The organism is Luteimicrobium album (assembly GCF_030161555.1).
Taxonomy (GTDB): Bacteria; Actinomycetota; Actinomycetes; order Actinomycetales; family Cellulomonadaceae; genus Luteimicrobium; species Luteimicrobium album.
Genome location: NZ_BSUK01000001.1, coordinates 109,273 through 222,039, shown reverse-complemented (window position 1 = coordinate 222,039; position 112,767 = coordinate 109,273). Strand labels below are relative to the sequence as shown.

Below are 112,767 nucleotides of genomic sequence, written 5' to 3'. Positions count from 1 at the left end.
GCGCAGCGCCTCGGCGCCCATCTGGTGCAGGGGCTGGCTGATGGTGGTCAGCGGGGGCGTGGAGAGCGCGGACTCGGGGACGTTGTCGAACCCGATGATCGAGACGTCGTCGGGCACGGCGAGGCCGAGCTCGTGCGCGACGTCGATGGTCGCGAGCGCCGACAGGTCGTTGGACGCGAAGATGGCGGTCGGCCGGTCGGGGCGGCTGAGGAGGTCGCGCGCGGGGCCGGCGGCGGCGTCGCGGATGTAGGAGCCGACGCGCACGAGGCTGGGGTCGACGTCGAGGCCGGCGTCGGCCATGGCCTGGCGGAAGCCGGCCTCGCGCAGGCGCGCGGACTCGAGGTCGCCGCGCCCCGCGAGGAAGCCGATCCGGGAGTGTCCGAGGTCGAGCAGGTACCGCGTGGCGGCGACGGCGCCGGCGTAGTTGTCGGAGTCGATCGTGGGCAGCCCGGAAGGCCCGGTGTGCGGGTCGACGGCGACGACGGGGACGCCGTGGTTGGTGTCGACGACGGTCGGCGTGACGAGGACGGCGCCGTCGATGAGCGTCCCGGACAGGCGGGACAGGTAGCGCCGCTCCCAGCCGACGTCGGCGCCGCGGCTGCCGCCCGAGTAGGCGAGCAGCTCGTAGCCGGTGCCGGCGATGGCCTCGGAGGCGCCCTTGAGGAGCTCGGTCGAGAACGGCTCGAACTCGGCGACGAGGATGCCGAGCACGTGCGTGCGGCGTGAACGGAGGCTCTGCGCGCCGAGGCTCGCCTCGTACCCGAGGCGCTCGATGACGCCCTGCACGCGGTCGAGGGTCTCCTGAGCGACGCCGTACCGGCCGTTGACGACCTTGGAGACCGTGGCCACGGAGACGCCGGCCTCGCGGGCGACGTCGGCCATCTTGACCCGGGGGCGAGGTTCACACCCTGATCATAGGTGGCATCGCTGTCGTCGCTAAAACGTTATCGATAACGGTTGACACGACAGCGACCGGCGCGACAGACTCACTGCCGTCACCCTCCGACAGACCCCCGTCGACGACGACGAAAGGCTCAACGATGACCAGAAAGTTCCGTGGCGCGGCCCTGATCGCGCTCGGTGCGAGCGCAGCGCTCGCGATGACCGCCTGCTCGGGCGGCGACGACGGCAACGGTGGCGGCGGGAGCGAGGACACGACCTCTCCCGTGACGCTCCACATGTGGACGAACGCCTCGACCGGACCCGGCGCCGAGTACTTCGCGCAGTTCGCCAAGGACGTGCACGCGAAGTACCCGAACATCACGCTCGACATCCAGAACATCCAGAACGAGAACTACGACGGCAAGCTCCAGACGGCCATCAACTCGGGTTCCGCGCCGGAGATCTTCTACCAGCGCGGCGGCGGCAAGATGGGCGACATGGTCGACGCCGGCCAGGTTCTCGACCTGTCCGACCTCATCACCGACGAGACGAAGACCGCGATCGGCGAGGGCGTCCTCAAGTCCGAGCAGATCGAGGGCAAGACGTACGCCATGCCGTACACCGTGACGCCGGGCGGCATGTGGTACAGCGAGGACCTGTTCAAGCAGGCCGGCGTCACGACGCCGCCCGCGACGATGGACGAGCTGAACGCCGCCGTCACCAAGCTCAAGGGCGTCAGCGGCGTGGCACCGATCGCGCTCGGTGGCAAGGACGCCTGGCCGGCCGCGCACTGGTACTACTGGCTCGCGCTGCGCGAGTGCTCCGAGGACACGCTGAACTCGACCGCGCAGAGCCTCAAGTTCGACGACCCGTGCTGGACCAAGGCCGGCGACGACCTCAAGTCGTTCGCCGACACGCAGCCGTTCAACAAGGGCTTCCTGACGACCTCGGCCCAGCAGGGCGCCGGCAGCTCGGCCGGCCTGCTCGCGAACCACAAGGCCGCCCAGGAGCTCATGGGTGCCTGGGAGCCCGGCGTCGTCGCGTCGCTGACGCCGGACCAGAAGCCCTCGCCGACCTCGGCTTCTACGCCTTCCCGGCCGTCAACGGCGGCCAGGGCGACCCCAAGGCGATCATGGGCGGCGTCGACGGCTTCTCGTGCTCGGCCAAGGCGCCCAAGCAGGCCTGCGCCGACGTGCTGAACTTCCTCGTCACCAAGGACACCCAGGAGCAGTTCTACAAGGCGTTCGACGCGCCTCCCGTGAACAAGGACGCGCAGGCGGTCGTCACGGAGCCCTACCTGAAGTCGGCCATCTCGGCCTACAACGAGGCGCCCTACGTCTCCCTGTGGCTCGACACGCTCTACGGCGCGAACGTCGGCAACGCCCTCAACACCGCGGTGGTCAACCTCCTCGCCGGCAAGGGCTCGGTGGCCGACATCATCTCGACCGTGAACTCGGCCGCTGCGAAGGGATGACGACGAGACCATGAGCGAGTCTTCGGTCGGGAACCTGCAGGCTCCGACCGCGGATCACTCCTCCACCGGGGACGGCGCGCGCCGCGCGCCGTCCCCGCCCCGCCGCCGAGGCATCGGCTGGCGGCAGCGACTCGAGATCACGGTGCTGTCCGGCCCGGCGATCGTCGTGTTCGTGGGCTTCGTGATCCTGCCGGTCGTCCTCGCCGCCTACTACGGCTTCTACAAGTGGAAGGGCTTCGGTGCCCCCACCGACTTCGTCGGCTTCCACAACTACGTCATCATCCTCACGGATCCCGAGTTCCACTCGGCGCTCCTGCACAACGGCTTCATCCTCGTCCTGTCCCTGATCATCCAGGGGCCGGTCGGGATCCTGCTCGCGCTCCTGCTCAACCGCAAGATCCGCGGCCGCTCCCTCATCCGCGTCCTGATCTTCGTGCCGTGGGTGGTCTCCGAGGTCATCGCCGGCACCGGGTGGAGCCCCATGCTCCAGACCGACGGCGCCGTCAACGACCTCCTGCAGAAGATCGGCCTGGGGCACCTCCAGGCGGAGTGGCTCTCCAACCCGGACATCGCGCTCTGGTCGCTCATGGCGATCCTGACGTGGAAGTACATCGGCTTCGCCGTGATCCTCTTCATGGCCGGCCTGCAGAACATCCCCGAGGAGCTCTACGAGGCGGCCTCGCTCGACGGCGCGAGCTACTGGCAGACGCAGCGGCGCATCACGCTCCCGCTGCTCGGCCCGACCATCCGGATCTGGGCGTTCCTGTCGATCATCGGCTCGCTGCAGCTCTTCGACCTCGTCTACATCATCTGGGGCCAGTACGTGGCCGGCACGGCGGGCGTCTCGACGATGGCCACTTACATGGTCCAGTACGGCCGCAACGCCGGAAGCTTCGGCTACGGCTCCGCGGTCGCCGTCGTGCTCTTCCTCATCTCGCTGATCGTCGCGCTCGTCTACCAGCGGTTCGTGCTCCGTCGCGACACCGAGGGCGCCCTGACCGGAAGGAGCACGTGATGGCTGCCACCACGGCCCCACCCCTCGCCTACCGGGACGCGCCCGAGGCCCCCGTCCGCACGAACAAGAAGAGCGCATGGGGTAGCCCGACCACGTACTTCATCGCCCTCGTCCTGGTCGCGATCACGCTCGCACCCGTCGCCTACATCGTCCTCGGCGGCTTCCGCACGAACTCGCAGATCACCGAGAGCCCCTCCGGCCTGCCGGCCCCGTGGGTGGTCTCCAACTACACCGAGGTGCTCAAGAGCTCGGTGTTCTGGCAGCAGCTCGGCAACTCGACCCTCGTGGCGCTCGTGACCACCGTGGGCGTCGTCGTGCTGGGTGTGATGGCCAGCTATGTGCTGGCGCGGTACCGGTTCCGCGGCCGCGGCGCCATGTACTCGCTCTTCGCGGCGGGCCTCATGTTCCCGATCACGGTCGCGATCACGCCGCTGTACATCCTGATCAAGAACATCGGGCTCATCAACAACCTCGCGGGCGTGATCCTGCCGCAGATCGCGTTCGCGCTGCCGACGACGATCATCATCCTCGTGCCGTTCCTCCGGGCCATCCCGGAGGAGATCGAGGAGGCGGCCTGGCTCGACGGGTGCGGCCGGCTCGGGTTCTTCTTCCGGATGGTCCTGCGGCTCTCGCTCCCGGGTGTGCTCACCACAGGGATCCTCGCGTTCGTCGCGAGCTGGAACTCCTACATCCTGCCGCTGTTCATCCTCAACGACCAGGGCAAGTACACGCTGCCGCTCGGCGTCCAGGCGTTCTCGTCGCAGTACTCCCAGGACACCGCCAAGGTGCTCGCGTTCACGTCGCTGTCGATGATCCCGGCCCTCGTGTTCTTCTCCCTGTTCGAGCGCCGCATCGTCGGCGGCCTGCAGGGGGCGGTGAAGGGATGAGCGACACCACCGCCCCGGGCCAGGGGCGCGCTCGCGACCTGCTCGCGCGCATGACCCTCGAGGAGAAGCTCTCCCAGATCGTGGGCTTCTGGGAGAAGGAGGACGGCGAGGCGGTCGCGCCGCTGCAGGGCGAGTTCGACGCGCCGACCGGGCTCGACGACTTCGCACGCGACGGGCTCGGCCACCTCACGCGGGCCTACGGCACGCGCCCCGTCGACGCGGCCGAGCGCGCCACGTGGCTGCGCACCTTCCAGCGCCGGCTCGTCCGGCACACGCGGCTCGGGATCCCGGCGATCGTTCACGAGGAGTGCCTCACGGGACTCTCCGCGTGGGGCGCGACCACGTTCCCGACGCCGGTCGCGTGGGGTGCGTCGTTCGACCCCGAGCTGGTCGAGCGGATGGGCGCCGCCATCGGCGACTCGATGCGACGGCTGGGGATCCACCAGGGTCTCGCGCCCGTGCTCGACGTCGTCCGCGACCCCCGGTGGGGCCGCGTCGAGGAGTGCATCGCCGAGGACCCGTACCTCGTCGGCACCGTGGGGACGTCGTACGTGCGCGGGCTGCAGTCCGCCGGCGTGCACGCGACGCTCAAGCACTTCGTCGGCTACTCCGCGTCGCAGTCGGGCCGCAACTTCGCGCCCGTGCACGTCGGCCCGCGCGAGCTCGCCGACGTGCTGCTGCCGCCCTTCGAGATGGCGGTGCTCGACGGCGGCGTCCGGTCCGTCATGCACGCCTACACCGAGATCGACGGCGTGCCCGTGGCCTCCGACCGCGGCCTGCTCACCGACCTCCTGCGCGACCGGTGGGGCTTCGACGGCACGGTCGTCGCCGACTACTACGGCGTGGCGTTCCTGCACCACCTGCACCACGTCGCCGACTCGCTCGGTGAGGCGGCGCGGCTCGCCCTCGAGGCGGGCGTCGACGTCGAGCTCCCGACCGGGGACGCGTACGTCGGGCCCCTGGCCGGGCAGGTGCGCTCGGGCACGGTGCCCGAGGAGCTCGTCGACGTCGCCGTCCTGCGGGTCCTGCGCCAGAAGGAGGAGCTGGGGCTGCTCGACGACGGGTTCGCCGACTCCCTCGACGGTGCGGACGGCGCGGCCCCGATCGACCTCGACCCGCCCGAGCACCGGGCGCTCGCGCTGCGCCTCGCCGAGGAGTCGGTCGTCCTGCTCGCGAACGACGACGTCCTGCCCCTGACGGGTCCGGGACGGACCGCGCCCACGCGCGTCGCCGTCGTCGGGCCCAACGCGGACCGCGCGGAGGCGCTGTTCGGCTGCTACTCGTTCGTCAACCACGTGCTGCCGCAGCACCCCGGGACGGACCCGCTCATCGCGGCGCCCACGGTGCTCGAGGCGCTGCGCGAGCAGCTCGACGGGACCGAGCTCCTCGTCGCCGCCGGCTGCCGGGTCGACGACGACGACCGGTCGGGCTTCGCGGAGGCCGTCGCCGCCGCGCGCGACGCCGAGGTGGCGGTGGTCGTCGTGGGCGACCAGGCCGGGCTGTTCGGCCGTGGCACCTCGGGCGAGGGCTGCGACACCGACGACCTCGAGCTGCCGGGAGTCCAGCGGGCGCTCGTCGAGGAGGTCCTCGCCACGGGGACGCCCGTCGTGCTCGTGCTGCTCACCGGTCGCCCGTACGCGGTGGGCTGGGCGCTCGAGCGCTGCGCCGCCGTCGTGCAGACGTTCTTCCCGGGCGAGGAGGGCGGCGCCGCCGTCGCGCGCGTGCTCACGGGCGACGTCAACCCGTCGGGACGGATGCCTGTGAGCCTGCCGCGGTCCGCGGGCGCCCAGCCGTACTCGTACCTGCACCCGGCGCTCGGGGAGGGCGACGAGGTCAGCAACCTCGCGACCACCTCGCCCGCCCCGTTCGGGTACGGGCTGTCGTACACGACCTTCGTGCACTCCGACCTCGAGGTCGACGCCGAGACTCCGACCGACGGCGTCCTCGACGTGCGCGTCCGTGTCACCAACGCGGGCGACCGGGCGGGCGACGACGTCGTGCAGCTCTACGGGCGTGACCTCGTCGCGTCGGTCACGCGGCCGGTCGCCCAGCTCCTCGGGTACCGGCGGGTGCACCTGGAGCCGGGCGAGTCGGCGGTCGTCGAGCTGCGCGTCCCGACGACGCGGCTCGCGTTCGCGGGGCGCGACCTCGAGCGGGTCGTCGAACCGGGCGAGCTCGACGTGTGGGTCGGCACGAGCGCCGAGCGCGACGTGCAGGCACGCACCCGCCTCGTGGGCGACGTGCACCGCGTCGGTGTGGCCTCGCCGCGCTGGACGACGGCGGAGGTCCGGTGACGTCCGTCGAGGCGGAGGGCGCGTCCGACGCGCGGTACGCCCACCGGGTCGGGACGACGCGTCTGCGCGTCCTCGACGCGGCCGGGCGCCCGCGGGCCGGCGAGCTGGTGACCGTCGCGCAGGAGTCGCACGCGTTCGGCTTCGGCTGCACGGGCGCCGACCTCCTGCACCTCGCGGGCGTCGGGGACACGGACGGTCCGGCGCAGGACGCCGCGGCCGCGACCGTCGTCGCGCAGTGGCTCGGGCTCTTCGACACCGCGACCCTGCCGTTCTACTGGGCGCGGTTCGAGCCCAGTGAGGGGGAGCCGGACACGGAGCGGATGCTGCGGGCCGCGCGGTGGTTCGTCGAGCACGGGGTGACGGTCAAGGGGCACCCACTCGTCTGGCACACGCTCGCGCCGCGCTGGCTGCTCGGCCGGTCCGGCGCCGAGGTCGAGGACGCGATCAGGCGTCGCATCACGCGGGACGTCACGGCGTTCGCCGGGCTCGTCGACCTGTGGGACGCGATCAACGAGGTCGTGATCCTGCCGGTCTTCGACAAGGAGGACAACGCGGTCACGCGGCTCGCGCGGTCGCGCGGCCGGGTCGAGACGGTCCGGCTCGCGTTCGGCACCGCCCGCGCCGCCAACCCTGCGGCCCGGCTGGTGCTCAACGACTTCGACCTGTCGGAGGACTACGAGCACCTGATCGAGGACTGCCTCGAGGCCGGGATCCGCATCGACGCGCTCGGCCTGCAGACCCACATGCACCAGGGGTTCCGCGGGGCGGCGGCCGTCCAGGGGATCCTCGACCGCTTCGCGCGCTTCGGGCTGCCGCTGCAGCTCACCGAGACGTCGCTCGTGTCCGGCGAGCTCATGCCACCGGAGATCGTCGATCTCAACGACTTCCAGGTGGACGACTGGCCGTCCACGCCCGAGGGCGAGGAGCGGCAGGCCCGGGAGGTCGTGGCGCACTACGAGACCGTGTTCGCCCACCCGGCCGTCGAGTCGCTCACCTACTGGGGCATGACCGACGCGACCGCGTGGCTCGGCGCGCCGTCCGGACTCGTGCGGCGGGACGGCACGCCGAAGCCCGCCTACGACGCGCTCCGCAGCCTCGTCCGCGGACGGTGGTGGGTGCCGCCCACGACGGTGCGCACCGACGACGCCGGAACGGTCGACGTGCGGGGCTTCGCCGGGCGGTACGCGGTGGACGGAGCCACGATCGAGGTGACGCCCGGGGAGAACCGGGCGGACGTCGTCGTCGCCTGAGGACCGCGCGCGTATCACGGCGCGCCGCCCCGCCCTCCGTCCCGACAAGGCACCATCCTGGATGGGGCGGTCGGGCCTGGGAGGACGCGATGAAACGGCTCGTGGTGTGCTGCGACGGCACGTGGGGTTCGCCGGTGAACCCGAGCGTGTCCAACATCGAGAAGATCGCGCGGTCGATCCGCACGGACAAGCCCGTCGACGGCGTGCAGCAGATGGTCTTCTACATCGGCGGGGTGGGCGCGCGCGGCTACCTCGCGGACAAGATCCTCGGTGGGGCGTGGGGGTACGGGATCACGACGAACGTCGTCGACGGGTACCGCGTCATCGCCATGAACTACGACCCGGGCGACGAGATCTTCGTGTTCGGGTTCTCGCGCGGCGCGTACACGGCGCGGTCGGTCGCGGGGATGATCGCGTCGGTCGGGCTGCTGCGGCCCGAGGCCCTGCTGCGGGACGGGCTCGCCAAGGCCGAGCAGGCGTACCGCGACTACGGGCCTGCCGGCGCCGAGCGGCGGGCCGCGTTCAAGGCCGCGAGCTGCTACGACAGCACGCCGGTCACGTTCCTCGGCGTTTTCGACACGGTCGGCGCGCTCGGCGTGCCGCTGCCGTTCCTGCGCAAGGCGAAGTTCCACGACGTGACGCTCTCGCCGTCGGTCCGGTGCGCGCGGCAGGCCCTGTCGATCGACGACCGGCGGATCAAGTTCGAGCCCAGCCTGTGGGAGGTGCCCGTCGACGAGCCGCCCGGCCGGGTCAAGCAGGTCTGGTTCCCGGGCTCGCACAGCGAGGTCGGCGGCGGGACCGCGCACCGCGGGCTGTCCGACGTCGCGCTGCGCTGGATGGTGGGCGAGGCGGTCGCGGCCGGGCTCGTCGTGGATCCGGACCGGATCGAGGCGCAGGTCGAGCCCGAGGCGCGCTTCCTCAGCCACCCCGGTCCCGGCGCGCTGTTCGGGACGCTCAACCTGTTCAGCGCGCTGCACCGCCACCCCCGGTTCCGGCGGGGGCGCGGGCACTGGCGGCGCGTGCTCGCCGGGCTCGAGGCGCCGCACGCGCCCGCCCAGGAGTACCGGACCGCGATCGCCTCGCACGCCGACTGGATGAGCCAGGTGCCGGGGTCCGCGTACCAGCGCGACGCCGTGAACATCGGGTGGTGGCGGGGGCTCGTCGACGGCGGCGAGCTGCCCGTCGAGCGCATCGCGTTCGAGGACGGCGACGAGCGTCAGGTCGAGCTCACCTGACCGCCTTTCCGCGAAGTAGTACGGCGGCCGTACTACCTCGCGGACGACGACGGCGCGCCCCCATCCGGGGAGCGGCGCCGTCGTCGTCGGCGGGCCGGCGCGGGCGCCCCGGTCGCCCGGGTCAGCCGGTGTTCTGGACGCCCGCGGCCACGCCGTTGAGCGTGAGGAGCAGCAGGCGCTGCTGGGTCGCGACCTCGTCGGCGGGCAGGTCGCCGGCCCGCAGCGCGCGCAGGGCGCGGAGCTGGAGCAGCGACAGCGCGTCGACGTAGGGGCTGCGGAGCTGGACGGCCCGCCCGAGCACGCGGAGGTTCGCGAGCACGCGGTCCTTGTCCGTGACCTTGAGAACCCATTCCTTGGTGAGCTCGAGCTCGTTCAGCACGAGCTCCGCCAGGTCGTCGCGGTCGCCGAGCGCCAGGTACCGGCGCGCGATCCGGGTGTCCGTCTTCGCGAGCGACATCTCGATGTTGTCGATCATCGTCGCGAACAGAGGCCACTCGCGGTACGCGGTGCGCAGCAGCTCGAGGTCGCCGACGCCCGCGAGCGCGCTGCCGAGCCCGAACCACGCGGTGAGGTTGATGCGTGCCTGGGTCCACGCGAACACCCACGGGATCGCGCGGAGGTCGTCGAGCGAGTTGACCGACAGGCCGCGCTTGGCGGGACGCGAGCCGAGCGGCAGGAGCCCGACCTCCTCCTGCGGCGTGACGCGCGCGAACCACTGCGGGAAGCCGTCGGACTTCACGAGCTCGAAGAACCGTGCCCGGGAGACCTCGTCGAGGCCCCGCGCGAGCTCCGCGAAGCGCTCGGCTGCGCCGGCGTTGCGCTGCTCGATCGACGGCGCGTCGTGCAGCAGGTCGCGGCGGCGACCTGCTCGATGTGCCGGACGGCGATCACCGGGTTGCCGTAGCGGGCCGCGATGACCTCGCCCTGCTCGGTGAGCTTGAACCGGCCCTCGACCGAGCCCGGGGCTGCGCGAGGACCGCGCGGTTCGCGGGGCCGCCGCCACGCCCGACGGCGCCGCCGCGGCCGTGGAACAGCGTGAGCTCGATGTGGTTCTCCTCGGCCCACGCCACGATCCGGCTCTGCGCGGTGTACAGCTCGAGGGTCGCGGAGACCGGGCCGACGTCCTTGGAGGAGTCGGAGTACGCGAGCATGACCTCCATGCGGCGGTCGGTCTGCGCGAGGCGCTTCTCGACGCGCGGGTCGTGGATGATCTCGCCGAGGATGCGCGGGCTCGCCTCGAGGTCCGCGAACGTCTCGAACAGCGGGATCACGTCGATGACCGGCGGCGTGCCGTCCGGCCCGACGGCGTGCTCCGCGAGCGTGTACACGTTCGCGAGGTCGGCGGAGCTCTGCGTGAACGACACGATGTACCGGCGGCTGGCCAGCAGGCCGTAGCGCGCCTGGACGTCCACGATGGCCCGGAAGACGGCCAGCACCTCGCGGCTGCGGTCGCTCAGCAGCGACTCGTCGACGCCGCCCTCGGGGTGCGGCCGCCGTCGGCCAGGACCTTCTCGATCTCGGCGAGCGTCTCGCGGTGCACCTGAGAGTGCTGGCGCACCTCGAGCTCCGCGAGGTGGAAGCCGAACGTGCGGACCTGCCACACGAAGTCCTGCAGGTCGCCGTACGCCACGCGGTACGCACCCGCGGCCACGAGCGACTCCTGCACGGTGACGAGCTCGGCGAGGAGCTCGTCCGCCGTGCCGTACGCGAGCGGGGACTCGTCGGCGAGCGTTGCGGCGAGGCGCCGCGCGACCACGAGGATCGCCTGGCGGTGCGGCTCGTCGGGGGAGCGGGCCTCGACCTCGTCGGCCAGGGCCGGGTCGAGCTCGCGGAACCGGGCGAGCTGGGCGACCAGCGCGTCGGACGGCGGGGTCGTCGCCGCGTCGACCGTCGTCGCGCGGCCGATGCGCACCGCCACGTTCTGGTAGGCGTGCAGCACGTGCTCGTTCGCGATCGCCGCGGCCTCGCGCGTGATGTCCGCGGTGACGTTCGGGTTGCCGTCGCGGTCGGCGCCGATCCACGACCCGAGCTTGACGAACGGCTCGACGGCGGGCGGCTCCGCGCCGGCCCGGTCGCCGTTCACCCAACCGTCGAGGCGGCGGTAGACCTGCGGGAACGCCGTGAACAGGGTCTCGTCGAACACGCCCATCGCGGTCCGGACCTCGTCGAGCGGGGACGGCTTGCTCGTGCGCAGGGGCGCGGTGCGCCACAGCTCGTCGACCTCCGACAGCAGCCGGCGCGTGTTGTCGGCGAGCGCGACCCCGCCGAGCTGCTCGAGCTCGCGCCGCTCCATGAGGACCGTGATGCGACGGATGCAGGCGGCGACCGCGCGTCGTCGGGCCTCGGTGGGGTGGGCCGTGAGGACCGGGCGGAACTCGAGCGCCTTGAGGCGGCGGGCAGCCTCCCCGGGCCCGACCTCGCTCACGAGCTGCGCGTACGCGGCCGGGAGCGAGTCCTCGGCGCGGGCCTCCGTCGGGGACAGCCCCGCCTCGCGCTGGCGCAGCACCCGCACGCGGTGGTTCTCCTCCGCGAGGTTCACGAGGTGGAAGTAGGCGGTGAACGCCTTCGCCACGTCCTCGGCGCGCTGCGGCGAGAAGCCTGCGATGAGCTCCTCGGCCTGCTCGATGGAGGTCGACGTGCCGTTCTCCGACGCCGCCTGGATGGTCAGCGCCCGGAGGCGCTCGACGTCGTCCAGGAGGTCCTGGCCGCCCCACTCGCGGAGCACGGTGCCGAGCATCTCGCCCAGCAGCCGGACGTCCGCGCGCAGCGGCTCGGGCATCTCGTCCCGGGCATGTCCGCGTTCTACGTCGTTCGACATCACGGGTCCGAGGGTACCCACCTGTCCGTACCACTCGTGCCCGCGGCCGGATCGTGGGCACCCGCTGAGGGCGAACACGGCTGCGCCGGCGGGCTGCCAGGGCGGAGGATGGGGCCATGGGTCACCGCGACGCTCTCGTCCCGCTCCAGCCGCACGTGCGCGGCAACCCCGACGCCCCCGTGACGATCGTCGAGTTCGGGGACTTCCAGTGCCCGTTCTGCCGCGACGCCGCCCCCGTGCTCGACGAGCTCGTCGAGTCGTCGAACGGGCACGTCCGGCTGGTGTGGCGCCACTTCCCGCTGTTCGAGGTGCACCCGTACGCGCTCACGGCCGCGCTCGCGTCCGAGGCCGCGAGCAGCCAGGGGCGGTTCTGGGAGATGCACGACGCGCTGTTCGCCCACCAGGACGACCTGTCCGACGCCGGCCTCGTCGCCCTGGCACGCCAGGTCGGGGTGGGCGACGAGTGCGTCGTCGGGGAGACCGCGCAGCAGTACGGCGACGTCGTCGAGGCCGACTACGCCGACGGGCTCGCGCACCAGGTCGCCGGGACGCCCGCGCTGTTCGTCAACGGGGTGCGGTTCGAGGGGCGGGTGACCCGGGACCGCCTGCGCGCCGCCGTCGAGGCGCTCAAGCTCACCAAGGCCGTCGCGCGCTGAGCCGGCGCGTGCGACCTGTCAGAAGCTCGCCACGCTCTACCCCCGCCACGTTCTGACAAGTCCCGGAGGTCCGCACCGCATGTCCGAACCCCTCGCGCTCTCGCTCACCCCGCCGCGGCCGGGCCCCCGCTGCGCGTGCAGATCCGCCCCGTGGCGCCGAGCCTGCGCCGCTTCCTCGCGACCGAGGCCGGCGGCGCGGCGCTCCTGCTCGCCGCGACGGTCGCGGCGCTCGCCTGGGCGAACGCGTGGCCGTCGGGCTACCGGTCCTTCTGGTCCACGGAGGCCGGGGCGCACGTCGGCGACATGCGGCTCGACCTCACGGTCGGCGAGTGGGTCAACGACGGCCTCATGGTGGTGTTCTTCCTGGTCATCGCGCTCGAGATCGCGCGCGAGGTCTCGACGGGCGAGCTGCGCGACCGGCGGACCGTCGCGGTGCCCGCGCTCGGGGCGCTCGCGGGCCTCGCCGTCCCCGCGCTCGTGTTCGTCGCGTTCACGCACGGCACGGGCGACGTGCACGGCTGGGGCGCCGTGATGTCGACGGACACCGCGTTCCTCATCGGGATCCTCGCGCTGTTCGGCCCGCGCTGCCCGGACCAGCTCCGCCTGTTCCTGCTGACGCTGGCCGTCGTCGACGACATCGGCGCGATCACCGTGATGGCGGTCGTCTACACGCCGTCGGTGCACGTGGTGCCGCTGCTCGTCGCGGCGGGGATCGCCGTCGCCGTCCTGGTGCTCCGGTGGCTCGGCGTCTGGCAGCTCCTGCCGTACGTGGTGGCGGGGATCGCCCTGTGGTTCGCGGTGCACGCGTCGGGCGTCGAGCCGACCCTCGCGGGCGTCGTCCTCGGCCTGCTCGTCCCGACGGCGGCCCCGCGCCGCCGCCAGGTCCAGGACGTCGCGCGGTTCGTCCGGCTGTTCGAGCTCGAGACGACGGCGGAGCGCGAGCACCAGGCCGAGCTCGCGGGGCGCGCCGCGGTGCCCGTGAACGAGCGGCTGCAGCGCGTCCTGCACCCGTGGTCCGGGTTCGTGATCGTGCCGATCTTCGCGCTCGCCAACGCCGGCGTGCGGCTCGACGGCGCGGCGCTGCAGGACGCGCTGCACTCCCGGGTGGCGCTGGGGATCGCGATCGCGCTCGTGGCCGGAAACCTCGTCGGTGTGTTCGGGGCGTCGTTCGTCGCGCTGCGCACCGGGGTCGGCGTGCTGCCAGGTCGCGTGCGCTACGGCCACCTCCTGGGCGGCGCGATCCTGTGCGGGATCGGCTTCACGATCTCCCTGTTCGTCACGGACATCGCGTTCACGGACGAGGCCACGAAGGCCCAGGCCAAGGTCGGGATCCTCGCGGGGTCGCTGATCGCCGCGCTGCTGGGGACCGCGGTGCTCCGGTTCTTCGGCGAGCGGTCGTCGCTGTGCTCGCCGGGCGTCGAGGCGCTCCCGGCCGCGCTGCCGCCGCGCCCGTGGGTGTCGCCGTCCGCGTGAGCGCCGTTCAGTGCGTCGTCACGGGCGCGAGGTACAGGCTCGGCGCGCAGCCCACCTCGCCCGGCGCGAGGAGCGCGCGGTCGAAGCCCGTGAACGTCCGGGCGGTGCCGTCGCCCGCCCGCACCCCGACGACGCAGTCCAGGGTCGTCGTCAGGCCGACCGCGGCGACGAGCTCGTCGCCCTCGCGCGCGACCCGGACCGTGAGCGGTGCCGCGAAGCGAGCGGCGAGCGCGTCCTGCGCGGCGGGCCCGCTCACCTCGGCCGGCAGCGCCTCGAGGGCGGCCCGGACGTCGCGCTCCGTGGTCGCAGGAAACGTCGGCAGCGGCGCGGGGGACGGCGTGGCCGTGGGCGTCCCGTCGGGACACGCGATGCGGTGGTGGTCGGCGACGTCCTGGCCAGGGTGCACGACGAGCCGCCAGCAGGCACGGGTCGAGCCCGCGGACCGGCTCTTCCCGAAGACGGCCGTGGCCGACGTGCCGGGCACGTCCACGGCGACCGTGAGGTCGACGCGCGCCCCGTCGGCGTCGTCGGTCCGCCCGGACCATGCGAGGGGCGCGACCTCGTAGGTCGCGTCGGGGACGTCGCTGGGCAGGCGGGGGTCGGTCGTGGCCTCCTGGGCGAGCCGCTCGGCGTCGGCGGCTCGGCCGTCGGTCGCGACGTCGTCGGCGATGCCCACGACGACGCGGTCCGCGAGGTCGCGCGCGAGCCGGTCGCCGTCGGCCGGGCGCAGAGAGACCGCGACGAGCACGGGGATCGCGATCACCGCGGCCAGCAGCGCGGCGAGGGCGACGACGACAGCGGTGCTCACGCGGCGGCGCGGCACCGTGGGCTCGCTCGGGTCCATGGTGGGATCGTCACACGACGGGGCCCGGGAATGCGGGAACCTCGCAGAAGGTTGTAGGAACAACTAAGCCTCTGGAGGAAGCTGTGCCCACCCCGACCGCCGCCGACCTGCTGCCCGCAGCCACCTCGATGGCCGCCGTCACCCTGCTCGTCCGCGACCTCGACCTCATGACCCGCTACTACCGCGACGCCCTGTCCCTCGACGTGCTCGACGACGGCACCGTCCCCGACGAGCTCGCCTCGCCGGAGGCGCTGGGGGCGGGCGGCACCGGCGCGACCCGGCGCGAGACCGTCGTCCTCGGGCGCGGCGGCGTGCCCGTCGTCGTGCTGCGCCGCGAGCCCGGGCTGCCTCTCGCGCGCCGCGGCGACGCGGGGCTCTTCCACACCGCCGTCCTGTTCGACGACGCCCCGGCTCTCGCGCACGCCCTCGCGTCCGCCGCGCGCACGGCCCCTGGAACGTTCATCGGCTCCGCGGACCACCTGGTCTCCGAGGCCTTCTACTTCACCGACCCCGAGGGCAACGGCGTCGAGCTCTACCACGACCGCCCCCGCGACCGGTGGTCCTGGGACCAGCAGGCCGACGGCCGCCGCGAGGTCCGCATGGACACGCTCCACCTCGACCCGAACGAGTTCCTCGCCCGCCACCTCCGCGAGGAGGAGGCGGTAACCGAAATTCGCGCGCCCGGCGCCGTCGTCGGGCACGTGCACCTCAAGGTCGGCGACGTCGACGCCGCCCGCGGCTTCTACGTCGGGACGCTCGGGTTCGAGGAGACCGCGCGCGTCCCGGGCGCGCTGTTCGTCTCGGCGGGCGGGTACCACCACCACCTCGCCGCCAACACGTGGCAGTCGCGGGGCGCCGGGCCGCGCGCGTCCACGCTCGGCCTGGGCACGGTGGCCGTCCGGCTCCCGTCCGACGACGCCGTCACGGCGCTCGCGGACCGCCTGCAGCACGCGGGGGTCGCCACGCGTCACGACGGCACGGCCTTGCGGTTCGAGGACCCGTGGGCGAACACGATCGAGGTCGTGAGCGCCTGAGCGCCGGGGCTAGCGCGGGCCCTTGACGACGAGCACCGGGACCGGCGCGTCGAGCAGCACGCGCTGCGTGGTGGTGCCGAGCAGGAACGTCCCGACGTCGGGCCGCTTGCGGGCGCCCAGCACGACGACCTCGGGGAGACCTGGTCGACGGCGTCGAGGATCGCCTCTGCCGGCAGGACGTCGGGGTCGCGGCGCAGCACGGGTGCGTCGGCGAGGCCCGCGGGAAGCTGCTCGCGCGCGTGGGCGAGCTCGTCCTCGGGGTCGACGCCGTCCGAGCGGTCGGCGCCGGGGACGCTGAGCGTCAGGAGGGTGAGGGTGGTGCCACGGCGCTGGGCCTCGTCGACCGCGACGCGCAGGGCCGCGTCGCCTTGAGGGGTCAGGTTGTACGCGAGGAGCACCGTCACGCGCCCCATTCTGTCCCATGGGGCGACCCCCGCGCGCGGGGTCCGGCGGCGGGTCGCCCGGCGCCGCGGGCTCAGGGGGTGGTGGCGAGCGCGAGCCCCGGGGGCAGCAGCGGAGGCACGACAGCGCGCGCGAGCCGGGCGAGCTCGGCCGGGCGTTCCGCGCTCATCCGCTCCGCCGGGACGGTCACGCTGAGCGCGCCCACGGGCGCGCCGGCGCGTACGAGGGCGAGCCCCACGCACGCGATGCCGGGCTCGTTCTCCTCACGCTCGACGGCGTAGCCCGTCTCCCGCGCACGGGCGATCGCGGCGGCGTCGGCGGGGGCGGCGTCGGACGCGGGCTCGGGGCCGAGGGCGAGCAGAGCGCGGCCGAGCGCGGTGCGGGCCGCCGGACGGCGGCGCCCGACCGCCGACCACACGCGCACCGGCCGCTCGGGCTCGACCTTGTCGAGGTAGAGCACGTCGGCGCCGACGAGCACGCCGAGGTGGACGAGCTCCTCGCTGGCCTCGCACAGCGCGACGAGCGCGGGGTGGACGAGCGCCGGCAGGTGCTCCGCCGGTGCCCAGGTGGCGCCGAGCGCGAGCGCGGCGGCGCCGAGGCGGTACGCGCCGTCGGTGGAGCGGTCGACGTAGCCGCGGTGCGCGAGGGCGGCGAGCGTGCGGTGGACCGACGACTTGTGCAGGCCGAGCGCCTCGGCGAGGGCGCCGAGCGGCAGCCCGGCGGGACCGGCGTCGGACAGGAGCTCGAGCGCGCGCAGCGCCTTGTCGACCGCGGGCAGCGGGCTGGCCTGGGCTTCCACGGGGCCTCCGGTGTAAGGTGCGATTCGCAACGCGGAACGCGCGTTCACTCTGACGAAACGCTATCACGACGTGCCGCGTCGCGACGCGATAGCCGAGCAGGACGGATCCGTCCATGACCACCGCCCCCGGCGCTTCCACCGCGCCCGACCACCTCGCCGCAGCCCGCGACTTCGTCCTCGACGCCGTCGGCATCACCCGCGTGGTGCCCGTGGTCGTCGTCGACAGCCCCGACGACGGCGTCGCCGTGACCCGCGCGCTCGTCGCCGGCGGGCTCCCCGTCGCCGAGATCACGTTCCGCACCGCCGGCGCGCGCGCCGCCGTCGCCGCCGTCGCCGACCAGCTCCCCGACGTCCTCGTCGGCGCCGGGACCGTCGTCAACGTCAAGCAGGTCGACGACGCCGTCACCGCCGGGGCGCGGTTCCTCGTCTCGCCCGGGCTCTCGCGCGCCGTCGTCGAACGGGCCCACGAGCACGGCGTCCCGATCGTCCCCGGCGTCGCCACCCCCACCGACATCATCGCCGCGCTCGACCTCGGCCTCGACGTCGTCAAGCTCTTCCCCGCAGGCGTCCTCGGCGGCGTCGCCGCCGTCAAGGCCCTCGCCGCCCCGTTCCCCGACCTCCGCTTCGTGCCCACCGGCGGCATCACCGCCGCCAGCGCCCCCGACTACCTCGCGCAGCGGTCCGTCCTCGCCGTCGGCGGGTCCTGGATGGTCGACAAGGCCCTCGTCACCGCCGGCGACTGGGCCGAGATCACCCGCCGCACCGCCGAAGCCGTCACCCTCGCGCAGACCACCGGAGAGAACCGATGACCGCCCTCGACGTCCGCCCCGCCGCCGACTGCCGCTACGACGTCGTCGCCCTCGGCGAGGTCATGCTCCGCCTCGACCCCGGCGAGCGCCGCATCCGCACCGCCCGCCGGTTCGACGTCTGGGAAGGCGGCGGCGAGTACAACGTCGCACGCGGGCTGCGCCGCTGCTTCGGGCTCCGCGGCGCCGTCGTCACCGCGCTCGCCGACAACGAGGTCGGGCGTCTCGTCGAAGACCTCATGCTCACCGGCGGCCTCGACACCTCCTGGGTGCGGTGGCTGCCCTACGACGGCATCGGCCGCACCGTCCGCAACGGCCTCAACTTCACCGAGCGCGGCTACGGGGTCCGCGGCGCCGTCGGCGTCTCGGACCGCGGCCACACCGCGATCGCCGCCATGCAGCCCGGCGACGTCGACTGGGACGCCCTCTTCTCCCAAGGCGTGCGCTGGTTCCACACCGGCGGCATCTTCGCCGCCCTCTCCGAGTCCACCGCCGACGTCGCCGAAGCCGCCATGGCCGCCGCCCGCCGGCACGGCACGATCGTGTCCTACGACCTCAACTACCGGCCCTCCCTGTGGGCCGGCATCGGCGGACCCGCCCGCGCGCAGGAGGTCAACACCCGGCTCGCCCGGCACGTCGACGTCATGATCGGCAACGAAGAGGACTTCACCGCATCCCTCGGCCTCGAGGTCGAAGGCGTCGACGAGAACCTCACCGACCTCGACACCGGCGCCTTCCGCGCCATGATCGGTCGCGCCGCCGAGGCCTACCCGAACTTCCAGGTCATCGCCACCACCCTCCGCTCCGTCCGCAGTGCGACCCGCAACGACTGGGGGCCATCGCCTGGTCCCGGCGCGAAGGCTTCGCCGAAGCCACCCACCGGCCCGACCTCGAGATCCTCGACCGCGTGGGCGGCGGCGACTCCTTCGCCTCCGGCCTCGCGTACGCGCTCATGGAGCTCGGATCCGTCGCCGACGCCGTCGAGTACGGCGCCGCGCACGGCGCCCTCGCCATGACGACGCCGGGAGACACCTCCATGGCGACGCTCGCCGAGGTGAAGCGGCTCGTCGGGGGTGGGGGCGCGCGGGTCGTGCGCTGATCTCTTCGGGGGCTGGGCTCGTCGTGGTCGGGTGGGCCGGGGGTCGGGGGCTTCGCGCGGTCTACCATCCGGCCGCTCGTCCCTCGCGGCCTCCCGCCAGGCCCGCCACGACCGCGCGAAGCCCCCGACCCCCGGCCCTGGCGCACCGGGTTGACCCGGCCTCGCGGTGAGTTCCGCGCACGACCCGCGTGGTCTCGTCTCCGACGAGGTGCGTCCCCTCGCTCGCTGGGGAAGGGGCGGCGGTGGGTTGCGTCGGGTCTGTGGCGTCGCCGTCGTCGTCGAGCAAGAGGATCTCGCGCCGAGCAAGCGGGCGGTTGCCGCTTGCTCGGCGTGGGACCCGCTTGGTCGGTGTGGGGTCGCGCGGTCGTGGCGGGTCTGGCGGGAGCGGCCCGAGGGACGAGGGACGCGGATGGAAGACCGCGCGACACACCCCCGCCCACCCGGAACGGACCCGCGCGACACACCGCCCCGGCGAGCGAGTGGCACACGTCACGTCTCATTTTCGGCACGCGACCGTTGCGTTAACCCGGGGAGGTGAGGCTACGCTTACCCCCGCGACCCCGGCTCGTGCCCCGGCCGTCAACCACTCGCCCGCCAGACCCCGGGGTCCCCGTGCTCGCAACGTTCGTCATCGGCCTGCGTGAAGGCCTCGAGGCCGCGCTGATCGTCGGCATTCTCGCCGCGTTCCTCAAGCGCAACGGCGCGTCGATGCGTCCGCTCTGGATCGGGATCACGGCGGCGGTGCTGCTGTCGGTGGCGGTGGGCGTGACGCTCGAGGTGGTGTCGTCGAGCCTCCCGCAGAAGGCCCAGGAGGGCATGGAGACGGTCATCACCGCCGTGGCGATCGTTTTCGTGACCACGATGATCGTGTGGATGACCGCCCACGCGCGCGGACTCAAGAAGGAGCTCGAGGCGAGCGCCAGCGAGGCGTTGCGTGAAGGCACGGCATGGGCCATCGCCGGCATGGCGTTCCTGGCGATCGTCAAGGAGGGGTTCGAGACCTCCGTCTTCCTCCTCGCGACCTTCCAGGCGTCGACGAGCACCACGGCCGCGGTCGTCGGCGCGGTGCTGGGCATCCTCGTTGCGGTGTGCCTCGGAGTCGGCCTCTACCACGGTGGGATCCGGCTCAATCTCGGGCGCTTCTTCCAGATCACTGGCGTGTTCCTCGTCTTCGTGGCGGCCGGCCTCGTGATCACGATGCTCCGCACGGCCCACGAGGCCGGCTGGCTGACCATCGGACAGGGCACCACGGTCGACCTCTCCTGGCTGGCACCTGCCGGCTCCGTCCGGGCCGCGTTGATCACCGGCGTCCTCGGGATCCCCGCGGACCCCCGTGTCATCGAAGTGCTCGGTTGGTTCCTGTACCTCGTCCCCGTGCTGGCGCTCGTCGTCTGGCCGCCGAAGCGTCGCCTCCAGGGGCACGCGGCACTGCGCTTCGAGTGGGTGCTCGCGGGGTCGGTGGCCGTCGCCGCGGTCCTGCTTGCGGTCCTCGTCCCGACCGTCCCCGCCTACCGTTCGACGATGCCTGCCGCGGTCGTCGCGGCCGGGACGTCGTCGGGCGATCCGACGCAGGTCGGCACGGCCGCGCTCGACGGCGCCGGCGCGAGCCAGACGCTCGTCGTCACGCCCGCAGACGGCAGCACGGCCGTCCGCACGCCCCTCACCGGGGAACGCGAGACGGAGCGACACGCGGGTGTCGCCGCGCAGCGCACGAGCACCGACGACGACGTCGACGCGGCCGGCCTCCCGACGACGGTGACGCTCGACGACCTGCTGCGCTACGGCGGCGGCAAGCTCCCCGTCGGGGTGAGCGCCGACCTGACGCCCGGCCCCTTCGACGCGTCGTGGGCACAGCATCGCGCCACGACGGTGTGGATCACCTCCACGGACACGCTCCTCGACGCCACGCAGGCGACCACGACGGTCCTCACGCTCGACGGCGGGGGCCTCAGCTCCCCGCGGACGCTGACGGTCGCGCCCGGCGCGCTCGACGCCGTCGCCGACTGGACGGTCGCGCCGAGCCACCGTGACGACGTCGCACGCCGCACGACCGCAGCCGAGCTGGCCGCGGACGACCGCGACCTGTGGCGCGTCTACCTCCCTCTCGTCCTCGCCGTGGCGGCCGTCGGCCTGACGCTCGCCGCGCTGCGCAGGCGGAGCGCGCTCGCACGCGCTGCCCGGGCCGAAGCGGCCGAACCCTCAGTCCTCGCCTCGCCCCAGGCGGCCCCCGGCGCGACCCCTCTCAGCGCCCAGAACACGTAGGAGCACGAACGATGCAGTCCACCCTCTCCCTCCGCACGCGCCCGGTGCGCGTCGTCGCTGGTCTTGCCGGCGTGCTCGGCGTCGTGGCGCTCGTCGCCGCCGGGTGCTCGTCCGACGACGACACCGGCAAGCCGGGTGACACCCCGAGCTCGAACGGCGTCTCGAAGGTCGACATCACGTTGACGGCCGCCGGCGGGACCGACGAGTGCCAGCTCTCGACGGACTCGGTGCCCGCGGGCCCCGTGACCTTCACCGTCACCAACAAGGACTCGGCCGCGATCAACGAGGTCGAGCTCCAGCTCAACAACCGGATCGTCGGCGAGAAGGAGAACCTCGCGCCCGGCCTGTCGCCGGTGAGCTTCACCTCGACGCTCGACGGTGGCGCGTACGAGATCTACTGCCCGGGAGCGGAGAAGGACACGGTTGCCTTCACCGTCACCGGCGAGGCTGCAGCGACCCCCACCGGCAGCACCCAGGCGCTCCTCGCCGAAGGCGTGGACGAGTACTCGAAGTTCGTCACGAGCCAGGTCGACGCCATGGTCGTGGGCGTCGACAACCTGAAGAAGGCCGTCGACTCCGGGAACCTCGAGGAGGCGCAGAAGGCGTACGCGACCGCGCGCCCGTTCTACGAGAAGATCGAGTCCGACGTCGACGGCTTCGTCCTGCCGGGCTTCAAGGCGACCGACAACAAGGGCAACCTCGATTACCTGATCGACATGCGCGCGTCGTCGCTCGACCCGGCCGTCGGCTGGCACGGCTTCCACGCCGTCGAGCGGGACCTGTTCGAGAAGAAGAAGATCGACGACGGCACCAAGAAGTACGCCGCCGAGCTGGCGACCAACGTCGGCAAGCTCCAGGAGCTGTCCAAGACGCTCGAGTTCAAGCCGGAGGACCTCGCGAACGGCGCGGCAGGCCTGCTCGAGGAGGTCCAGGCGAACAAGATCACGGGTGAGGAGGAGAAGTACAGCCACCTCGACCTGTCGACGTTCGCGGGGAACGTGGAGGGCGCCGAGCAGGCGTTCGCGGACCTGCAGCCCGGCCTCGACAAGATCGACCCCGACCTCGCCGCCCAGGTCACGGCGCAGTTCGACGCCGTCAAGGCGACGCTGAAGACCTACCAGGACACCAGCGTCCTCGGCGGCTACGAGCTGTGGACCCCGGAGCTGCGCAAGACCGACGCGACCAAGCTGTCGCAGGCGATCCAGGCACTCCAGCAGCCGCTGTCGAAGGTCGCGGAGAAGGTCGCGACCGCCCAGTGAGCACCACCTCCCACGACGACGGCCGGTTCTCGCGTCGAGCATTCCTCGGCGCGGGGATCGGTGGTCTTGCCGTCGGCGCCCTCGGCGGCGCCGGCGGCGTGGCGTGGGCGCACGCGGACGCGGACGGCGCGAGCGCGCTCCCGTCCGACGGTGTCCCATCGACGACGGCGTACCCGTTCTACGGGCAGGCTCATCAGGGCGGCATCGAGACGCCGCAGCAGCGGCACGCGATCTTCGCGGCCTACGACCTCACCGTCAGCGACCCACGCAGCCTCCAGGTCCTGCTGGCGCGGTGGTCGGCGGCGATCGCCCAGTTCCAGCGCGGCCGGTCGCTCGGCGCCGTCGAGCCGACGCGCGACAGCGCGGTCCCGACCGACACGGGGGAGGCGGCGGACCTCGAGCCGGCCGGACTGACGGTGACGATCGGGCTGGGCCCGGGCGTGTTCGACGACCGCTTCGGCCTGGCCGACCGCAAGCCCGCGAAGTTCGCGAAGCTTCCCGCGCTGCCGAGCGACCAGCTCGACCCGAGGCTCACGGGCGGCGACCTGTCGTTGCAGGCGTGCGCCGAGGACCCCCAGGTCGCCTACCACGCGATCCGCAACCTGTCGCGCATGGCGCAGGGCACGGCGACGGTGCGCTGGACGGTCATGGGCTTCGGCCGTGCGTCGGCGGGCAAGGGCCAGACCACGCCGCGCAACCTCATGGGCTTCAAGGACGGCACGCGGAACATCAAGGAGGACGCCGACTTCGACGCTTTCGTGTGGCACGACGGCGCGGACCAGGCGTGGATGAAGGGCGGCACCTACCAGGTGGCGCGCAAGATCCAGATGCACATCGAGAACTGGGACTCGGACTTCATCGCGGACCAGCAGTCCGTGTTCGGCCGGAGCAAGCAGGAGGGTGCGCCGCTGTCGGGGACGCACGAGTTCGACGTCCCGGACTTCGCGAAGAAGGGCTCCGACGGCGAGCTCGCGATCCCGGCGACGTCGCACGTGGCGCTCGCCGCGCACGAGAACAACGGCGGCCTGAGGATCCTGCGCCGGTCGTACAACTTCACGGACGGGATGAACGAGAACGGGCAGATCAACGCCGGTCTGCTGTTCGTCGCCTACATGAACGACCCTGCCGCGTTCGTGACCCTGCAGACGAAGCTCGGGCGCGTGGACCAGCTCAACGAGTACATCGCGCACGTCGGGTCGGGCGTGTTCGCGGTGCCCCCGGCGCCCGCGTCGGGCAGCTACGTGGGCGAGGCGCTGTTCCGCTGACCGCCCGACGCCGTCACGCGGCGGCGAGCTGCTCGCGCACCTGCCGCTTGGCGCGCGTGAGGATGCCGGACATGCCGTTCAGGCGCAGCGGGCTCACGGCGTTCGTGAGGCCGAGGCTGAGCGGGTAGTCGTCCGGCACGTCGAGCACCTCCTGCGGGGTGAGCCCGTCGAGGCCCTGCGCGAGGATCGACGCGAAGCCGCGCGTCGTCGGCGCCTCCGCGGGCGCCGTCGCGTAGAGGTGGACGCGCTGCTCGCCGTCGATCTCCGCGAACGCGCGCACGGGCGACTGGCACTCCTCGACGCGCTCGAGCAGCCCGGGGGCGCTCTGGTAGCGGACGGGGATCTCGGGCAGCTCGCGCGAGAACTCCAGCAGGAGCTGCAGCCGGTCGCGCTCGCCGAGCGCGAGGAAGTCGTCGCGGATCTCCGCGAGCACGGGCGGGAGCGGCGTCTCGGTCACGGGTTCATCCTTCCACCGGCCGGGCCGGCGCGGGGCGCTGTCTCACGAGCGACGACGGCGCCCGCCTCCGCGGGGGAGGGGCGCCGTCGGACGGTGCGGGGGTCAGGCGGCGAGCTCGCCCGGCTCCTCGCCCTTGGCGATCGGGACGCGCACGGCGTTGCCCCACTCGGTCCACGAGCCGTCGTAGTTGCGGACGTTCTCGAGGCCCAACAGGAAGTGCAGCGCGAACCAGGTGTGGCTGGAGCGCTCGCCGATGCGGCAGTAGGTGATGATCGCGTCGTCGTCGGTCAGGCCCAGGCCACCGGCCTGGTAGATGCCCTGGAGCTCGTCGCGCGACTTGTAGGTGCCGTCCTCGGCGACCGCCGTGGCCCACGGCACGTTGCGCGCCGTCGGGATGTGGCCGCCGCGCAGGACGCCCTCCTCGGGGTAGTCCGGGATGTGGAGGCGCTCGCCCGTGTACTCGGGGAAGGAGCGGATGTCGACCAGCGGGCCCTGGCCGATGTGCGCGAGGACGTCCTCCTTGAACGCGCGGTAGGTGACGTCGTCGCGCTCGGTGGCGGGGTAGTCGACGGCCTCGGGTGCGGGGACGTCGGTGGTGAGCTCGCGGCCCTCGGCGACCCAGAGGTTGCGGCCGCCGTCGAGGAGGCGGACGTCGGCGTGGCCGTAGATGGTGAAGAGCCACGCGGCGTACGCGGCCCACCAGTTGTTCTTGTCGCCGTAGATGACGATCGTCGTGTCCGGGCCGATGCCCTTCGAGCCCAGGAGGGTCGCGAACTGGGCGCCGGTGATGAACTCGCGGACCTCGGGGTCGTTGAGGTCGGTGTGCCAGTCGATCTTCACGGCGCCGGGGATGTGACCCGTCTCGTAGAGCAAGACGTCCTCGTCCGACTCGACGACGACGAGGTCGGGGTCGCCGAGGTGCTCGGCGAGCCAGGAGGAGGTGACGAGGCGCTCAGGATGCGCGTACTCGTTGATCTTCGGGGAGCTGGTGTCCAGTGCGGCAGGCATGGGGCCCACTGTACGGCCGGGACGGACCCGCTGACAGGGGGTGTCTCAGTCAGCGAGACGACGTGTCCGTGGTCAGACTCCCCAGCCGAGCGCGCGCCCCAGCGCCACGAAGACGGCGGCCACGAGCAGGAAGATGTTGAGCGCCAGGTTCTCCGTCTCGTGCCGACGCGCGTGCACGGAGATCGCGCCCGCCTGCAGGGCGGCGAGGCACACGGCCGCGACCCGGGTGAGGATCTCGGCCGTCCCCGTCGCCTGCGGCACGATCAGCCCGATCGCCCCGAGCACCTCGGCGAGCCCGATGAGCTTGACCGTCGTCGTGGAGAAGTCGTCGACCCACGGCATCTGGGGGTGGAGGCGCTCGCGCGAGTAGGCGAGCTTCGTGATGCCCGTGCCCAGGTAGACGGCCGCGAGGAGGCCGGCGACGATCCACAGCGCGAGGTTCATGGGGCTCCGATCGTGAGGTGCGAACGGGCTGGTGGTCCGCGAGCCTGAGGATAGCGGGCGGGCACGACGAATCCGAGGTGGTCCCCATGCCGAAGCGCGGTTCCGACGACGACGGGCGCTGGTCCCAGGACGTCACCGAGCACTCCGACGCGCTCGACCTCGACGAGGGCGTGTTCACGTGGAAGGACCCGAAGCGGATCGCGCGGTCGCTGCGCGACTCCGCCGAGGCGAGCGGCCGCCGCAAGAGCTCGCCGTACCGGTCCGCGATGTCGATGCTGACGTTCTACGTCAACCGCGCCGGCAAGGACCTCGACGCGGAGCAGCGTGAAGTCCTCGAGCGGGCCAAGGACGAGCTGCGCGCGCTCTACGGCAAGGAGTGACGTCGCCGGGCCGGACGCCGGGTCGCGCCGTCGGGCTCAGCGGTACCACTCCTCGTCGATCGAGGCGAGGCGCGACGGGTGCACCTCGCCGCTCAGCCCGTAGAACCGCTGGAAGCTCATGAGGAGGGGCCGCCACCGGTCGGGGTCCACGCGGTGCGCCGTGCCGGGCATGCGGATCTCCTCGTGGACGTGCACGCGCGTGACCTGGACCTCGAACGCGACGATCGAGCCGGCGTCGGGCGCGTCGCGCTCCAGCGGGTGCCGGTGCACCAGGCGCGCCTCGAGGTTCACGGGGCACTCGGCGACTCGCGGCGCCCGCACCGTCTCGGAGGGGAGCGGGGTGAGGCCCGCCCGGCCGAACTTGTCCGGCTCGTGCCGGTAGCCGGCGGCGGCCTTCCGCACCGAGACCGGGTCGCGGCCCGTCGTGAGCGCGATCCGGTCGACGGCGTCCACCTGCTCGGGCGACGGCAGGTTGAGGACGCACTCGCCCGTGGCCGTGAGGTTGAGCGCGGTCTGGGAGCGGGCGCCGAGGCCGAGGACCGCGGTCTTGCCCAGCCAGAACACCGAGGACATGGGCGCGAGGTTCGCGTGCCCGGCCGCGTCGGCCGTGCTGAGCAGGACGACGGGCGTCCCGAAGTAGAGGATCGCGGGGTCGATCACGGCGTGCGTGCGGGAGCGGGTCGACGCGGTGGTGGTGGTCTCCGTGGAGGTCATGCCTCCAGCGTCACCTCGCGGGCGGCGTGCGTCTGGCGAGGATCGGACACGTCATTCGAGGCCGGGACGGCGCAGCACCATGACGTCCATCCGACCCTCCTGGACGGTCTCGCCGTGCTGGTTGCGGAGGGTGACCAGACGCTCGACGATCCCGTTCGTGCCCCTGCTCGTGGGCCGGGCCCCCACGATCTCGACCGTGCACGTCAGGGTGTCCCCGATGAACACGGGCGCCGCGAACCGCCACCCGTCGATGCCGAGCAGCGCGACCGCGGTGCCCTCGAACATCCCCGTCCGAGCGATCAGCCCGAGGCACAGCGACGCGCCCAGCATGCCGTGCACGATCCGCTGCCCGTACCGGGTCCCGGCCGCGAACTCCGCGTCGGTGTGGACCTGGTTGTTGTCGTTCGTCCACGCCGCGAACGAGACGACGTCGGCCTCCGTGATCGTCCGGCCGGGCGTCGTCAGCACCTGCCCGACGGCGAAGTCCTCCAGGTAGCGCGGCGCACCGTACGTGGGGGAGCCGGGCGGAAGGTGGGCTCGGTCGCGGGGGAGGTGGCGTCGTCGGGCACGGAGACGAGGCTACTGCGCTCGCGACTCCGCGCGCTCACGAGAGGAACCACCGGCCGTCGGCTTGTCAGGGTCGCAGGACGAGCCGCGTCCCGCGGACCTGGCCGGCCTCGAGGCGCCGATGCGCGTCGGCGGCCGCCTCGAGCGGCAGCACCTCGACGGCGCGCGGGCGGAGCGACCCGTCCGCGCCGAGCTGGTTGATCCGGCGTGCGGCGTCGGCGAGCTCGTCGGCGCGCGCCATGGAGATCGCGAAGCCGCGGAGCTGCAGGTCGTGCGTGTAGACGGCGCCGACGGGCAGCTCGGGCCGGGCGCCCATCCCGGCGAGCAGCACGATCCGCCCGCGCGGCGCCATGAGGGCGACGGCCTGGTCGAGGTCGTGTCGACGTGGACGTCGACCCCGTCGGGGGCGGCGGTGCGGAGCTCGTCCGCGAGGTCGGGGGAGCGGTAGTCGACGACCGCGTCGGCCCCGAGCGTGCGGACGTCGTCGGCGTCCGCGGCCCGGGTCGTCCCGACGACGCGCGCCCCGGCCCGCGCGGCGAGCAGCACCGCGGCGCGCCCCACGTGCCCGGCCGCGCCTTCCACGAGCACGGTCTCGCCGGGCCGTACGGCGCCGTGGAGCTCGACCGCCAGGTACGCGGTCGCGGCAGGATGCACGACGGCGGCCAGCGTGGTCGGGTCGAGGCCCGCCGCCGCCCGGTACGCGCGGTCCGCGGGGACGACGGCGTACTCGGCGGTCGCGCCCTGCCGGCCCGCGTGCCCGAGGCTGTTCGTCCACACGCGGTCGCCGACGGCGAAGCCCGGCGTGCCCGGACCGGCCGCCACGACCGTCCCCACCAGGTCGCGCCCGACGACGAACGGGAACGGCAGCGGCGTCTGGTACGCGCCCGACCGCACGAACGTGTCCACGTGGTTGACGGCCACCGTGTCGACCCGGACGAGGAGGTCCATGGGTCCCGGCTCCGGGACGGGAAGGGCGCCGATGCGGATCGAGTCCGCCGGTCCGCGTCGCTCGACGAACGCCGCGCGCACGAGGTCCGGGAGGGCGGTCACCGACCCACGGTAGCGGCTCTCGCGCGAGCCGGCGGGCGACAGCTGGCGGGTTGTCACGAGTGAGAGCCGCGCCCGAACGGTGCCCCCATCCACCGATCGGTGGATGGGGGCGCCCACCGGACGGCCCTCCGGTAGACCCCGGCGGCCGATACCGTCTGACCTGCGCGGACGCGACGCTGGTGGGGACCGAGAGGAACCCACCATGACCACGACCCCGCCGGTGATCGAGATCGACCACCTGAGCAAGTCCTACGGCACCAAGCGTGCCGTCGTCGACGTCAGCCTGTCCGTCGAGGAGGGCGAGATCTTCGGCATCCTCGGCCCCAACGGGTCGGGCAAGACGACGACCGTCGAGTGCGTGTCCGGCCTCCGTCACCGGGACGGCGGCTCGATCCGCGTCCTCGGTGCCGACCCGCAGACCCACCGTGACGCCGTCCGCGCCCAGGTCGGCGTGCAGCTCCAGGAGGCGGAGCTGCCGGCGAAGCTGACGGTGCGCGAGGCGCTCGCGCTGTACGCGTCCTTCTACCCGGACCCGGCCGACTGGCGCGAGCTCGTCGACGTCCTCGGGCTCGGCCCGAGCCTGGGGACGCGGTTCGGCAAGCTGTCGGGCGGCCAGCAGCAGCGCCTGTCGATCGCGCTCGCGCTCGTCGGCAACCCGCGCATCGCGATCCTCGACGAGCTCACGACGGGCCTCGACCCGGCCGCGCGCCGGGAGACGTGGGACCTCATCGAGAGCGTCCGGGACCGCGGCGTCACGGTCGTCCTCGTGACCCACTTCATGCAGGAGGCCGAGCGCTTGTGCGACCGCCTGGCCGTGATCGACGCGGGCGAGGTCGTCGCGATCGACACGCCCGGAGGCCTCGTGGAGCGCCTCGACACCCGGCAGGAGCTGCGGTTCCGCCCCTCCCAGCCCTTCGACGACGCGCTGCTCGGAGACCTCGGCCCGGTCGACGGCGTCGTGCGGCGGGGTGGCGAGGTGCACGTGACGGGCACGGGCGACGTCCTCGGCGCCGTCGTCACCGCCCTCGCCCGTGCGGGGATCGTCGCCGAGGGCCTGCGCGTCCAGCAGCCCAGCCTCGACGACGCGTTCCTCGCCATGGTCGGCCACACCACGCCGGCCGCCGCCGAGACCGCGACCCACACCCAGGAGCAGTCATGACCACCGCAACCCTGCACGCCACGCCCGCGACCGCGCCGTCGGGACGCGTGTTCCGCAACCTGCTGCGCAGCGAGGCACTCCTCGCCTGGCGCTCGGGCGCCGCCGTCTTCTGGTCGGCGTTCCTGCCGGTCGCCGGCCTCGTCGTCATCGGCTCGATCTCGGGCACCCGCACGCCCCAGGACGGGCTGGGCGGCCGGAGCGTCCTCGACACCTACCTGCCGATCCTCATGATGTTCTCGCTGACGATCTCCGTGGTCACGCTCATGCCGCCGGGGCTCGCGATCTACCGCGAGAAGGGCATCCTGCGCCGCCTGTCCACGACGCCCGTCTCGCCGTCGCGCCTCCTGGGTGCCCAGGCCACGATCTACGCGGGCCTCGGCGTCCTGGTCTCCGTGGTCCTGCTCGTCGTCGCGGTCGCGGCCTACGACGTGCGCCTCCCCGACCAGCTCGTCGGCTTCGCGCTCGCGCTCGTCCTGGTGGGCGCCGCGACGACGGGCCTCGGCCTGGTCGTGGCGGCCCTCGCCCCCAGCACCCGGGTCGCGAGCGCCCTCTCGACGCTCCTGTTCTTCCCGCTGATGTTCTTCGCGGGCCTGTGGATCCCGCGGGCCGCGATGCCGTCCGGCCTGCGCGCCGTGAGCGACTGGACGCCGCTCGGCGCGGGGGTCCGCGCGATCCAGGCGACCGTCGACGGCAACTGGCCGCCCGTGTCGAGCCTGCTCGTCATGGCCGGCTGGGCCGTGGTGTCCGGCGTGGTCGCGGCCCGCACCTTCCGCTGGGAGTGACACCATCGTCATCGTGAGCAGCACAGACGACGGGGGCGGGGTCGCCCGCGTCCCCGGCATGCCGACGACCCGGACCGCCACGGCCCGCGTCGTCGGCCCGCCGGAGCGCGTCAGCGCCAACGGGTCGCCCACCGAGGACCTGTGGCGGGAGCGGCTCGACCGCGTGGGCCGCCGCCTCCTCCTGCCGGCGCTCGCAGTGTCCGCAGTGCTCGCCGCGATCTCGCAGCAGGCGGGCTACGGCACGGAGAGCAGGCTGCGGGCGGGGCTGCTGCTCGCGGCGGTCACGGCCGTCTGGGTGGTGCTGGTGCCGATGCGGCGCCGTCGCTACGGCACCGCCGGCGATGCCGCGGTGTTCGCGGTCCACGTCGCGCTGAGCGCGGTGCTCGTCGGGTTCAACCCGTGGTTCGCGATCTTCGCCTGGACGGGTTTCGTGATCGCGGACGAGCGGGTGCCGCACCGGGCCCTGCCCTGGGCGATGGTCCCGGTGGCGCTGGTGCTCGCGGCCTCCCAGCTCGGAGGCTACCCGCACGACCTCGCCGGATGGCTGGCCTGCGTGCTCGTCGGCGCTGTGAACTACGGCATCGCCATGTCGCTGTTCGTGGTCACCGAGCGTGGTGTCCAGCGCAACGCGGAGCTCGCCGAGGCGAACCTCCGCCTGGAAGCGGCAATCGCTGAGAACGCCGGGCTGCACGCGCAGCTCCTGGAGCAGGCACGCGAGGCCGGGGTCCAGGACGAGCGTCAGCGGCTCGCCGGCGAGATCCACGACACGCTCGCGCAGGGCCTCGCGGGCATCGTCACCCAGCTCGAGGCCGCTGACGGCGCCCCCGACGACGGCGTCCGTCGCACCCACCTGGACCGCGCCCGCGCCCTGGCCCGGGAGAGCCTGACGGAGGCGCGCCGGTCCGTGCGGGCCCTGCGGCCCGAGCAGCTCGAGCGCGCCACGCTCGGCGAGGCGCTCGCGGAGCACGCGGTCGGGTGGACCCGCGCGTCGGGGGTCCCGGTGCAGGTCGAGATCACGGGCGCCGTCCTGCCCCTGCCCGACGACGTCGGGTCGGCGCTCTTCCGTGTCGCCCAGGAAGCGCTGACGAACGTCGCGAAGCACGCGGACGCGTCCCGGGTCGGGGTGACCCTCACGTACCTCCCGGACGTCGTCGTGCTCGACGTGCGCGACGACGGCGTCGGTTTCGAGCCGGGGAGCGGACACCTGGGCGTGGCGGCGCGGTGTCCGCGCCGGGGGACGGCTACGGTCTCGTCGGCATGGTGGCCCGGCTCTCGCGGGTCGGCGGGACGCTCACGATCGAGGCGGCGCCGGGCGAGGGGGTCGCGCTCAGCGCGTCGGTGCCCACACAGGAGGGAACGCTCTGATGACCACGTCCACCGGGACCGTCCGGGTGCTGCTCGTCGACGACCACCCCGTCGTTCGGGACGGCCTGCGCGGCGTCCTCGACGCCGAGCCGGGCGTCGACGTCGTCGGGGAGGCGGGCGACGGGGAGGAGGCGCTCGTGCGCCTGGCCGCGCTCGCGGGCGCCGCAGCGGACGGCGACCCCGGCGTGGACCTCGTCCTCATGGACCTTCGGATGCCGCGGATGGGCGGGGTGGAGGCGATCGGGCACGTCCGGGAGCGGTTTCCGGCGGTGCGGGTCCTCGTCCTGACCACCTACGACGCCGACCGCGACGTCCTCCCGGCGATCGAGGCGGGTGCGACGGGCTACCTGCTCAAGGACTCGCCGCGCGACGTCCTCGTCGACGGGGTGCGGGCCGCCGCCGCGGGCCGCCCGGTGCTCGCTCCGTCGGTCGCGGGCACGCTCATGGGGCTCGTCGGGGCGCCCGCGGCGGACGAGCCCACGCTCAGCCCGCGCGAGCTCGAGGTGCTGCGGCTCGTCGCGTCGGGCGCGACCAACCGCTCGGCCGCCCGACAGCTCTTCATCAGCGAGGCGACGGTCAAGACCCACCTGCTCCACCTGTACGAGAAGCTCGGGGTCCGAGACCGCGCTGCCGCGGTGGCCGTCGCGTACGAGCGCAGGCTCCTGGGCTGAGCGCCCGCTCGCCCGGCGGCGCGATGGCGGTGGTGTGCGTCGGGCGACGCTGTGGGCATCCGTTTGGCTGTTCGGTGGGGGCGGAAACAGCCAAACGGATGCCCACACGCCTGAGGAGCCGGCTCAGGCCAGGTACTGGTTGTACGCCGGGATCGTGAGGAACGTGGGGTAGTCCTCGTCGAGCGCGACGTGCCGGAACACGGCCACCGCGTCGTCGACCCGGTTCCCGGGAGTCCGGGGCAGGTCGTCCGCGACCTCGGCGATCAGGGCCTCGACCCGCTCACGCGTGATCGGCACCCCGGTCTCGGTCGTGGTGCGGTTGTGCACCCACTGCCAGATCTGCGAGCGCGAGATCTCGGCCGTCGCGGCGTCCTCCATGAGGTGGTCGATCGCCGCTGCCCCCACGCCCCGCAGCCAGGACTCGAGGTAGCGGATCCCGACGGACACGTTCGCCCGCAGGCCCGCGGCCGTGACGCCGGTGGTGCCGTCGGCGGGCTGGGCGGACGCGACGTCGAGCAGGTCCGCGGCCTCGACGTGCACCTCCGGGCGCTGCCGGTCGAGCTGGTGCGGACGCCCGCCGAGCACGGCCTCGAACTCGGCCCGCGCGACGGAGATGAGGTCGGGGTGCGCGACCCACGTGCCGTCGAACCCGTCGCCCGCCTCGCGTGCCTTGTCGGTGCTGACCTGCGCGAACGCCGTCGAGTTCACCTCGGGGTTGCGGCGGTCGGGGATGAAGGCGCTCATCCCGCCCATCGCGTGCGCGCCGCGCCGGTGGCACGTCGCGACGAGCAGCTCGGTGTAGGCGCGCATGAACGGCACGGTCATGGTGACGCGCGACCGGTCGGGGAGCACGTAGCGCGGCCCCCGCGTCCGGTAGCTCTTGATCACCGAGAACAGGTAGTCCCAGCGGCCCGCGTTGAGCCCGGCGCAGTGCTCGCGCAGCTCGTAGAGGATCTCCTCCATCTCGAACGCCGCGGGCAGCGTCTCGACCAGCACCGTCGCCCGGATCGTCCCCTGCTCGATCCCGACCAGCTCCTGCGCCAGCACGAACACGTCGTTCCAGAGCCGCGCCTCGCGGTAGCCCTCGAGCTTCGGCAGGTAGAAGTACGGCCCGCGGCCTCGCGCGACGAGCTCGGCCGCGTTGTGGAAGAAGTACAGCCCGAAGTCCACGAGCGACGCCGAGGCCGGCTGGGGACGCCCCGCACGGTCGGTGTAGCGCAGGTGCTTCTCGGTCAGGTGCCAGCCGCGCGGCCGGAAGACGATCGTCGGCAGGCCCGCCAGGTCCTGGCCACCGTCGCCCGCCGTGACGCGGTACTGCTTGCCGGGCGTCCCGTCGGGCGCGGCGGTGCCGGTGAACTCGAGGCGCCCGCGGATCGCGTCGTGCAGGGCGAGCTGCCCGCCGACGACGTTCTCCCACGTCGGGCTCGACGCGTCCTCCGCGTCGGCCAGCCAGCAGTCGGCGCCCGAGTTGAGCGCGTTGATCGTCATCTTCGGGTCCGTCGGCCCCGTGATCTCGACGAGCCGCCGCTCGAGGCCCGGGGCGCCCCGGTGCCCGGCGACCTCCCAGCTCGGGTCGTCGCGCACGGGCCGCGTCTCGGGACGGAAGTCCGGGTCGATGCCGTCCGCGACCTGCCGACGACGGCGCTGGCGCTCCGTGAGGAGGTCGTGCCGGCGGGCGAGGAAGGCGTCGTGGAGGGTCGCGAGGAAGTCGAGGGCCTCGGGGGTGAGGATCTCGTCGTACCGGGTCCCGGGCGTCCCGGTCACGGTGAGCGTGCCGGTGTCGGTGCTGGTAGGGCTGGGGGTGTCGATCGTGGTGGTCATGTCGGGCTCCTTCAGGGGATCCGTCGTCAGAACTGGGCGGCCTCGGTGGACCCGGCCAGCGCGAGCGTGGCGCTGTCGGGGTTGAGGGCCGTGGCGACTCGGTCGAAGTAGCCGGTGCCGACCTCCCGCTGGTGGCGGGTGGCCGTGTAGCCGTCGGCCTCGGCGGCGAACTCCGCCTCCTGGAGGTCGACGTAGGCGCTCATCGCGCGCTCGTTGTAGTCGCGGGCGAGCTGGAACATCGAGTGGTTGAGGGCGTGGAAGCCGGCGAGGGTGATGAACTGGAACTTGTACCCCATGGCCGACAGCTCGCGCTGGAAGCTCTCGATCTCGGCGTCGGACAGGTGGCGCTTCCAGTTGAACGACGGCGAGCAGTTGTAGGCGAGCAGCTTGTCGGGGAACTCGGCGTGCACGGCCTCGGCGAACTTGCGGGCGAGCTGGAGGTCGGGCTCGCCGGACTCGACCCAGAGCAGGTCGGCGAACGGCGCGTAGGCGAGGCCGCGAGCGATGACGGGCTCGATGCCGCCCCGGACCCGGTAGAAGCCCTCGCTCGTGCGCTCGCCGGTCGTGAATTCCTGGTCGCGCGGGTCGACGTCGCTCGTCAGCAGGTCGGCGGCGAGCGCGTCGGTCCGGGCCACGACGATCGACGGCACCCCGGCGACGTCGGCGGCGAACCGGGCCGCGTTGAGCGTCCGCACGTGCTGCTGGGTGGGGATGAGCACCTTGCCGCCGAGGTGGCCGCACTTCTTCTCGGACGCGAGCTGGTCCTCCCAGTGCACGCCCGCCGCGCCGGCCTCGATCATCTGGTGCATGAGCTCGTACGCGTTGAGCGGGCCGCCGAACCCGGCCTCGGCGTCGGCGACGATCGGGGCCATCCAGTCGCTCGGGGCGTGCTCGCCGCTCGGGTCGGTCGCCTCGACCTGGGCCGCGCGCAGCAGCGCGTTGTTGATGCGCCGCACGACGGCGGGCACCGAGTTCGCGGGGTAGAGGGACTGGTCGGGGTACGTCTGGCCGGAGAGGTTCGCGTCGGCGGCGACCTGCCAGCCCGACAGGTAGATCGCCTTGAGGCCCGCGCGGACCTGCTGGACGGCCTGGTTGCCGGTGAGGGCGCCGAGCGCGGCGACCCACTCGTTGCGGCCGGAGCGCTCCGAGGCGTGCAGCTCCTCCCAGAGGCGCTCGGCGCCGCGGCGGGCGAGCGTCCGGTCCTCGCGGACGGGTCCCCGGACCGCGACGACGTCCTCGGCGGTGTACGTGCGCTCGACGCCGGCCCAGCGCGGGTCGGTCTTCCAGGTGCGCTCGAGCTCGGCCGCGGTCTCGCGCTGGTCGCCGGGACGCGGCGTCGGACGGGGCTCGGGGCGGCGGGTCACGATCGTCGGGGTGCTCACGGTGGTCTCCTTCGGGCTGGGTGCCGGTCCGGCGGAACTTCTGCCGGAACCGCCTGTAGAACGACCTTCGCGCCGCTGCAACCCTTCGAGCAGCACATCCGACGAAGAAGTTTCGGGTTTCTTCTGTTGGACAGAAGGCGTCGCGGGTGTCAGCATGAGTCATGGCAGTCGCACCCACCCGAGGACCCGACCTCGCGCTCGCCGACGAGCCCGACGCGCTCACGATCGGCCGCCGGATCCGGCACCTGCGCACGCAGCAGGGCATGACGCTCGACGAGCTCGCCGCCGCGATCGACCGAGCGCCGTCGCAGGTGTCGATGCTCGAGAACGGCAAGCGCGAGCCGCGGTTCACGCAGCTCCAGCAGATCGCCAAGGCGCTCGGCGCCACGCTCGACGACCTCTTCTCGACCGAGCCCCCAGCCGTCGCGCGGCGCTCGAGATCGAGCTCGAGCGTGCGCAGCGCGGTCCGCTCTTCGACGCGCTCGGGATCTCGCCCGTCCGGGTCGGCAAGGGCCTGCCCGGCGACGCGCTCGAGGCCCTCGTCGGACTCCAGCGCGAGATCGAGCGCCTGCACCGCGAGCGTGCCTCGACGCCCGAGGAGGCGCGCCGCGCGAACACCGAGCTCCGGGCGTCGATGCGCGCGCAGGACAACTACTTCCCGGAGCTCGAGCAGGCTGCGCGCGAGCTGCTCACCGCCGTCGGGCACGCCGGAGGCCCGATCTCCCAGCGCGTCGCGTCCCAGATCGCCGAGCACCTCGGGTACTCGTTGCACTACGTGGGCGACCTGCCGCAGACCACCCGGTCGGTGATCGACCAGCGCCACCACCGGCTCTACCTGCCGGGCGGCTCGCGGGGCGGCGGCTTCTCTCGCACCGCGGTCCTCCAGGCGCTCGCCGCCGAGGTCCTCGGCCACACCGAGCCCCACGATTACGCCGAGTTCCTCCGCCAGCGCGTCGAGTCGAACTACCTCTCGGCGGCCGTCCTCATGCCGGAGGACGACGCCGCAGCGCTCCTGGGCGGGCAGAAGAGCCGCCGCGAGATCTCGATCGAGGACCTCCGCGACGCGTTCGCCGTCTCCTACGAGGCCGCGGCCCACCGGTTCACGAACCTCGCGACCGCGCGCCTCGGCCTGCGCGTGCACTTCATGAAGGTCCACGAGTCCGGCGTCATCCACAAGGCCTACGAGAACGACGGCGTCCGGTTCCCCGCCGACCCCCTCGGCGCCGTCGAGGGGCAGCCGGTGTGCCGGCACTGGACCGCCCGGACGATCTTCGACGTCGAGGACCGGCTCAGCCCCTTCTCGCAGTACACCGACACCCCCGCGGGCACCTTCTGGTGCGCCACGCGCACCCAGCGCACCGCCGACGGCGAGTTCTCGGTGAGCGTCGGCGTCCCGTTCGCCGAGGTCAAGTGGTTCCTCGGCCGCGACACCCCCACCGCGACGTCTCCCGGTGCCCCGACGAGACGTGCTGCCGCCGGCCCGAGGGTGTGATCGCCGACCGGTGGGACGGGCACGTCTGGCCCGCGCCCGCCCCGCACGCGTCGATGCTCGCCGCGATGCCCACCGGCGCGTTCCCGGGGGTCGACACGTGGGACGTCTACACGTTCCTCGAGCGGCACCGGCCCCGCGCGGGGGAGTAGGCGGTCGAGGGGCAGCGCCGACCAAGCGGGAACCCCGCCCAGCAAGCGGAGGGATGCCGCTTGGTCGACGTGGTTCCCGCTTGCTCGGCGTCGTCAGGGGGTGGCGGTCAGGCTCCCGGCCGCGTCGTCCGTCGACGCGAGCTCCGCGACCTTGAAGTGCATCTTCTTGCCGGTCGCGGTCATCGGGAGCTTGTCGACGACCCGGTACGCCCGCGGGCGCTTGAAGTTCGCCAGCCCCGGGTGCTCGAGCGCGTGCCGGTCGAGCTCCTCGGGCGTGGGCGGCTCCGCCGGGTCGTGCGGCACGACGTACGCCACGACGCGCTGCCCCCAGCGCTCGTCGGGCACCCCGACGACGGCCGCGTCCCGGACCTTCGGGTGCTCCGCCAGCACCTCCTCGACCTGCACGGGGTACACGTTCTCGCCGCCCGTGATGATCATGTCGTCCTTGCGACCGAGGATCGTCACGAAGCCGTCGGCGTCCCACGTCGCGAGGTCGCCCGGGTACAGCCAGCCGTTCACGAACTTCTCGTCGTCGTCGATCCCCACGTACGCGAACCCGGACTTGGGCGTCCGCATGATCACCTCGCCGATCTCGGCGCTGTCGGGCGCGACCGTCTCGTCGGGCGTGGCCTTGCGGTCCGGGAAGACCTTGACGACGCGGACGTCGTCGTCGGTGCATGCGCGCCCGGCGGAGCCCGCGTGCTCGGGCAGGTCCTCGGGTCGCAGGAAGGTGTTCCAGAATGCCTCGGTCGTGCCGTAGCCGTTGAAGATGCGCGGCGTGAGGAGCTGCTGGTAGCGCAGGGCCGCGGCGCGGTCGAGCGGCGCGCCCATCGTCACGATGCCGCGCAGGCCCGACAGGTCGCGCGGGCTGCGCTCCTGCTCGTCGGCGAGCAGCTCGAGCGTCGTCGGTGCCCCGATCAGGAACGTGATCCCGTGCTCGGGGACCCAGTCGAGGACGGTCGCCGCATCGTACGCCCGCAGCGGCACGACGGACCCGCCGACGTAGAACACGGGGTTGGGGCCGCCCGAGTACAGGCCGCCACGGTGGAACCAGGGCGTCATGTTGAGGGTGCGGTCGGTCGGGCCGAGCGGGAAATGCATGATCACGTCGTGCGCGGACATGACCTCGACGATCGACGGGAGCGACACCCCCTTGGGCAGGCCGGTCGTCCCGGACGTGTACAGGCGGGTGGTCTCCTCGTACGTGGAGAAGTCGTCGGGCAGTGGCGGCACGGGGGCGCTCGCCGATGCGAGCGCGTCGTCGAAGGCGACCGCGCCGTTCGGGCCGCCCTCGCCGGGCTCGCCCACGACGAAGAGCGCCGGCGCGACCTCAGCGATCTCCAGCGCCTGCGTCGCGGGCGCGGCGAGCGTCCCGTCGTAGACGAAGACCGTCGGTTCGGACTCGCGCAGGATGTGCCCGGTCTCGGCGGGTGCGAGCCGGAAGTTGACCGGCACCCCGACCGCGCCGAGCCGCTGCGTCGCGAGGTAGAGCACCGCGAACTCGACCGAGTTGAACAGCTGGTACACGACGCGGTCGCCGCGGCCGGTGCCCCGCTCGGCGAGCGCCGACGCCGCGCGCTCGACGACGGCGTCGAGCTCCGCGTACGTGAGGGTCCGGCCGGTGGGCGGGTCGACGACCGCGACGTTCCGGCCGAACCGGTGGACGTTGCGGAGGAATCCCGCCTCGTAGGTGAAGTCGTGCTCGAGGTAGCGGCGGAGCCGTGAGGCGTCGTAGGGCATGGGTGGTGATCCTCTTCTCCGGGCGCCCTCACCGGGGCGTCCTCCCAGACATCCCTCCTGCGCCGCTCAGGTTACGCCCGCGTAGGTGCTGGTGTCGCCGGACTCAGAGGGTCCCGTACGGCCCCTGCTCGGTGTCGGGCACGCCGTCCTCGTTGACGTCCGCGGGGCGTTCCCGGCTCGCGTCACGGCGCAGCAGGACGGCGGCGACCCCCGCCGACACGACCGACGCGACGAGCACGGCGACCTTCGCCTCGGCGACCCGCGCGGCGCCGTCGGGGGTGCTCGCGTCGAACGAGAGCTCCGCGACGAGCAGCGCGACCGTGAAGCCGATCCCGGTGAGCGCGCCGACCGGGAGCATGTCCCGCAGCCCGACGCCGGGTGCGAGGCGCAGGGGAGTGAGGCGGACCGCGAGCCAGGTGGTCCCGAGGACACCGAGCGGCTTCCCGACGACGAGCCCCACCATGACCCCGATCGCGACGTGCGAGCCGAGCACCTCGCCGATCCCCGTCCCGACGACGGTCACCCCCGCGGCGAAGAACGCGAAGACGGGCAGCGCGACGCCGTTGGCGACGGGCCGCCACGCGTGCTCGGCTCGCTCGGCGCGGCCCACCAGCTCGCCGTGCACCGCGCGGGTGGGCACCGCGAACCCCAGGAGCACGCCGGCGATCGTCGCGTGCACGCCGCTCGCGTGGACCAAGGCCCACGCCGCGACCGCGAGGGGGACGAGCAGCCACCACGGCGCGCGCCGCAGCCGGGCCACGACGCCGAACGCCACGACGCAGGCGAGCCCGCCGAGCAGTGCGCCCACGGCGACGTGGGCCGTCAGCACGAACGCGATGATCACGATCGCGAGCAGGTCGTCGACGACGGCGAGCGTCAGCAGGAACGTCCGCACGGGCGCGGGCAGCCCCGGCCGAACACCGCGAGCACCGCGAGCGCGAACGCGATGTCGGTCGCGGTCGGGACGGCCCACCCGGCCCTCGCGCCGCCGTCGTGGTCGACGAGGGTCGTGGCGACGTAGAGCACCGCGGGCGCGGCCATGCCCCCGACCGCCGCCAGGACGGGTACCGCGGCGCGGCGCGGGTCGCGGAGCGAGCCGGCGACGACCTCCTGCTTGAGCTCGAGCCCGACGACGAAGAAGAAGATCGCGAGCAGGCCGTCGGACGCCCAGGCCGCGAGGCTGAGGTCGAGGTGGAGGCCGGCGAGCGCGTCGCCGCCCGGGACGGCGGTGACGATCGTCCGGTAGGTGGCCCGCCAGGGCGTGTTCGCCCAGACGACGGCGACGAGCGCGGCCCCGAGGAGGAGCGCGCCGCCGCGGCGCTCGTCGGTGACGAAGCGGCGGGAACGGGTGAGCAGGGGAACGCGGGGCACGGGACCTCCAGGCGCGCGGCGACGGGTGCCGACCAGACTTCCCGGCTCACCGCTCGTCAGGCTACCCGGTGGTCAGTCCTGCCACGTGCCGACCCACTCGTCCCAGCGCGGGCCTCCCTCGAGCGTCGTGCCCTCGTGCGCGGCCTCGCGCAGCCCGCGCACGACGAGCGCCAGGTAGCGCAGGTGGAGTGCGTCGACCTGGGCACGCGGGTAGGGGAGCGGCGGACGCAGGTGGACGAGGAGCTGCATGGCGTCGGCGGTCGTGAAGCCCTCGGGCACCAGGCGTGCGGAACGGTCGTGCGCGACCAGGCGCTCGAGCGCGGCGCGGAGCTCCTCCGACGCGGCGGCGAGCTCGGGGGACAGCGGGCGCCTGGCGCCGGTGGGACGCAGCATCGGGCCGCGGGCTCCGGTGATGTGCCGCGCGACGAACGTCTCGACGGCGCCGGGTCCCCGGGGCTCCCTGGGCGTGCTGCCGCCGGCGGCATCGAGCGCGTCGGCGATGCTCGCCGCGAGCCGGGCCACGTCGCGCACGCCCTCGAGCCTGAGCGCGTCGACGAGCGCGTCCTTGGTGGGGTAGCGCCGGTAGACGCTTCCGACGCCGACCCCTGCCCGCCGGGCGATGTCGGCCATGGAGACGGCGTTCCCCTGCTCGGAGAAGAGCTCCCGGGCGGCGTCGAGGACGGCCGTGTCGTTGGCGCGCGCCTCGCGCAGGCGACCGGGCAGCCGTGCGGCGGTGGCGTCGTCGGGGGCGGGCATGGGCTCACCGTAACGCGTGGCGCGCTGCTATCCTCAATCGGAACGGAGAATCCGGTCCGATTAAACGCCGACGACGAGAGCGAGTTCCGCCGTGTCCTCAACCCGCCCCCTCGAGCCCCGGTCGACCACCCGCCGCCCGGGCCTCGTCACGCTCGCGCTCAGCGCCGTCGTGCTGTCGTTCTCGCTCATGCAGACGCTCGTCGTCCCCGCGCTCCCGACGATCGGGCACGACCTTGGCGCGAGCTCGCAGGGGACCGGCTGGATTCTCACCGCGTTCCTCCTCGCGGGGGCCGTGCTGGCGCCCGTCGTCGGCAACCTGGGCGACCGGGTCGGGCACCGGCGCGTCCTGCTCGGCACGGTCATCGTGTTCGTCGCGGCGACCCTCCTCGCCGCGGCTGCGCCGAGCCTCGCCGTCCTGCTCGGCGCCCGGGTGCTCCAGAGCGTGAGCACCGCGACGTTCCCGCTCGCGCTCGCCCTGGCCCGCCAAATGCTCGACGGACGCCGGCTCGCCGCGGCGTTCGGCTGGATCGCCGGGATGATCGGGCTCGGCGCAGGCGCCGCGCTCGTGCTGGGCGGGCTGATCGTCGAGGCGCTGTCCTGGCGCTGGATCTTCGTGCTCGCCGCCGTCCTGATCGCCGTCGCGGCGGCGATGATCGCGGCGTGGGTGCCCACGGACGCCGCCCCGGCCGTCGTCCGGCGCACCGACTGGCCGGGGATCGTCCTGCTCGCGGGCGGGCTGGTCGGCGTCCTGCTCGCGGTCTCGCAGGGCGGGTCGTGGGGTTGGACGTCCGCCCGGACCGTCGCCCTCGGGCTTGGCGGCGTGCTGCTCCTGGTCGCGCTCGTGCTCGTCGAGCTGCGCAAGGCCGCGCCCGTCGTGGACGTGCGGACGTTCCGGCACGGCCCGATCGTCCTGGTCAGCCTCCTGACCGTCGCCGTCGGCTTCGTGCCATACGTCTGTTATGTGGCGCTGCCGATCCTCACCCAGGCGCCCGAGAGCACGGGCTACGGGCAGGGGATGAGCGTCACCGTGTCCGCGCTGGCCATGCTGCCGAGCGCCGTGCTCGTGTTCCTCGGCGGGAGGTTCACACCGCTGGTCGTGGCGCGGGCCGGGGCCGGCGTCGCAGCCGTGCTCGCGGCCGGCGTCATGGCCGTCGGCTCCGTCGGGCTCGCGCTCTGGCCGACGTCGCCGTGGGCCATCGTGGTCGCGTTCGGCGTGCTCGGCCTGGGCAACGGGATCGGGTACGCGATCTGCGCTCAGCTCGTCGTGACGCTGTCGCCCCCGGAGGAGACGGGCGCCGCGACCGGTCTCAACAGCGTAGTGCGCACGGTCGGCTCGGCCGCGGCGGCTCCCGTCGTCGCCGCGCTCCTCGCGACCGGTACCGTCGCCGACCCGGCCGGGCCGTTCACCGCGGCCTTCTGGGTCGCGGCGGCCGCGAGCGTCGTCGGGGTGGTCGTGGCGGCCGGGCTGGTCCTGCGGAACCGCCGCGGCGCCTGAAGCGTCACGCGACGGGCGGCACCCAGGCCGCCCAGGGGCTCGCTGCCTCGATCTGCGCGGACAGTGCGAGCAGGAGCGCGTCGTCGCCGAGCCGTCCCGTGAGCATGACGCCGACCGGCAGCGGGTCGTCCGTCCAGCCGAGCGGCAGGCTCACCGACGGTCGCCCGGTCAGGTTCGCGACGCTCGTCCACGGGGTGAACCGGCACTGGGCCGCGAAGTCGCCGGCCGGGTCCGCGTCGTCGCGCAGTGACCCGATCGGGGCCGGGAGCTGCGCCAGCGTCGGGGTGAGGACGACGTCGAACGCGTCCCATGCCGTCGCGACCCGCTGGGTGAGGCGCTGCATGCCGGCGTGCGCCTGCGCGTACGCGAGCCCGCTCTGGTCGCGCCCGGCCGCGCGCAGCCAGCGGGTCAGCGGGGTGAGGAGGTCTTCGGCGTCGGCCGGCACCGGCGCCGACAGCGCCCCGACCGACCAGAGCGCGGCGAACGCTCCCCAGTCCTCGGCCGGGAACGGCACGGGTGCCTCGGCGGCGTCGTGGCCGAGCGCGTCCAGGAGCGCGACGGCGTGGTCGAGTGCGTGCAGGCAGGCCGGGTCGACGTCGGCGTCGTCGGCGATCACGGGCGCCGTGAGGACGCCGACGCGGAGGGGCCGTGGCGGGGTGTCGCACGCGGCGAGGTAACTGCCCGCCGGGCCGGGGCCGCCGGGCGCGACGAACGTGTCGCCCGGCCGGTTCACGGCCAGGACGTCGAGGAACGCGGCCGTGTCGCGGACCGTGCGCGTGAGGACGCCGTGCGCGGCCAGCCCGACGCCGTCCACGGCGTGCGGCCCCCAGCTCACCCGTCCGCGGCTGGGCTTGAGCCCGACGAGCCCCGTGGCGCTCGCGGGGATCCGCAGCGAGCCTCCGCCGTCGTTGCCGTGCGCCACGGGCACGATCCGGCTCGCGACGGCGGCCGCGGCGCCGCCGCTCGAGCCCCCGGCCGAGCGCGCGAGGTCCCACGGCGTGCGCGCGGGCGGCGCGACGTCGGGCTCGGTGTAGGGCGGGAGGCCGAGCTCGGGGGTGTTGGTCTTGCCGACCATGACGGTGCCGGCCTCGCGCAGGAGCGTGACGACGCCGTCGTCGACGGGCGGGACGAACCCCTGCAGCGCGGCCGACCCGGCCGCCATGGGCACGCCCGCGACCGTGGTGAGGTCCTTGATCGGCAGGGGTACCCCGAGGAACGGGGGCAGGGCGTCCGTGGTGCCGTCGTGCCGGGCGGCCGCGAGCGCCTGGTCGGCGGCTCGTGCCTGCTCGCGCGCGAGCTCCGGCGTGAGCGTGACGAAGGCCCCGACGGTCGGGCCGAGCCGCTCGGCGCGCTCGAGCGTGTGCTCGACCACGTCGGTCGCGGAGGTGTCGCCGCGGCGGAGCGCGGCTGCGAGGGCCAGGGCGTCGAGGTCGTGGAGCTCGGTCACCCCTCGACCCTAGCGGCGTGTGGGTGGCCGGGAGCAGGGTGGAGATCTTGACGGAGTCCGCCTCCGGATCTATATTCCTTGAAGCATTATTCCAACCGGAACATCATTAGGCGTCGCTAGGGGTGAAGGATGGCTCGCCGCGAGCTGTCGTCCATCGCGCTGATCGTGCTGGGCCTGCTCGACCAGGGGCCGCTGCACCCGTACGAGATCCTCCGGATCATGCGCAAGCACCGGGACGACCTGCGCCTGCCGGTGAGCGTCGGCTCGATCTACCACGCGGTCGAGCGCCTCGAGCGCGACGGCTACGCGGTCCCGCTGGCCACGGCCCGCGAGGGCGCCCGGCCCGAGCGCACGACGTACGAGATCACCGACGACGGCCGGGCAGAGCACCGCCGCCGCACACGCGACCTCCTGCGGACCGTCCAGCCCGAGTACCCGGCGTTCGACGTCGGGCTCGGCCAGGCGGACTCGCTCGAGGCCGACGAGGTCGTGGCGCTCCTGCGGGAGCGGCTCGACACGGTCCGGGAGGAGCACGCCGCGTACGACGCCGCGCTCGGCTCGATCGTCGCGCGGGGCGTCCCGCGCCGGCACCTGCTCGACGCCTTCTACGAGCTCGAGCAGCGCGCGACCCAGATCGCTTGGATCGAGCGGACCGTCGCCGAGATCGAGTCCGGCGAGCTCGACTGGACCACGCCCCACTTCCCGACGCACGGGATCGACATCCACAGCAACACGCCCGATGACGCCACCTCGTCCCCAGAGAAGGACCTCGTATGACCACCCCGCTCGTCGACCTCAAGGGTCGCAGCCCGTGGAGCGTGCTCCCGCCGCTCGTCCTGGGCTTCTTCATGATCATGGTCGACACGACCATCGTGAACATCGCCGTGCCCTCTCTGCAGAAGGCGTTCGACGCGAACATCACCGACGTCGGCTGGGTGAACAGCGGCTACCTGCTGTCGTTCGCGGTGCTCATGCTGCCCGCAGGCCGCCTCGGCGACCGCTACGGGCCCCGCGCGCTGTTCATCTCCGGCCTGGTGCTGTTCACCGTCGCGTCGGCCGCCTGCGGCCTGGCCGGCTCGATCGGCTTCCTCATCGCAGCGCGCGTCATCCAGGGCGTCGGTGCGGCGCTCATGACCCCGCAGACCATGGCGGTCATCACCCGCGTCTTCCCGCCCAAGAGCCGCGGCGCTGCGCTCGGCATCTGGGGCATGGTCGCGGGCCTCGCGACGATCGCGGGCCCGGTCCTCGGCGGCCTGCTCGTCGAGAGCTGGGGCTGGGAGTGGATCTTCTACGTCAACATCCCCGTCGGGGTCGTCGCCGTCGTGTGGGCCGTCGCGACCGTGCCGCACCTCGAGACGCACAAGCGCTACTTCGACGTCGTCGGCACGGTGCTCGCCGTCGCAGGGCTGTTCCTGCTGGTGTTCGGCCTCCAGGAGGGCGACACCTACGACTGGGGCAGCATCGCCGGCCCGATCGGCATCTGGGAGCTCATCGGAGCGGGGCTCGTCGTGCTCGGCGTGTTCGTCTTCTGGCAGCACCGCCTCGGCGAGAAGGCGCTCCTCCCGTTGCGGCTGTTCCACTACCGGAACTTCTCGCTCGCCAACGTGTCGGCTTTCATGATCTCGTTCGCGATGCTCGGGATCTTCTTCCCGCTGACGATCTTCCTGCAGTCGATCCTCGGGCTCAGCCCGCTCCACGCGGCGCTCGTCAACCTGCCCGCGTCGCTGCTGTCGGGCGTGGTCGCGCCGTTCGCCGGGCGCCTGTCCGACCGCATCAACGGCAAGTGGGTCGTCGCGGTGGGCTTCGGCTTCATCGCCGTCTCGCTCATGCTGGTCTACGCGGTGCTCTCGCCGGACGTCTCCGAGGCGACGCTGATCTGGTGCATGATCCCGTTCGGCTTCGGCACGGGCCTCGTGTTCTCACCCATGGTCAATCTGGCCACCGCCGGGCTCGACCACCGCACCGCCGGCGCGGGCGCGGGTGCGTTCAACACCATCCGCCAGGTCGGCAGCGTGGTGGGCTCCGCGGCGATCGTCGCGATGCTCACCGGCCGGCTGAGCACCACCATCCCCGATGCCGCACGGAGCGTCGCGTCCAGCCTCCCGGGTGATCTCCAGCAGCCCTTCGCGAAGATCTTCTCCGGAGGCGAGCTGTCCGCCGACACGATCCAGCAGGGCTTCCAGCCGCCCGCGGGCGTCACGGGCCAGGCGGCGCAGCAGATCGGCGCCGCCGCGCAGCAGGCCGTCGGCGACGGCTTCACCGTGGCCGTCAAGGACACGCTGCTCCTCGTGGTCGGGGCGCTCGTCGTCGGCGGCCTCGCGGCGCTGTTCATGTCGCCGACGCGCCGCAAGGCGGACGCCGCCGCCCCCGTGGCGGACGCCGGCGAGTCGGCCGAGGAGCCGGCCGTCGTCTGACCTGCGGTGCCGTCCGCACGGCCCGGTCCCGCGCGCGCGGGTCCGGGCCGTCGGCGTCGGGTTAACTTCTTGTGACGGCTTGGCGACACGACGGCCGCCCACCGTGCCACCGGAATGACACGGGCGTAGTTTGCGGACATGGGCGACGCCTCGTCGCCCACGGGAGGCCAGCCCATGATGCGTGCTCCGCGAGCTCTCGCGGTCCAGGCGCGGGAGGGCCGGTCCCGGCCCGACGGCGTCGGGCACGGGCCGGCCGACCGCAGACCCGCATGAGGGAGCCTGCCGTGGACCAGACCTCGCCCGCCACGACGGAGAAGTTCAGCTCGACGGACGCGCACGACGCGCCGGACGGTCGCCGGACGTTCGTCCTCGACACGTCGGTCCTCCTGTCGGACCCCCGCGCGATGCTCCGGTTCGCCGAGCACGACGTGGTCCTGCCGATCGTCGTCATCACCGAGCTCGAAGGAAAGCGCCATCACGCGGAGCTCGGCTACTTCGCGCGCAGCGCGCTCCGGCTTCTCGACGACCTGCGGATCAAGAACGGGCGGCTCGACGCGCCCATCCCCGTCGGCGACGCGGGCGGCACGCTGCGCGTCGAGCTCAACCACACGGACCCGACCGTCCTGCCTGCGGGCTTCCGGCTCGGCGACAACGACACCCGGATCCTCTCCGTCGCGGCGAACCTCGCCTCCGAGGGCGCGGTCGTCACCGTCGTCTCGAAGGACCTGCCGATGCGGGTCAAGGCGTCGGCCGTCGGGCTGCGGGCCGAGGAGTACCGGGCCGAGCTGGCGGTCGACTCCGGCTGGACCGGGATGGCCGAGCTCGACCTGTCCGACGAGCAGATGAACCACCTGTGGGAGGCCGAGTCGGTCGAGCTCGCCTCGCTCGACCCCACGACCGTCGAGGCCGCGGCGCCGCTGCACTGCCATACCGGGCTCGTCCTGCACAGCCCGCGCGGCTCCGCGCTCGGCCGGGTCACCGCCGACAAGCACGTGCAGCTCGTCCGCGGGGACCAGGACGTGTTCGGGCTGCACGGTCGGTCCGCGGAGCAGCGGGTCGCGATCGACCTGCTGCTCGACGAGGCGATCGGGATCGTCTCGCTCGGCGGGCGCGCCGGGACCGGCAAGTCGGCGCTGGCGCTCTGCGCGGGCCTCGAGGCCGTGCTGGAGCGCGGGCAGCACCGCAAGGTCATGGTCTTCCGGCCGCTCTACGCCGTCGGCGGCCAGGAGCTCGGCTACCTGCCCGGGACCGAGAACGAGAAGATGAACCCCTGGGCGCAGGCCGTCTTCGACACCCTCGGTGCGATCGTGTCGCGCGAGGTCGTCGAGGAGGTACTCGACCGGGACCTGCTCGAGGTCCTTCCCCTCACGCACATCCGCGGGCGCTCGCTGCACGACGCGTTCGTGATCGTCGACGAAGCCCAGTCCCTCGAGCGGAACGTCCTGCTCACCGTGCTCTCGCGGATCGGGCAGAGCTCGCGCGTGGTGCTGACGCACGACGTCGCGCAGCGCGACAACCTGCGCGTGGGCCGGCACGACGGCGTCGCCGCGGTCATCGAGTCGCTCAAGGGGCACCCGTTGTTCGCGCACGTCACGCTGACCCGGTCCGAGCGGTCCGCGGTCGCGGCGCTCGTCACCGAGATGCTGGAGCAGATCGAGGTCTGAGGGTGAGCATGGAGGGCGGCCTCGGGTCGGTGCCGAACATGCGAGTGCCCCCGGTCGTGCTGCCGAGCATGATGTCGTCCCTCGATCACGAGCCAGATCGGGGTACGACGTCATGCTCGGCGGGACAACCGGTGGTCCGGGCCATGCTTGACCGCGCGCAGGAGGTGCTCGCGTGGCTAGGCCCGAACCGGCGTGACCGCCGCGGCGTCCTCGTCTCGTTCAGGCCCGCGGGCATCGCGCTGGTCGACCAGTTGTTCGTCGCGTAGGTCGCACGCGAGGCTGCTGTCGTCGGTGAGCTCGATCGCGACGCGCGGGTGCGGCTCGGCCTCGTCCTGTGCACGCTCGATCCGAGCGGTCGTCGGGATCAGCTTTGCTTCCGGCGGAATGACCGCTGGAACCGGTCTGCGGTGAGGACGTCGACCACGGGAGCGAGCTCGCGACCGTCCGACTCGAGTGCGGGGCGCCCCAGAGCGAGGATCTGTCCCGCGTCGTAGTCCCTCTTGTCGCCTGGCTGCGCGGTGCCCGCTCCCGCGCGCACGATCGCGTAGAGACGTTCGCCAGCTCGAAGGCGGTTGACAGACCGGCGACGTTGGCGGGGGCCCGGCCGGCCCTCGGCCGCACCGCGCGAGTTCTCGCTGGTCCAGACTCGAACGTGATCGACTCCGTTGCGGCGCTCGCTCTCGTCGTCCCAGACGATCAGGACGACGACCTGACCGTCTTGTGACTGGGCCTGCCACGACCAGCGCGTGTTGGTGATCTCGAGTCCGAGGTCCTCGGTGAGGTAGGCGTTGATCCTCGTGTGTTGACGCCGCATTGCGTTTTCCCTCCAGGTTCCCGAGCGTAGGAGGAAGGCCTCGAACGTGCACGCGCGGCCGCCGCGCGGTCGCGTCGGGGGTGGTCAGGCGCTTGTTGAAGTCGTAGCTGCTGACGAGTTGCGTCGAATCTCGTGGCAGAACGGATGCGAAAGAAGCGCGTCTCGAGCAGCTGCTCGCGAGGCCAGGATCACGCAGGCGTACGCGTTCCGGACGCTCGGCACAAAGAGGGCGCCGTTCCTCGAGCTCGTAGGCGCCGCGTTCGACCGGTTCAGCGAGACGGCATGCGCGGCGCCGCCGCCGAGGCACAGGACGGGGCGAGCGGTCTGGAACGCTTGAGCCGGATGGGCGCACGCCACGGCGAGCTCCTCGCCGACCGAACGACGCTGCTGCTGCAGCAGCTCCAAGGCTTCGTGGCCTGCGGCGACGGAAGGGGTGGGAACGGCCGCGTGTCAGCCCTGCGGCGGACGCGTCATCGACAGCACGTCGAGCGCCCCGTCGAGCTGGTCGAGCGTCAGTTCGCCCCTCTCCACGAACCCGAGGTCGATGACGGCCTGGCGCACGGTCACGCCCTCGGCGACGGCGTGCTTGGCGACCTTGGCGGCGGCCTCGTACCCGATGACGCGGTTGAGGGGCGTGACGATGGACGGCGACGACTCGGCGTAGGCGCGGGCCTTGTCGACGTTGGCCTCGAGCCCGGCGACGGTCTTGTCGGCGAGGACGCGGGACGCGTTGGTGAGGAGGCGGAGCGACTCGAGGACGCCCTGCGCGATGACGGGGATCTGGACGTTGAGCTCGAACGACCCGCTGGCCCCGGCCCAGGCGACGGTGGCGTCGTTCCCGACGACGCGGGCGGCGACCATGAGGACGGCCTCGGGGATGACGGGGTTGACCTTGCCGGGCATGATCGACGACCCGGGCTGGAGGTCGGGGATGGCGATCTCGCCGAGGCCGGTGTTGGGGCCGGAGCCCATCCAGCGCAGGTCGTTGCAGATCTTGGTGAGGCTGACGGCGATGGTGCGCAGCGCGCCGGAGAGCTCGACGAGCCCGTCGCGGGCGCCCTGGGCCTCGAAGTGGTCGCGGGCCTCGGTGAGGGGAGCCCGGTGTCCTCGCGCAGGAGGGCGATGACGCGCTGCGGGAACCCGGCGGGCGTGTTGATGCCGGTGCCGACGGCGGTCCCGCCGAGGGGGACCTCGGCGACGCGGGGGAGCGCGGACTCGAGGCGCTCGATGCCGTAGCGGATCGCGGCGGCGTACCCGCCGAACTCCTGGCCGAGGGTGACGGGGGTCGCGTCCATGAGGTGGGTGCGGCCGGACTTGACCACGCCGGCCCACGCGTCGCGCTTGGCCTCGAGGACCTCGGCGAGGTGGGTGAGCGCGGGGACGAGGTCGCGGACGACGCCGGCGGTCGCGGCGACGTGCACGGACGTCGGGAAGACGTCGTTGGACGACTGGGACGCGTTGACGTGGTCGTTCGGGTGGACGCCGCGGCCCAGGCTGCGGGTGGCGAGGGTCGCGAGGACCTCGTTGGTGTTCATGTTCGACGACGTGCCGGAGCCGGTCTGGTAGACGTCGACGGGGAAGTCGCCGTCGTGCGCACCGGACGCCACGGCGTCGGCGGCCGCGACGATGGCGTCCGCGACGTCCTGGTCGAGGACGCCGAGCTCGGCGTTGGCGCGGGCGGCGGCCTTCTTGATGCGGGCGAGCGCCTCGATGTGCGAGCGCTCGAGGGGCGTGCCGGAGATGGGGAAGTTCTCGACGGCGCGCTGCGTCTGGGCCCGGTACAGGGCGGCCGCGGGGACCCGCACCTCGCCCATGGTGTCGTGCTCGATGCGGTACTCGGGGGTACCCGTGCTGTCGCCCTCGACTGCGGTCGGTGAAGAAGTCATGCCCCCTATCGTGCCGCAGCCGACGGGGTGCCCCGGGGCGCGCGCCCGGTGGGTGTGAGGGGTGTCACATCGCAGCGCGCTGACGCAGGGCCTCGTAGAGGACGACGGCGGTCGCGCTCGCCATGTTGAGCGAGCTCGCCGCGCTCGCGCGCATGGGGATCCGCGCCACGACGTCGCACGCGTCCCGCCACTGGGCGCTCAGGCCGCGCGTCTCGTTCCCCGTCACGACGAGCGTGGGGAGCGTGAGGTCGACGTGGGCGAGCTCGACCTCGCCCGCCTCGTCGGTGCCCACGACCTGGAGCGGTGCATCGCGGCCGAGCCGCGCGGTCCTCATCCCTTCGATGACGGCGCCCGCGGACGCCGCGGTCACGACGGGGACCGCGAACACCGAGCCGGTGCTCGCGCGGACGGCCTTGGGGTCGTACGGGTCGGCCGCGTGCCCGGTCACGACGACGCCGTGCCCCCGAACGCGTCGACGGACCGCGCGACCGTGCCCACGTTGCCGGGGCTCGTCGGCCGGTCGAGCGCGACCGCGAGGAGGGGTGCGCCGTCGTCGGCAGCGCGGGCGGCCAGGCGCGCGAGGTCGTCGTCCGGCAGGGCGACGACCGCGAGCACCTCGGGCGCGGCGTCGTCCTTGCCGCCCAGCTCGCGCAGGAGCTCGGGCGAGACCGCGTACCGCGGGGCGCGCACGCGCGCCGTGAGCTCGCTGGCCCACGACGACAGCGTGCGGTCGCCGTCGACGAGCCACTCGCGCACCGCGAGGCCCGACTCGACGGCGACCGTGATGGGGCGCACGCCCTGGACGAGGACGTGCCCCGCGCGGTGCCGCTTGGTGCGGTTGGTCAGCAGCGTCTCCCACTGCTGGAACGTGGCGTTGCGGACGGTGACGCGGCGCATCAGGAGACCGGGGTCTCGCCGACCTCGCCCTCCAGCGCGACGAGCCGGGCCGCGCCGTCGCGCAGGTCGTACTCGACGCCGACGATCGCGCAGCGACCCTCGTCGACCGCGGCACGCAACGCGGCCGAGTACGCCGGCAGGGTCGTGACGGTGTGGCGGACGTGCTCGCGCAGGAGCACCTTCTCGTCCATCGCGGCGAACGCCTCGGGTCCCTGGGCGGTGAGCCCGACGATCGAGGGGATCACGCCGTCGGTCACGGCGCGGACGAAGCCGGGCGGCTCCTCGCCTGTCCGCAGCGTGCGTGCGGCCGCGGCGACCGCGCCGCACGAGCTGTGCCCGAGCACGACCACGAGGTTCGCGCCAAGGAGCTCGACGCCGAACTCGATCGAGCCGAGCACGGCAGGGTCGACGACGTGGCCCGCGTTCCGGACGACGAAGAGGTCGCCGAGACCTTGGTCGAAGATCAGCTCGGACGCGACGCGCGAGTCGGAGCAGCCGAACACCACGCCGAACGGATGCTGTGAGAGCGCCGTCTCGTGTCGCCGCGTCGTGTCCTGCGACGGGTGCTCCATCTCGTCCCGCACGAACCGGGCGTTGCCCGCACGGAGTGCGGACCAGGACTCGGTGGGAGTGCTACGCATGGCTTCATCCTCCCGCACGGCCGTCGCGGGTGCGGCCTCGTCTCACCGGGTGTACCTCTGGTAGAGGACCGGAGCGTGCGGATCGGGGGCGAGGTTGCCTCCCGGGGAGTGGTGAGGGTGCAGCGAAGGCAGAGCCGAGCGGGCCGCAGGTGGCTCGCCGTCGCGGTGACGCTGGGGGTGGTGGCGCCGCTCGCGGCGTGCGCGTCGACGGGCTCGGGCGTCCCGACCCTCGACTGGTACATCAACCCCGACAACGGGGGGCAGGCGAAGATCGCGCAGCAGTGCACGGAGGCGTCGGGCGGGAAGTACAAGGTCGTGACGCAGCTCCTGCCGCGCGACGCCGCGTCGCAGCGCGAGCAGCTCGCTCGCCGGCTCGCGGCGCACGACTCGTCGATCGACCTCATGAGCCTCGACCCCGTGTTCGTCGCTGAGCAGGCCGAGGCCGGCTTCCTGGCCCCCGTGCCCGACGACGTCGCGAAGGCGACCACGCAGGACGTCGCACAGGGCGCGATCGACTCGGCGACGTGGCGCGGCAAGATCGTCGCGATCCCGTTCTGGTCGAACACGCAGCTCCTCTGGTACCGCAAGTCCGTCGCGAAGGCGGCCGGCCTCGACATGAGCAAGCCGGTGACGTGGGACCAGCTCATCGACGCCGCGAAGAAGCAGAACAAGTACCTCGCGGTGCAGGGGATCAAGGCCGAGTCGCTCACCGTGTGGATCAACGCGTTGATCGAGTCCGCGGGCGGGCACATCATCACCAACCCCGAGGCGCCCGCGACGGACACGAAGCTCGGGCTCGACACCCCGGAGGGCAAGGCCGCGGCGACGATCATGTCGATGATCGGGACGTCCGGCGTCGGCGGACCGGGTCTGCCGAGCGAGGACGAGCCCGCGTCCCTCACGCTGTTCCAGGGCGACAAGGGCTCGTTCATGGTCAACTGGCCGTTCGTCTGGACCTCGACGCAGACCGCGGTCCAGTCCAAGGCTCTCGACCAGTCGGTGCTCGACGACATCGGCTGGGCCGAGTACCCGCAGACCACCGAGGGCAAGCAGGCGCGACCCCCGTACGGCGGCATCAACCTCGGGATCGGGGCGTTCAGCAAGCACACCGACCTCGCGTTCGAGGCGGCCGAGTGCATCGTCTCGCCCGAGCACCAGGCCCAGTACTTCATGTCCGACGGCAACCCGGCCGCGAGCCTCAAGGCGTACGACGACCCCAAGGTCCAGAAGGCGTACCCGATGTACGCGCTGATCCGGAAGTCGCTCGAGGACGCCGCGCCCCGACCCAAGTCGCCGTTCTACAACCAGGTGTCGACCGGGCTGCAGCAGACCTGGTACCCGGTCTCGCGGATCGACCCGGACAAGACGCCGCGGACGTCGTCCGACTTCATCACCGCCGTGCTGCGAGGGGACCGACTGCTATGACCGCCGCCACCGTCCCGGCCCGGACGCCCGACACCCCTGAGGAGCCGCGGGCCGCGGGTCATCACAAGCCGAAGGCCAGCGACCGGGCCAAGTCCGAGGCGCGCCTCGGCTGGTACCTCGCGGGCCCGGCGTTCGTCGTCATGCTGGCCGTGACGGCGTACCCGATCCTGCAGGCCGTCTACGACTCGCTGTTCCGGTACCAGCTCACGGCCCCGGACGACCGCGCGTTCATCGGACTGCGCAACTACTGGGTCATCCTGCGCGACCCGGTGTGGTGGTCGGACTTCTGGACGACGATCCTCATCACGGTCGTGACCGTGATCATCGAGCTGGTCATCGGGTTCGCGCTCGCGCTGATCATGCACCGCGCGGTGCGGGGGCTCAAGGGGCTGCTGCGCACCGTGATCCTCGTGCCTTACGGGATCATCACGGTCGTCTCGGCGTTCGCGTGGTTCTACGCGTTCGACATCACGTCGGGGTACGTCAACCACTGGTTCGACTGGGTGCCCGGCATCAGCCCGGACCTCAACTGGTTCGCCGAGCGGGGGACGAGCCTGTTCGTGATCATCGCGTCCGAGGTCTGGAAGACGACGCCGTTCATCTCGCTGCTGCTCCTGGCCGGCCTCGCGCAGGTCCCGGGCGACCTCGAGGAGGCGGCCGAGGTCGACGGCGCGTCCGCTTGGCAGCGCCTGTCGCGCGTCATCATCCCGAACATGAAGGCCGCGATCATGGTCGCGGTCCTGTTCCGCGCGCTCGACGCGTTCCGCATCTTCGACAACGTCTTCATCATGACCAAGGGCGCGAACGGCACCGAGGTGCTGTCCCTGCTCGCCTACCGACAATCCATCAGCCAGCTCCAGATCGGCCTCGGGGCCGCCGTCTCGGTGTTGCTGTTCCTGTGCGTCGTCCTCATCTGCTTCATCGCGATCAAGCTCTTCAGGGTCGACCTGGCCGGGGCGAGGGGAGTCCTGATGCGTGCCGCACTCACCGCCCGGCAGCGGTTCTGGTGGACGGTCATCGCGATCGTCGTCCTCGTCTTCGCGCTGTTCCCCGTGGCGTCGATCATCGCGACAAGCTTCAAGTCGTCGTCCGAGATCAACTCCGGGACGTTCCTGCCGCCCCACTGGAGCACGGAGAACTACAAGCAGATCCTGTCGTCCGGGGGCAGCGCACAGACGCTGTTCCTCTCGGCCCTGCGGAACTCGGTCGGCATCTCGCTCATCTCGACGTTCATCGCGGTCGTCCTGGCGACCCTCGCCGCGTACGCGATCGCCCGCCTCGACTTCCCCGGCAAGCGGCTCATCCTGACGACGGCGCTCGGCGTGTCGATCTTCCCGGTCGTCTCGATCGTCACGCCCCTGTTCAACCTGTGGCGCAACATCGGCCTGTACGACACGTGGCTCGGCCTGATCATCCCGTACCTGTCCCTGACGCTGCCGATCTCCATCTGGACGCTCGCCGCGTTCTTCCGGCAGATCCCCTGGGAGCTCGAGCAGGCCGCCGAGGTCGACGGCGCCACGCCCTGGCAGGCGTTCCGCAAGGCGATCGTGCCGCTCGCCGCGCCCGGGGTCTTCACGACGGCCCTGATCGCGTTCTTCATCGCCTGGAACGACTTCGTCTACGGCATCTCGCTGACCTCGACCGACCGGGCACGGCCGGTCCCCGCGGCGCTCGCGTTCTTCACGGGCGCGTCCTACTTCGACCAGCCCACCGGCGCGATCTCCGCGGCCGCCGTCGTCGTGACGGTGCCCGTGGTGATCCTCGTCGTCCTGTTCCAGCGTCAGATCGTGTCCGGCCTGACCCAGGGGGCGGTGAAGGGATGACCGCCCGCCCCGCTCGCCCTGCCCCCGCAAAGCGCACCCGAGGAGTCCGCTGATGGCATCCATCGACGTCAAGAACATCGTCAAGGAGTACGGCGACGGCTTCCTCGCCGTGAAGGGCATCAGCCTCGACATCGCCGACGGCGAGTTCATGATCCTCGTCGGGCCGTCCGGCTGCGGGAAGTCGACCCTGCTGCGGATGATCGTCGGGCTCGAGGACATCACCGACGGCGAGCTCCTCATCGGCGGCGAGCGCATGAACGAGAAGGCGCCACGCGACCGCAACCTCGCCATGGTGTTCCAGAACTACGCGCTCTACCCGCACCTCACGGTGCGCGAGAACATCGCGTTCCCGCTCCGCCTGCATCGGGGGAGTTCAGCGAGGCGGAGATCAAGAGCCGGGTCGAGCGCGCGTCGGACATGCTCGAGCTCAACGACCACCTCGACCGCAAGCCCGCCAACCTCTCCGGCGGGCAGCGGCAGAGGGTCGCGATGGGACGGGCGATCGTCCGCAACGCCCAGGCGTTCCTGTTCGACGAGCCGTTGTCGAACCTCGACGCCAAGCTCCGCGGGCAGATGCGCACCGAGATCGCGCGGCTGCAGCGCTCGCTCGCGACGACGACGGTCTACGTGACCCACGACCAGACGGAGGCCATGACGCTCGGCGATCGCGTCGCCGTCCTGTCCGCCGGGGAGCTGCAGCAGGTCGCGAGCCCGCGAGCCCTCTACGAGCAGCCCGTGAACCTGTTCGTCGCCGGGTTCATCGGGTCGCCGCCCATGAACTTCCTGCCCGGCGAGCTCGGCGACGGGAAGATCCGCCTGCCGTTCGGCGAGTTCGACCTGCCCGACCGGATCGCGAAGGCGGCGGGGGACCGGTCGCTCGTCATCGTCGGGATCCGGCCCGAGGCGTTCGAGGACGCGAAGCTCACCCAGCCCCGTGACGGGTCGTTCCAGTTCGAGGCGACCGTCGACGTGACCGAGTGGCTCGGGTCCGAGCTCTACGCGTACGTGCCGTTCCAGACGCACAAGGCCGTCGAGGCGAAGCTCGCCGAGCTGGAGCGGCAGCTCGACTCCGAGGCGCTGCGCACGCAGTTCGTCGTCAACCTCGACTCCGCGTCGCGCGTGCGCGACGGCGACACCGCGTCACTGTGGTTCGACCCCACGAAGATGCTCGTCTTCGACCCCGAGTCGACCGAGAACCTCACCTACGACGAGGCCGAGGCGACCCGGCTCGACGAGGAGAACGAGGCCGACCGCAAGGCGTCGATCGCGCGGGCCCGCGAGCGTGCGTCCAAGGAGGGCGCGGCCGCGTAGCCCACGGCCGGCGCTCCCTACAGCTCGGTCGCGTCGAGCTCCGCGCGGCGCGGCGGGTTGGCGCCCGCGCGCGAGACCGTGATCGCGGCCACCCGGACGCAGCGCGCCAGGACCCGCTCGACGGCGTCGCCCGAGATCGCGCGCAGCGCCGGACGGTTCGCGGCGCCCAGCAGGCCCTCGTGCCACAGCCCGTCGATCAGCGCGCCCATGAACGAGTCGCCCGCGCCGACCGTGTCGACGACCTCGACGCGCTCGGCCGGGACACCGGTGACTCCCTGCGTGGTCACCGCGACGGCCCCGTCGCCACCGAGCGTCACGACGACGAGCGACGGGCCGAGCGCGAGCCAGCCCCGCGCGACGTCGACCGGGTCGCGGCCGGGCGCCAGCCAGGCGAGGTCCTCGTCCGAGACCTTGACGACGTCTGAGCGGCGCACCAGCTCGTCGACGCGCGGCGCGACGGCGGCGGCCGAGCCCATCAGCGACGGCCGGAGGTTCGGGTCGTAGGTGACGGTCGCGTGCGCGCGGTGAGCGTCGAGCACCGACAGGACGCTGGTCGCACCAGGCTCGAGGACGGCGCCGATCGAGCCGGTGTGCACGACGGCGGCCTCCGCCGGGTCGAGCGTGACGGCGGGCAGGGCCCACTCGAGCTCGAAGTCGTAGGTCGCGGAGCCGGTCTCCGACAGGCGCGCCGCGGCGACCGAGGTGCGCGCGGCGCCGTCGGAGCCCTCGACGACGCTGACGTCCGACGCGCGCAGCCACGACCGGATGCGGTCGCCGTAGGCGTCGGTGCCGAACGAGGTGAGGAGGCGCGCGGGCCGGCCGAGCCGGCCGAGCGTGAGCGCGACGTTGGCGGGGCTGCCGCCGGGGTGCACGTCGACGGTCCCGTCGGCGCGGTGCACGACGTCGATCAGCGCCTCCCCGACGACGAGCGCGTCGCCCGCCACGGCCCGGGTCACAGCGACGCCTCCGCGTCGTCGGCGTCGTCGTCGGACGCGCCGGCGGGTGCTGCGCCGCGTGCGGCGTCGAGGCGCTCGCGTGCGCCGTCGAGCCACTGCTGGCACCGGTCGGCGAGGGCCTCGCCGCGCTCCCAGAGCGCGAGGGACTCCTCGAGGGTGGCGGCGCCGGCCTCGAGCCGGGAGACGACGTCGACGAGCTGGTCGCGGGCCTCCTCGTAGCTCAGCGCGGCGACAGCGTTGTCAGTCGATGGTCGGGGTGCTGCGGTGCTCACGCGATGGATCCTTCCACACGATCGGAGGTCTTCTTGTGCTTCGTCCGAGGCGCGGGCACCCCGCCTTCGGGGGCCTCCGACGCCGTCGCGCCCGCTACCTCCGCAGCGAGCTCGCCCCCGCGACCCGGACCCGGAGCGCGTCCCCGGGGGCGACGTCGTCGGGCGTGCGGACCACGCCGCCGCCCGGGCCCTGGACGACCGCGTACCCGCGCTCCAGTGTCGCGGCGGGGGAGAGCGCACGGACCTGCGCCGCCAGGCGCCCCACCTCGCCCGACGCCCGGACGAGGGCGCCGTCGAGCGCCCGCCGGCCGGCGGTGCGCAGCCGTCCGAGCTCGAGCTCGCGCACCTCGACCATCGTCTCCGGACGGGCGAGCACCGGGCGCGAACGGATCGCGGCCAGGCGCTCGCCCTCGTGCGCCAGGCGTGCGTGCACGGCCCCGCGGAGCCGCGTCCGCGCCTGGTTCAGCCGCTGCCGCTCCTCGCGGACGTCCGGGACGATCCGTTTGGCGGCGTCCGTCGGGGTGGAAGCCCGGTAGTCGGCGACGAGGTCGAGCAGGGGCGCGTCGGTCTCGTGGCCGATCGCGCTCACGAGCGGCGTCCGACACGCGGCCGCCGCGCGCACCAGGGTCTCGTTGCTGAACGGCAGCAGGTCCTCGACAGCGCCGCCGCCGCGCGCCACGACGATCACCTCGACGTCGGGCCGCGCGTCGAGCTCGGCGATCGCCGCGGCGACCTGCGGGACCGCGCCCTGGCCCTGCACCGCGACCTCGCGGATCTCGAACCGCACCTGTGGCCAGCGCGCCTGCGCGTTCACGACGACGTCGTGCTCGGCCTTCGACTCCCGCCCGCACACGAGCCCGACGACCGCCGGGAGGAACGGCAGCGGAACCTTGCGGTCCGCGTCGAACAGGCCCTCCGCCGCGAGGATGCGCTTGAGGTGCTCGATCCGGGCCAGCAGCTCGCCCACGCCGACCGCGCGGATCGCCGACGCCTGGAGCTGGAGCGTCCCGCGCTTGGTCCAGAACGTGGGCTTCGCGTGCACGACGACGTGCGCGCCCTCGTGCACCGCGTCGCCCGGCGCCTCGAGCACGCGTGCCAGCATCGAGACCGGCAGGGACGCGTCGGCCTCGGTGTCGCGGAGCGTGAGGAAGCAGTAGCCCGAGCCCGGACGACGGTTGAGCTGCACCACCTGGCCCTCGACCCAGACCGGCGACATGCGGTCCACGTACGCGGCGATCTTGCTCGACAGCAGCCGCACGGGCCACGGATGCTCGACGCTCGTGTCGAGGGCTCGTTCGGGCAGGGCGGTCACAGCACCACCCTGCCCTATCCCGCCCACACGTCCCACCCGCCGCCGACGGTGACGCTGTGTTCGCCGACGGTGACGTGGTCGGGTTCGCGGGTGGGCGCGGCGAGCTGGTTCGGGCTGTCGTGCTTCGGCCCGGGGGCCGTGCGCACTCCTTGACGCCCTTCACCACCTCCCCGCACCGACCCGCTCGGCCGTCGTCTCGCCCTGGCCGCGCACCCCACCCGCTCCACCCGACCCGACCACGCGGGCGTCACCGTCGGCGAACGCGGCGTCGCCGTCGGCGTACGCGGAGGTGCTGTGGCGGTGTCGCGGACGTGACCTTCCTCTCGGGGCCGGGTGCGGCCGCTCGCCTAGACTCGGGGCGTGACCTCTCCGACCGCAACGGTCCCCTCCACCGGCCCGACGACGCAGCACCGCCGCGTGCTCCTCGCCGCCCCCCGCGGGTACTGCGCGGGCGTCGACCGTGCCGTCGTCGCCGTCGAGAAGGCCCTCGAGCACTACGGCGCTCCTGTGTACGTGCGCAAGGAGATCGTCCACAACAAGCACGTCGTGGCCACGCTGTCCGAGCGCGGCGCGGTCTTCGTCGACGACACCGACGAGGTCCCGGAGGGCGCGCGCGTCGTGTTCTCCGCGCACGGCGTCTCGCCCGCGGTCCGCGAGGCCGCGACGGCCCGCCGCCTCGAGACGATCGACGCCACGTGCCCGCTCGTCACCAAGGTCCACCGCGAGGCTGTGCGCTTCGCGCGCGACGACTTCGACATCCTCCTCATCGGCCACACCGGCCACGAGGAGGTCGAGGGCACCGCCGGCGAGGCCCCCGAGCACATCCAGGTCGTCAACTCGCCCGACGACGTCGACCAGGTCACCGTCCGCGACCCCGACAAGGTGGTCTGGATCTCGCAGACGACGCTGTCCGTCGACGAGACGATGGAGACCGTCCGGCGCTTGCGCGAGAAGTTCCCCACGCTGCAGGACCCGCCCAGCGACGACATCTGCTACGCGACCCAGAACCGCCAGGTCGCGGTCAAGAAGCTCGCGCCGGACGCCGACCTGGTGATCGTCGTCGGCTCGGCGAACTCGTCGAACTCGGTGCGCCTCGTCGAGGTCGCGCTCGAGGCGGGGGCCCGCGCGTCGCACCGCATCGACCGGGCGGCCGAGATCGACCCCGCGTGGCTCGACGGCGTCACGACCGTCGGCGTCACGTCCGGTGCGTCCGTCCCGGAGATCCTCGTGCAGGACGTCCTCGCGTACCTCGCGGCGCGGGGCTACGGGGACGTCGAGGAGGTCCGCACCGCGACCGAGGACCTCATGTTCTCGCTGCCCCGCGAGCTGCGCGCCGACCTCGAGGGCGTCGAGACCGCCGGCCGGCCGGAGCGCGGTGGGCGCCGGAGCCTCGGGGTCCAGCCGAGCTGACCGGGCTGTCGATCCGACCGCTCCGACTTCGTCGTCTCTCATGAGCGCCCCGCCGGGGGCCGGACGGAAGGACACGACGATGGCCACGTACCTGCTTCTCATCTACGGCGACGAGGAGCGCTGGGAGACGATGACGGCCGCCGAGCGCGCCCAGATCGACGAGGGTCACCGGCAGTTCCGGGAACGTGCCGGGAGAAGCATCCTGGCGTCGGGCGAGCTCGAGCCGAGCAGCACGGCGACCACGCTCCGGGCCCGCCCGCTCGGTGACGACGGCGACGGTCCGAGCGTCACCGACGGACCGTTCCTCGAGATCAAGGAGGTCCTCGGTGGGTTCTACGGCGTGGACGTCCCGGACCTCGACGCGGCGCTCGATCTCGCGGCCAGTCTCGCCGAGGTGACCCACGACCACAGCGGGGTGCAGGTCCAGCCGCTCGTGGACCACGGCTGAGCGGCGAGGCTGACCGCCGATACGCCGATGTCGGTCGCTGACGCGGTCGAGGCTGAGACGTCGAGGACCGCCTCGTCCAGCGGCGGTGCGCGTTTCAGCCGGCTGCGCGCGACCCCGTGATGCTCTCGTCGGGCTTGTCGTCGATCGAGACGACGTCCCCGGCCTCGGCGGGCAGCAGCTCGGCCTTGGTGATGGGGCGGACGGCGTCGTCGATGCCCTCGAGCTCTCCGATGACCTGCGACGAGTCGATGACCTCGAGCTCCGCGAACCGGCGCGCCGACGTCAGGACGTTGCGCTCGAGCGACCCGATGAAGCCGTTGTAGCTCTCGGTCGCGGACGTCAGCGACCGGCCCATCTTGGTGACGTGCTTGGTCATCGCGACGAGGCGGCTGTGGAACTGGCGACCCAGGTCGAGGACCTGCTGGGCGTTGTCGGCCAGCGCCTCCTGCCGCCACGCGTACGCGACGGTCCGCAGCAGGGCGAGCAGCGTCATGGGGCTCGCGAGCACGACGTTGCGCTCGAGCGCGTACTGCAGCAGGGCGGCGTCCTGGTCCATCGCCGCCGACAGGAACGACTCGGCCGGCACGAACATGACGACGAACTCGGGCGCGGGGAGAACTGCTCCCAGTACTCCTTCTTGTGCAGGTCGTCGACGTGCTGGCGCATGTGGCGCGAGTGGGCGGCGAGCCGGTCGGCGCGGACGGCGTCGTCCTCGGTCTCCTGCGCCTCGATGAACGCGGCGAGCGAGACCTTGGCGTCCACGACGATCGACTTGCCGCCCGCGAGCCGGACCACGAGGTCGGGCCGCAGCGCGCCGTCGGACACGCGGACCTGCTCCTCGAAGTCGACCCGGTCGAGCATGCCGGAGGCCTCGACGAGCCGCTTGAGCTGCAGCTCGCCCCACGCACCGCGGACCTGCGACTTGCCGAGCGCGTTCTTGAGCTGGCTCGTCTCCTTGCGCAGGCGCTCCGCCTCGGCGCGCATCTCGACGACCTGGTGCTTGAGGTCGAGCGTCCCGGTGAGCCGCTGCTTCTCGGTCTCCTCGACCTGGACGCGGATCTTCTCGAGGTTCTCGGTGAGCGGCCCGACGAGCGCCTGCACGGCCTCCTGGCGCGCCTTGAGGTCCGCCGCGCCGGCCGTGCTGGCCTGACCGAGCCGCTGCGTCGCGAGTTCGAGGAACTGCTCGTTGTTGACCGCGAGGACCTTGTTGGCGACGGCCTGGAACTGCTCCGCCAGCCGGGCCTGGTCGGCCTCGACCGCCGCGACGCGCTGCGCGGCCGCCTTCTCGGCGAGCGCGACCTTCTCGTCGGCAGCCCGCTGCGCCTGGGCGACCCGCTCGTCGGCCTGCTGGCGCAGCGCGGCGACCTGGGCCGCCGTCTGCCGGATCTGCTGCTCGACCTGCTGGTCGGCCGAGGAGCGCGCGCCCTCGAGCTGTGCCGCGGTGGAGCGCTGGAGCGCCGCGAGCGACTCCTCCGCGCGCGCCGCGCGCACCTCGAGGTCGCGTCCGTGCGCGCCCGCGCGCACCACCTGGAGCAGGTAGCCCACCACGACCCCGACCAGCAGGGCCCCGAGTCCCACGAGAACCGTCGTCATACCGGCCAGGGTGCCAGCGGCCACCGACACGACCCGAATGACACGCCTGTCACTTGCTCGTCTCGATGATCTCGAACAGGGCGCACGTCGCGTTGTAGTACGCGTCGGAGAGCCCCAGCGCGGTCATCCCGAGCCTGCGGCAGACGGCCTGCGACGCGAGGTTCTTGGGGTTCGTCACCGCGACGACGCGGTCGAGCCCGGCCGCGAACCCTGCGGCGAGAACGGCTGCTGCTCCCTCCGACGCGTAGCCGTGCCCCCACGCGTCGGGGTGGAAATGCCAGCCGATCTCGGTGTCGCCCGACGGTTCGAGCGGCTCGGTCGGGCCGGACGCGGGGATCGACTTGAGCAGGACGCTGCCCAGGCGGGAGCCGTCGTCCGCGCGGGTCGCCGCCCAGATGCCGTAGGGCGGCTCGTCGCCGCGGTCTGCCCATGCCTGCGCCCGCGCGAGCGCCTCGTCCCGGTGCTCCATGACGCGCGGCACGCGGCCGATGAAGCGCTGGACCTCCCACCGGGAGTACGTGTCGAACAGGAAGTCGACGTCGGCCGGGTCGGCGGGGTCCCAGCGACGGAGGAGAAGGCGGTCGGTGCGGAGGACGGCGGCGTCGGCAGGGCGCGAGGACATCCGCCAGAGGCTACCCCCGTAGACTCGTCTCCCGTGGCTCTCACCATCGGCATCGTCGGACTGCCCAACGTCGGCAAGTCCACCCTCTTCAACGCGCTGACCCGCAACCAGGTTCTCGCCGCGAACTACCCGTTCGCGACGATCGAGCCCAACGTGGGCGTCGTGCCCCTGCCCGACGCGCGGCTCGGCACCCTCGCGGAGGTCTTCCACAGCGAGCGGATCGTCCCCGCGACCGTGTCGTTCGTCGATATCGCGGGCATCGTCAAGGGCGCCAGCGAGGGCGAGGGCCTCGGCAACAAGTTCCTCGCGAACATCCGTGAGGCCGACGCGATCTGCCTCGTGACGCGCGCCTTCGCGGACCCCGACGTCGTACACGTGGACGGCGAGGTCGACCCGGCGAGCGACATCGAGACCATCACGACCGAGCTGATCCTCGCCGACCTCCAGACCCTCGAGAAGGCCCTGCCGCGCCTCGAGAAGGAGAACAAGATCAAGAAGGGCGATCCGAAGCTCCTCGAGGCCGCCCGCACCGCGAACACGATCCTCGAGTCCGGCAAGACGCTCTCGGGCGGTGCCGCGGAGGCGAAGCTCGACCTCGACGACGTCGCGAGCCTCCAGCTCCTTACGGCCAAGCCGTTCATCTTCGTCTTCAACACCGACGACGCCGGCCTCGCCGACAGCGAGTTCCAGGACCGTCTCCGTGCGCTCGTCGCGCCCGCGGACGCGATCTTCCTCGACGCGAAGTTCGAGGCCGACCTCGCCGAGCTCGAGCCCGAGGACGCCGCCGAGATGCTGGAAGAGGCCGGGCTCGAGGAGTCCGGGCTCGACCAGCTCGCCCGCGTCGGGTTCCACACCCTCGGCCTGCAGACGTACCTCACCGCCGGGCCCAAGGAGGCCCGCGCCTGGACGATCCACCAGGGCTGGACGGCGCCCCAGGCCGCCGGCGTCATCCACACCGACTTCGAGCGCGGGTTCATCAAGGCCGAGGTCGTCTCGTTCGCGGACCTCGTCGAGCAGGGGTCGGTCGCGAACGCCCGGTCGGCCGGCAAGGCCCGCATCGAGGGCAAGGACTACGTGATGGTCGACGGCGACGTGGTCGAGTTCCGCTTCAACGTCTGATCTGCTGGGCCGGTCCGCGGCGAGGCGTCAGTAGACGCGGCGGATCTGTTGCGGCCAGCCGCAGGCCTCGGCGATCCTGCCGCCCCACTCCTTCGCGGCCTCCTCGTCGGCGACGTCGACGATCGTCAGCCCGCCTATGTACTGCTCCGCCGGTGCGTACAAGCCGCCGGTGATCGCCACCGCGCCGCTCGTCGCGTCGGCGGTGAGGGCGGCGTCGACGTCCTCGTCCACACCCGCGGCGAAAACGAGAACCCCGGCATCGCGCATCTCGGACACGACGGCGTTCGCGAGCGGCCCGCGCTCGGCGAACCACTCGGCGCTGTGATCACCGACCCACTGCTGATTGAAGTAGATGATGTAGTGGCTCATCGTCCTGGCCTCCGTGGCAACTGATTGCAGTCTGCAACCTGTCTCGATAATGTAGGCACAGGTGGTTTTCACCTGCAAGCACTAGTTCTCGGAGGCGCAGGATGCCGCAGGCGCCGCGATCCGGGTGCCCGATCAACGCCGCCGTCGAGGTGCTCGGAGACCCCTGGGCGATGCTGGTGCTCCGCGACATCGTGTTCGGCAACCGCCGGCATTTCCGGGAGATCCTCGCAGGGTCGGAGGAGGGCATCGCCTCGAACATCCTCGCCAGCCGGCTGAAGCGACTCGTCGAGGCCGGTCTTCTCACCCGCGACGAGGCGCACCGCGGTCAACGGGCGGCGTACTCGCTGACCGAGTCCGGCATCGAAGTCCTCCCGGTGATGGTCGCGCTCGGCAGCTGGGGCTTGGCTCATCGCACCGGTGAGCGGCGCCTGCGCGTACGCGCGGAACTGCTGCGTGACGGCGGCCCCGAGCTCCTCGATGCCTTGATGGACGAGCTCCGCGAGCTCCACCTCCGCATCCCGCGACCGGACCCCGACGCGCCACGTCCCAGCGAACGGCTGGCCGCCGCCTACGAGCGAGCCGTCGGTGACGGGGGCGGGCCGATCGACGCACCCGGCGACCTACCGAAACAGGTCCTGCCCCCGCATGGTGGGTTGTCGCGCGGTCCCGAAGGGTCGGAGGAGGCGATGACGACGCAGTCGGTGTCCCGCGTGGCGGTCCGCCGCGTGCGCGGGCCGGAGGAGTACCCGCGGCTCGTGGCGGTCTGGCGGAGCGCCGTCGACGCCACGCACGACTTCCTCGCCGCCGAGGACCGCGACGCGATCGAGGCTCGACTGGCGTCCGAGTACTTCCCGCACGTCGAGCTCCACGTCGCGGAGCGCGACGGGACCGTCGTAGGGTTCGCGGGCAGGGTCGAGGAACGGCTGGAGATGCTGTTCGTCGACGCCGCCGAGCGCGGCCGCGGGACGGGTTCGGCGTTGCTTGCGCAGGCCGTCGGGCTCGGCGTGACTGCCGTCGACGTCAACGAGCAGAACTCGCAGGCTCTTGCGTTCTACCGGCGGCGCGGGTTCGACGTCGTGGGCAGGAGCGCGCTCGACGGCGACGGCCGCCCCTACCCGTTGCTCCACCTGACGCGTCGCCAGGCGGGGTGACGCCGCGCCCGCAGCTGCGGGGCTGCATACTCGGGCCGTGGGGACCGACCGGCAGGAGCGTGCGGCCGCTCGGCGCCGCGCCCGGGTGGAACGCCGCTACGTCCTGCCGGACCCCGAGCTGCGGGCCTACGACCACGGGGTCGGGACGCTCGCGGTCGACGGGGTCGTCGAGGGGTACCTGGCGAGCGTCGTGGGAACGATCACCTTCCCGTCGAGGTCTCCGTGGCCGTGGTTCGTGGTCGTCTGGGCCGACGGCACCAAGGAGCCTCCCTTCGAGGACTACGGCCCCGGTTGGGACGTCGTCCGCGAGCTCGACGCCGGGTTCCTCGAGCACCACGGACCGTCCGTCGTGACGAAGCGCGGATGGCTGGGCACGACCCTTCGCGAGGGTCCGCGGCGCGTGTTCGAGTTCGCGTGGCTGCCGGAGGACGAGGCTGCCGAGCAATGGCGGCTGCTGCGCCTGTCCGATGCCGACTTCTGAGCCGTTCTGCGCTGGGCCGTGAGGGGTAGGGTCGAACGCCCGTAAAAGGTAGCGTAGAAGCGCCGTGAAAGGTAGCGTAGTGGCGCCTCGTCCGGTAGTGTGACGGCTATGCCCTACCTTTCGCGCACCATCGACCGGGAGCTCGACGAACTGATGGCGATGGCGGCGGCCATCGCGCTCGACGGCCCGAAGGGTGTGGGGAAGACGGACACGGCGAGGCGTCGGGCGACGTCCGTCTGGTACCTGGACGACCCGGCCCAGCGCGAGGTCGCGCGTGCGGACTTCGACCTGGCGTCGGCACCGGAGGGGACTCTCCTGCTCGACGAGTGGCAGAGGCTTCCCCAGATCTGGGACTCGGTCCGTCGACGGGTCGACGACGGTGCGCCCCCGGTCGCTACCTCTTGACGGGCTCGGCCACCCCGGCGGACCCGGCCGGCACCCATAGCGGGGCGGGGCGCATCCTCTCGTTGCGCATGCGCCCGATGGGTCTGCACGAGCGTGGTGCGGTGACGCCGACGGTGTCCCTGTCGGCCATGCTGGCGGGCGAGGCCGCTCGGGTCGAAGGGGGCACGACGTTCGCGCTCCGCGACTACGCGGATGCGATCGTCGACAGCGGGTTCCCGGGGATCATGGCAGGGGCGCCGCGTCTGAGACGCGGTCTCCTCGACGCCTATCTCCAGCGCGTGATCGACCGTGACCTGCCGGACCAGGGCTATGAGGTACGCCGCCCGCAGACGCTGCGCCGCTGGCTGGCGGCGTACGCGGCGGCGTCGTCGACGACGACCGCCTACTCGAGGCTCCTCGACGCGACGACCGCCGGTGACGGGACCCAGCCCGCTAAGACGACGACGATCGCCTACCGCGACCACCTCAGCCAGCTCTGGCTGCTCGATCCCGTCCCCGGCTGGATAACCGCGAACAACCCCATCCGTCGTCTTCAGCAGGCGCCGAAGCACCAGCTGGCGGACCCGGCGCTGGCCGCGCGGCTTCTCGACCTCTCTGCGTCGGCGCTGCTCGGTTCCGCGGGGGCGCACATGGCAGGTCCGCTCTTCGAGTCGCTCGTGACGCTGGGAGTCCGCGTGATGGCTCAGGCCGCCGAGGCGACCGTGAGCCACCTCCGGCTGCTGGGCGGAGACCGCGAGGTCGACCTGGTCGTCGAGGGTGTCGACGGTCAGATCGTCGCCATCGAGGTCAAGCTGGCACCGGACGTCACGACCTCCGACGTGCGGCACCTGAAATGGCTCCGCGAACAGCTCCCCGACCGCGTCGTCGACCTCGTGGTGATCACGACCGGGAAGACGGCGTACCGGAGACCTGACGGGGTGGCGGTCGTCCCACTGGCTCTGCTCGCCCCGTGACCGGCGCCGATCAGTTGATGATCTCGGCGCGGTCCTCGGCGACCATGGTGGCGAGCCGGTCGCGCCATCCCTGGAGCGCCTCGGGTGCGAGGCGGGTCCAGTCGGTGACCTCCCCGACGACGACGAGCGGCGCAGCGGTGCGGTAGGAGCGCGTCGGGTTGCCGGGGAACTTCTTGTCCGTGACGTTGGGGTCGTTCTCGAACTCCCCGGTCGGCTCGACCACGTACGCCCGCGGTTCCCCGTCCCCGGCGGCGAGCTCCGCGGCCAGCCCTGCGCCGTCGGGCAGCGCGGTGAAGTAGACGTGGTTCATCACGACCTCGGGCCGGTAGTTGGAGCGGAAGCCCGCGGTGAGTCGGTCCCCGACCTGCAGCTGCGCCTTCGTGCCGTGGTAGAACGGCCCGTCGTCCAACGCCTCGCCCATCCCGTCAGGCTAGCAACGCAGGCCCGCACGACGACGCCGCGCTGCTCGCGTAGCCTCGTGCGAGGACCACGCCCGGGGAGACGGAGGCCGCGATGGGATCGACGAACGAGGGACGGGCGACGCCCGCCGACGGCCGCTGGAGCGGGGAGCGGATCGGGAGGCTGAGCCTGCGCCTGGACGCGGCGTACTGCACGGTCCTCGGGATCGGTGTCGCGTTCGCCGCCCCGCTCATCGCGGGGCCGCTGCCGCTGCCCGTCGCGGCAGTGGTGGCGATCGGGGTCGCCGTGGCGGTCTGGGCGGGCGTCGTCCTGCTCCTGCTGGCCCGGCTGTCGCTGCGGGCCGCGCTCCGGTGCGTCCTGAGCGCGAACGTCGTCGCCGCCCTGGGGATCGCGGCATTCTCGACGACCGGCGCGACGGTGCTCTTGCTGCTGGCGGTCCTCGGGGTCGCGGTGGACGTCGCGCTCTTCGCGTGGAGCCAGGCGATGGCGCTGCGCCGCCTGCGTCCCGCGGTTGTCTAGGACGTCGGAGGTCCGGCGGCTGCCGCCGCCCGCTTGGTCGCACTGACAGGAAGGTGCCCATGTCTCTCGACGACGACCCCTTCGACTACGAGGTGACCAAGGCCGGTACCGTGCGCATCTTCCGGGGCGGCCGGGAGGTCGTGACCGTCGCGGGCAGGGCGGCGGAGAGGCTCGTCGAGCGCCTCGGCGTCGCCGACGCGACCGACCAGCAGCTCCTCGCTCGCGTCACCGGGAACTACCGGCGTGGGAACGAGCGGACCGGGCCGCGCTGAACCGCGCCGGACCGGTATGGCACCGCGCGCCGGACCGGCCGACGGTCCTTGGCGGGCGCGGTCAGGCCATGCCTGTCCGCGCGACCTCTTGCGATGCGGAGGCGAGCCGCCCGTGCCTGTCCTCACGCCCGACGGCGCCTGCCGCGCCCCGCGGCGAGACGCGCGCGGTCGTGGTGAGCGTGGTGGGTTCGGGCGTCATCGCGCTCGTCGCGGTGTCGATGGTCGCCGTCGCGGGGCGGCGTGACCTCCGGCCGCTGCGTGAGACAAGAGCGCATTTCACGGGACCGCGGGGGAGCGCGCCGTCTACCGTCGAAGCCATGACCCCCACGACGCCGACCCTGTCGGACGACGACCGCACCGCGCTCTACGACGCCCAGAACGTCTGGGCGGCCGACGACGACTTCTTCCTCGCGCTCGTCGGCGGACGTGAGGAGTCACGCGTCCTCGACCTGGGTTGTGGGACCGGTCGGCTCACCCTGGCGCTCGCGGCGGCGGGGCACCGGGTCACGGGCATCGACCCAGACGACGGCGCGGTCGCGGCCGCGCGCCGCAAGCCGGGAGCCGACGCCGTCGTGTGGGTGGCGGGGACGTCCGAGCAGGTCCCTCCCGGTGCGGGCTTCGACACCGCGCTCATGACGGCGCACGTCGCCCAGGCGATCACGGACGAGGGCATGTGGCGCGGCACGCTCGACGACCTCCACGCCGCCCTCGTGCCGGGCGGGCTGCTGGCGTTCGACTCCCGCGACCCGGCCGACCGCGCGTGGGAACGGTGGACCCCCGAGCGCTCGCGCGGCACGACGACCCTCCCCGACGGGACGTCCGTCGAGGGGTGGCACGAGGTCACGGGCGTGGAGGAGAGCGGGCCCGACGGCGGCCCTCCCGACACGTGGCTCGTCCACCTCGCAGAGCACACGCTGCTGCCCGACGGGACGCACGTCGTCGACGTCGGCGAGCTGGTCTTCCGCTCGGAGGCACGGCTGCGCGCGGACCTCGACGCCGCCGGGTTCGTCGTCGAGCAGGTGCACGGCGGGTGGGACCGTCAGCCGGTCGGCGAGGGCGTGGGCGAGCTCATCGTGCTGGCGCGCCGCGTCTGAGCGGTCGCGGTCAGGGCAGTACGCCGGCCGCCGTGAGCGTGCCGTCGCCGGCCACCTCGACGACGCGGCCGCGGTTCGTGACGGTTCCGCACGGTCCGGTCACGCTGGTTGAGCCGAGGGTGACGGTGAGCTCGCCGGTCGACGTGCGCTTCGCCGTCGGGAGCGTGACGGTGACGTGCTGCGGGTCGTCGTACGAGCCGCGCGACACCTCCAACCGGGCCGTCGCGTCGCCCGACGAGAGGTCGTCGCAGACGTCGCCGAGGCACGCCCGCCCGGAGGAGGCGCCGGGGTGCGCCGTGAACCACGCGCTCGCGTCGACGGACACGGTAGGGAAGAAGGCGCCCGGCCCGTTGCACGAGACGCCCGTGCATCCCGTCGGGACGAGGCAGACGGCGGCCAGCGTCCCGACGGCCAGCGTCGCCCGCACTGCCCGTGCTGCCCGACCGCCGCGTCTCATGCGCCGATGATGCCAGGGGCGACCGACCAGGAGAATTCCGGCGCGCTCGTCGGCGGCTCGTGCGACCGTGGGTCCATGACCGACGCGAACGCAGCAGCCGAGAAGGCGACCCTCCGGCACTACCTCGACAGTGGGCACCGGGCGCTCGAGTGGAAGCTCGAGGGACTGTCGGAGCGCGACGCGCGTCGGCCGATGACGCCGACGGGCACGAACCTGCTGGGGCTCGTCAAGCACGTCGCCTCCACGGAGGCCGAGTACCTGGGCGCGTGCTTCGGCCACCCCTTCCCCGAGCCCATGCCGTGGATGGACGACGACGCCGAGCCCAACTCCGACATGTGGGCCACGGCCGACGAGTCGATCGGCGACGTCCTGGCGTTCTACCGCCGCGTCCAGGCGCACTCCGACGCGACGGTCGAGGCGCTGCCTCTCGACGCGCCCGGCGTCGTGCCGTGGTGGGGCACGCCGGAGGTCACGCTGCACCGGGTCCTGGTCCACGTGATCGCCGAGACGGACCGGCACGCCGGGCACGCCGACATCGTGCGCGAGCTGCTCGACGGCGCCGTCGGGCTCGGCGCGACGAACAGCAACCTCCCGGACCGCGACGCCGCGTGGTGGGGCGCCTACGTGGCGCACCTCGACGAGCTCGCCGAGAAGGCGGGCGACATCCACCAGGTCCCGGAGACCGACGCGGGCTGACCCGCGCGTGAGCGGACCGCCTCCCGGCCGCACGGGCGGCCGTGCCATCATGCTGCGCGTGACCTCGACGCCGCCCGCCCGACGCTTCTCCCGGCAGTCCCGCATCCTCGTCGCCGTCGGCGTGTTCTTCGCCTTGATCTTCGGGCTGTTCGGCGGCGTCCTCGTCGGCGTGTCGCAGAAGGACTACACGGCGTACACGGAGCGGGCGACGGCGACGATCAGCGACGTCGTCCGCGAGACCGGGGAGGGGGACCCACCACCGCAGCTCGACGTACCGGATCTACGTCGACTACGAGGCGGACGGCCACAGCTTCACGCGCAAGCGGCTGCAGGGCGTGACCACCGGGACCCCCACGTGGGCGACACGGTCGAGCTGCTCTACCCGCCGGGACAGCCCGACAAGGCGGTGACGGCTGAGACGACGTCGAAGACGACGGCGCGTGTCTTGCTGTGGATCGGGGTCGGGCTCCTCGTGATCGCGGTGGGGATCCTCGTGGGGCTCGTCGTCTGGGGACGGCGGCGCCGGGCGAAGCGTCTGCCCGCGGCGCCGGACGCCGCCTTCGCCGTCCCGGCGCCCGCCCCCGTCGCGGACCCGCGCCTCCTGCCCGTCCCATGGCCGTGGGAGCAGGTCGTCGCGCAGCTCGCGCGCGCGGCCGAGGACGCGCCCTTCGCGGTCACGCCCCTGCCCGACGGCGGCGTCGACGTCACCTACGACGTCGCGAACGCCCGCTGGTTCACTCTCTTCCAGGCGCACCGCCTGACGTCGACGTTCGTGTGCCGGCTGCACCCGAGGAAGCCCGGCAGCTACGCCCGGAACGACACGCTGTACGACGTCGAGTGGTCCGGCGGCGTCGGTGGGCTGCGCGGCAGCGGGCGGGTGCAGTCGGGACGGGTGTGGTCCCGGCACCGGCGGGTGGACTACGGCATCGGGACCGACGGCAGCGTCGGGCGTCAGGTGGACGTCGACTTCTCGTCGTCCGACGTGCCCCGCTGGATCGACACCGTGCTCGCGGGCTCCGGGTGGAAGTCCGCGCTCGACGCGAACGCCCGCGGCGGGCTGGTGGCGGCTGTCGCCGGCGGTGCGGTGGCCGTGGTGGGCGTCGTCGTCGCGGTCGTCGCGACGCGCTGACGACCGGACCGCCGGCTTCGTCCGTCTCGTCAGGCGCTGGTGGGGCGACGATGCGTGTTTGTTGTTACACGCATGTTTCTCGACGGGACCTCGTGTGAACGGATCGTACCGGCCAGTATCAAATCAATAACGATCGAACGTACCAGCCAGTAGCGGTTACCGCCCGGTACCGCAACCGTGGGTACCGTGGCCCCACACGAACGACGGTCCTGCGCGCTGGCGTGGAGCCCCGCCGCCCTCGCGGCGAGGCTCCCGGTGCAGGGCACGTCCACCCTCGAGGAGGAACATTGAAGATCAGGCGATATGGCGTCGCGGTCGCGGTCGCTGCCGCAGGTGCCCTGCTGTTCTCGGCCTGCAGCTCGTCCGACGACAGCCCCAAGTCGACGACGACGACGGGTTCCGGGGAGACGAAGACCGGTGGCACCATCACCGTGGCGGAGGTGAACGCGTTCTTCTCGTTCAACTCGCTCACCGCGAACGGCAACACCGACATCAACTCGAAGGTGTCGCTCGCGACGCAGTCGGGCTTCAACTACATCGACGACAAGCTCCAGGTCCAGAAGGACACGAGCTTCGGCACGTACGAGGTCACCAGCCAGGACCCGCTGACCGTCAAGTACACGCTGAGCGACAAGGCGCAGTGGTCGGACGGCACGCCGGTCAGCGCTGACGACCTGCTCCTGACCTGGGCGGTCGAGTCGGGCTGGTACAACGACGGCACGACCGACGCGGACGGCAAGGTCACGAAGGGCACCAACTACTTCGACTACGCCGGCTCGACCCTGGGTCTGAACGACACCAAGTTCCCGACGGTGAGCGACGACAAGAAGTCGATCACCATCGAGTACACGAAGCCGTTCGCCGACTGGGAGACCGCCTTCTCGATCCAGGGCATCCCCCGGCGCACGTGATCTGGAAGCACGCGGGCCTCGCGAGCGAGGACGACTTCATCAAGCTGCTTCAGAACCAGCCGAAGGGCGACCCGTCGAAGCCGGCGAAGACGAACGCGACGCTCAAGAAGATCGCTGACTACTTCAACACGGGCTTCGACTCCAAGACGCTGCCGAGCGACCCGTCGCTGTACCTGTCGGACGGCCCGTACATCGTCTCGTCGATCGACCAGGGCAAGTCCCTGACGCTCGTCCCGAACACCAAGTACCAGGGCGACCACACCGCCAAGCTGGACTCGATCGTCATCCGCACGATCGCGGACCCGCAGGCGCAGATCCAGGCGCTGCAGAACGGTGAGGTCGACGTCATCGCCCCGCAGGCGAACGCCGACACGCTGGCCGCGCTCGACCAGGTCCCCGGTGTCCAGATCCACAAGGGCAACCAGCTGTCGTACGACCACATCGACCTGAACTTCAGCGGTGTGTTCAAGGACAAGAACGTCCGTGAGGCCTTCCTCAAGACGATCCCGCGCCAGGCGATCCTCGACGCGATCATCACGCCGCTCGACTCGAGCGCCAAGGTGCTCGACTCGCAGCTCTTCGTCCCGGCTCAGGAGGGCTACGCCGACTCGGTTGCCAACAACGGCTCGAGCAACTACGCGGACGTCGACATCGAGGGCGCCAAGAAGCTCCTCAACGGCGCGACCCCGACCGTCGACATCCTCTACAACTCGGACAACCCGAACCGTGTCGACGCGTTCACGCTGATCTCGCAGTCCGCCTCCAAGGCCGGCTTCAAGATCAAGAACGACGGTGACGTGAACTGGGGCTCGCGTCTCGGCAACGGCTCGTACGACGCGTCGATCTTCGGCTGGATCTCGTCCGGTGTGGGCGTCTCCGGTGTGCCGCAGATCTTCGGCACCGGCCAGAGCTCGAACTTCAACGGCTACTCCAACAAGGACGCCGACGCGGCCATGTCGAAGCTGATCCAGACCACCGACAAGGCGGAGCAGACGTCGCTGCAGCAGCAGATCGACAAGGACATCTTCGGCGACGCCTACGGCCTGCCGCTGTTCCAGTCGATCGGCGTCGACGCGGAGTCGTCGCGCGTCTCCGGCATCGACACGTTCAACCCGAACCAGAACGGTGTCTGGTGGAACGTCTGGGAGTGGACCGTCAAGAGCTGACGCTCGATGACTGACCCGGTCTGAAGGCGCCGGGACCTCGCTCGGGGTCCCGGCGCCTTCGCCGGTCCAGCGGTCGGCACGGGGTTCTCCGACGAACCCGGACACGACGGAACGAGGCGGACATCGTCGTCCCCCGCCGCCCGGGTCCCGATTCGGAGCACCGTGGTCGCTGACCTAGACTTCAAAGGCTGCCCATCGTCGCGGCGACCCCGTGGCGGCCGGCCCTGTCAAGACGGGAATCCCTCTCCGATGCTCTCGTACATCGTCCGGAGGCTCGTAGCCTCCGTCTTCATCCTGCTGGGTGCATCGTTCATCGTGTACCTGCTCATCGCGTACTCCGGTGACCCGCTCGCCGAGATCCGCTCGAGCAACTCGCCCAGCAAGGCGACGCAGATCGCCGTGCGCACCGAGATGCTGCACCTGAACGTCCCCCGGTACTGCGGTACTTCATCTGGCTCGGCGGCGCGTCGAAGTGCCTCATCGGCCAGTGTGACCTCGGCGTCACGCTCCAGAACCAGCCCGTCACGGAGGCCTTGGGACAGGCCATCCCCGCGACGTTGCAGCTCCTGACCGCGGCGACCCTGCTCGCGATCGTCTTCGGCATCGCCATCGGCGTCGTGACTGCGCTGCGCCAGTACTCGACGCTCGACTACGCGGTCACCTTCATCAGCTTCCTGTTCTTCTCGCTCCCGGTCTTCTGGGTCGCCGTCCTCCTCAAGGAGTTCGGCGCGATCAAGTTCAACAACTTCCTCGCGACGGCCACCATCGCTCCGGGGGTCATCGTCGCAATCGCGCTCGTCTCGGGCCTGGTCTGGGCGGTGATCGTCGCCGGGACCTGGCGGCGCCGCGGCATCACCTTCGTGGTGGCGGCCGGTGTGACAGCGCTCGTGCTCGTCTTCCTGTCGGCGACCAAGTGGTTCCAGACCCCGTCCCTCGGTCCGGTCGTCATCGCCGTCACCGGCGTCGCGATCGCCTACGGCGCCACCGTGCTGTTCGCAGGGCTGCGTAACAGGCGCGCGCTGTACTCGGCGCTGATCAGCGTGGGCGTCGGCCTGGTCGCCTACTTCGCGCTCCAGCCGCTGCTCGATCACACCGGCTTCTGGGGGCTCGTCGGCCTCCTGGTCGTCGCACTGGCGGTCGCCTGGGCGATCGGCCACTTCATGGGCGGTTACGACCGTACCCAGTCCATCCGCGCGGCGATGCTCACCACGTTCGGCATGAGCCTCCTCATCGTGATCGACCGGTTCATGCAGTCCTGGCAGGCCTACTCGGACAACCCGCTCGTACGGGGCCGCCCCATCCCGACGATCGGATCGAAGATCCCCGGTCTCGACGGCGACTTCTGGATCACCGGGCTCGACACCATGACGCACCTGATCCTGCCGACGATCTCGATCATCCTCATCTCTCTCGCCTCGTACACGCGCTACTCGCGCGCGTCGATGCTCGAGGTGATGGGGCAGGACTACGTGCGCACGGCACGCGCCAAGGGTCTGTCGGAGCGGGTCGTCGTGACGCGTCACGCGTTCCGCAACGCGCTGATCCCCCTCGCGACGATCGTCGCGTTCGACATCGGCGGCATGATCGGCGGCGCGGTGATCACGGAGAACGTGTTCTCGTTCCAGGGCATGGGGCAGCTGTTCCTCATGGGGATCAAGGCTACGGACCCCAACCCCGTCATGGGCGTCGCGATCGTGACGGGCATCACGGCGGTCGTGTTCAATCTGTTGGCTGATCTGGCGTACTCCGCGCTGGACCCGCGAGTGAGGGTGAAGGCATGACATCGCCACTGAGCAACATGGACGAGGTCTCCCCGGCTCCGGCGACCCCGGAGCCCGAGGAGCAGGTCCGCGGCCTGTCGCAGGGTCGCATCGTCTTCAAGCGCTTCATGGACCACCGAGGCGCCGTCATCGGGATCATCGTGTTCATCCTCGTGCTGATCCTCGCGGTCAGCTCGATCGGGCTCGGCCCGATCCCGGGCTGGTGGAAGTTCTCCTACAAGGAGACTCCCGACATCATGAACGGCGGGCACCCGACCCTGCAGCTCTTCCCGTTCCACCTCGGCGAGCACCCGTTCGGTCAGGACCGCGTGGGCCGCGACATGTTCGCGATGACCATGCGTGGTACGCAGATCTCCATCTCGATCATGATCATCGTGGGGATCGTCGCGGCGGCGATCGGCATCCTCATCGGCGCTTCCTCGGGCTTCTTCCGCGGCAAGACCGAGGCGATCCTCATGCGCTTCACCGACATGATCATCATCATCCCGTCGCTCATCGCGGCCGCGGTGATCGCGAAGTCGTCGCAGCACCTGGGCGGGATCTGGTTCCTGGCGATCTTCCTCGGGTTCGTGTCGTGGACCGGCATGGCCCGCCTCGTGCGCGGCGACTTCCTGACCCTGCGCGAGCGTGAGTTCGTCGACGCCGCCCGGCTCGCGGGCGCGTCCAACCGGCGGATCATCTTCAAGCACATCCTGCCGAACGCGATCGGCGTCATCACCGTGAACACGACGCTCCTGATGTCGTCGGCGATCCTCACGGAGACCGCGCTCTCCTACGTCGGTCTCGGTGTGCAGGCACCCGACATCTCGCTCGGCAAGCTCATCAGCGACAACCAGGCCGCCTTCTCGACGCGACCCTGGCTGTTCTGGTGGCCCGGCCTGTTCATCGTGGTCATCTGCCTCTGCGTGAACTTCGTCGGTGACGGTCTGCGCGATGCGTTCGACCCCCGGCAGAAGAAGTTCCGCCTCAAGAAGGACAAGGGCGACCAGCGCGTCGCACCGGCCCCGCTCGAGTCGCCGATCGACGACGCCCTGGACGGCACCTCGGAGGCGCCGGGAGCGGGACGGCCATGACGTCCGCCGAGCACGCGCGTGGTGGCTCAGACCAGCTGGGCCACCACGCCGAGCACGACGCACGCCGCCAGCACGACCTGCGCCGTGCGGTCCCAGCGCGTGTCGACCGGCGTGGTGTCGGCGACACCGAGCTCCAGGGCCTCCGTCTCGACGAGGTGCTGCCAGCGCGCGCGGACCAGCTCGCCGGCCGTGCCGGACGCCGAGCCGCGCAGGTCGCCGAGCCGGACGGACTTCCGGGCGTCGTACGAGCTGACCGGCAGGCTGTCGAGCTCGTCGGGGCCCGCCGTGAAGGCCTTGTGGCGGCCCGGCCCGGGCGCCGCCCAGGCGCGGACGCGCACGTGCGGCGTGACGAGCGTCAGCGCGAACTGCGTGCTCACGTCCACGAGCGCCGCGAACGGCACCCGGACGGTCCGGAACGGGTTCACGACCACGACGGCGTCCTCCGCCACACGGACCCGCGGACGCCAGAACACCAGCCACGCGAGATAGCCGGCGCCCACCGCCCACGGTGCGACGCGCAGCAGGCCGCCGAGGCCGTGCTGCTGCCACTGGGTGGCAGTCACGCCCGCCGCGAGCAGCCACGACGCCCCCGTCAGCCAGGGGCTGCTGCGGGGCCAGAACGACTGGACGCTGCCGGCATCTCGACCCGAACTCATATGCGCATGATCCCAGGAGCGACACGATGACCCAAACGATCGGGACCGACCGTCAGGCGACGGCGACCGAGGCCGTGCTCGAGGTGCGCGACCTGTCCGTCGACTTCGGCGTGGACAAGAAGTGGGTGCCGGCTGCGATCGGCCTCAACTACACCGTCCACGCAGGCGAGGTGCTCGCCATCGTCGGCGAGTCGGGCTCGGGCAAGTCGGTCAGCTCGATGGCGATCCTCGACCTGCTGCCCAAAAACGCCCGCATCTCCGGGTCGATCAAGCTGCAGGGCCAGGAGCTCCGCGGCCTCGGCGGCTCGAAGATGCGCGACATCCGCGGCAACGACATCGCGATGATCTTCCAGGAGCCCATGACGGCCCTGAACCCCGTCTACACCGTGGGGTTCCAGATCATCGAGGCGCTGCGCCTGCACAACGAGATCTCGCCCGCCGAGGCGAAGGACCGCGCGCTCGAGCTGCTCCGCCTCGTCGAGCTGCCCGACCCGCAGAAGGCCTTCAACTCGTACCCGCACCAGCTTTCGGGCGGCCAGCGGCAGCGCGCGATGATCGCGCAGTCGCTGTCCTGCGACCCGCTGCTGCTCATCGCCGACGAGCCCACCACCGCGCTCGACGTCACGGTCCAGGCCGAGATCCTCGACCTCATGCGCAACCTGCGCGACAAGCTCAACTCGGCCGTGATCCTCATCACGCACGACATGGGCGTGGTCGCGGACCTGGCCGACCGCATCGTCGTCATGCGCAAGGGCCTGATCGTGGAGGAGGGGACGGCGCAGCAGATCTTCTCCGCGCCGCAGCACCCCTACACGCAGGAGCTCCTGGCCTCCGTGCCGCACCTCGGTGTCGCCGAGGAGGGCGAGGAGATCGACGTGACGGCCGCGCTCGCGGCGGCGAGCCACCACGAGGACCTCGTCGTCGACGTCTCCGCCGAGGAGCTCGCGCGGCGCGAGGCCCAGAACCGCAGGGCGCTCGAGGAGGCCGAGAAGGCCGCACGCGAGGCCCAGAACGGTGGACCCGCGCCCATCCTCGAGCTGCGCGACGTCGCCATCGAGTACCCCAAGCAGGGTCGTGTCGCCGCGTTCCGCGCGGTCGAGGGCGCGAACCTCGTGATCCGCCCGGGCGAGGTCGTCGGGCTCGTGGGCGAGTCCGGCTCGGGCAAGACCACCATCGGGCGTGCCGCCGTCGGGCTCCTCCCCGTCGTGGAAGGCCAACTCAGCGTCGTCGGGACCGACCTCACGCAGCCCACCAGCAAGAAGCTCAAGGCACTCCGTCGTCGGGTCGGCATGGTGTTCCAGGACCCGTCGTCGTCGCTGAACCCGCGCCTCCCCATCGGCGAGTCCATCGGCGAGCCGATGTACCTCGCCGGGGTGGCCAAGGGCGCCGGCCTGCAGAAGAAGATCGAGGAGCTGCTCGACCAGGTCGAGCTCCCGCGCAGCTACCGCAACCGGTACCCGCACGAGCTCTCCGGCGGCCAGAAGCAGCGCGTCGGCATCGCCCGCGCGATCTCGCTGTCGCCCGAGCTCCTCGTCGCCGACGAGCCGACGTCCGCGCTCGACGTCTCGGTGCAGGCGCACGTGCTCGAGCTCCTGCAGGACCTGCAGCAGCGCCTGCAGTTCGCGTGCCTGTTCGTGACCCACGACCTCGCCGTCGTCGACGTCCTCGCGCACCGGATCGTCGTCATGCAGCACGGCCGGATCGTCGAGCAGGGCACGCGCGACCAGATCCTGCGCAACCCGCAGGAGGCGTACACGCAGCGCCTCATCGCCGCCGTCCCGCTGCCCGACCCCGACAAGCAGCGCGAGCGCCGCGAGTTGCGCGCCGTGCTCCTCGAGAAGGTCTGACCGAGAGGGTCGACGGAGCGGCTCGGGGCGCCGCGCGCCGAGCTCCTCGTGTGGGCATCCGTTCGGCTGTTCTTCGCCTGGGGAAGCAGCCGAACGGATGCCCACGCGCGCCCTGGCGCGGCCGGTAAGATAGGGGTCGATCAGCGCGCGCCCACCCTCGTGAGCGCGCCTCGCGACGGGGCCCGCCCCCGCGCCGCCTCCCTCTTCGAAGATTGGTTCCTCCATGCCTGAGGCCACCGTGACCGCCGCCGTGCGTCCCGACCTGCGCAACGTCGCGATCGTCGCGCACGTCGACCACGGCAAGACCACCCTCGTCGACGCCATGCTCTGGCAGTCCGGGGCCTTCGGCGAGCACGCCCACGTCGACGAGCGCGCCATGGACTCCGGCGACCTCGAACGCGAGAAGGGCATCACCATCCTCGCGAAGAACACCGCGGTCCGGTACGCCGGCCCCGCGGCGGCCGCCGTCGGGCAGCCCGGCGGGATCACCATCAACGTGATCGACACCCCCGGGCACGCCGACTTCGGCGGCGAGGTCGAGCGCGGCCTGTCCATGGTCGACGGCGTCGTCCTCCTCGTCGACGCGTCCGAGGGCCCCCTCCCGCAGACCCGGTTCGTGCTCCGCAAGGCCCTCGCCGCGAAGCTCCCCGTGATCCTCGTCGTCAACAAGGTCGACCGGCCCGACGCACGCATCGACGAGGTCGTCGCCGAGTCCACCGACCTCCTCCTCGGCCTCGCCTCCGACCTCGCCGACGAGGTCCCCGACCTCGACCTCGACGCCGTCCTCGACGTCCCCGTCGTCTACGCCGCCGCGAAGGTCGGCCGCGCCAGCCTCGACCAGCCCGAGGACGGCGGCCTGCCCGACAACGAGGACCTTGAGCCGCTCTTCCGGATCATCCTCGAGAAGATCCCCGCGCCCACCTACGACGAGGACGCGCCCCTCCAGGCCCACGTCACCAACCTCGACGCGTCGCCGTTCCTCGGCCGCCTCGCCCTCCTGCGCATCTTCAACGGCACCCTGCGCAAGGGCCAGACCGTCGCCTGGGCGCGCCACGACGGCTCGCTCCAGAACGTGCGCATCACCGAGCTCCTCGAGACCAAGGCCCTCGAGCGCGTCCCCACCGAGTCCGCGGGCCCCGGCGACATCGTCGCCGTCGCTGGCATCGAGGACATCACCATCGGCGAGACGCTCACCGACCCCGACGACCCGCGGCCCCTCCCGCTCATCACCGTCGACGACCCCGCCATCTCCATGACCGTCGGGATCAACACGTCGCCCCTCGCCGGCAAGGGCGGCAAGGGCCACAAGGTCACCGCGCGGCAGGTCAAGGACCGCCTCGACAAGGAGCTCATCGGCAACGTCTCGCTCCGCGTCCTGCCCACCGACCGCCCCGACGCCTGGGAGGTCCAGGGCCGCGGCGAGCTCGCCCTCGCCATCCTCGTCGAACAGATGCGTCGCGAAGGCTTCGAGCTCACCGTCGGCAAGCCGCAGGTCGTCACCAAGACCATCGACGGCAAGGTCCACGAGCCCATGGAGCGCATGACCATCGACGTCCCCGAGGAGTACCTCGGCTCCGTCACCCAGCTCATGGCGCAGCGCAAGGGCCGCATGGAGACCATGTCCAACCACGGCACCGGCTGGGTCCGCATGGAGTTCGTCGTCCCCGCCCGCGGCCTCATCGGCTTCCGCACCCGGTTCCTGACCGACACCCGCGGCACCGGCATCGCGTCCTCCATCGCCGAGGGCTACGAGCCGTGGGCCGGCCCCATCGAGACCCGCAACAACGGGTCCCTCGTCGCCGACCGCGCCGGGTCCGTCACGCCGTTCGCCATGATCAACCTCCAGGAGCGCGGCTCCTTCTTCGTCGACCCCACCCAGGAGGTCTACGAAGGCATGATCGTCGGCGAGAACTCCCGCAACGAGGACATGGACGTCAACATCACCAAGGAGAAGAAGCTGACGAACATGCGTTCGTCGACCGCAGACAACTTCGAGAACCTCGTCCCGCCGAAGCACCTCACGCTCGAGGAGTCCCTCGAGTTCGCGCGGGAGGACGAGTGCGTGGAGATCACGCCCGAGGTCGTGCGCATCCGCAAGGTGATCCTCGACCAGCAGGAGCGGGCGCGCGCTACGGCTCGCGCGAAGCGGGGCTGAGTCTTCTCGTGGGCAGGGGCGTCGGGGTTGCGTTCGCGGCGGACGGAGGTGTGCTGCGCCGTCTACCATCCGGCCGCTCGTTCCTCGCGGCCTCCCGCCAGCCCCGCCACGACGGCGCAGCACACCCCCGCCCGCCGCTTCGTTTGTCCGTCGCCTTCGTGCACGACGGCGTAGCCGCGGTTCGTTCTGGCCGCGCGGGCGTTCCGCGCGGGTTGAGGTTCGCCCGGCGGTGCGCGTGACGCTCGGGGGGCGCGGGGAGAGCCGGATGGTGGAGCCGTCCGGCGGGCTCGTCGTCGTGCATGCTCATCCCGACGACGAGACGTTGGCGACCGGGGCGCTGGTCGCCACGTGGGCTGCCGCTGGGGAGGCCGTGACCGTGGTGACCTGTACCCGGGGAGCGCGGCGAGGTCATCGACACCGCTGCGCACCCCACCGGCGTCGGGCGCCTCGAAGGGGACGGCCCTGCGCTGGCCGCGTATCGCGAGGGGAGCTGGGCGCTGCGCTTCGCGCGCTCGGCGTGAAGGATCACGTGTTCCTGGACACCGTCGCCCTGCCCGACGACGGCCCCTCCGTCCGGTACGAGGACTCCGGGATGGCGTGGGTCGCGCCCGGGATCGCGGCGCAGGCCGTCGAAGGGCTGCCCCCGCGGGCGTTCGTCGGGGTCGACCTCGACGAGGCCGCCGGCCGCCTCGCCGTCGTGCTGGCCGAGCGGCGGCCCGCCGTCGTCGCCACGGACGACCCGCAGGGCGGGTACGGGCATCCCGACCACGTGCGCACGCACGAGGTGACCGTGCGGGCGCTCGAGCTGCTCGCCCGCGACGGGGCCTCGGTGCCCGCACTGTGGTGCGTCGTCCAGCCCGAGGCGGACGTGCGCGCCGCTCGACGCGCTCTCGCTGCCGCCCCCGGGCTGCCGGACCTCGCGGTGCCCGACCCCGACGAGGCCGTGCTCCCGCCCGTCGTCACCTGGTGGCGTGGCGACGCCGACGCGCTCGTCGCCGTCCCGCTCCGGCCGGTGCTCGACCGCGTCGCCGCGGCGCTGCTCGCCCACGCCACCCAGGTCCAGGCGGTCACGGTGGCCGACCCGGCCGCGGGGGAGGCGCTCGTCGGGTGGTACGCCCTCAGCAACGACGTCCTCGCCCCGCTGCTGACCGCCGAGCACTACGCGCCCTTCCGGGCCGGCACAGCCACGCCCGGTACGGTGGCACCGTGAGCGCGACAGTTCCCCCGACGACCGTCAGGGACAGGTACCTCCACCGGCGACGGGCCTCCCGGTCCCGCCGGTGCGCTTCACGCCCGCGGCCCCCGCGCGCGGACGAGCTGGGTCCGGGCCGTGCTCTCGGGCCTGCTGGGCGTGCTCGTCGGCGCCGTCGGGACGTTCATGTTCGCCGCCCTGCTCCCGGGGAGCGTCACCGACCACGTCAGCGCCGCCTCGTCGTGGCCCGTCGGGCTCGTCCTCACGCTGGCCCTCAGCGTCGCCGCCGCGATCCTCGCGCGCGCCTGGGGCGGCTACGGCGCGTACACCGCGTACGCCGTCGGGTGGCTCGTCGTCGTCATCGTCCTGTCCGGTGTGCACGGACCCGGCGGGGACGTGCTCGCGGGCGCCCACCAGCGCTGGGCCAGCCTGTGGATGTACGGCGGGTTCCTCCTCGTCGCGGCCAGCGCGTTCGCGCCGCGCGGGTGGTTCTCGGACGAGCCCAGAGACCGCCGGCCCACCTCGTAGAATCGCCACACGCCGACCCACGGCGCACGCCCACCGCGCCGTCGGGCCCGGTCAGCGCAGGAGCACCCATGGACGAGCACGCCACCACCGGCACCGGAGAACGCCCCGACGGGGCGCCCGGGCCCACCCCGCCGCCCCCGCACACGCCCGACGACGCGACCGTCGTGATCCCGCCCGTGCCGTTGCCCCCGCGCCCGTCCCGGCCGCTGTGCCCGTCCCGCCCGGCGGGCCGACCGGCGCACCCCCGACCGACGACATCCTGCGCGGTCTGGGCGAAGAGCCCGCGCCCGGCCGCACCGGTCGCACGCTGGTCGCGCTCGGGGTCGTCGTCGTCGCGCTCGTCGGCGCCTACGTCGCCGCGCAGTGGTTCGTCTCCGACAAGATCGCGCACGGCACCACGGTGGCGGGCGTGGAGATCGGCGGGAAGACCGTCGACGACGCCGCCGCGACCCTCGACGATCGCCTCGGCGACCGCGCGACCGAGCCGGTCGCCGTCGTCGCCGCCGGCAAGAAGGCGCAGCTCGACCCCCGCAAGGCCGGCCTGACGTTCGACGCCCGCGCGACGGTCGACCCCCTCGTCTCCTTCACGCTCGCGCCGTCGCGGCTGTGGCACGCGGTCTTCGGCGGGTCCGAGGTCACGCCCGTCACGAGGGTCGACACCGCGAAGCTCACGGCGGCCCTCGGCACGGTGGGCGACGCCGTCGAGGTGAAGGCACGGAACGGCTCCGTCGCGTTCTCCGACGGTGCGGCCACGAGCGTCGCGCCACGCAACGGGACGGCGCTCGACCGCGGCGCCGCCCGCAAGGTCGTGACCGACGGGTGGCTCACCGCGAGCGGCGCGCTCGAGCTCCCGACGACGACCGTCCGGCCCGAGGTCGGTGCGGACGCCGTCCAGAACGCCATGGTGCTCGCCGGGACGGTCACGTCCTCGCCCGTCGACCTCACGGTCGGCGGGCAGAAGGTCCGCCTGCCGGGCGACGTCCTCGCCGGCGCGGCGAGCTTCGTCCCGGACGGGTCGACCCTCACGTTGAAGCTCGACGCCCAGACCCTCCGGACCGACGTGCTCGCGCGCAGCACCAAGCTCCTGACGTCCGCCCAGGACGCCCGCTTCACGTTCACGGACGACAAGCCGACGATCGCGGACGGGAAGAACGGCACGGGGCTCGACGCCGACGCGCTCGCGAAGGCGGTCACCGCCGCCGCCGCGAAGGACAGCGGGCGGACCGCGACCGTCGAGCTCACGACCGTCGAGCCCGCCACGACCACGGCCGACCTGCAGAAGCTGGGCGTCACGGAGAAGGTCTCCGAGTTCGCGACTCCGCTCACGAACGAGCCGGTCCGCACCAAGAACCTCGAGGTCGGCGCCGCGAAGATCACCGGCGACCTGGTCAAGCCCGGCCAGACCTTCTCGCTCGTCGACGCGCTCAGCCCGATCACGACGGCCGGCGGCTACCACGAGGCGCACGTGATCGAGGGCGGCCGGCTCGTCGACGGCATCGGCGGCGGGCTCTCGCAGGTCGCCACCACGACCTACAACGCGGCGTTCTTCGCCGGGCTCGACATCGTGACCCACCAGCCGCACTCGTACTGGATCCCGCGTTACCCCGAGGGGCGCGAGGCGACGATCGCGGTCGGCCTCATCGACATGAAGTTCGCGAACGACACGCCGTACGGGGTGGTCGTGCAGGCCTGGCTCGACGACGCGAAGCTGCACGTCGCCCTGTGGAGCACGAAGTACTACACGGTCCAGACGACGACGAGCCCCCGCACGAACGTCGTCGAGCCGTCCACGGTCCACGACTCGTCCGCGGGCTGCGTCGCCGACGCCGGCGGCCAGCCCGGGTTCCACGTGAGTGTCCGGCGCCTCGTCTCGCGCGACGGCTCGGTCGTGAAGGACGAGACGAACCAGTGGACCTACAAGCCGCAGGACCGCAGGGTCTGCACGTCTGGTGGAGGTGACGGGTGACGCTCGTGCTCGGGCGAAGCGAGAGGGAGTCGGGGCCGCACGCGCGGGCCGCGGCGCGCGCGGTCGGCTGGGGGGACGGGGGCGATCTCCTCGACCTCGGCAGCACCACGGCGACCCTCGAGACGGTGTCGCAGCTCGCCGACCTGGCAGCCGTCATGTACCTGGACCACCCGCAGCAGCCCGGGCCGGAGCTCGAGCGCGCGCTCCTCGCGGCGCCCTCGAACGTCGTCGTGACGGCGAGCGTGGGCGTGGCCCGCGAGTGGGCGTGGGTCGGGCGTGCGGGCGGGCGCGTCACCGCACCCCCGGTGCGGTCGTCGTCGACGAGGCGGGCATGCGCGACTGCCGGCACCGGCTGCGCGCGCTGGGCGCGAGCCCGCGGCTCGTGCCGACGCGCACGCCGGTCGCGGAGCGCATCGCCCTCGCCGGCCCCGCGGGGACGCTGCTCGTCGAGCGCTCCGCGATCCCCGACGGCTTCGCGGAGCTGCCCGAGTCCGAGCGGCTCGCCGACCCGACGCCCCTCTGGTACGGCCTCGTCACCGCCGACCGTCGGCCCGAGCCGTTCGACCGCCCGGCCCAGGTGTGGCTCGCGTTCGGGCCGCGCGACGACCACCGCGGCTCGCTCCAGCACACGCTCGGCGTGATCGCGGACGCCGGGATCGACCTGCAGCACCTGCGCTCGCACCGCTCGGAGGCCGGGCCGCACGTCTTCTTCAGCTCGTTCTCGTGCCCGTCCGACGACGTCCTCGACGCCCTCACCGGGGAGCTCGCGGCGCGGACGGTCGCGCACCGCGTGCTCGCCGTCCTCCCGGGCGCGAGCTTCGAGCCCGGGCCCGACGCCGTGACGCCCCGCTGGGCGCAGACGGCGGTGCCCGCATGACGACGGTCGCCTACCTCGGCCCCGAGGGCACGTTCACGCACGCCGCCGCACTGGCCTGGCCGGGCACGACGCCGGTCGCGCTGCCGACCGTGCAGGACGTGTACCGCGCCGTCGAGGAGGGCCGCGCCGACCGTGGCGTCGTCGCGATCGAGAACACCGTCGAGGGGTACGTGGTGCCGTCGCTCGACGCGCTCCTCGCGTCCGAGGACGTCGTCGGGATCGACGAGGCCGTCCTCGAGATCGCGTTCGACGCGTTCGTCCGCCCGGGTGCCACGGAGCTCACCGAGGTCTCCGCGCACCCGCACGGGCTCGCGCAGTGCCAGGGCTTCGTGGCCCGCACCGGCCTCGCGCCCGTGCCCGCGGCGTCGAACGCGGCCGCCTGCCGCGACGCGACGCCCCACCAGGTCGCGCTCGGTCCACGCCTGTGCGGCGACCTGTACGGCCTCGAGACGTACGAGCGCGACGTGCAGGACTTCGCGGGCGCGCGGACCCAGTTCCTCCTCCTGGCGCGGCGGTCCGACGCGCGGGCCGCCCTCGCCTCGGCCGCCGACGCGGCCCCCGGCGCGCGGTGGCGCACCATGGTCGCGGTCACGCCCGTCGTCGCGGGCCCCGGCGTGCTCGCGCGCATCCTGGCGGCCTTCGGCGCGGGCGGTCTCAACCTGTCCAGCCTCATCACGCGGCCGCTCAAGGTCGCGGGCCGCTACGTGTTCGTCCTCACGGTCGACGCGGCGCCCGTGGACCTCGCGCTCCGCGTCGTCCTGCAGGGCCTGCTCGACGACGGCCACCTCCTCAAGACCCTCGCCGCGTTCCCGGAGCGCGTCGACCGCGCCGAGGTCCTCGACCTCGAGCACGTCCCGTCCGGCTCGGTCGACGGCAGCGCGGCCACCGCCGACGTCGCGCGGGAGCTGCTGTGGTGACCGGGGTTGAGGCGCCACTGGCCGTGACCCGCGTGGGGGTCGTCGGGCTCGGCCTGATCGGCGGCTCCGTGGCTCGCACGCTCGTGGCCGCGGGCGTCGACGTGGTCGCGACCGACCCCGACGGCGCGACCCGCGCCCAGGCGTGGGACGCCGGCGTCCGGACGGTGGGCAGTGCGGCGGAGGTGCTCGTGGAGCGCCCCGACGTGCTGGTCCTCGCCCCGCCGCTCGCCGCGCTGCCGGCGGTGCTGGCCGAGCTCGCCGCGGAGCTGCCCCGCCTCGTCGCCGACGGCGGCCCGCTGCCCGTCCTCACCGACGTCGGGAGCGTCAAGGCGCCCGTGCGCGCCGCGGCCCGGGTCGCGGGCCTCGAGGACCGTTACGTGGGCGCGCACCCCATGGCGGGCACCGAGGAGTCGGGCTTCGCCGCGTCCCGCGACGACCTGCTCCCGGGCTGCACGTGGGCGGTGACGGTCGCCCCGACGACGGCGGCCGGCGACCTGCTCCGGGTGCTCGCGCTGATCGCCGGGCCGCTGCGCGGGGTGGCGCGCGTCGTCGAGGACGCGACCCACGACGCCGCCGTGGCGCTCGTGTCGCACGTCCCGCATGTCCTCGCGACCGAGCTGCTCAACCTGACGACGGCAGCACCCGCCCGGGCGCTCGCGCTCGGGCTCGCGGCCGGATCCTTCCGCGACGGCACGCGCGTCGCCCGCACCGACCCGCGCCGGACGCAGGCCATGGTCGCCGGGAACGCGGACGCCGTCGTCGGGGCACTGCGGGACGCCACCCGGCACCTGGACGCCCTCGCCGACGCTCTCGAGGGCGGCGACGACGCGGCCGTCACGGCGTTCTTCGACGCCGCCGACCCCGTCCGTGCGGCACTGGCGGAGGCAGCGGCCGGCGACGCGTCGCCGCGCACCGAGACCGTCGCGCTCGGCGAGCCGGGGTGGCGCGAGCGGCTCGTCTCGCTCGGGGCCGCGGGCGCCGTCGTCGCGCGGACCGGACGCGACGCGATCACCCTCGCCGTCCCGCCGCCCTCGCCGAAGTAGCCCCCGGGAGGCCTGCTTCGCGACGTAGTACGGCGGCCGGTCTGCCTCGCGAGGTCAGGCGCCGAGGACGTGGGTGAGGTACGGGTTCGCGAACAGGCGGTCCGGGTCCAGCTCGTCGCGCACGCGCACGAAGTCGTCGAAGCGCGGGTACAGCTCCGCGAAGTCGTCGGCGCCCAGGAAGTGCAGCTTGCCCCAGTGCGGGCGGCCGCCGTGCGCGCGGAAGATGTCCTGCGCCGCCGTGAAGTACCGGTGGTAGTCCTCGCGGAAGTACCGGTGGATCGCGACGTAGCCGGTGTCGCGGCCGTGCGCCGTCGACAGCCACAGGTCGTCGGCCGCTGCCGCCCGGACCTCGACGGGGAACGAGACGCGCAGGTCCTTGGCGCGGATCATGGCGTCGAGCTCGCGCACGACCGACGGCACCGCCTCGCGCGGCACCGCGAACTCCATCTCGCGGAAGCGGACGGTCCGGGACGTCGCGAAGACCCGGTGCGACAGGTCGGTGTACTCGCGGCGCGCCATGAGCCGCGACGCGACCTTGTTGGCGACCGGGACCACGCTGCGGGCCCGGGTCCCGACGGCGCAGATCGCCCGGTAGAGGCCGTTGGCGAGGAGCTCGTCGTCGACCCAGCCGCTGAACCGGGGGACGGGGGAGAGGGGCGCGTCGCCGGGCAGGCGGGTGTTCGTCTTGGTGGACGCGACGTCGGTGCCGGGGAACCAGTAGAACTCGAAGTGGTCGGCGCGGGCGCAGTGCGCGTCCCACTCCTCGAGCACCTGCGCGAACGGCGCCGGCGCCTCGACCGCGTGCAGGGCGAACTGCGGGACGCACTGGAGCGTGACCTCGGTGAGGACGCCGAGCGCGCCCAGGCCCACCTGGACGGCGCCCCAGTACTGCGGGTTCTCGTCGGCGCTGACCGTGAGGAGGCGGCCGTCGGCGGTGAGGAGCCGGACCCGGACGATCTGGGTCGCGATCCCACCGAAGCCGGCGCCCGTGCCGTGCGTGCCCGTCGAGACGGCGCCCGCGACGGTCTGGCGGTCGATGTCGCCGAGGTTCGGCATCGCGAGGCCGTAGGGGGCGAGCAGCCCAGGGATCTCGAACAGCCGGGTGCCGGCGCCGAGCGTGACCTGCGCGGACGCCGTGTCGACGGCGCGCAGGCCCGACAGGCCGGTGAGGTCGAGCTGCACGCCGGGCGCGACCGCGATTCCCGTGAACGAGTGGCCCGCGCCGACGGGCTTGACGGTGAGGCCCTCGCCCCGGGCCGCCTCGAGGACGTCCCGCAGGTCGTCCTCGGACGCGGGGCGCGCGACGCCGCGCGGCACGACCGACTGGTTGTGCCCCCAGTTCTGCCAGGTCGTCGCGGGGCGCCAGGGGAGCGTCGTGGACGCTCCGGCCGTCGTCTCGTTCGTCACAGGAACACCTTTCCTTCGCCCCGGTAGGTCGGGACGGTGCCGAGGACCGTCGCGGGTCCCTCGGGGTCGTACGGGTGGTCGTCGGCGCCTCCGACGACCACGAGCTCGGTCACGTGCTCGGCGATCTCGCCGGCCTTGGTGTGGCGCAGCCACGCGCGGTCGCCGGGGCGCAGTTCCGCGGCCCCGGGGCCGCGCAGAGGCGTCTGCACCTCGCCCGCGGCCTCGTTCCCGACGTACCGCGTGCCCTCGGGCCAGACGACGCGCGGCAGGCGGTCCGCGGCGGGCGGGCCGGACGCGACCCAGCCGCCGCCGAGCAGCGTCGCGACGCCGGGGGTGGGGTTGCGCACCACCGACAGCGCGAACGCGACCGTGGGGGCGGGCGTGAACTGCACGTAGTTGTCGAACAGGTGCGGGCCGAAGAGCCCGCTGCCCGCGGCGACCTCGGTGACCGCCGGGTCGGCCGAGGTGGTTTCGAGCGAACCGGTGCCGCCGCCGTTGACGAACTCGAGCTCGGCGACCTGACGCACCGCGGCCACGGCGGCCCCGCGCCGGTCGCGCAGCTCGACCCCGGAGAGGGCCTGCAGGCGGCGCACGACGGCGGAGCGGGCCGCCCGCCCGGGCGTCGCGTTGGCGAGGCCCGCGATCTGCGCCTCGTACGCCATCACGCCGACGAGCCGGAACCCGGGCCGCTCCGCGACGCGCCGGGCGAGGGCCTGCGCCCGCTCGGGCGAGTGCACCGGGGAGCGGAACACCCCGACGTGCGCGGCGGCGCCCGCGAGCGCGCTCAGCCCGGGCACGTCGTACGACGCGTCGAGCTCGAGGCAGACGCGCACGTCCTCTCGCTCTCCCGGCCGGGCGACGGCGTCGACGAGGTCGAGCTGAGCGACGTCGTCGACCATGATCGTGACGCGCGAGGCGAGCACGGGATCGCTCGTGAGGCGGCGCAGCGCCGCGCGGTCCGCGGTGGGGTAGCCGACGACGACGTCCGTCACGCCGAGGCCGCCCGCCGCGGGGTCCGCCGGGTCGGGCTCGGAGGCCAGCCAGAGCGCCTCGGGCAGCGTGTACGCGAGGATCCCCGCGTACCCGTCGAGCGCGAGCACCGCGTCCAGGACCCCGCGCACCCGGACCGACTTCGACGCGACCCGGATCGGCATCCCGCCTGCGCGGCGCAGCATGTCGTGGGCGTTGTGCGCGAGGGCCCGGAGGTCGAGCGTCGCGTACGGAGGGTCGAGCTCCGTCGTGGCCCGGGTGAGCGCGGGCCAGTACGACGCGGGCGCCGCCCAGGGGGCGCCGTCGGGCCGGCCCACGGTCGCGGGGGCGGTGGCGGGCAGCGGGGGCAGGGTGGTCATCGCACGCTCCTGACGGGTGCGACGGCGAACGCGCCGCCGATCGCGAGCACCCCCGCCGCGAGGAACAACGGGGTGAAGCTGTGGGTCTGCGCCACGAGCCAGCCGCCGACGAGCGGCGCGAGGGCCTGGGGGACCGCGTAGGCGACGTTCATGATGCCGAGGTCCTTGCCGCGGTCGGCGGCGCTCGGGAGCACCTGGGTGGCGAGCGCCTGGTCCACGGACAGGAACGCCCCGAACCCGAAGCCGAGCAGCGCGGCACCGACGAGGGCCGCCCCGAACACGGGCACGAACGCGAGCAGCAGCGCGGCCAGGCCCTGCAGGGCGGCGCACACCACGACCATGACCTTGCGGCGCCCGAGCCGGTCCGACAGGCGCCCGAGCACCAGGGCCGCGACGATCACGAACACCATGTAGACGGCCGTGAGGAACAGCAGCCCGTTCTCGGCGTCGTCCTTGCTCTGGCGCATCGGACCGTACTCGAGGAAGTACAGCAGCAGGACCGTGCCGAAGCCGTTGCCCGTCATGACGAGGATGCGGCTCGTCAGGGTCCAGGCGAAGTCGGGGTGGTCGCGCGGGCTGATCCAGAACCCGGTGACGATCGTGCGCAGGGAGAGGGGAGGGACCGAGTCCGGCGCGAGCGGCGGGTCCTCGAGGCGCAGCAGGAACGGGACGACGCACACGAGCAGCACGACGGCGACGAGCACGTAGCCCGCGACCTGGCTGAGCGTGAGGAGCGCGACGAGCGCGACGCCGACGAGGATCCCGAGGGCTTGCGGCGCCGACATCCACCCGGACACCGTGCCGCGCTGGTCGACGGGCACCCGGTCGCTGATGGTCGCGGTGAGCGCGGCCGTGAGCACGCAGAAGCCGATGAGCGTGATCGACCACCACACCGCCACGCCGGCGATCGTGTGCTGGACGGACAGGAGGACGAGCGCGACGGCGAACAGCACGGCGCCGCCCGCGATCCAGGGCCGGCGCCGGCCGAAGCGCGAGGTGGTGCGGTCCGAGAGGGCTCCCGCGAGCGGGTAGGCGACGAGCGCGCAGACGCCCGCGATCGCGGACACGACGCCGAAGCCGCGGACCGATGCGACCCAGTCCACCGGGTGGAGGATGTCGTCGACCTGCTGGGGGAGCAGGAGCTGGATCGGGGTGAGCTGCGCCATCCAGACGCCGAACCAGGCGGTCGCGAACGCGGCGATCCACGCGCCCGGGACGAAGGTGCGGGGCTCGACGGTCCCGGCGGCGGTGCTCACGGCGGGCGCGCTCATGCGTCGGGGTCGGGTTCGGAGAACTGCAGGATCCCGGCGACGGCGTACTCGCGCGCCGCCGAGATGCGCTCCGGGTCCCGGAAGGACAGCCACGACGTCGTGAGCCCGTCCGTCAGGGTCACGACGTAGCGGGCGAGCTCCTCGACGGAGCGCGTCCACCGGGTGCCGGTCGCGGCCGCCGCGGCCGTGAGCACGCCCGCGGCGGCCTCGTCGTACGCGGCGTACTCGGCCCGGACGAGGTCGGCGAGCTCGGGCTCGCGGAGCGCGTACTGGTGCAGCTCGAGGATGGCCTGCTCGCGCGCCGGGTCGGCCTCGACCGCGGCGACGAACCCGTCGAGCGCGGCCCCGAGGAGCTCGGGCAGCGTGACCGGCCCCTCGGTGAGCTCCGCGGCGCCGGCGAGCACCTCGGTGACTGAGTGCACCTCGTCGACGAGCACGCGCTCGACCACGTGCCGCATGAGCTCGGTGTGGGACTCGAAGGCGTAGTGGAAGCTCGCGAGCGACATGCCTGCCTCGCGGACGATCGCGCGCGTGCTGGCCGCGCGGACGCCGTCGCGCGCGATCACGGTGGTGGCGGCGTCGAGCAGGGCCTGGCGCCGCTCGGCGACGGGCATGCGTACGGTCCGCGGCGCCGGTGCCGCGCGCGCGCGCGGCGCGCGCGCGGCGGGGTGGCCGACGTCGTCGTCGCGTCTGGGTCGCTCGTCTGGGACATGTGCCCCACTGTAACGCCCGTCACATGCGGTTCCGACCGGGACGGCGACCGCCCCTCCGGCCGACCCGACCCGGTCGTCTCGCCCGGACCCTGCACCTCGCGTGACGTCGTCATGGCGCGATGGTCCCACCTCGACGGTGCGTCGCACGCAGGCTGGCGATCCCGTGGGCGGGGTGCCGCGGGGTGGACGCCGCGGCCGGGTCCCCGTCATCATGGCGCGGTGAGCTCACCCCGCCGCCTGCTCGGCGAACCCGACGGCGTCCACCTCGTCCTCATGCTGGCCCTCACGTTCACCACGGGGATCGTCGACGCCGTCGGCTACCTCGGGCTGGACCGCGTATTCACGGCGAACATGACGGGGAACGTCGTGATCCTCGGCATGGCCCTCGCGGGGGCGACGGGCTGCCTGTCCTCGGACCGGTGCTCGCGCTGCTCGGGTTCGCCCTGGGTGCCGCCACGGGCGGACGGCTGCTGCGCGGCCGGCCCTCCCTCTGGAACTCGCGCTCGACGGTGGCGTTCGCGACGACCGGCGTGGTCGCGACCGTGCTGGGCGTGTGCGCCGTGGTGGCCGTCCCCGTCGAGCACACCGTCTGGGCCTTCGTCATCACGGCCATGCTGGCGATGGCGATGGGGCTGCAGGCCGCGTCGGCGCGCCGGATCGGCGTGAAGGACGTGACGACCGTAGTGGTCACCTCGACGCTGACCGGGCTCGCCGCTGACTCCCGCCTGGGCGGCGGCTCGTCGGAGAACTGGGCGCGCCGCCTGCTCGCGGTGGTGCTCATCCTCGCCGGTGCGGGCGTCGGCGCGCTGCTCCTGCGTGGCGGGGCCGACCACGGCGTCGGCGTCGGGATGCTCGTCGCGGGCGTGCTCAGCCTCGTGGTGGCCCTGACGGGTCACCGGCTGCGCGTGCAGGACGACCAGGCCTGAGCTCGAAGCCCGCGAGCAGCCCCGTCACGGGCTTGGGGGAGGCGGGGCGTACTCGCCCGCCCGGCTCGTGCTCAGCCCCAGCGCCACGAGCGACTGTGCGAGCGTGGTCGCGGCGGCCACACCGTCCACGACCGGCACGCCGATCTCGGCGCCGATCTCCCGGCAGAGCGACGCCATCCCGGCGCACCCGAGGACGACCGCGTCCACGTCGTCCGCTGCGGCCGCGAGCCGGCAGTACTCGGTGACGGTCTCGCGAGCCTGCGAGCCGGGCCGGTCGAGCTCGAGGACCGGCAGCTCGCAGGCGTGCACCGCCACGCAGGCCTCGGCGAAGCCGTAGCGCGCGGCGAGCTCGCGCGCTCGTGCCACCGTGCGTCCGAGCGACGTGACGACCGCGAAGCGCCGCCCGACCAGCGTCGCGGCGTGCATCGCGGCCTCGGCGATCCCGACGACGGGACCGGACGCGAGCTCGCGCGCCGCGTCGAGGCCGGGGTCGCCGAAGCACGCGAGCACGTAGGCGTCGGGCCGCTCGGCGGGTGGCAGGGCCTCGGCCAGCGCGACCTGCTCGAGGATCCCGGGCACCGCGAGCGCCTCCTCGTAGTGGCTCTCGATCGACGCGGGCCCCATGGTCGGCTGGACCGCCTCGACCGTGGTGCCCGGGAACGCCACCGCCCGGGCGGACCGACCGACGAGGTCGGTCATCGCCCGGGTGGTGTTGGGGTTGACGACCCGGATGCGCATCAGACCGCCGTGGGGACGTGCTCGGGCTCGGCGGCCGGGAGGTGGTGGCTGACGAGGGCCTTGGGGGCGTCGCCCGTGCCGACCGAGACGTGCGGGTCGACCGGGTCGAGGAGCCTCATCTGCGGCCGCCGACGTTCGAGCGCGACGAACAGCACCAGGCCGAGCCCGCAGCCGATGAACCAGGAGTAGCTCGACACCTGGGTGAGGTCCGCGACGCCCGCGTTCTTCAGGATGTTCGGCACGACCGCGGACGCGACCGAGACCAGGCCCGCGACGACGACGGTCCAGACCGCGTTCGGGTTGTAGCCGCGCCGGTACCAGTAGCTCCCGGTGGGTGCGAGGGTGAACATGTCGTCGACGTGGACGCGCTGCTTGCCGACGAGGTAGTACCCGGCGACGAGCACCCCGAACAGCGGTCCGATGAGGGCTCCGAGGATGCCGAGGGTGTAGAGGATCGCCTGGTCGTTGTCGTACCAGTTCCAGGGCGTCAGGAGCACGGACCCGACGGCGGCGATCATGCCGCCCGTGCGCCAGCTGATCCGGCGCGGTGACACGTTCGAGAAGTCGAACGCGGGCGAGATGAAGTTGGCGACGATGTTGATGCCGACGGTCGCGGTCACGAAGGTGAGGCCGCCGAGCAGGATGGCGAACGTGGAGTCGATCGTCTGGACGGTCTCGATGGGGTCGGTGATGAGCCGGCCGAAGACGGGGACGGTCGCGGACGCGCAGATCACGGTGAGCAGGGAGAAGACGACGAAGTTGATCGGGAGCCCGAGGAAGTTGCCCCGCCTGACGGCGCGGGTCGAGCGGGCGTAGCGCGCGAAGTCGCCGAAGTTGAGCATCGGCCCGGAGAAGTACGACACGACGAGGGCCACAGCCCCGATCCAGATCGGGATGGAGGCCCCGAAGGAGAGCTGCTTGGTCGAGAGGTTGAACGAGATGTTGCTCCATCCGGCCTTCGAGACCAGGTAGGTCGCGAGGGCGAACATCACGACGTAGACCGCGGGGCCCGCCCAGTCGATGAAGCGGCGGATGGTGTTCATCCCGGTCCAGAACAGCGCGCCCTGGGCGAGCCAGAGGATCGCGTACGAGATCCAGCCGAGCGCGCTCAGCCCGAGGAAGGAGTGGTGCAGCAGGTTCTCCGACGACGGGAAGAACTTGAGGAAGATGATGGTGAGCGACTGCGCGGCGAGGAACGTCTGCACGCCGTACCAGGCGACCGCGATGAGCCCGCGGATGATCGCGGGGATGTTCGCGCCGAGCACGCCGAACACGGCCCGGTTGATGACGGGGTAGGGCACGCCCGTCTTCTGGCTGGGCTTCGCGACGAGGTTCGCGAACACGTTGACGATGACGATGCCGACGACGAGCGCGACGAAGACCTGCCAGCTCGCGATCCCGAGCGCGAACAGGCTCCCGGCGGTGACGTAGCCGCCGACGCTGTGCACGTCGGACATCCAGAACGCGAAGATGTTGTAGGAGGACCAGGTCTGGTCCTTGAGCGGGGCCAGGTCCTCGTTGGTCAGGCGCGGGTCGTAGGTGACCTTGATCTCGCCGGCGCCGACCGGCATGCCCGCGGCCTCGACGAGGTCGTGGGGTTTGGCGTCGTAGTTGGGGCTGTTCTCGGTAGGGGCGGTCATGATGGCCTCGCAGGGTCCGGTGGACGGGGGACGGTCGTTCGGAGGTGACCTGCGTGAATCTATGGCTTCACACGCTGGGGCCGGTTTCTGTCGTGTAAACCGTTCGTGACGTTCGCTCGACCGCGTCGGCCCGTAGGCTTCCCGTGCCCCGTTCGACGCCGGACCCGAGGAGGAGGCATGGAGCCGGACGCGCCCACCGACCCGTCCGCAGGCTCGCTCGAGTCCTTCGACGCCGAGGTCCTCGGAGCACGGCTGCGGGCGCTCCGGACCGCGCGCGGGCTCTCGCTGCGGGAGACCGCGCGTCGCCTCGACATCTCCGCCAGCGCGCTCTCGCAGATCGAGCGCGGCGTCCTGCGACCGTCGGTGCACCGGCTCCTGGCCGTCGTGACGGTGCTCGACGGGTCGGTGCTCGACGTCTTCTCCGACGACCCGCAGGCCGCCGTGTCCGCTGCGACCGGTGCGCCGCCTGCGCACCCGCCCCGGCCCGAGCCGGGGGTCCACACCGTCCGGCGGGCGCACGAGGACGAGACGGTGAGGTTCCGCGGCGGCGTGACGTTCCGGCGCCTGTCACCCGGCCCGACGCGCGGCGTCGACTTCTTCGAGTCCACCTACCCGCCCGGGGCGACGGGGGCGGCGAGCACGAGCTCATCACGCACGAGGGCTACGAGGTCGGGACCGTGACCCGAGGACGGCTCACGGTCGACTTCCCCGACGAGCGCGTCGTCCTCGACGCGGGGGACTCGATCACCTACGCCTGCTCCACGCCGCACCGGCTCTCGAACACCTCGGACGAGCCCGCTGTCGCGACGTGGCTGATCGTGCACGGCTGAGCGTCTCGCCGGCTCAGTCCGGTGCGGCCCCCGGCGGCGGGGGCGGGGCGGGACGCGCTTGGCGCCGACGACGTCGCCCGCCGCGACGTGCACCGGCCCGAGCCCGGCGCGCCCGGGCCAGGCGGGATCGGGGCGCACCGTCACGCCGTCGTCACCCACGGCGAGCACCACGCCGACCACGTCGGTGTACAGGTGTCCGGACGGCTCGTCCGGCGGGAGCCTGCGCCGCACGACCACCCGGTCACCGACCGACCAGCCGCGCCACGACCGCATCTCGAACGCCACGTCGAGCCACCTCCAGACTGCGCGATACTAGACCCGAACCGCCTCCGCGGCCTCGCCCCGAAAGGATCCTCGCAGTGACCTACGTGATCGCTCAGCCGTGCGTCGACGTCAAGGACAAGGCGTGCATCGAGGAGTGTCCCGTGGACTGCATCTACGAGGGCAAGCGCTCGCTCTACATCCACCCCGACGAGTGCGTCGACTGCGGTGCGTGCGAGCCGGTCTGCCCGGTCGAGGCCATCTACTACGAGGACGACGTCCCGACGGAGTGGAGCGACTACTACCGTGCCAACGTCGAGTTCTTCGACGACCTCGGGTCGCCCGGCGGCGCCGCGAAGCTCGGCCAGATCGACAAGGACGACGCCATGATCGCCGCCCTGCCCCCGCAGGCATGACGGGGCCGGCAGGCCGCGCCGAGCTCCGCTGACGACCATGGGCTTCCACCCGCTCGACGACCCCTATCCCTGGGACACGCTCGCGCCCGTCGTCGAGGCCGCTCGCTCGCACCCCCGCGGGCTCGTCGACCTCTCGATCGGCACGCCCGTCGACCCGACGCCCGACGTCGTCCGCGACGCGCTCGCCGCGGCGTCCGACGCGCACGGCTACCCGACCACGCACGGCACGCCCGCGCTGCGCGAGGCCGTCGCCGGCTGGTTCGCCCGGACGCGCGGCGTGCCGGACGTCGAACCGGACGCCGTCCTGCCGACGGTGGGCTCCAAGGAGCTCGTCGGCCTGCTGCCGTCGCTGCTCGGGCTCGGCCCGGGCGACGTCGTCGTGCACCCCGCGACCGCGTACCCGACGTACGACGTCGGTGCCCGGCTCGCGGGGGCCTCGCCCCTCGCGACCGACGACGTCGAGGCCTGGGCCGGGCGCGCCGACGTCAAGCTCGTGTGGGTCAACTCCCCGGGCAACCCGACCGGCCGGGTGGCGTCGGTCGAGGAGCTGCGCCGCGTCGTCGAGGCGGCGCGGGAGATCGGTGCGGTCGTCGCGAGCGACGAGTGCTACGCGCTGCTCCCGTGGTCCGAGCCGTGGGCGTCGCAGGGCGTGCCGAGCATCCTCGACCCGCGTGTCAGCGGCGGGAGCCACGAGGGGCTGCTCGCCGCGTACTCGCTGTCCAAGCAGTCGAACCTCGCGGGGTACCGCGCCGCCTTCGTCGCGGGGGACCCGGCGCTCGTGGGATCCCTGCTCGCGACGCGCAAGCACCTCGGCATGATCGTGCCCGCGCCCGTCCAGGCGGCCATGGTCGCCGCGCTCGACGACGACGCCCACGTCGTCGGGCAGCGCGAGACCTACCGCCGTCGTCGCCGGCTCCTCGAGGGCGGTCTCATGGCGGCCGGCTACCGGATCGACGACTCCGAGGCCGGCCTCTACCTGTGGGCGCGGCCCGCCGCGGCACCGGGCGGCGACGTCCAGGACTGCTGGCAGACGGTGCACGACCTCGCCGGGCTCGGCATCCTCGTCGGCCCCGGGGCGTTCTACGGCGCCGCCGGGCTGTCCCACGTCCGGGTCGCGCTCACCGCGTCCGACGAGCGGGTCGCGGAGGCCGCCGCACGGCTCTCGGGGAGTGACGCACCGGCGGTGAGCGCTTGGTGCGCCGCTGAGGGCGCGTGCCGTCGGGCGTGTGACGCAGGACACATTCCCATGTGTCGGTCAGGGGTGGGGAGCGGCTTGGTCACGACGGAGTCCGGCGCGTAGTCTCGGACGACAGGCCCGTGCTGCTGCGAGGCCGCCGCGGACCGGGCGTCGACGCTCGCGCGAGCGGCCACCGCGCCACCTGCCGTCCGAGCGTTCAGGAAGGAAGTCATGACCCAGACCCCCAGCGCCCCCGCGCCCGACGCCGTGCAGCTCGAAGTGAGCGGCACGAGCCGGGAGCTGCCGGTCGTGCACGCCACCGAGGGCAACGACGGCATCGTGGTCTCGTCGCTCCTCAAGGAGACCGGGCTCGTCACCGTCGACCCCGGCTTCATGAACACCGCGTCCTGCACCTCCGCGGTCACGTACATCGACGGCGACCAGGGCATCCTGCGCTACCGCGGCTACGCGATCGACGAGCTCGCCGAGCAGTCCACCTTCCTCGAGGTCGCGTACCTGCTCATCCACGGCGAGCTGCCCGACCAGCCGACGCTCGACGCCTTCACCGAGCGCGTCAACCGCCACACCCTCGTGCACGAGGACTTCCGCACGTTCATGGGCACCTTCCCCCGGAACGCGCACCCCATGGCCGTCATGGCCTCCGCGGTCAACGCGCTCGCCACGTTCTACCCCGAGTCGCTCGACCCGTCCGACCCGGAGACCGTCGAGCTCGCGACCGTCCTGCTGCTCGCGAAGACGCGCACCATCACGTCGTACCTGCACCGCCGCCGCGTCGGCGAGCCCCTGCTCTACCCCGACTACTCGCGCGGGTACGTCGAGGACTTCCTGCGCATGACGTTCGCGCGGCCCTACGAGCAGTACGACGCCGACCCCGCGGTCATCGAGGCCCTCGACAAGCTCCTCATCCTCCACGCCGACCACGAGCAGAACTGCTCCACGTCGACCGTCCGGATCGTCGGCTCGGCGCAGGCCAACCTCTTCGCGTCCGTGGCCGCCGGCATCAACGCCCTCTCCGGCCCCCTCCACGGCGGCGCCAACGAGGCCGTGCTCCTCATGCTCGACAAGATCCAGAGCGCCGAGTACGACGTCGACACCTTCATGAAGAAGGTCAAGAACAAGGAGGACGGCGTCCGTCTCATGGGCTTCGGGCACCGGGTCTACAAGAACTACGACCCGCGCGCCGCCATCGTCAAGAAGTCCGCCGACGCCGTCCTCGCGACCCTCGGCAAGAACGACGAGCTCCTCGACATCGCCAAGCGCCTCGAGGAGATCGCGCTCAACGACGACTACTTCATCCAGCGCAAGCTGTACCCCAACGTCGACTTCTACACCGGCCTCATCTACAAGGCGCTCGGGTTCGAGCCGGCCATGTTCACGCCGCTGTTCGCGCTCGGCCGGATGCCCGGGTGGATCGCCCAGTGGCGCGAGATGATGAACGACCCGCAGACCAAGATCGGTCGGCCGCGTCAGGTGTACGTGGGGGAGACCGAGCGGGCGTACGTGCCCGTCGGGTCTCGCTGAGCCTTCTCCTGGTCGGGGCGGACCGCCCGCGCGCTACTTCGGCGGGGTTGCCAGCGTGATCGCGACCTTGCCCGCCGGGACCTTCGACGCGGGCGCGCCCTTCGTCGCGGGCGTCGCCTTCGACCAGATGGCCGCGTCGCGGGTCCAGATCTGGTCGGCGACCCGGACCTGCTCGACGTCGTAGGCGTGCGCGACGGCCACCGCCCACTGCGCGACGGACCAGGCGTTCGTCGTGTCCGTGCCGGGGAGCCCGCCGGCGTCGAGGGTCAGCGTCGGGGCCGCGCCCGACACCGTCACCGCCGTCCCGAAGTCGCGGGCGACCCGGGCCCCGAGGTCGCGGGCGTCGGACGCCGTGTCGACGTCGTCGGGCACCGGGCGGAGCGTGCACGTCACAGCGGCCGGCGAGTGGCCGGTGAGCGCGGACGCCCAGGCCCGCGACTGCGTCTCGTGCTGCCCGTAGGCGTCCGGGAACGCCGAGCGCTGCACCTTCTGGGCCGCCTTCGTGACCGCGAGATCCTGCCAGCCGTCGACCTTGACGAGGACGTCGAGGAACGCGTTCGTCGCGTACACGGGGTCCTGGAGCTGGTCGGCGGTGCCCCAGCCCTGCGACGGCCGCTGCTGGAAGAGCCCGACCGAGTCGCGGTCGCCGTACGACAGGTTCCGCAGCTTCGACTCCTGGACGGCCGTCGCGAGCGCGACCGTCGCCGCGTGCGCGGGCAGGCCGCGCCGCACGACGACGGCCGTCACCGTGGCCGCGTTGTCCGCCTGCTCGGGGCTGAGCCACCAGTGGGTGCCGTCCAGCTCGGCGGTGCAGCCCTCGGTGATCGCCTGCGTGTGCCGCACGTCGAGGCGGTCCAGCAGGGCCACGATCCCGGCCACGGCACCACCGAGCACCAGCACGGCCACGACGAACCCGACGACGGCGCGGCGGGCGCGGCGCCGTCGTCGGCGGTGGGTGGAGGCCTGGCGCCAGGGCTCGGCCCCGGCGCCACGCGGCGCGGTCACGCGGCGGTCAGTTCGCGTGGAGCGCGGCGTTGAGCTCGATGCCCACCCCTTGCGGCCCACGACCTCGACGCGGCCGGTGACCGAGTTGCGGCGGAACAGGAGCCCGTCACGGCCCGCGAGCTCGCTGGCCTTCACGACGTCGTCCTCGCCGGCACCCGGCTCCCCGGAGCCGACGACCGTGACCTTCGTGCCCGCGGTGACGTACAGGCCGGCCTCGATGACGCAGTCGTCGCCGAGCGGGATGCCGAGGCCCGAGTTCGCGCCCAGCAGGCAGCGCTCGCCCAGCGACACGACGGTCTTGCCGCCACCCGACAGCGTCCCCATGATCGAGGCGCCGCCGCCCACGTCCGAGCCGTCGCCCACGACGACGCCCGACGAGATCCGGCCCTCGACCATCGAGGTGCCGAGGGTGCCGGCGTTGTAGTTGACGAAGCCCTCGTGCATGACGGTCGTGCCGGACGCGAGGTGGGCACCGAGGCGGACGCGGTCGGCGTCGGCGATCCGCACGCCCGACGGCAGCACGTAGTCGACCATCCGGGGGAACTTGTCGACGCCGTGCACGGTGACGTGCTGCCCGGCGGCGCGCAGGCGCGCCCGGACCTCCTCGAAGCCCTCGACGGCGCACGGTCCGGCGCTCGTCCACACGACGTTCGCGAGCAGGCCGAAGAGACCGTCGAGGCTGACCTCGTGCGGGCGCACGCGGCGGTGGGAGAGCAGGTGGAGGCGCAGGTACACGTCCGCGGTCGAGGCGGGGGCGGCGTCGAGGTCGATCTCGGTCAGCACCAGCTCGGTGCGCACGCCACGGAGCGCGTCGGTGCGCTCTGCGGTCGCAAGGACGTCGGGCGGCGCGGCGTCGGCCGGGCGCGCGCCGAGCGCGGGAGACGGGTACCAGCTGTCGAGGACCGTCCCGGAGCCGGTGACGGTGGTGAGGCCGTAGCCCCATGCGGTGCGTGCGGTCATGGGCAACAGCGTAGGAGATTCTCTGCGGTCCGACGGCGGTGCCACCGCAGGCGCCGGTAGGGTCGGGGCGTGACCGGTACCCCGCTCTCCCCCAGCCGTACCCGACGTTCCCGCTCGCGCTGCACGACCCCGTCGTGCTGACGCGGCAGATCTGCGACGTCGAGTCGGTCAGCGGCAACGAGAAGGACCTGGCCGACGTCGTCGAAGGCGCGCTGTCCGCGCTGCCGCACCTCGAGGTCGTGCGGGACGGGGACGCCGTGGTCGCGCGCACCACGCTCGGTCGCGACCGGCGCGTCGTCGTCGCGGGCCACCTCGACACCGTGCCCGTCGCCGCGAACCTCCCCGTGCGGGTCGTCGGGGAGGGCGCGCACGCCGAGCTGTGGGGCCGCGGCACGGTCGACATGAAGGGCGGGGTCGCGATCATGCTCGCGCTCGCCGCGGAGCTCGCCGTACCGTCGTACGACGTGACCTGGGTGTTCTACGACCACGAGGAGGTCGCGAGCGACCTCAACGGCCTCGGGCGCCTCGCGCGCACCCGTCCCGAGCTCCTCGCGGGCGACTTCGCGGTCGTGGGGGAGCCCAGCAACGCCGGGATCGAGGGCGGCTGCAACGGCACGCTGCGCGCCGACGTCGTGCTCACGGGCGTCGCGGCGCACTCCGCGCGCGCGTGGATGGGCGACAACGCGATCCACCACGCCGGGGAGGTGCTGAGCCGGCTCGCGGCGTACGAGCCGCAGACCGTCGACGTGGACGGGCTCGCCTACCGCGAGTCGCTCAACGCGGTCGGGGTGAGCGGGGGTATCGCGGGCAACGTCATCCCGGACCGCGCCGTCGTGACCGTGAACTACCGCTTCGCGCCCAGCCGGAGCGTCGAGGACGCCGCCGCGCACGTCCGCGAGGTCCTCCACGGCTTCGACGTGACCGTGACCGACGCCGCGCCCGGCGCCCGCCCCGGTCTCGACGCCCCCGCCGCGGCCGACTTCGCGAAGACCGTCCTCGAACGCACGGGCGGGGAGCCCGCCCCAAGTACGGCTGGACCGACGTCGCCCGGTTCAGCGAGCTGGGCGTGCCCGCCGTGAACTTCGGCCCCGGCGACCCGCTGCTCGCCCACAAGGACGACGAGCACGTCGCGGCCGCCCAGATCACGCTCTGCCACGACGCCCTGCGCGCCTGGCTGACGCGCTGACCGAGTCCCGTCCGACCCACCGACCGCCCCGTACCGCCGCACCGGAGAGCCCCATGGCCAATCCCGCCGCCCCGACCGACCCGGCACAGCCCGATCCCGACGAGAGCCCCGCCGCGTACCGCAAGGGTCCCGTCATGCTCCGCGGGAACCAGGTCCCCCGTGAGACCACCGACCAGCGCCTCCTCGAGTCGCGCGGCGACGCGGGCTGGGTGCACCAGGACCAGTGGCGCGTGCTCCGGATCCAGGCGGAGTTCGTCGAGGGCTTCGGCGCGCTCGCCGAGCTCGGCCCCGCCATCTCCGTGTTCGGGTCCGCCCGCACGGGCCGCGACCACCCCGACTACGCGCGCGCCGTCGACATCGCGCACGGGCTCGCGGGCGCCGGCTACGCCGTGATCACCGGCGGCGGTCCCGGCATCATGGAGGCCGCCAACAAGGGCGCGTGCGAGGCCGGCGGCGTCTCGGTCGGCCTCGGCATCGAGCTGCCCTTCGAGCAGGGGATGAACCGCTGGGTCGAGCTCGGCGTGAACTTCCGGTACTTCTTCGCCCGCAAGACCATGTTCGTCAAGTACGCGCAGGGGTTCGTCGTCCTGCCGGGCGGCTTCGGCACGCTCGACGAGCTCTTCGAGGCCGTCACGCTCGTCCAGACCCGCAAGGTCACGCAGTTCCCCATCGTCCTCGTCGGCAGCGACTACTGGACGGGGCTCGTCGACTGGCTCCGCAGCGCCGCCGTCGCGCACGGGACGATCAGCGCGGCCGACCTGGACCTCCTGCACGTCGTCGACGACCCCGCCGAGGCGGTGCGGCTCGTCACCCGGGCGCACGACGAACCCGCTGCGACCCCGGAGTCGCAGTCGTCGGCGACGTGACGCCCGTCCCGCCGTCGTCGGTGCCGCTCGTCCTGCGCGGCCAGGAGCTCGGACGCGACGCCCCCGTGGTGATGGCGATCGTGAACCGGACGACGGACTCGTTCTACGCGGGCGCGCGCCACGCCGACGACGCCGCGGCGCTCGCGGCCGCCGAGCGTGCGGCCGAGGACGGCGCGGAGATCCTCGACGTGGGCGGCGTGCGCGCGGGCGTCGGGCCGGAGGTCACGGCCGAGGACGAGATCGCACGCGTCGTGCCGTTCGTGGCGCGGGTGCGGCGTGAGCTGCCCGACCTGCTCGTCTCGGTCGACACGTGGCGCGCGGAGGTCGCGGACGCCGCGATCGACGCGGGCGCGGACCTCGTGAACGACACGTGGGCGGGCCACGACCCGCGCCTCGCCGAGGTCGCGGGCCGCGCGGGCGTCGGCGTCGTGTGCTCGCACACGGGCGGCCAGCCGCCTCGCACCGACCCGTACCGCGTCTCCTACCCGCTCCCCGAGCCGCTCCCGGACCCCCTGCCCGAAGGCGTGGGGCCGGTCGACCCGCGCGACGGCGTCCTGCTGGACGTCCTCGCGACGCTGCGGGCGGGCGCCGAGCGCGCGGTCGCGTGCGGGGTGCCGCCGCGCAGCGTGCTCGTCGACCCGACGCACGACTTCGGCAAGAACACGTGGCACTCGCTCCACCTCGTCCGGCGGACCGAGCCGATCGTCGCGCTCGGGTACCCCGTGCTCATGGCGTTCTCCCGCAAGGACTTCGTGGGGGAGACGCTCGACCTGCCCGCCGAGGAACGGCTCGAGGGCACGCTCGCCTCGACCGCGGTCGCGGCGTGGCTCGGTGCGACGGTCTTCCGCGCCCACGACGTGCGCGCCACACGCCGCGTCGTCGACATGGTCGCCGCGATCCGGGGCGACCGGCCGCCGTCGGCCGCCGTGCGAGGGATCGAGTGAGGAGGGCCGACCCCCGCACCTGGCCCTGGTGGGCGCAGGTGCTCGTCGTCTACGGGCTGGCGCGCGCGTTCTCCGCCGTCGTGTTCGTGCGGGTCGCGACGCACCAGGTCGCGAACGGCTGGACGGGCGGCGACCCGTCGTACGCGGACTACGTGGGCCGCATGTTCGACGCGACCTGGTACCTGCAGATCGCCGAGCACGGCTACCCGCACGCGCTCCCGCTCGGCCAGGACGGTGCGGTCCAGCAGAACGCGTGGGCGTTCTACCCGCTGTTCCCGCTCGTGCTCCGTGCGCTCATGGCGGTGACGGGGCTGTCGTGGACGTTCCTCGCGCCCACGGTGTCGCTCCTGCTCGGTGCGGGCGCCGTGCTGGTGATCTACCGGCTGGTCCAGCGCGGCGGGCACCGGGCCACGGCGCTCGTGCCCGGCCTGCCGCTGGCGACGGTGCTGCTCGTGAGCGTGTTCCCGTCGTCGCCCGTCCTGCAGACCGCGTACACCGAGGCGCTCGCGCTGCTGCTCATCGCGTCCGCGCTGTACCTGCTGGCGGTGCGCCGGTACTTCTGGGCCGTGCCGGTCGTGGTCCTCCTGGGCTTCACGCGCGCGGTCGCGCTGCCGATGGCGTGCGTCGTCGTGTGGCACGTGCTGTGGCGGGTGTGGGGGCGTGGGGGCCGACGACTCGGCGCGACCCGGAGCGCGCGGCTCGGGACCGGTTCTCGGTGCGCGACGTCGCCGGGCTCGGGACGCTGCTGGGCACCTGCCTTGTCGCGGGCGTGGCGTGGCAGGTGATCGCAGGCCGGGTCACGGGGCGCAGCGACGCGTACTTCGCGACGCAGGCGGCCTGGCGCTCCGGCTCCGTCCACTACTTCACGCCGTGGATCACGAACGCGAAGATCCTCTTCCACGACCGGGGGCCGCTCGTCCTCGCGGTCGTGCTCGTGGTCCTCGTGGCGCTCGCGCTCAGCCCGGTCGCGTTCCGGCTGGGCGCGGAGCTCCAGGGCTGGACGATCGCCTACACGGCGTACCTGGTGCTTGTGACCGACCCCTGGACGTCGACCTGGCGCTTCGCGCTGCTGGCCTTCCCCTACCTCGCGATCCTCGTCGGCTGGGCGCGGCGCCGGTGGGTGTTCGCCGGGGTGCTCACGGTTCTCGTCGCGCTGTCCCTGTACGGGCAGGTCGACTGGGTCTGGGAGCTGTGGCGCTTCAAGCCGCCGGCCGACTGGGCGCCCTGACCGTCCGCGGACCGGTATGGAGGACGGGTGCGTCGGTGGTGTGGGTCACGTGAACTAGAATGTCCGTGGCCCTTTCGCACCATCCGGGGCCGGCACGACCCTGACGCACGTCCAGCAGCAACCAGCACCAAGCACAGCGAACGTCGCGAACGCGGCGGACGCCACGAACACCGCGAAGCACCACGACGAACGGAGAGCCGCTCATGGCCGCGATGAAGCCACGTACGGGTGATGGACCCCTCGAGGTCACCAAGGAAGGGCGTGGCATCGTCATGCGGGTTCCGCTCGAGGGTGGTGGCCGCCTCGTCGTCGAGCTCAACGCGACCGAGGCCTCGGAGCTCGGAGAGGCTCTCCAGGCCGTCGTCGGCTGATGTCACGCGACCTCCCGGAGGTCGTCGGTGCACTCGGGAGCCTTCCCGGGTGCACCTTCCTGACCGACGACGACGTCAGTGCCGTCGTCGTCGCGGTCGCGCCTCCTCCCGAGCCGGGTGAGGGGCCGCAGCCCCGCGCGGGCACGGTGGACGCGTCCGCGCTGTACCACGTGGACCTCGGCGAGATGGCCGAGCGCCACGGCCTGCAGGGCCGTGCCGGCGACGCCGCCGTCGTCGACCTGCCTCGGCCGCACCGCGGTGCCGCCGAGTCCTTCCCCTGGTCCGAGCTGCCGCGCCGCATGGTGCTCCTCGGCATCGGGGACGGGTCGCCCCCGACCTCCGCCGCGCCGGCGCCGCGCTCGCCCGCCGCACCGCCGGGCTCGAACGGGTCGTGTCCGTCGCGACCGCCGGCGCGTCCGACGACGGCGTGCGCGCCTTCGCCGAGGGCTACCTCCTCGCCGCCTACCGGCCCGAGCGCTGGAGCGGGGCGCCGGACGAGCGCCCCCGCCCCGCCGAGCAGCTCGTCCTCCTCGACCCCGCGTCCGACGCGGAGCCGGTCCTCGTCCGCGCACGCCGCGCGGCCCGCGCGACCTGGCTCGTGCGAGACCTGACCGCGACCCCGTCGAGCACCAAGGACCCGGCGTGGCTCGCCGAGCGCGCCCGCGACCTGGCCACGTCCGCCGGGCTCGACGTGCGGGTGCTCGGACCGCGCGAGCTCGCGGCCCAGGGCTTCGGCGGGATCCTCGCGGTCGGCGGCGGCTCGTCGCGGCCGCCGCGGCTCGTCGTCGTGAGCCACGAGCCCGAGCCCGGCGACGGCGCCACCGGCCGGCACGTCGTCGTGGTCGGCAAGGGCGTCACCTACGACACGGGCGGCCTCTCGCTCAAGCCGCGCACCGCGATGGTCCCCATGAAGACCGACATGGCGGGCGCCGCCGTCGCGCTGGCCGTGGTCCTCGCGGCCGCGGAGGCCGGCTCGCCGCACCGGGTCACGGCCGTCCTGCCGCTCGCGGAGAACCACCTCGGCGCGGCGTCCTACCGGCCCGGGGACGTGCTGCGCCTGCACGGCGGCACGACCGTGGAGGTCGCGAACACCGACGCCGAGGGGCGGCTGATCCTCGCCGATGCCCTCGACCTCGCCGTGCGCGAGCTCACGCCCGACGTGCTCGTCGACGTCGCGACCCTCACCGGTGCGGCGGCGGTCGGGCTCGGCGAGAGGCACGCCGCGCTCTACGCGACCGACGACGCCCTGGCCCGCACGCTCGAGCAGGCCGCGGCGCGGACGGGGAGCGGGTGTGGCGGATGCCGCTCGTCGCCGACTACGCCGACGCGCTCCGCTCCGAGGTCGCGGACCTGCGCAACGTCCCGGCCCAGCCGCCCGGCGACGCGGGGTCGATCACCGCCGCGCTGTTCCTGCGCGAGTTCACCGGCGCGGTGCCGTGGGCCCACCTCGACATCGCGGGGACCGCTCGCTCCTCGAAGGGCCGGCACGAGGTCGTCGAGGGCGCGACGGGCTTCGGCGCGCGCCTCCTGCTCGACGCGCTCGACCTGCTGCCCTGAGAGGTCGGGCGACCGGTCAGCGGCGCACGCCCAGCAGCAGCCCGTCGCCGGACGGCACGAGCGCGGGGACGAGGCGCTCGTCGTCCCGGACGGCGCGGCCCACGTCCCGTAGCAGGGTCGTGGTCTCGTCGCGGCGGGCCGGGTTCGCGACCCGGTCGTGGCCGAGCGCCGCGTCGACGGCGAGCACGCCGCCCGGACGCAGCAGCCGCAGGCCCTCCTCGACGCCCTGGGGGTACCCGTGGACGTCCCCGGCGACGAGCACGAGGTCGTACGCGCCGTCGGCCAGGCGGGGCAGGACGTCCGCGGGGCGGCCCGCGATGGCGCGCAGCCGCGACGGACGCACGCCCGCCCCCGACAGGATCTGCTTCGCGGCCCGCTGGAGGGCGACGTCGGGGTCGATGGTCGTGAGGACGCCGTCGTCGGGCATCCCACCGAGCAGCCACAGGGCGCCGACGCCGGTGCCCGTGCCGATCTCGACGACGGAGCGTGCCTGCAGGGCAGCCGCCAGCACGCGCAGGACGCTGCCCGTCCCGGGCAGGATCGCGGGCCGGTCGAGCTCGAGGGCGAGCTCCCGCGCACGGAGCTGGTGCTCGTCCTCGGGGACGAACTCCTCACAGTAGGTCCACGTGAGCGCGCGCGCCGACCCGTCCGTGCCAGCCGCGGTGCCAGGGCCCCCGCTGCCCGTCCGGTCCCTGCCCTGCGGACCACCGAACCGTTCGCCCGTGATGGTGACCTCCCGCGCTCCGCCGGGCGGGCCTGCCGCCGGCCTCCTGCCTGCGGCGCGCGTGCGGCGCAGGTGCCACGGCGATGCTACCGGGGTGGGTCCGACGCGCCGGGAACGGCAGGATCGGGCGTGGACGGACTTCTCGGGCATCTCGGCGGCCCTTCCTACTGTGCGGGGCTCGTCGGGCGTCCAGGTCCGGACGGTACCCTGGCGGGCGTGTTCGACATCAACGGCGGGGAGTGGCTCGTCCTCCTCGTCGTCGCCGTGATCGTGATCGGGCCCGAGCGCCTGCCCGGTTACGCCGAGCAGCTCGCGCGCCTCGTCAAGCGCGGCCGGGAGTTCGTGACCTCGACGCGGTCACGTCTCGACGAGGAGCTCGGGGAGGGCGCGGGCGTCGACTGGCAGGCGCTCGACCCGCGCCGCTACGACCCGCGCCGCATCGTGCGCGACGCCCTGCTCGACGACGACACGCGCGGCACGCTCTCCGACGTCGCGAACGCCGTCGGGCTAAGCGGTGCCGGCGCGGCCAAGGCCACGGCGAACCCCGCCGCCCCCGGCGTCCCGGCGGGCGCCCCGGCGCCGGCCGCCCTCGACCCCACGGCGTCCATGCCGTTCCGTGCCGGTGCGGCCTTCGTCCCGGGCTCGGGGCCCGTGCCGTGGGACGACGAGGCCACCTGAGCGTGCCCGACGCCCCGGCCCGTGCGTCGGGTCCCGGTTTCGAGACCGGTCCCGGAGCCTGTCAGAATGTGGGGATGCCGAACCTACCGGACCGGACGGACGCGCAGGTGCGTATCGGTGTCGCGATCGCGGTGCCCCCGCCGTTCGGGGCCGAGCTGGGCGAGTCCCGGCGGCGCTTCGGGGATCCGCAGGCGGACTCCATCCCGCCGCACATCACCGTGCTCGGCCCGAGCGTCCTCGAGCGGGACGACCTGGACGACGCGATCGAGCACCTGCGCAAGGCCGCGGCGAGCCAGGAGCCGTTCCACGTCGTCCTGCGGGGGCGGGAACGTTCCGGCCGGTGTCGCCCGTGGTCTTCGCGCAGGTCGCCGTCGGGATCGCCGAGTGCGAGCGGCTCGAGGCCGCGGTCCGCACCGGCCCGCTCGACTTCCCCTGCGGTTCAACTACCACCCGCACGTGACGGTGGCCCACGAGGTCGCGGACGACCTCCTCGACGCGGCCTTCGACGGCATGGCGGACTACGAGGCCGCGTTCGACGTCGACGAGGTGCACCTCTTCGAGCACGGTGACGACGGGGTGTGGCGCCCGGTCCAGGGCTTCCCGCTCGGAGACGCGCCGACCCGCTGAGCCGCAGCGCGCGCGGGCCGAGCACCCTCTACGGTCGGACCATGGGTCGCCGGGTCGTACGCCGCACGCGCCCCGGCGCCGATGCGGCGTGGCCCGACGACGGCCCCCGCGCGACCCGGGTCGCGGGCCGTCGTCCGCCCGGAGCCCGGCGGGACCAGGGGGCGGTGCGGCACCACCGCACGCTCGGCCGGTCGGCGCGGGAGCTCCAGGTCGCCCTGCTCGGGCGGCCGGCGCCGGGCGCGCGCCCGACGTGGCTGCCGGCCTTCGTGCCCGCGCCCACGGCACGGCGCGTGGCGACGGCCGTCCACCGCGAGGAGGCGGTCCTCGCCTGGTGGAAGCAGACGCGGCTCGCGCGGGCGCTCGCCCGCTTCAACGTCTCGCGCGGGGGCTGCTGTGCGGGGGCTCGCCTACACGGCCCTGTTCGCGCTCTTCGCCGCCCTCGCGATCGGCTACACGATCTTCATGGCCGTGCTCGGCGGGAACGAGCGGCTGCGCGGCGACCTGCTGGGCGAGATCAACAAGGCGATCCCCGGGCTCATCGATATCGGCGACGGCAGCGGCGGTGCGATCAAGCCGGACGCCCTGCTTCTGACCGCGAGCTCGCTCGCCGGCGTGATCGCCGCGCTCGTGCTGCTGTGGACCGTCATGTCCTTCATGAGCGCGCTCCGCGGCGCGGTGCGGATCATGCTGGGACTCGCGCGCGAGCCGGTGAACTTCGTCGTCGGGAAGGCCAAGGACCTCAGCGCGTTCCTCGTCCTCCTCGTGGCGGTCGTGGCGTCGTCCGCGGTGAGTGTCGTCGCGACGTCCGCGTCGTCGTGGCTCGTCCGGACCCTCGGCCTGCCCGACGGTGTGAGCGGGCTCGTGTCCGCGGTCGGCCTCGCTGTCGCCGGGGTGATCGACGTGCTCGTCGTGGTCTACGTGCTGCGCGTCCTGGGGGCTCGCGCGCCGGCTGGACGGACACGCTGCGGGGCGCCGTCGTGGCCGCCGTCGTGCTCGGGGGCTGCGCTACCTCGGGACGAGCGTGATCGTCGGGAGCGCCTCGAGGAACGCGCTGCTGGGGTCGTTCGCCGCCATCGTCACGGTGCTGCTGCTCGTCAACTTCGTCGCGCGCGTGCTCCTGCTCGTCGCCGCGTGGATCTCCGACCCGGCGCCCGACGACGTCTACCCGCGTCCCGAGCGCCGGCTGGCCGGCCCGGGCGAGGTGGCGCGGGTCGCGAGCGCGACCGACGCGTCGGGCGTCACGGGGGAGGCGCGGTACGTCGCCGGCGCGCGGCGTCGCCGGCACGGGAAAGCGGGCCGTGGGCCGGGGGCTGGGCACCCGGCGACGACGACGGGCGGCCGCCCCCGCAGGAGGACGACCGCCCGTCGTGGTGGTCGCGCCTGCTCGGCAGGCTGCGGCCGGGAAGGCTCAGAAGGCGCGGGTGATCATCGCGCGCTTGACCTCCTGGATCGCCTTGGTGACCTCGATGCCACGGGGGCACGCCTCAGTGCAGTTGAAGGTCGTCCGGCAGCGCCACACGCCCTCCTTGTCGTTGAGGATCTCGAGGCGCTGGGCGGCGCCCTCGTCACGGCTGTCGAAGATGAACCGGTGCGCGTTGACGATCGCCGCCGGGCCGAAGTACTGGCCGTCGTTCCAGAACACCGGGCACGAGCTCGTGCACGCGGCGCACAGGATGCACTTG

General features: G+C 72.9%; 100 protein-coding genes and 16 pseudogenes (2 of these 116 cut by a window edge). 72 read left to right on the top strand and 44 right to left on the bottom strand.

The genetic code is table 11. The annotated features are described in order from the left end of the window. Positions 1-882 carry the 5' portion of a LacI family DNA-binding transcriptional regulator gene (locus tag QQK45_RS01210; protein ID WP_284291517.1) on the bottom strand. The gene continues 108 nt to the left of window position 1, outside the view, so 882 of the gene's 990 nt are visible here — the first part of the coding sequence; the start codon lies at positions 880-882; its stop codon lies beyond the left edge, outside the window. 158 nt (positions 883-1,040) lie between these two features. Between QQK45_RS01210 and QQK45_RS01205 the strand changes: the two are divergent. The 6 genes and pseudogenes from QQK45_RS01205 (at position 1,041) to QQK45_RS01180 (ending at position 9,037) form a co-directional block, all read left to right on the top strand. Beyond that, a pseudogene (locus tag QQK45_RS01205) lies at positions 1,041-2,356 on the top strand (ABC transporter substrate-binding protein). A gap of 10 nt (positions 2,357-2,366) precedes the next feature. Beyond that, positions 2,367-3,371 (top strand): carbohydrate ABC transporter permease, encoded by a 1,005-nt coding sequence (locus QQK45_RS01200; protein WP_284291515.1) that lies wholly within the window; start codon positions 2,367-2,369, stop codon positions 3,369-3,371. Further along, positions 3,371-4,258 carry a carbohydrate ABC transporter permease gene (locus QQK45_RS01195; protein WP_284291513.1) on the top strand — a complete coding sequence of 296 codons (888 nt, stop codon included), beginning with the start codon at positions 3,371-3,373 and terminating at the stop codon, positions 4,256-4,258. The genes QQK45_RS01200 and QQK45_RS01195 overlap by 1 nt, the downstream gene beginning before the upstream one ends. After that, complete coding sequence (locus QQK45_RS01190) at positions 4,255-6,552, top strand: beta-xylosidase/alpha-l-arabinosidase (RefSeq protein ID WP_284291511.1); 2,298 nt, start codon at positions 4,255-4,257, stop codon at positions 6,550-6,552. The genes QQK45_RS01195 and QQK45_RS01190 overlap by 4 nt, the downstream gene beginning before the upstream one ends. Beyond that, on the top strand, positions 6,549-7,802 hold the full coding sequence (locus tag QQK45_RS01185) for an endo-1,4-beta-xylanase (protein ID WP_284291509.1): 1,254 nt from the start codon (positions 6,549-6,551) through the stop codon (positions 7,800-7,802). Before QQK45_RS01190 ends, QQK45_RS01185 begins: the two co-directional genes overlap by 4 nt. Positions 7,803-7,891: 89 nt before the next feature. After that, on the top strand, positions 7,892-9,037 hold the full coding sequence (locus tag QQK45_RS01180; RefSeq protein ID WP_284291507.1) for a T6SS phospholipase effector Tle1-like catalytic domain-containing protein: 1,146 nt from the start codon (positions 7,892-7,894) through the stop codon (positions 9,035-9,037). A 121-nt stretch (positions 9,038-9,158) separates the two neighbouring features. On the opposite strand, the pseudogene QQK45_RS01175 reads toward QQK45_RS01180, so the two are convergent. Next, positions 9,159-11,855, bottom strand: a pseudogene (locus tag QQK45_RS01175) (phosphoenolpyruvate carboxylase). Positions 11,856-11,971: 116 nt separating this feature from the next. Here QQK45_RS01175 and QQK45_RS01170 point away from each other — a divergent pair. Together QQK45_RS01170 and nhaA (QQK45_RS01165) are read left to right on the top strand one after the other, a co-directional pair. Further along, positions 11,972-12,511, top strand: a complete 540-nt coding sequence (locus QQK45_RS01170; RefSeq protein ID WP_284291505.1) for a DsbA family protein — start codon at positions 11,972-11,974, stop codon at positions 12,509-12,511. Positions 12,512-12,646: 135 nt separating this feature from the next. Then, entirely contained in the window at positions 12,647-13,984 is a 1,338-nt protein-coding gene (gene nhaA / locus QQK45_RS01165; protein ID WP_284291502.1) for a Na+/H+ antiporter NhaA, read from the top strand. Between the two features lie 7 nt (positions 13,985-13,991). Here nhaA (QQK45_RS01165) and QQK45_RS01160 read toward each other — a convergent pair whose 3' ends face one another. Further along, positions 13,992-14,828, bottom strand: coding sequence for a hypothetical protein (locus tag QQK45_RS01160; RefSeq protein ID WP_284291500.1), 837 nt, complete (start codon positions 14,826-14,828; stop codon positions 13,992-13,994). A 128-nt stretch (positions 14,829-14,956) separates the two neighbouring features. Between QQK45_RS01160 and QQK45_RS01155 the strand changes: the two genes are divergently transcribed. Further along, the gene (locus QQK45_RS01155) at positions 14,957-15,862 is read left to right on the top strand and encodes a VOC family protein (protein ID WP_284294895.1); all 906 of its coding nucleotides are present in this window, start codon (positions 14,957-14,959) and stop codon (positions 15,860-15,862) included. Between the two features lie 9 nt (positions 15,863-15,871). On the opposite strand, the gene QQK45_RS01150 is transcribed toward QQK45_RS01155, so the two are convergent. Next, positions 15,872-16,285 (bottom strand): universal stress protein, encoded by a 414-nt coding sequence (locus QQK45_RS01150; RefSeq protein WP_284291498.1) that lies wholly within the window; start codon positions 16,283-16,285, stop codon positions 15,872-15,874. A 52-nt stretch (positions 16,286-16,337) separates the two neighbouring features. After that, the gene (locus tag QQK45_RS01145; RefSeq protein ID WP_284291495.1) at positions 16,338-17,063 is read right to left on the bottom strand and encodes an IclR family transcriptional regulator; all 726 of its coding nucleotides are present in this window, start codon (positions 17,061-17,063) and stop codon (positions 16,338-16,340) included. Positions 17,064-17,176: 113 nt separating this feature from the next. Here QQK45_RS01145 and eda point away from each other — a divergent pair, with 113 nt between their 5' ends. The 5 genes and pseudogenes from eda to efeB all read left to right on the top strand — a co-directional run bounded on the left by eda (position 17,177) and on the right by efeB (position 23,754). Next, positions 17,177-17,872 (top strand): bifunctional 4-hydroxy-2-oxoglutarate aldolase/2-dehydro-3-deoxy-phosphogluconate aldolase, encoded by a 696-nt coding sequence (eda, locus tag QQK45_RS01140; RefSeq protein ID WP_284291493.1) that lies wholly within the window; start codon positions 17,177-17,179, stop codon positions 17,870-17,872. Then, positions 17,869-18,968: pseudogene (locus QQK45_RS01135) on the top strand (PfkB family carbohydrate kinase). Before eda ends, QQK45_RS01135 begins: the two are co-directional and overlap by 4 nt. A 612-nt stretch (positions 18,969-19,580) precedes the next feature. After that, on the top strand, positions 19,581-21,230 hold the full coding sequence (gene efeU / locus QQK45_RS01130) for an iron uptake transporter permease EfeU (RefSeq protein WP_284291490.1): 1,650 nt from the start codon (positions 19,581-19,583) through the stop codon (positions 21,228-21,230). 11 nt (positions 21,231-21,241) lie between these two features. After that, positions 21,242-22,489, top strand: a complete 1,248-nt coding sequence (efeO, locus tag QQK45_RS01125) for an iron uptake system protein EfeO (RefSeq protein ID WP_284291488.1) — start codon at positions 21,242-21,244, stop codon at positions 22,487-22,489. After that, positions 22,486-23,754, top strand: coding sequence for an iron uptake transporter deferrochelatase/peroxidase subunit (gene efeB, locus QQK45_RS01120; RefSeq protein WP_284291486.1), 1,269 nt, complete (start codon positions 22,486-22,488; stop codon positions 23,752-23,754). The genes efeO and efeB overlap by 4 nt, the downstream gene beginning before the upstream one ends. Before the next feature lie 13 nt (positions 23,755-23,767). Here the strand turns inward: efeB and QQK45_RS01115 are convergent, their stop codons facing one another. From QQK45_RS01115 to QQK45_RS01105, 3 genes are all read right to left on the bottom strand, one after another. Then, positions 23,768-24,211, bottom strand: a complete 444-nt coding sequence (locus QQK45_RS01115) for a SufE family protein (protein ID WP_284291484.1) — start codon at positions 24,209-24,211, stop codon at positions 23,768-23,770. Between the two features lie 102 nt (positions 24,212-24,313). Then, a complete protein-coding gene (locus QQK45_RS01110; protein WP_284291481.1) occupies positions 24,314-25,219 on the bottom strand; it encodes a sulfurtransferase in 906 nt (301 codons plus the stop codon). A gap of 72 nt (positions 25,220-25,291) precedes the next feature. Beyond that, positions 25,292-25,663: a DoxX family protein gene (locus QQK45_RS01105; RefSeq protein WP_284291479.1), complete on the bottom strand. Its 372-nt coding sequence runs from the start codon at positions 25,661-25,663 to the stop codon at positions 25,292-25,294. An 86-nt stretch (positions 25,664-25,749) separates the two neighbouring features. Between QQK45_RS01105 and QQK45_RS01100 the strand changes: the two genes are divergently transcribed. Next, a complete protein-coding gene (locus tag QQK45_RS01100; protein WP_284291478.1) occupies positions 25,750-26,043 on the top strand; it encodes a DUF3175 domain-containing protein in 294 nt (97 codons plus the stop codon). Between the two features lie 36 nt (positions 26,044-26,079). Here the strand turns inward: QQK45_RS01100 and QQK45_RS01095 are convergent, their stop codons facing one another. The 4 genes and pseudogenes from QQK45_RS01095 to QQK45_RS01080 form a co-directional block, all read right to left on the bottom strand. Continuing rightward, complete coding sequence (locus QQK45_RS01095; protein WP_284291475.1) at positions 26,080-26,757, bottom strand: flavin reductase family protein; 678 nt, start codon at positions 26,755-26,757, stop codon at positions 26,080-26,082. A 51-nt stretch (positions 26,758-26,808) separates the two neighbouring features. Continuing rightward, the gene (locus QQK45_RS01090; protein WP_284291473.1) at positions 26,809-27,225 is read right to left on the bottom strand and encodes a MaoC/PaaZ C-terminal domain-containing protein; all 417 of its coding nucleotides are present in this window, start codon (positions 27,223-27,225) and stop codon (positions 26,809-26,811) included. A gap of 166 nt (positions 27,226-27,391) precedes the next feature. Beyond that, on the bottom strand, positions 27,392-27,640 hold the full coding sequence (locus QQK45_RS01085) for a zinc-binding dehydrogenase (protein ID WP_284294894.1): 249 nt from the start codon (positions 27,638-27,640) through the stop codon (positions 27,392-27,394). Positions 27,641-27,702: 62 nt separating this feature from the next. Next, positions 27,703-28,272 (bottom strand): annotated as a pseudogene (locus QQK45_RS01080) (alcohol dehydrogenase catalytic domain-containing protein); the annotation flags it as partial. Between the two features lie 304 nt (positions 28,273-28,576). Between QQK45_RS01080 and QQK45_RS01075 the strand changes: the two are divergent. The 5 genes and pseudogenes from QQK45_RS01075 to QQK45_RS01060 all read left to right on the top strand — a co-directional run bounded on the left by QQK45_RS01075 (position 28,577) and on the right by QQK45_RS01060 (position 32,351). Then, positions 28,577-29,533: an ABC transporter ATP-binding protein gene (locus QQK45_RS01075; RefSeq protein WP_284291471.1), complete on the top strand. Its 957-nt coding sequence runs from the start codon at positions 28,577-28,579 to the stop codon at positions 29,531-29,533. Then, entirely contained in the window at positions 29,530-30,315 is a 786-nt protein-coding gene (locus QQK45_RS01070) for an ABC transporter permease (protein WP_284291469.1), read from the top strand. The genes QQK45_RS01075 and QQK45_RS01070 overlap by 4 nt, the downstream gene beginning before the upstream one ends. A 58-nt stretch (positions 30,316-30,373) precedes the next feature. Further along, positions 30,374-31,234, top strand: a pseudogene (locus QQK45_RS22775) (histidine kinase); the annotation flags it as partial. Positions 31,235-31,536: 302 nt separating this feature from the next. Next, on the top strand, positions 31,537-31,680 hold the full coding sequence (locus tag QQK45_RS01065; RefSeq protein ID WP_284291467.1) for a hypothetical protein: 144 nt from the start codon (positions 31,537-31,539) through the stop codon (positions 31,678-31,680). Beyond that, positions 31,680-32,351, top strand: coding sequence for a response regulator (locus QQK45_RS01060; RefSeq protein WP_284291465.1), 672 nt, complete (start codon positions 31,680-31,682; stop codon positions 32,349-32,351). Before QQK45_RS01065 ends, QQK45_RS01060 begins: the two co-directional genes overlap by 1 nt. 123 nt (positions 32,352-32,474) lie before the next feature. Here the strand turns inward: QQK45_RS01060 and aceB are convergent, their stop codons facing one another. Continuing rightward, the gene (aceB, locus tag QQK45_RS01055; RefSeq protein WP_284291463.1) at positions 32,475-34,172 is read right to left on the bottom strand and encodes a malate synthase A; all 1,698 of its coding nucleotides are present in this window, start codon (positions 34,170-34,172) and stop codon (positions 32,475-32,477) included. A gap of 26 nt (positions 34,173-34,198) precedes the next feature. Beyond that, entirely contained in the window at positions 34,199-35,554 is a 1,356-nt protein-coding gene (aceA, locus tag QQK45_RS01050) for an isocitrate lyase (RefSeq protein ID WP_431310207.1), read from the bottom strand. Between the two features lie 161 nt (positions 35,555-35,715). Here aceA and QQK45_RS01045 point away from each other — a divergent pair. After that, positions 35,716-37,195, top strand: a pseudogene (locus QQK45_RS01045) (helix-turn-helix domain-containing protein). 93 nt (positions 37,196-37,288) lie between these two features. Here QQK45_RS01045 and QQK45_RS01040 read toward each other — a convergent pair. The 3 genes and pseudogenes from QQK45_RS01040 to QQK45_RS01030 form a co-directional block, all read right to left on the bottom strand. Next, a complete protein-coding gene (locus QQK45_RS01040) occupies positions 37,289-38,935 on the bottom strand; it encodes a class I adenylate-forming enzyme family protein (protein WP_284291461.1) in 1,647 nt (548 codons plus the stop codon). 103 nt (positions 38,936-39,038) lie between these two features. Then, a pseudogene (nhaA, locus tag QQK45_RS01035) lies at positions 39,039-40,306 on the bottom strand (Na+/H+ antiporter NhaA). 72 nt (positions 40,307-40,378) lie between these two features. Continuing rightward, the gene (locus QQK45_RS01030; protein WP_284291459.1) at positions 40,379-41,062 is read right to left on the bottom strand and encodes a TetR/AcrR family transcriptional regulator; all 684 of its coding nucleotides are present in this window, start codon (positions 41,060-41,062) and stop codon (positions 40,379-40,381) included. 91 nt (positions 41,063-41,153) lie between these two features. Here QQK45_RS01030 and QQK45_RS01025 point away from each other — a divergent pair, with 91 nt between their 5' ends. Next, positions 41,154-42,557, top strand: coding sequence for an MFS transporter (locus QQK45_RS01025; protein ID WP_284291457.1), 1,404 nt, complete (start codon positions 41,154-41,156; stop codon positions 42,555-42,557). Between the two features lie 4 nt (positions 42,558-42,561). Here the strand turns inward: QQK45_RS01025 and QQK45_RS01020 are convergent, their stop codons facing one another. After that, the gene (locus QQK45_RS01020; protein ID WP_284291455.1) at positions 42,562-44,004 is read right to left on the bottom strand and encodes an amidase; all 1,443 of its coding nucleotides are present in this window, start codon (positions 44,002-44,004) and stop codon (positions 42,562-42,564) included. A 129-nt stretch (positions 44,005-44,133) separates the two neighbouring features. Between QQK45_RS01020 and QQK45_RS01015 the strand changes: the two genes are divergently transcribed. The 4 genes from QQK45_RS01015 (at position 44,134) to QQK45_RS01000 (ending at position 48,348) form a co-directional block, all read left to right on the top strand. Beyond that, positions 44,134-44,781 (top strand): PadR family transcriptional regulator, encoded by a 648-nt coding sequence (locus QQK45_RS01015; RefSeq protein WP_284291453.1) that lies wholly within the window; start codon positions 44,134-44,136, stop codon positions 44,779-44,781. Beyond that, positions 44,778-46,418, top strand: a complete 1,641-nt coding sequence (locus QQK45_RS01010) for an MDR family MFS transporter (protein ID WP_284291450.1) — start codon at positions 44,778-44,780, stop codon at positions 46,416-46,418. The genes QQK45_RS01015 and QQK45_RS01010 overlap by 4 nt, the downstream gene beginning before the upstream one ends. Before the next feature lie 404 nt (positions 46,419-46,822). Then, entirely contained in the window at positions 46,823-48,082 is a 1,260-nt protein-coding gene (gene phoH2, locus QQK45_RS01005; RefSeq protein WP_431310313.1) for an RNA 5'-3' helicase PhoH2, read from the top strand. 143 nt (positions 48,083-48,225) lie between these two features. Further along, positions 48,226-48,348, top strand: coding sequence for a helix-turn-helix domain-containing protein (locus QQK45_RS01000; RefSeq protein WP_284291445.1), 123 nt, complete (start codon positions 48,226-48,228; stop codon positions 48,346-48,348). 998 nt (positions 48,349-49,346) lie between these two features. Here QQK45_RS01000 and QQK45_RS00995 read toward each other — a convergent pair. The 4 genes and pseudogenes from QQK45_RS00995 to QQK45_RS00985 all read right to left on the bottom strand — a co-directional run bounded on the left by QQK45_RS00995 (position 49,347) and on the right by QQK45_RS00985 (position 52,320). After that, positions 49,347-50,782 (bottom strand): annotated as a pseudogene (locus QQK45_RS00995) (class II fumarate hydratase). 64 nt (positions 50,783-50,846) lie between these two features. Further along, on the bottom strand, positions 50,847-51,230 hold the full coding sequence (locus QQK45_RS21700; protein WP_348525108.1) for a TrmH family RNA methyltransferase: 384 nt from the start codon (positions 51,228-51,230) through the stop codon (positions 50,847-50,849). Beyond that, a complete protein-coding gene (locus tag QQK45_RS21695; RefSeq protein ID WP_348525107.1) occupies positions 51,227-51,679 on the bottom strand; it encodes a TrmH family RNA methyltransferase in 453 nt (150 codons plus the stop codon). The genes QQK45_RS21700 and QQK45_RS21695 overlap by 4 nt, the downstream gene beginning before the upstream one ends. Continuing rightward, complete coding sequence (locus tag QQK45_RS00985) at positions 51,679-52,320, bottom strand: carbonic anhydrase (protein WP_284291442.1); 642 nt, start codon at positions 52,318-52,320, stop codon at positions 51,679-51,681. The genes QQK45_RS21695 and QQK45_RS00985 overlap by 1 nt, the downstream gene beginning before the upstream one ends. Positions 52,321-52,485: 165 nt before the next feature. Here QQK45_RS00985 and QQK45_RS00980 point away from each other — a divergent pair, with 165 nt between their 5' ends. The 4 genes and pseudogenes from QQK45_RS00980 (at position 52,486) to QQK45_RS00965 (ending at position 56,879) form a co-directional block, all read left to right on the top strand. Next, positions 52,486-53,745 carry an extracellular solute-binding protein gene (locus QQK45_RS00980; RefSeq protein ID WP_284291440.1) on the top strand — a complete coding sequence of 420 codons (1,260 nt, stop codon included), beginning with the start codon at positions 52,486-52,488 and terminating at the stop codon, positions 53,743-53,745. Beyond that, positions 53,742-54,710: pseudogene (locus QQK45_RS00975) on the top strand (carbohydrate ABC transporter permease); the annotation flags it as partial. The gene QQK45_RS00980 and the pseudogene QQK45_RS00975, both read left to right, overlap by 4 nt. Before the next feature lie 6 nt (positions 54,711-54,716). Next, positions 54,717-55,568, top strand: a complete 852-nt coding sequence (locus QQK45_RS00970) for a carbohydrate ABC transporter permease (protein WP_284294892.1) — start codon at positions 54,717-54,719, stop codon at positions 55,566-55,568. A gap of 52 nt (positions 55,569-55,620) precedes the next feature. Beyond that, a pseudogene (locus QQK45_RS00965) lies at positions 55,621-56,879 on the top strand (ABC transporter ATP-binding protein). Positions 56,880-56,896: 17 nt separating this feature from the next. Here the strand turns inward: QQK45_RS00965 and QQK45_RS00960 are convergent. The 3 genes from QQK45_RS00960 to xseA all read right to left on the bottom strand — a co-directional run bounded on the left by QQK45_RS00960 (position 56,897) and on the right by xseA (position 59,419). Next, a complete protein-coding gene (locus QQK45_RS00960) occupies positions 56,897-57,835 on the bottom strand; it encodes a carbohydrate kinase family protein (protein WP_284291438.1) in 939 nt (312 codons plus the stop codon). Further along, positions 57,832-58,107 (bottom strand): exodeoxyribonuclease VII small subunit, encoded by a 276-nt coding sequence (locus tag QQK45_RS00955; RefSeq protein WP_284291436.1) that lies wholly within the window; start codon positions 58,105-58,107, stop codon positions 57,832-57,834. The genes QQK45_RS00960 and QQK45_RS00955 overlap by 4 nt, the downstream gene beginning before the upstream one ends. A gap of 94 nt (positions 58,108-58,201) precedes the next feature. After that, complete coding sequence (gene xseA, locus QQK45_RS00950) at positions 58,202-59,419, bottom strand: exodeoxyribonuclease VII large subunit (protein ID WP_348525106.1); 1,218 nt, start codon at positions 59,417-59,419, stop codon at positions 58,202-58,204. Between the two features lie 360 nt (positions 59,420-59,779). Here xseA and QQK45_RS00945 point away from each other — a divergent pair, with 360 nt between their 5' ends. Then, on the top strand, positions 59,780-60,829 hold the full coding sequence (locus QQK45_RS00945; protein WP_284291434.1) for a 4-hydroxy-3-methylbut-2-enyl diphosphate reductase: 1,050 nt from the start codon (positions 59,780-59,782) through the stop codon (positions 60,827-60,829). A 79-nt stretch (positions 60,830-60,908) separates the two neighbouring features. After that, entirely contained in the window at positions 60,909-61,277 is a 369-nt protein-coding gene (locus tag QQK45_RS00940; protein WP_284291432.1) for a YciI family protein, read from the top strand. A gap of 94 nt (positions 61,278-61,371) precedes the next feature. On the opposite strand, the gene rmuC is transcribed toward QQK45_RS00940, so the two are convergent. From rmuC to QQK45_RS00925, 3 genes are read right to left on the bottom strand one after another with little or no spacing between them, the layout of a single operon-like run. Further along, a complete protein-coding gene (gene rmuC, locus QQK45_RS00935) occupies positions 61,372-61,833 on the bottom strand; it encodes a DNA recombination protein RmuC (RefSeq protein WP_284291430.1) in 462 nt (153 codons plus the stop codon). Continuing rightward, positions 61,767-62,870 carry a DNA recombination protein RmuC gene (locus QQK45_RS00930; RefSeq protein ID WP_284291428.1) on the bottom strand — a complete coding sequence of 368 codons (1,104 nt, stop codon included), beginning with the start codon at positions 62,868-62,870 and terminating at the stop codon, positions 61,767-61,769. Before QQK45_RS00930 ends, rmuC begins: the two co-directional genes overlap by 67 nt. A gap of 49 nt (positions 62,871-62,919) precedes the next feature. Then, a complete protein-coding gene (locus QQK45_RS00925) occupies positions 62,920-63,492 on the bottom strand; it encodes a GNAT family N-acetyltransferase (RefSeq protein ID WP_284291425.1) in 573 nt (190 codons plus the stop codon). Between the two features lie 33 nt (positions 63,493-63,525). On the opposite strand from QQK45_RS00925, the gene ychF reads away from it, so the two are divergent. Continuing rightward, positions 63,526-64,611, top strand: coding sequence for a redox-regulated ATPase YchF (gene ychF / locus QQK45_RS00920; RefSeq protein ID WP_284291423.1), 1,086 nt, complete (start codon positions 63,526-63,528; stop codon positions 64,609-64,611). 27 nt (positions 64,612-64,638) lie between these two features. Here ychF and QQK45_RS00915 read toward each other — a convergent pair whose 3' ends face one another. Continuing rightward, positions 64,639-64,980: a YciI family protein gene (locus QQK45_RS00915; protein WP_284291421.1), complete on the bottom strand. Its 342-nt coding sequence runs from the start codon at positions 64,978-64,980 to the stop codon at positions 64,639-64,641. A gap of 101 nt (positions 64,981-65,081) precedes the next feature. Between QQK45_RS00915 and QQK45_RS00910 the strand changes: the two genes are divergently transcribed. From QQK45_RS00910 to QQK45_RS00895, 4 genes are all read left to right on the top strand, one after another. Then, positions 65,082-66,131, top strand: coding sequence for a GNAT family N-acetyltransferase (locus QQK45_RS00910; RefSeq protein ID WP_284291419.1), 1,050 nt, complete (start codon positions 65,082-65,084; stop codon positions 66,129-66,131). A 37-nt stretch (positions 66,132-66,168) separates the two neighbouring features. Next, the gene (locus QQK45_RS00905) at positions 66,169-66,612 is read left to right on the top strand and encodes a hypothetical protein (protein WP_284291417.1); all 444 of its coding nucleotides are present in this window, start codon (positions 66,169-66,171) and stop codon (positions 66,610-66,612) included. A gap of 108 nt (positions 66,613-66,720) precedes the next feature. Next, entirely contained in the window at positions 66,721-67,017 is a 297-nt protein-coding gene (locus QQK45_RS00900) for an ATP-binding protein (RefSeq protein ID WP_284291415.1), read from the top strand. A 101-nt stretch (positions 67,018-67,118) separates the two neighbouring features. Then, the gene (locus QQK45_RS00895; protein WP_284291413.1) at positions 67,119-67,970 is read left to right on the top strand and encodes an ATP-binding protein; all 852 of its coding nucleotides are present in this window, start codon (positions 67,119-67,121) and stop codon (positions 67,968-67,970) included. A 10-nt stretch (positions 67,971-67,980) separates the two neighbouring features. Here QQK45_RS00895 and arr read toward each other — a convergent pair whose 3' ends face one another. Next, positions 67,981-68,391: an NAD(+)--rifampin ADP-ribosyltransferase gene (gene arr / locus QQK45_RS00890; protein WP_284291411.1), complete on the bottom strand. Its 411-nt coding sequence runs from the start codon at positions 68,389-68,391 to the stop codon at positions 67,981-67,983. 92 nt (positions 68,392-68,483) lie between these two features. On the opposite strand from arr, the gene QQK45_RS00885 reads away from it, so the two are divergent. The 3 genes from QQK45_RS00885 to QQK45_RS00875 all read left to right on the top strand — a co-directional run bounded on the left by QQK45_RS00885 (position 68,484) and on the right by QQK45_RS00875 (position 70,275). Continuing rightward, positions 68,484-68,909, top strand: a complete 426-nt coding sequence (locus QQK45_RS00885) for a hypothetical protein (protein ID WP_284291409.1) — start codon at positions 68,484-68,486, stop codon at positions 68,907-68,909. A gap of 59 nt (positions 68,910-68,968) precedes the next feature. Continuing rightward, positions 68,969-69,181 (top strand): hypothetical protein, encoded by a 213-nt coding sequence (locus tag QQK45_RS00880; protein ID WP_284291406.1) that lies wholly within the window; start codon positions 68,969-68,971, stop codon positions 69,179-69,181. Between the two features lie 317 nt (positions 69,182-69,498). Then, complete coding sequence (locus tag QQK45_RS00875) at positions 69,499-70,275, top strand: class I SAM-dependent methyltransferase (protein ID WP_284291404.1); 777 nt, start codon at positions 69,499-69,501, stop codon at positions 70,273-70,275. A 10-nt stretch (positions 70,276-70,285) separates the two neighbouring features. On the opposite strand, the gene QQK45_RS00870 is transcribed toward QQK45_RS00875, so the two are convergent. Next, entirely contained in the window at positions 70,286-70,732 is a 447-nt protein-coding gene (locus QQK45_RS00870) for a hypothetical protein (RefSeq protein WP_284291402.1), read from the bottom strand. A gap of 75 nt (positions 70,733-70,807) precedes the next feature. On the opposite strand from QQK45_RS00870, the gene QQK45_RS00865 reads away from it, so the two are divergent. From QQK45_RS00865 to QQK45_RS00855, 4 genes are all read left to right on the top strand, one after another. Next, positions 70,808-71,428 carry a DinB family protein gene (locus QQK45_RS00865; protein ID WP_284291400.1) on the top strand — a complete coding sequence of 207 codons (621 nt, stop codon included), beginning with the start codon at positions 70,808-70,810 and terminating at the stop codon, positions 71,426-71,428. 7 nt (positions 71,429-71,435) lie between these two features. Further along, positions 71,436-72,557, top strand: coding sequence for a DUF3592 domain-containing protein (locus QQK45_RS00860; RefSeq protein WP_284291398.1), 1,122 nt, complete (start codon positions 71,436-71,438; stop codon positions 72,555-72,557). Positions 72,558-72,844: 287 nt separating this feature from the next. Next, positions 72,845-73,468 carry a periplasmic substrate-binding domain-containing protein gene (locus QQK45_RS21690; RefSeq protein ID WP_348525105.1) on the top strand — a complete coding sequence of 208 codons (624 nt, stop codon included), beginning with the start codon at positions 72,845-72,847 and terminating at the stop codon, positions 73,466-73,468. Then, entirely contained in the window at positions 73,465-74,634 is a 1,170-nt protein-coding gene (locus QQK45_RS00855) for an ABC transporter substrate-binding protein (protein ID WP_348525104.1), read from the top strand. The genes QQK45_RS21690 and QQK45_RS00855 overlap by 4 nt, the downstream gene beginning before the upstream one ends. A gap of 227 nt (positions 74,635-74,861) precedes the next feature. Here QQK45_RS00855 and QQK45_RS00850 read toward each other — a convergent pair whose 3' ends face one another. Next, positions 74,862-75,041: a hypothetical protein gene (locus QQK45_RS00850; protein ID WP_284295141.1), complete on the bottom strand. Its 180-nt coding sequence runs from the start codon at positions 75,039-75,041 to the stop codon at positions 74,862-74,864. On the opposite strand from QQK45_RS00850, the pseudogene QQK45_RS00845 reads away from it, so the two are divergent. Then, a pseudogene (locus QQK45_RS00845) lies at positions 74,956-76,415 on the top strand (ABC transporter permease). The gene QQK45_RS00850 and the pseudogene QQK45_RS00845 overlap by 86 nt on opposite strands. Then, positions 76,412-77,488, top strand: a complete 1,077-nt coding sequence (locus QQK45_RS00840) for an ABC transporter permease (RefSeq protein WP_284291396.1) — start codon at positions 76,412-76,414, stop codon at positions 77,486-77,488. The pseudogene QQK45_RS00845 and the gene QQK45_RS00840 overlap by 4 nt, the downstream one beginning before the upstream one ends. 26 nt (positions 77,489-77,514) lie before the next feature. On the opposite strand, the gene QQK45_RS00835 is transcribed toward QQK45_RS00840, so the two are convergent. Then, positions 77,515-78,144 carry a PH domain-containing protein gene (locus QQK45_RS00835; RefSeq protein WP_284291394.1) on the bottom strand — a complete coding sequence of 210 codons (630 nt, stop codon included), beginning with the start codon at positions 78,142-78,144 and terminating at the stop codon, positions 77,515-77,517. A 26-nt stretch (positions 78,145-78,170) separates the two neighbouring features. On the opposite strand from QQK45_RS00835, the gene QQK45_RS00830 reads away from it, so the two are divergent. From QQK45_RS00830 to QQK45_RS00795, 8 genes are all read left to right on the top strand, one after another. Beyond that, the gene (locus QQK45_RS00830; protein ID WP_284291392.1) at positions 78,171-79,991 is read left to right on the top strand and encodes a dipeptide ABC transporter ATP-binding protein; all 1,821 of its coding nucleotides are present in this window, start codon (positions 78,171-78,173) and stop codon (positions 79,989-79,991) included. Between the two features lie 223 nt (positions 79,992-80,214). Beyond that, entirely contained in the window at positions 80,215-82,146 is a 1,932-nt protein-coding gene (gene typA, locus QQK45_RS00825) for a translational GTPase TypA (protein WP_284291389.1), read from the top strand. 265 nt (positions 82,147-82,411) lie between these two features. After that, positions 82,412-83,356: a PIG-L family deacetylase gene (locus QQK45_RS00820; RefSeq protein WP_284291387.1), complete on the top strand. Its 945-nt coding sequence runs from the start codon at positions 82,412-82,414 to the stop codon at positions 83,354-83,356. Positions 83,357-83,476: 120 nt separating this feature from the next. Beyond that, positions 83,477-83,866: a hypothetical protein gene (locus tag QQK45_RS00815; RefSeq protein ID WP_284291385.1), complete on the top strand. Its 390-nt coding sequence runs from the start codon at positions 83,477-83,479 to the stop codon at positions 83,864-83,866. A 208-nt stretch (positions 83,867-84,074) separates the two neighbouring features. Further along, positions 84,075-85,832, top strand: coding sequence for a VanW family protein (locus tag QQK45_RS00810; RefSeq protein ID WP_284291383.1), 1,758 nt, complete (start codon positions 84,075-84,077; stop codon positions 85,830-85,832). A gap of 331 nt (positions 85,833-86,163) precedes the next feature. Next, on the top strand, positions 86,164-86,709 hold the full coding sequence (locus tag QQK45_RS00805; RefSeq protein WP_284291381.1) for an ACT domain-containing protein: 546 nt from the start codon (positions 86,164-86,166) through the stop codon (positions 86,707-86,709). Beyond that, entirely contained in the window at positions 86,706-87,626 is a 921-nt protein-coding gene (locus QQK45_RS00800; RefSeq protein ID WP_284291379.1) for a prephenate dehydratase, read from the top strand. Before QQK45_RS00805 ends, QQK45_RS00800 begins: the two co-directional genes overlap by 4 nt. A gap of 23 nt (positions 87,627-87,649) precedes the next feature. Further along, positions 87,650-88,669, top strand: a complete 1,020-nt coding sequence (locus QQK45_RS00795) for a prephenate dehydrogenase (RefSeq protein WP_284291377.1) — start codon at positions 87,650-87,652, stop codon at positions 88,667-88,669. A 54-nt stretch (positions 88,670-88,723) separates the two neighbouring features. Here the strand turns inward: QQK45_RS00795 and QQK45_RS00790 are convergent, their stop codons facing one another. Genes QQK45_RS00790 through QQK45_RS00775 form a run of 4 tightly spaced genes read right to left on the bottom strand, consistent with a single transcriptional unit; the run spans position 88,724 to position 93,310 of the window. Continuing rightward, entirely contained in the window at positions 88,724-90,076 is a 1,353-nt protein-coding gene (locus tag QQK45_RS00790; RefSeq protein WP_284291375.1) for a D-arabinono-1,4-lactone oxidase, read from the bottom strand. Then, positions 90,073-91,425, bottom strand: a complete 1,353-nt coding sequence (locus tag QQK45_RS00785; protein ID WP_284291373.1) for an alanine racemase — start codon at positions 91,423-91,425, stop codon at positions 90,073-90,075. Before QQK45_RS00785 ends, QQK45_RS00790 begins: the two co-directional genes overlap by 4 nt. Beyond that, entirely contained in the window at positions 91,422-92,696 is a 1,275-nt protein-coding gene (locus tag QQK45_RS00780) for an MFS transporter (protein WP_284291371.1), read from the bottom strand. The genes QQK45_RS00785 and QQK45_RS00780 overlap by 4 nt, the downstream gene beginning before the upstream one ends. After that, positions 92,693-93,310, bottom strand: a complete 618-nt coding sequence (locus QQK45_RS00775) for a TetR/AcrR family transcriptional regulator (protein ID WP_284291369.1) — start codon at positions 93,308-93,310, stop codon at positions 92,693-92,695. Before QQK45_RS00775 ends, QQK45_RS00780 begins: the two co-directional genes overlap by 4 nt. 96 nt (positions 93,311-93,406) lie before the next feature. Between QQK45_RS00775 and QQK45_RS21685 the strand changes: the two are divergent. Further along, positions 93,407-93,745, top strand: a pseudogene (locus QQK45_RS21685) (hypothetical protein); the annotation flags it as partial. An 83-nt stretch (positions 93,746-93,828) separates the two neighbouring features. Next, positions 93,829-94,335 carry a DUF1275 family protein gene (locus tag QQK45_RS00770; protein ID WP_348525103.1) on the top strand — a complete coding sequence of 169 codons (507 nt, stop codon included), beginning with the start codon at positions 93,829-93,831 and terminating at the stop codon, positions 94,333-94,335. A gap of 24 nt (positions 94,336-94,359) precedes the next feature. On the opposite strand, the gene QQK45_RS00765 is transcribed toward QQK45_RS00770, so the two are convergent. Together QQK45_RS00765 and QQK45_RS00760 are read right to left on the bottom strand one after the other, a co-directional pair. Beyond that, the gene (locus tag QQK45_RS00765) at positions 94,360-95,073 is read right to left on the bottom strand and encodes an aspartate/glutamate racemase family protein (RefSeq protein WP_284291366.1); all 714 of its coding nucleotides are present in this window, start codon (positions 95,071-95,073) and stop codon (positions 94,360-94,362) included. Beyond that, on the bottom strand, positions 95,073-96,713 hold the full coding sequence (locus QQK45_RS00760) for an NCS1 family nucleobase:cation symporter-1 (protein ID WP_284291364.1): 1,641 nt from the start codon (positions 96,711-96,713) through the stop codon (positions 95,073-95,075). The genes QQK45_RS00765 and QQK45_RS00760 overlap by 1 nt, the downstream gene beginning before the upstream one ends. A 177-nt stretch (positions 96,714-96,890) precedes the next feature. Between QQK45_RS00760 and QQK45_RS00755 the strand changes: the two genes are divergently transcribed. From QQK45_RS00755 to QQK45_RS00735, 5 genes are all read left to right on the top strand, one after another. Further along, complete coding sequence (locus tag QQK45_RS00755) at positions 96,891-97,394, top strand: helix-turn-helix domain-containing protein (protein ID WP_284291362.1); 504 nt, start codon at positions 96,891-96,893, stop codon at positions 97,392-97,394. Then, positions 97,391-97,543 carry a cupin domain-containing protein gene (locus QQK45_RS00750; RefSeq protein WP_284291360.1) on the top strand — a complete coding sequence of 51 codons (153 nt, stop codon included), beginning with the start codon at positions 97,391-97,393 and terminating at the stop codon, positions 97,541-97,543. The genes QQK45_RS00755 and QQK45_RS00750 overlap by 4 nt, the downstream gene beginning before the upstream one ends. Before the next feature lie 359 nt (positions 97,544-97,902). Beyond that, a complete protein-coding gene (gene fdxA / locus QQK45_RS00745) occupies positions 97,903-98,220 on the top strand; it encodes a ferredoxin (RefSeq protein ID WP_036951995.1) in 318 nt (105 codons plus the stop codon). Between the two features lie 37 nt (positions 98,221-98,257). Beyond that, positions 98,258-99,520, top strand: coding sequence for a succinyldiaminopimelate transaminase (gene dapC, locus QQK45_RS00740; protein WP_284291355.1), 1,263 nt, complete (start codon positions 98,258-98,260; stop codon positions 99,518-99,520). Positions 99,521-99,628: 108 nt separating this feature from the next. Next, entirely contained in the window at positions 99,629-100,939 is a 1,311-nt protein-coding gene (locus QQK45_RS00735) for a citrate synthase (RefSeq protein ID WP_284291353.1), read from the top strand. Positions 100,940-100,972: 33 nt separating this feature from the next. Here the strand turns inward: QQK45_RS00735 and QQK45_RS00730 are convergent, their stop codons facing one another. After that, complete coding sequence (locus QQK45_RS00730) at positions 100,973-101,944, bottom strand: hypothetical protein (RefSeq protein ID WP_284291351.1); 972 nt, start codon at positions 101,942-101,944, stop codon at positions 100,973-100,975. A gap of 7 nt (positions 101,945-101,951) precedes the next feature. Beyond that, positions 101,952-102,904, bottom strand: a pseudogene (gene dapD / locus QQK45_RS00725) (2,3,4,5-tetrahydropyridine-2,6-dicarboxylate N-succinyltransferase). Positions 102,905-103,023: 119 nt separating this feature from the next. On the opposite strand from dapD, the pseudogene dapE reads away from it, so the two are divergent. The 6 genes and pseudogenes from dapE (at position 103,024) to QQK45_RS00695 (ending at position 107,499) form a co-directional block, all read left to right on the top strand. Next, a pseudogene (gene dapE, locus QQK45_RS00720) lies at positions 103,024-104,090 on the top strand (succinyl-diaminopimelate desuccinylase). Positions 104,091-104,143: 53 nt separating this feature from the next. Then, the gene (locus QQK45_RS00715) at positions 104,144-104,956 is read left to right on the top strand and encodes an LOG family protein (RefSeq protein WP_431310206.1); all 813 of its coding nucleotides are present in this window, start codon (positions 104,144-104,146) and stop codon (positions 104,954-104,956) included. Further along, positions 104,953-105,900, top strand: a complete 948-nt coding sequence (gene folP / locus QQK45_RS00710) for a dihydropteroate synthase (RefSeq protein ID WP_284291349.1) — start codon at positions 104,953-104,955, stop codon at positions 105,898-105,900. The genes QQK45_RS00715 and folP overlap by 4 nt, the downstream gene beginning before the upstream one ends. Then, positions 105,897-106,685: a hypothetical protein gene (locus tag QQK45_RS00705; protein WP_284291347.1), complete on the top strand. Its 789-nt coding sequence runs from the start codon at positions 105,897-105,899 to the stop codon at positions 106,683-106,685. The genes folP and QQK45_RS00705 overlap by 4 nt, the downstream gene beginning before the upstream one ends. Then, positions 106,670-107,128: a hypothetical protein gene (locus tag QQK45_RS00700; protein WP_284291345.1), complete on the top strand. Its 459-nt coding sequence runs from the start codon at positions 106,670-106,672 to the stop codon at positions 107,126-107,128. The genes QQK45_RS00705 and QQK45_RS00700 overlap by 16 nt, the downstream gene beginning before the upstream one ends. A 203-nt stretch (positions 107,129-107,331) precedes the next feature. Continuing rightward, a complete protein-coding gene (locus tag QQK45_RS00695) occupies positions 107,332-107,499 on the top strand; it encodes a DUF3117 domain-containing protein (RefSeq protein WP_064506638.1) in 168 nt (55 codons plus the stop codon). 2 nt (positions 107,500-107,501) lie between these two features. Here QQK45_RS00695 and QQK45_RS00690 read toward each other — a convergent pair whose 3' ends face one another. Continuing rightward, positions 107,502-107,753 (bottom strand): hypothetical protein, encoded by a 252-nt coding sequence (locus QQK45_RS00690; protein WP_284291326.1) that lies wholly within the window; start codon positions 107,751-107,753, stop codon positions 107,502-107,504. A 137-nt stretch (positions 107,754-107,890) separates the two neighbouring features. Between QQK45_RS00690 and QQK45_RS00685 the strand changes: the two are divergent. After that, positions 107,891-109,056 (top strand): annotated as a pseudogene (locus QQK45_RS00685) (leucyl aminopeptidase family protein). Positions 109,057-109,072: 16 nt separating this feature from the next. On the opposite strand, the gene QQK45_RS00675 reads toward QQK45_RS00685, so the two are convergent. Continuing rightward, complete coding sequence (locus tag QQK45_RS00675; protein WP_348525102.1) at positions 109,073-109,930, bottom strand: O-methyltransferase; 858 nt, start codon at positions 109,928-109,930, stop codon at positions 109,073-109,075. Between the two features lie 66 nt (positions 109,931-109,996). Between QQK45_RS00675 and QQK45_RS00670 the strand changes: the two genes are divergently transcribed. From QQK45_RS00670 to QQK45_RS00660, 4 genes and pseudogenes are all read left to right on the top strand, one after another. Continuing rightward, entirely contained in the window at positions 109,997-110,458 is a 462-nt protein-coding gene (locus QQK45_RS00670) for a twin-arginine translocase TatA/TatE family subunit (RefSeq protein WP_284291324.1), read from the top strand. Positions 110,459-110,532: 74 nt separating this feature from the next. Further along, positions 110,533-110,724: pseudogene (locus QQK45_RS21680) on the top strand (2'-5' RNA ligase family protein); the annotation flags it as partial. A 166-nt stretch (positions 110,725-110,890) separates the two neighbouring features. Then, on the top strand, positions 110,891-111,085 hold the full coding sequence (locus tag QQK45_RS21675) for a 2'-5' RNA ligase family protein (RefSeq protein WP_348525323.1): 195 nt from the start codon (positions 110,891-110,893) through the stop codon (positions 111,083-111,085). Between the two features lie 393 nt (positions 111,086-111,478). After that, the gene (locus QQK45_RS00660; RefSeq protein WP_284291321.1) at positions 111,479-112,510 is read left to right on the top strand and encodes a YhjD/YihY/BrkB family envelope integrity protein; all 1,032 of its coding nucleotides are present in this window, start codon (positions 111,479-111,481) and stop codon (positions 112,508-112,510) included. Here QQK45_RS00660 and QQK45_RS00655 read toward each other — a convergent pair. After that, a protein-coding gene (locus QQK45_RS00655) for a succinate dehydrogenase iron-sulfur subunit (protein WP_284291319.1) crosses the window boundary here: on the bottom strand, positions 112,494-112,767 show its 3' portion. It continues 503 nt past the right edge of the window; the window shows 274 of its 777 coding nt (coding positions 504-777); the start codon falls outside the window, past its right edge; its stop codon occupies positions 112,494-112,496. The two genes, QQK45_RS00660 and QQK45_RS00655, sit on opposite strands and share 17 nt — an antisense overlap.

What these genes read in the sequence shown, in the direction of transcription:
- QQK45_RS01200 (WP_284291515.1), top strand. Translation starts at nt 2,367, where the DNA reads ATGAGCGAGTCTTCGGTCGGGAACCTGCAGGCTCCGACCGCGGATCAC.
- QQK45_RS01195 (WP_284291513.1), top strand. Translation starts at nt 3,371, where the DNA reads ATGGCTGCCACCACGGCCCCACCCCTCGCCTACCGGGACGCGCCCGAG.
- QQK45_RS01190 (WP_284291511.1), top strand. Translation starts at nt 4,255, where the DNA reads ATGAGCGACACCACCGCCCCGGGCCAGGGGCGCGCTCGCGACCTGCTC.
- QQK45_RS01180 (WP_284291507.1), top strand. Translation starts at nt 7,892, where the DNA reads ATGAAACGGCTCGTGGTGTGCTGCGACGGCACGTGGGGTTCGCCGGTG.
- QQK45_RS01170 (WP_284291505.1), top strand. Translation starts at nt 11,972, where the DNA reads ATGGGTCACCGCGACGCTCTCGTCCCGCTCCAGCCGCACGTGCGCGGC.
- QQK45_RS01160 (WP_284291500.1), bottom strand. Translation starts at nt 14,828, where the DNA reads ATGGACCCGAGCGAGCCCACGGTGCCGCGCCGCCGCGTGAGCACCGCT.
- QQK45_RS01155 (WP_284294895.1), top strand. Translation starts at nt 14,957, where the DNA reads ATGGCCGCCGTCACCCTGCTCGTCCGCGACCTCGACCTCATGACCCGC.
- QQK45_RS01150 (WP_284291498.1), bottom strand. Translation starts at nt 16,285, where the DNA reads ATGGGACAGAATGGGGCGCGTGACGGTGCTCCTCGCGTACAACCTGAC.
- eda (WP_284291493.1), top strand. Translation starts at nt 17,177, where the DNA reads ATGACCACCGCCCCCGGCGCTTCCACCGCGCCCGACCACCTCGCCGCA.
- efeO (WP_284291488.1), top strand. Translation starts at nt 21,242, where the DNA reads ATGCAGTCCACCCTCTCCCTCCGCACGCGCCCGGTGCGCGTCGTCGCT.
- QQK45_RS01110 (WP_284291481.1), bottom strand. Translation starts at nt 25,219, where the DNA reads ATGCCTGCCGCACTGGACACCAGCTCCCCGAAGATCAACGAGTACGCG.
- QQK45_RS01105 (WP_284291479.1), bottom strand. Translation starts at nt 25,663, where the DNA reads ATGAACCTCGCGCTGTGGATCGTCGCCGGCCTCCTCGCGGCCGTCTAC.
- QQK45_RS01100 (WP_284291478.1), top strand. Translation starts at nt 25,750, where the DNA reads ATGCCGAAGCGCGGTTCCGACGACGACGGGCGCTGGTCCCAGGACGTC.
- QQK45_RS01095 (WP_284291475.1), bottom strand. Translation starts at nt 26,757, where the DNA reads ATGACCTCCACGGAGACCACCACCACCGCGTCGACCCGCTCCCGCACG.
- QQK45_RS01085 (WP_284294894.1), bottom strand. Translation starts at nt 27,640, where the DNA reads ATGGGCGCCCGGCCCGAGCTGCCCGTCGGCGCCGTCTACACGCACGAC.
- QQK45_RS01075 (WP_284291471.1), top strand. Translation starts at nt 28,577, where the DNA reads ATGACCACGACCCCGCCGGTGATCGAGATCGACCACCTGAGCAAGTCC.
- QQK45_RS01070 (WP_284291469.1), top strand. Translation starts at nt 29,530, where the DNA reads ATGACCACCGCAACCCTGCACGCCACGCCCGCGACCGCGCCGTCGGGA.
- QQK45_RS01060 (WP_284291465.1), top strand. Translation starts at nt 31,680, where the DNA reads ATGACCACGTCCACCGGGACCGTCCGGGTGCTGCTCGTCGACGACCAC.
- aceB (WP_284291463.1), bottom strand. Translation starts at nt 34,172, where the DNA reads ATGACCACCACGATCGACACCCCCAGCCCTACCAGCACCGACACCGGC.
- QQK45_RS01040 (WP_284291461.1), bottom strand. Translation starts at nt 38,935, where the DNA reads ATGCCCTACGACGCCTCACGGCTCCGCCGCTACCTCGAGCACGACTTC.
- QQK45_RS01030 (WP_284291459.1), bottom strand. Translation starts at nt 41,062, where the DNA reads ATGCCCGCCCCCGACGACGCCACCGCCGCACGGCTGCCCGGTCGCCTG.
- QQK45_RS01015 (WP_284291453.1), top strand. Translation starts at nt 44,134, where the DNA reads ATGGCTCGCCGCGAGCTGTCGTCCATCGCGCTGATCGTGCTGGGCCTG.
- QQK45_RS01010 (WP_284291450.1), top strand. Translation starts at nt 44,778, where the DNA reads ATGACCACCCCGCTCGTCGACCTCAAGGGTCGCAGCCCGTGGAGCGTG.
- phoH2 (WP_431310313.1), top strand. Translation starts at nt 46,823, where the DNA reads ATGCTCCGGTTCGCCGAGCACGACGTGGTCCTGCCGATCGTCGTCATC.
- QQK45_RS01000 (WP_284291445.1), top strand. Translation starts at nt 48,226, where the DNA reads ATGCTTGACCGCGCGCAGGAGGTGCTCGCGTGGCTAGGCCCGAACCGG.
- QQK45_RS21695 (WP_348525107.1), bottom strand. Translation starts at nt 51,679, where the DNA reads ATGCGCCGCGTCACCGTCCGCAACGCCACGTTCCAGCAGTGGGAGACG.
- QQK45_RS00985 (WP_284291442.1), bottom strand. Translation starts at nt 52,320, where the DNA reads ATGCGTAGCACTCCCACCGAGTCCTGGTCCGCACTCCGTGCGGGCAAC.
- QQK45_RS00970 (WP_284294892.1), top strand. Translation starts at nt 54,717, where the DNA reads ATGCGTGCCGCACTCACCGCCCGGCAGCGGTTCTGGTGGACGGTCATC.
- QQK45_RS00940 (WP_284291432.1), top strand. Translation starts at nt 60,909, where the DNA reads ATGGCCACGTACCTGCTTCTCATCTACGGCGACGAGGAGCGCTGGGAG.
- rmuC (WP_284291430.1), bottom strand. Translation starts at nt 61,833, where the DNA reads ATGGACCAGGACGCCGCCCTGCTGCAGTACGCGCTCGAGCGCAACGTC.
- QQK45_RS00930 (WP_284291428.1), bottom strand. Translation starts at nt 62,870, where the DNA reads ATGACGACGGTTCTCGTGGGACTCGGGGCCCTGCTGGTCGGGGTCGTG.
- QQK45_RS00925 (WP_284291425.1), bottom strand. Translation starts at nt 63,492, where the DNA reads ATGTCCTCGCGCCCTGCCGACGCCGCCGTCCTCCGCACCGACCGCCTT.
- QQK45_RS00915 (WP_284291421.1), bottom strand. Translation starts at nt 64,980, where the DNA reads ATGAGCCACTACATCATCTACTTCAATCAGCAGTGGGTCGGTGATCAC.
- QQK45_RS00910 (WP_284291419.1), top strand. Translation starts at nt 65,082, where the DNA reads ATGCCGCAGGCGCCGCGATCCGGGTGCCCGATCAACGCCGCCGTCGAG.
- QQK45_RS00900 (WP_284291415.1), top strand. Translation starts at nt 66,721, where the DNA reads ATGCCCTACCTTTCGCGCACCATCGACCGGGAGCTCGACGAACTGATG.
- arr (WP_284291411.1), bottom strand. Translation starts at nt 68,391, where the DNA reads ATGGGCGAGGCGTTGGACGACGGGCCGTTCTACCACGGCACGAAGGCG.
- QQK45_RS00885 (WP_284291409.1), top strand. Translation starts at nt 68,484, where the DNA reads ATGGGATCGACGAACGAGGGACGGGCGACGCCCGCCGACGGCCGCTGG.
- QQK45_RS00880 (WP_284291406.1), top strand. Translation starts at nt 68,969, where the DNA reads ATGTCTCTCGACGACGACCCCTTCGACTACGAGGTGACCAAGGCCGGT.
- QQK45_RS00875 (WP_284291404.1), top strand. Translation starts at nt 69,499, where the DNA reads ATGACCCCCACGACGCCGACCCTGTCGGACGACGACCGCACCGCGCTC.
- QQK45_RS00870 (WP_284291402.1), bottom strand. Translation starts at nt 70,732, where the DNA reads ATGAGACGCGGCGGTCGGGCAGCACGGGCAGTGCGGGCGACGCTGGCC.
- QQK45_RS00865 (WP_284291400.1), top strand. Translation starts at nt 70,808, where the DNA reads ATGACCGACGCGAACGCAGCAGCCGAGAAGGCGACCCTCCGGCACTAC.
- QQK45_RS00840 (WP_284291396.1), top strand. Translation starts at nt 76,412, where the DNA reads ATGACATCGCCACTGAGCAACATGGACGAGGTCTCCCCGGCTCCGGCG.
- QQK45_RS00835 (WP_284291394.1), bottom strand. Translation starts at nt 78,144, where the DNA reads ATGAGTTCGGGTCGAGATGCCGGCAGCGTCCAGTCGTTCTGGCCCCGC.
- QQK45_RS00830 (WP_284291392.1), top strand. Translation starts at nt 78,171, where the DNA reads ATGACCCAAACGATCGGGACCGACCGTCAGGCGACGGCGACCGAGGCC.
- typA (WP_284291389.1), top strand. Translation starts at nt 80,215, where the DNA reads ATGCCTGAGGCCACCGTGACCGCCGCCGTGCGTCCCGACCTGCGCAAC.
- QQK45_RS00820 (WP_284291387.1), top strand. Translation starts at nt 82,412, where the DNA reads ATGGTGGAGCCGTCCGGCGGGCTCGTCGTCGTGCATGCTCATCCCGAC.
- QQK45_RS00805 (WP_284291381.1), top strand. Translation starts at nt 86,164, where the DNA reads ATGCGCGACTGCCGGCACCGGCTGCGCGCGCTGGGCGCGAGCCCGCGG.
- QQK45_RS00800 (WP_284291379.1), top strand. Translation starts at nt 86,706, where the DNA reads ATGACGACGGTCGCCTACCTCGGCCCCGAGGGCACGTTCACGCACGCC.
- QQK45_RS00785 (WP_284291373.1), bottom strand. Translation starts at nt 91,425, where the DNA reads ATGACCACCCTGCCCCCGCTGCCCGCCACCGCCCCCGCGACCGTGGGC.
- QQK45_RS00780 (WP_284291371.1), bottom strand. Translation starts at nt 92,696, where the DNA reads ATGAGCGCGCCCGCCGTGAGCACCGCCGCCGGGACCGTCGAGCCCCGC.
- QQK45_RS00775 (WP_284291369.1), bottom strand. Translation starts at nt 93,310, where the DNA reads ATGCCCGTCGCCGAGCGGCGCCAGGCCCTGCTCGACGCCGCCACCACC.
- QQK45_RS00765 (WP_284291366.1), bottom strand. Translation starts at nt 95,073, where the DNA reads ATGCGCATCCGGGTCGTCAACCCCAACACCACCCGGGCGATGACCGAC.
- QQK45_RS00760 (WP_284291364.1), bottom strand. Translation starts at nt 96,713, where the DNA reads ATGACCGCCCCTACCGAGAACAGCCCCAACTACGACGCCAAACCCCAC.
- QQK45_RS00755 (WP_284291362.1), top strand. Translation starts at nt 96,891, where the DNA reads ATGGAGCCGGACGCGCCCACCGACCCGTCCGCAGGCTCGCTCGAGTCC.
- dapC (WP_284291355.1), top strand. Translation starts at nt 98,258, where the DNA reads ATGGGCTTCCACCCGCTCGACGACCCCTATCCCTGGGACACGCTCGCG.
- QQK45_RS00735 (WP_284291353.1), top strand. Translation starts at nt 99,629, where the DNA reads ATGACCCAGACCCCCAGCGCCCCCGCGCCCGACGCCGTGCAGCTCGAA.
- QQK45_RS00715 (WP_431310206.1), top strand. Translation starts at nt 104,144, where the DNA reads ATGGCCAATCCCGCCGCCCCGACCGACCCGGCACAGCCCGATCCCGAC.
- QQK45_RS00695 (WP_064506638.1), top strand. Translation starts at nt 107,332, where the DNA reads ATGGCCGCGATGAAGCCACGTACGGGTGATGGACCCCTCGAGGTCACC.
- QQK45_RS00675 (WP_348525102.1), bottom strand. Translation starts at nt 109,930, where the DNA reads ATGCCCGAGAAGTCCGTCCACGCCCGATCCTGCCGTTCCCGGCGCGTC.